The 115,343-nt window shown below is 63.2% G+C and carries 84 protein-coding genes and 1 tRNA gene (1 of these 85 running past the window's edge); 35 read left to right on the top strand and 50 right to left on the bottom strand.

What is annotated here, in order from left to right; all coding sequences use genetic code 11:
* The 11 genes from J5J06_11105 to J5J06_11155 form a co-directional block, all read right to left on the bottom strand.
* Positions 1-1,527 (bottom strand): hypothetical protein (locus tag J5J06_11105; protein ID MCO6437627.1); only part of this gene is annotated, 1,527 nt, incomplete at its 3' end.
* A 60-nt stretch (positions 1,528-1,587) separates the two neighbouring features.
* Positions 1,588-2,445 carry an alpha/beta hydrolase gene (locus J5J06_11110; protein ID MCO6437628.1) on the bottom strand — a complete coding sequence of 286 codons (858 nt, stop codon included), beginning with the start codon at positions 2,443-2,445 and terminating at the stop codon, positions 1,588-1,590.
* A gap of 9 nt (positions 2,446-2,454) precedes the next feature.
* Entirely contained in the window at positions 2,455-4,086 is a 1,632-nt protein-coding gene (locus tag J5J06_11115; protein MCO6437629.1) for an alkaline phosphatase family protein, read from the bottom strand.
* Complete coding sequence (locus J5J06_11120) at positions 4,083-4,388, bottom strand: hypothetical protein (GenBank protein MCO6437630.1); 306 nt, start codon at positions 4,386-4,388, stop codon at positions 4,083-4,085. Before J5J06_11120 ends, J5J06_11115 begins: the two co-directional genes overlap by 4 nt.
* Positions 4,369-9,942, bottom strand: a complete 5,574-nt coding sequence (locus J5J06_11125) for a polyketide synthase dehydratase domain-containing protein (GenBank protein MCO6437631.1) — start codon at positions 9,940-9,942, stop codon at positions 4,369-4,371. The genes J5J06_11120 and J5J06_11125 overlap by 20 nt, the downstream gene beginning before the upstream one ends.
* Positions 9,885-18,206, bottom strand: a complete 8,322-nt coding sequence (locus J5J06_11130) for an acyltransferase domain-containing protein (GenBank protein ID MCO6437632.1) — start codon at positions 18,204-18,206, stop codon at positions 9,885-9,887. The genes J5J06_11125 and J5J06_11130 overlap by 58 nt, the downstream gene beginning before the upstream one ends.
* 197 nt (positions 18,207-18,403) lie before the next feature.
* Positions 18,404-20,659, bottom strand: coding sequence for a hypothetical protein (locus J5J06_11135; protein ID MCO6437633.1), 2,256 nt, complete (start codon positions 20,657-20,659; stop codon positions 18,404-18,406).
* Between the two features lie 98 nt (positions 20,660-20,757).
* A complete protein-coding gene (locus J5J06_11140; GenBank protein ID MCO6437634.1) occupies positions 20,758-21,960 on the bottom strand; it encodes a hypothetical protein in 1,203 nt (400 codons plus the stop codon).
* 35 nt (positions 21,961-21,995) lie between these two features.
* Positions 21,996-22,706, bottom strand: a complete 711-nt coding sequence (locus J5J06_11145) for a hypothetical protein (GenBank protein MCO6437635.1) — start codon at positions 22,704-22,706, stop codon at positions 21,996-21,998.
* 290 nt (positions 22,707-22,996) lie between these two features.
* Complete coding sequence (locus J5J06_11150; GenBank protein ID MCO6437636.1) at positions 22,997-23,767, bottom strand: glucose 1-dehydrogenase; 771 nt, start codon at positions 23,765-23,767, stop codon at positions 22,997-22,999.
* Between the two features lie 92 nt (positions 23,768-23,859).
* Positions 23,860-26,121, bottom strand: a complete 2,262-nt coding sequence (locus tag J5J06_11155) for a hypothetical protein (GenBank protein MCO6437637.1) — start codon at positions 26,119-26,121, stop codon at positions 23,860-23,862.
* Between the two features lie 348 nt (positions 26,122-26,469).
* On the opposite strand from J5J06_11155, the gene J5J06_11160 reads away from it, so the two are divergent.
* Complete coding sequence (locus J5J06_11160) at positions 26,470-27,336, top strand: PEP-CTERM sorting domain-containing protein (protein ID MCO6437638.1); 867 nt, start codon at positions 26,470-26,472, stop codon at positions 27,334-27,336.
* Between the two features lie 417 nt (positions 27,337-27,753).
* Entirely contained in the window at positions 27,754-28,032 is a 279-nt protein-coding gene (locus tag J5J06_11165) for a transcriptional regulator (GenBank protein MCO6437639.1), read from the top strand.
* 191 nt (positions 28,033-28,223) lie between these two features.
* On the opposite strand, the gene J5J06_11170 is transcribed toward J5J06_11165, so the two are convergent.
* Positions 28,224-29,675, bottom strand: coding sequence for a heme-binding domain-containing protein (locus J5J06_11170; GenBank protein MCO6437640.1), 1,452 nt, complete (start codon positions 29,673-29,675; stop codon positions 28,224-28,226).
* A gap of 648 nt (positions 29,676-30,323) precedes the next feature.
* On the opposite strand from J5J06_11170, the gene J5J06_11175 reads away from it, so the two are divergent.
* The 6 genes from J5J06_11175 (at position 30,324) to J5J06_11200 (ending at position 34,827) form a co-directional block, all read left to right on the top strand.
* On the top strand, positions 30,324-31,574 hold the full coding sequence (locus tag J5J06_11175; protein ID MCO6437641.1) for a Glu/Leu/Phe/Val dehydrogenase: 1,251 nt from the start codon (positions 30,324-30,326) through the stop codon (positions 31,572-31,574).
* 152 nt (positions 31,575-31,726) lie between these two features.
* A complete protein-coding gene (tgt, locus tag J5J06_11180) occupies positions 31,727-32,857 on the top strand; it encodes a tRNA guanosine(34) transglycosylase Tgt (protein ID MCO6437642.1) in 1,131 nt (376 codons plus the stop codon).
* A complete protein-coding gene (yajC, locus tag J5J06_11185; GenBank protein ID MCO6437643.1) occupies positions 32,857-33,261 on the top strand; it encodes a preprotein translocase subunit YajC in 405 nt (134 codons plus the stop codon). Before tgt ends, yajC begins: the two co-directional genes overlap by 1 nt.
* A 62-nt stretch (positions 33,262-33,323) precedes the next feature.
* The gene (locus tag J5J06_11190) at positions 33,324-33,815 is read left to right on the top strand and encodes a DUF4375 domain-containing protein (GenBank protein ID MCO6437644.1); all 492 of its coding nucleotides are present in this window, start codon (positions 33,324-33,326) and stop codon (positions 33,813-33,815) included.
* Between the two features lie 96 nt (positions 33,816-33,911).
* Complete coding sequence (locus J5J06_11195; protein ID MCO6437645.1) at positions 33,912-34,427, top strand: hypothetical protein; 516 nt, start codon at positions 33,912-33,914, stop codon at positions 34,425-34,427.
* 205 nt (positions 34,428-34,632) lie between these two features.
* Positions 34,633-34,827: an ArsR family transcriptional regulator gene (locus tag J5J06_11200; protein MCO6437646.1), complete on the top strand. Its 195-nt coding sequence runs from the start codon at positions 34,633-34,635 to the stop codon at positions 34,825-34,827.
* A 158-nt stretch (positions 34,828-34,985) separates the two neighbouring features.
* Here the strand turns inward: J5J06_11200 and J5J06_11205 are convergent, their stop codons facing one another.
* The 9 genes from J5J06_11205 to J5J06_11245 all read right to left on the bottom strand — a co-directional run bounded on the left by J5J06_11205 (position 34,986) and on the right by J5J06_11245 (position 43,853).
* Positions 34,986-35,711 (bottom strand): NUDIX hydrolase, encoded by a 726-nt coding sequence (locus J5J06_11205; GenBank protein ID MCO6437647.1) that lies wholly within the window; start codon positions 35,709-35,711, stop codon positions 34,986-34,988.
* A gap of 162 nt (positions 35,712-35,873) precedes the next feature.
* Entirely contained in the window at positions 35,874-36,104 is a 231-nt protein-coding gene (locus J5J06_11210; GenBank protein ID MCO6437648.1) for a zinc-ribbon domain-containing protein, read from the bottom strand.
* A 44-nt stretch (positions 36,105-36,148) separates the two neighbouring features.
* The gene (locus J5J06_11215) at positions 36,149-36,727 is read right to left on the bottom strand and encodes a hydrolase (GenBank protein MCO6437649.1); all 579 of its coding nucleotides are present in this window, start codon (positions 36,725-36,727) and stop codon (positions 36,149-36,151) included.
* A 142-nt stretch (positions 36,728-36,869) separates the two neighbouring features.
* Positions 36,870-39,650, bottom strand: coding sequence for a tetratricopeptide repeat protein (locus J5J06_11220; protein ID MCO6437650.1), 2,781 nt, complete (start codon positions 39,648-39,650; stop codon positions 36,870-36,872).
* 156 nt (positions 39,651-39,806) lie between these two features.
* Positions 39,807-40,343, bottom strand: coding sequence for a biopolymer transporter ExbD (locus J5J06_11225; GenBank protein MCO6437651.1), 537 nt, complete (start codon positions 40,341-40,343; stop codon positions 39,807-39,809).
* A gap of 4 nt (positions 40,344-40,347) precedes the next feature.
* Complete coding sequence (locus tag J5J06_11230) at positions 40,348-40,824, bottom strand: biopolymer transporter ExbD (GenBank protein MCO6437652.1); 477 nt, start codon at positions 40,822-40,824, stop codon at positions 40,348-40,350.
* Between the two features lie 31 nt (positions 40,825-40,855).
* Entirely contained in the window at positions 40,856-41,752 is an 897-nt protein-coding gene (locus tag J5J06_11235; GenBank protein MCO6437653.1) for a MotA/TolQ/ExbB proton channel family protein, read from the bottom strand.
* The gene (locus J5J06_11240; protein ID MCO6437654.1) at positions 41,749-42,888 is read right to left on the bottom strand and encodes a hypothetical protein; all 1,140 of its coding nucleotides are present in this window, start codon (positions 42,886-42,888) and stop codon (positions 41,749-41,751) included. Before J5J06_11240 ends, J5J06_11235 begins: the two co-directional genes overlap by 4 nt.
* Positions 42,885-43,853: a VWA domain-containing protein gene (locus J5J06_11245; protein MCO6437655.1), complete on the bottom strand. Its 969-nt coding sequence runs from the start codon at positions 43,851-43,853 to the stop codon at positions 42,885-42,887. Before J5J06_11245 ends, J5J06_11240 begins: the two co-directional genes overlap by 4 nt.
* 358 nt (positions 43,854-44,211) lie before the next feature.
* Here J5J06_11245 and J5J06_11250 point away from each other — a divergent pair, with 358 nt between their 5' ends.
* Complete coding sequence (locus J5J06_11250) at positions 44,212-45,327, top strand: hypothetical protein (GenBank protein MCO6437656.1); 1,116 nt, start codon at positions 44,212-44,214, stop codon at positions 45,325-45,327.
* A 65-nt stretch (positions 45,328-45,392) separates the two neighbouring features.
* Here the strand turns inward: J5J06_11250 and J5J06_11255 are convergent, their stop codons facing one another.
* Positions 45,393-46,052 (bottom strand): VPLPA-CTERM sorting domain-containing protein, encoded by a 660-nt coding sequence (locus J5J06_11255; protein ID MCO6437657.1) that lies wholly within the window; start codon positions 46,050-46,052, stop codon positions 45,393-45,395.
* Positions 46,053-46,322: 270 nt separating this feature from the next.
* Positions 46,323-48,050 (bottom strand): hypothetical protein, encoded by a 1,728-nt coding sequence (locus tag J5J06_11260; protein ID MCO6437658.1) that lies wholly within the window; start codon positions 48,048-48,050, stop codon positions 46,323-46,325.
* 162 nt (positions 48,051-48,212) lie between these two features.
* Here J5J06_11260 and J5J06_11265 point away from each other — a divergent pair, with 162 nt between their 5' ends.
* On the top strand, positions 48,213-48,698 hold the full coding sequence (locus J5J06_11265; GenBank protein ID MCO6437659.1) for a hypothetical protein: 486 nt from the start codon (positions 48,213-48,215) through the stop codon (positions 48,696-48,698).
* A gap of 29 nt (positions 48,699-48,727) precedes the next feature.
* Here the strand turns inward: J5J06_11265 and J5J06_11270 are convergent, their stop codons facing one another.
* The 4 genes from J5J06_11270 to J5J06_11285 form a co-directional block, all read right to left on the bottom strand.
* Complete coding sequence (locus J5J06_11270) at positions 48,728-50,578, bottom strand: lipase maturation factor family protein (GenBank protein ID MCO6437660.1); 1,851 nt, start codon at positions 50,576-50,578, stop codon at positions 48,728-48,730.
* Positions 50,579-50,747: 169 nt separating this feature from the next.
* Positions 50,748-53,489 carry a M1 family metallopeptidase gene (locus J5J06_11275; GenBank protein ID MCO6437661.1) on the bottom strand — a complete coding sequence of 914 codons (2,742 nt, stop codon included), beginning with the start codon at positions 53,487-53,489 and terminating at the stop codon, positions 50,748-50,750.
* A gap of 222 nt (positions 53,490-53,711) precedes the next feature.
* On the bottom strand, positions 53,712-54,824 hold the full coding sequence (dgt, locus tag J5J06_11280) for a dNTP triphosphohydrolase (protein MCO6437662.1): 1,113 nt from the start codon (positions 54,822-54,824) through the stop codon (positions 53,712-53,714).
* 37 nt (positions 54,825-54,861) lie between these two features.
* Complete coding sequence (locus J5J06_11285; GenBank protein MCO6437663.1) at positions 54,862-55,371, bottom strand: HIT domain-containing protein; 510 nt, start codon at positions 55,369-55,371, stop codon at positions 54,862-54,864.
* A 151-nt stretch (positions 55,372-55,522) separates the two neighbouring features.
* Here J5J06_11285 and J5J06_11290 point away from each other — a divergent pair, with 151 nt between their 5' ends.
* The 8 genes from J5J06_11290 (at position 55,523) to tal (ending at position 64,435) form a co-directional block, all read left to right on the top strand.
* Positions 55,523-56,035 carry a transcriptional repressor gene (locus tag J5J06_11290; GenBank protein ID MCO6437664.1) on the top strand — a complete coding sequence of 171 codons (513 nt, stop codon included), beginning with the start codon at positions 55,523-55,525 and terminating at the stop codon, positions 56,033-56,035.
* A 157-nt stretch (positions 56,036-56,192) separates the two neighbouring features.
* Positions 56,193-57,197 carry a phosphatidate cytidylyltransferase gene (locus tag J5J06_11295; protein MCO6437665.1) on the top strand — a complete coding sequence of 335 codons (1,005 nt, stop codon included), beginning with the start codon at positions 56,193-56,195 and terminating at the stop codon, positions 57,195-57,197.
* 128 nt (positions 57,198-57,325) lie between these two features.
* Positions 57,326-58,249: a PhoH family protein gene (locus J5J06_11300; GenBank protein MCO6437666.1), complete on the top strand. Its 924-nt coding sequence runs from the start codon at positions 57,326-57,328 to the stop codon at positions 58,247-58,249.
* A 205-nt stretch (positions 58,250-58,454) separates the two neighbouring features.
* The gene (locus J5J06_11305; GenBank protein MCO6437667.1) at positions 58,455-60,794 is read left to right on the top strand and encodes an HDIG domain-containing protein; all 2,340 of its coding nucleotides are present in this window, start codon (positions 58,455-58,457) and stop codon (positions 60,792-60,794) included.
* Between the two features lie 24 nt (positions 60,795-60,818).
* Positions 60,819-61,307, top strand: coding sequence for an rRNA maturation RNase YbeY (gene ybeY, locus J5J06_11310; protein ID MCO6437668.1), 489 nt, complete (start codon positions 60,819-60,821; stop codon positions 61,305-61,307).
* On the top strand, positions 61,304-62,020 hold the full coding sequence (locus tag J5J06_11315) for a hypothetical protein (protein ID MCO6437669.1): 717 nt from the start codon (positions 61,304-61,306) through the stop codon (positions 62,018-62,020). Before ybeY ends, J5J06_11315 begins: the two co-directional genes overlap by 4 nt.
* Entirely contained in the window at positions 62,010-63,296 is a 1,287-nt protein-coding gene (locus tag J5J06_11320) for an HlyC/CorC family transporter (protein MCO6437670.1), read from the top strand. The genes J5J06_11315 and J5J06_11320 overlap by 11 nt, the downstream gene beginning before the upstream one ends.
* 32 nt (positions 63,297-63,328) lie before the next feature.
* Positions 63,329-64,435, top strand: coding sequence for a transaldolase (tal, locus tag J5J06_11325; GenBank protein MCO6437671.1), 1,107 nt, complete (start codon positions 63,329-63,331; stop codon positions 64,433-64,435).
* Between the two features lie 24 nt (positions 64,436-64,459).
* Here the strand turns inward: tal and J5J06_11330 are convergent, their stop codons facing one another.
* The 4 genes from J5J06_11330 to J5J06_11345 form a co-directional block, all read right to left on the bottom strand.
* Positions 64,460-68,905: a hypothetical protein gene (locus tag J5J06_11330; GenBank protein ID MCO6437672.1), complete on the bottom strand. Its 4,446-nt coding sequence runs from the start codon at positions 68,903-68,905 to the stop codon at positions 64,460-64,462.
* A gap of 143 nt (positions 68,906-69,048) precedes the next feature.
* Complete coding sequence (locus tag J5J06_11335) at positions 69,049-70,746, bottom strand: RDD family protein (protein ID MCO6437673.1); 1,698 nt, start codon at positions 70,744-70,746, stop codon at positions 69,049-69,051.
* Between the two features lie 120 nt (positions 70,747-70,866).
* Positions 70,867-71,766, bottom strand: coding sequence for a hypothetical protein (locus J5J06_11340; GenBank protein ID MCO6437674.1), 900 nt, complete (start codon positions 71,764-71,766; stop codon positions 70,867-70,869).
* Positions 71,763-72,374: a hypothetical protein gene (locus tag J5J06_11345; protein MCO6437675.1), complete on the bottom strand. Its 612-nt coding sequence runs from the start codon at positions 72,372-72,374 to the stop codon at positions 71,763-71,765. Before J5J06_11345 ends, J5J06_11340 begins: the two co-directional genes overlap by 4 nt.
* A gap of 277 nt (positions 72,375-72,651) precedes the next feature.
* Here J5J06_11345 and J5J06_11350 point away from each other — a divergent pair, with 277 nt between their 5' ends.
* Entirely contained in the window at positions 72,652-73,671 is a 1,020-nt protein-coding gene (locus J5J06_11350) for a L,D-transpeptidase family protein (GenBank protein ID MCO6437676.1), read from the top strand.
* Between the two features lie 118 nt (positions 73,672-73,789).
* Positions 73,790-74,596, top strand: a complete 807-nt coding sequence (locus tag J5J06_11355; GenBank protein ID MCO6437677.1) for a hypothetical protein — start codon at positions 73,790-73,792, stop codon at positions 74,594-74,596.
* A 168-nt stretch (positions 74,597-74,764) separates the two neighbouring features.
* Here J5J06_11355 and J5J06_11360 read toward each other — a convergent pair whose 3' ends face one another.
* The 3 genes from J5J06_11360 to J5J06_11370 form a co-directional block, all read right to left on the bottom strand.
* Complete coding sequence (locus J5J06_11360; protein MCO6437678.1) at positions 74,765-75,964, bottom strand: pyridoxal phosphate-dependent aminotransferase; 1,200 nt, start codon at positions 75,962-75,964, stop codon at positions 74,765-74,767.
* Positions 75,965-76,261: 297 nt separating this feature from the next.
* Positions 76,262-76,334: transfer RNA gene (locus tag J5J06_11365), tRNA-Ala, on the bottom strand.
* Between the two features lie 103 nt (positions 76,335-76,437).
* Positions 76,438-77,427, bottom strand: a complete 990-nt coding sequence (locus J5J06_11370; GenBank protein MCO6437679.1) for a hypothetical protein — start codon at positions 77,425-77,427, stop codon at positions 76,438-76,440.
* Between the two features lie 180 nt (positions 77,428-77,607).
* Here J5J06_11370 and J5J06_11375 point away from each other — a divergent pair, with 180 nt between their 5' ends.
* Positions 77,608-78,480 carry an MBL fold metallo-hydrolase gene (locus J5J06_11375; protein MCO6437680.1) on the top strand — a complete coding sequence of 291 codons (873 nt, stop codon included), beginning with the start codon at positions 77,608-77,610 and terminating at the stop codon, positions 78,478-78,480.
* Between the two features lie 208 nt (positions 78,481-78,688).
* Here J5J06_11375 and J5J06_11380 read toward each other — a convergent pair whose 3' ends face one another.
* On the bottom strand, positions 78,689-78,883 hold the full coding sequence (locus J5J06_11380) for a hypothetical protein (GenBank protein ID MCO6437681.1): 195 nt from the start codon (positions 78,881-78,883) through the stop codon (positions 78,689-78,691).
* A gap of 778 nt (positions 78,884-79,661) precedes the next feature.
* Between J5J06_11380 and rpsO the strand changes: the two genes are divergently transcribed.
* The 3 genes from rpsO (at position 79,662) to J5J06_11395 (ending at position 83,764) form a co-directional block, all read left to right on the top strand.
* Positions 79,662-79,931: a 30S ribosomal protein S15 gene (gene rpsO / locus J5J06_11385; protein ID MCO6437682.1), complete on the top strand. Its 270-nt coding sequence runs from the start codon at positions 79,662-79,664 to the stop codon at positions 79,929-79,931.
* Positions 79,932-80,152: 221 nt separating this feature from the next.
* Positions 80,153-82,294: a polyribonucleotide nucleotidyltransferase gene (pnp, locus tag J5J06_11390; protein MCO6437683.1), complete on the top strand. Its 2,142-nt coding sequence runs from the start codon at positions 80,153-80,155 to the stop codon at positions 82,292-82,294.
* A 99-nt stretch (positions 82,295-82,393) separates the two neighbouring features.
* Entirely contained in the window at positions 82,394-83,764 is a 1,371-nt protein-coding gene (locus J5J06_11395; GenBank protein ID MCO6437684.1) for a sigma-54-dependent Fis family transcriptional regulator, read from the top strand.
* Between the two features lie 13 nt (positions 83,765-83,777).
* On the opposite strand, the gene J5J06_11400 is transcribed toward J5J06_11395, so the two are convergent.
* The 5 genes from J5J06_11400 to J5J06_11420 form a co-directional block, all read right to left on the bottom strand.
* Entirely contained in the window at positions 83,778-84,977 is a 1,200-nt protein-coding gene (locus tag J5J06_11400) for a Glu/Leu/Phe/Val dehydrogenase (GenBank protein MCO6437685.1), read from the bottom strand.
* A 317-nt stretch (positions 84,978-85,294) separates the two neighbouring features.
* Positions 85,295-87,538 carry a calcium-binding protein gene (locus tag J5J06_11405; GenBank protein ID MCO6437686.1) on the bottom strand — a complete coding sequence of 748 codons (2,244 nt, stop codon included), beginning with the start codon at positions 87,536-87,538 and terminating at the stop codon, positions 85,295-85,297.
* A gap of 187 nt (positions 87,539-87,725) precedes the next feature.
* Positions 87,726-88,853, bottom strand: a complete 1,128-nt coding sequence (locus tag J5J06_11410) for an MCE family protein (GenBank protein MCO6437687.1) — start codon at positions 88,851-88,853, stop codon at positions 87,726-87,728.
* A complete protein-coding gene (locus J5J06_11415; GenBank protein MCO6437688.1) occupies positions 88,850-89,617 on the bottom strand; it encodes an ABC transporter ATP-binding protein in 768 nt (255 codons plus the stop codon). The genes J5J06_11410 and J5J06_11415 overlap by 4 nt, the downstream gene beginning before the upstream one ends.
* A 64-nt stretch (positions 89,618-89,681) precedes the next feature.
* Entirely contained in the window at positions 89,682-90,491 is an 810-nt protein-coding gene (locus J5J06_11420) for an ABC transporter permease (GenBank protein ID MCO6437689.1), read from the bottom strand.
* 147 nt (positions 90,492-90,638) lie between these two features.
* Here J5J06_11420 and J5J06_11425 point away from each other — a divergent pair, with 147 nt between their 5' ends.
* The 3 genes from J5J06_11425 (at position 90,639) to J5J06_11435 (ending at position 93,832) form a co-directional block, all read left to right on the top strand.
* Positions 90,639-91,427 (top strand): polyprenol monophosphomannose synthase, encoded by a 789-nt coding sequence (locus tag J5J06_11425; protein MCO6437690.1) that lies wholly within the window; start codon positions 90,639-90,641, stop codon positions 91,425-91,427.
* 54 nt (positions 91,428-91,481) lie between these two features.
* The gene (locus tag J5J06_11430) at positions 91,482-92,966 is read left to right on the top strand and encodes an MATE family efflux transporter (GenBank protein MCO6437691.1); all 1,485 of its coding nucleotides are present in this window, start codon (positions 91,482-91,484) and stop codon (positions 92,964-92,966) included.
* A 245-nt stretch (positions 92,967-93,211) separates the two neighbouring features.
* Positions 93,212-93,832, top strand: a complete 621-nt coding sequence (locus J5J06_11435) for a phosphoribosylglycinamide formyltransferase (GenBank protein ID MCO6437692.1) — start codon at positions 93,212-93,214, stop codon at positions 93,830-93,832.
* 539 nt (positions 93,833-94,371) lie between these two features.
* Here J5J06_11435 and J5J06_11440 read toward each other — a convergent pair.
* Positions 94,372-98,019, bottom strand: a complete 3,648-nt coding sequence (locus tag J5J06_11440; GenBank protein MCO6437693.1) for a hypothetical protein — start codon at positions 98,017-98,019, stop codon at positions 94,372-94,374.
* Positions 98,020-98,061: 42 nt separating this feature from the next.
* On the bottom strand, positions 98,062-98,565 hold the full coding sequence (locus tag J5J06_11445; protein MCO6437694.1) for an HAD hydrolase family protein: 504 nt from the start codon (positions 98,563-98,565) through the stop codon (positions 98,062-98,064).
* Positions 98,566-98,731: 166 nt separating this feature from the next.
* On the opposite strand from J5J06_11445, the gene trpS reads away from it, so the two are divergent.
* The 3 genes from trpS to J5J06_11460 are packed head-to-tail and all read left to right on the top strand — an operon-like array spanning position 98,732 to position 101,242.
* A complete protein-coding gene (gene trpS, locus J5J06_11450) occupies positions 98,732-99,715 on the top strand; it encodes a tryptophan--tRNA ligase (protein MCO6437695.1) in 984 nt (327 codons plus the stop codon).
* Positions 99,712-100,746 carry a segregation/condensation protein A gene (locus J5J06_11455; protein MCO6437696.1) on the top strand — a complete coding sequence of 345 codons (1,035 nt, stop codon included), beginning with the start codon at positions 99,712-99,714 and terminating at the stop codon, positions 100,744-100,746. Before trpS ends, J5J06_11455 begins: the two co-directional genes overlap by 4 nt.
* Before the next feature lie 37 nt (positions 100,747-100,783).
* Positions 100,784-101,242: a RidA family protein gene (locus J5J06_11460; GenBank protein MCO6437697.1), complete on the top strand. Its 459-nt coding sequence runs from the start codon at positions 100,784-100,786 to the stop codon at positions 101,240-101,242.
* A gap of 557 nt (positions 101,243-101,799) precedes the next feature.
* Here the strand turns inward: J5J06_11460 and J5J06_11465 are convergent.
* A complete protein-coding gene (locus tag J5J06_11465) occupies positions 101,800-102,036 on the bottom strand; it encodes a hypothetical protein (GenBank protein ID MCO6437698.1) in 237 nt (78 codons plus the stop codon).
* A 284-nt stretch (positions 102,037-102,320) separates the two neighbouring features.
* A complete protein-coding gene (locus J5J06_11470; protein MCO6437699.1) occupies positions 102,321-103,148 on the bottom strand; it encodes a hypothetical protein in 828 nt (275 codons plus the stop codon).
* Positions 103,149-103,303: 155 nt separating this feature from the next.
* Between J5J06_11470 and J5J06_11475 the strand changes: the two genes are divergently transcribed.
* Complete coding sequence (locus J5J06_11475) at positions 103,304-103,648, top strand: hypothetical protein (GenBank protein MCO6437700.1); 345 nt, start codon at positions 103,304-103,306, stop codon at positions 103,646-103,648.
* Positions 103,649-103,705: 57 nt separating this feature from the next.
* Here the strand turns inward: J5J06_11475 and J5J06_11480 are convergent, their stop codons facing one another.
* The 4 genes from J5J06_11480 to kdsB all read right to left on the bottom strand — a co-directional run bounded on the left by J5J06_11480 (position 103,706) and on the right by kdsB (position 109,274).
* Positions 103,706-105,211 carry a GGDEF domain-containing protein gene (locus J5J06_11480; GenBank protein MCO6437701.1) on the bottom strand — a complete coding sequence of 502 codons (1,506 nt, stop codon included), beginning with the start codon at positions 105,209-105,211 and terminating at the stop codon, positions 103,706-103,708.
* A gap of 196 nt (positions 105,212-105,407) precedes the next feature.
* Positions 105,408-106,478, bottom strand: coding sequence for a DNA adenine methylase (locus tag J5J06_11485; GenBank protein ID MCO6437702.1), 1,071 nt, complete (start codon positions 106,476-106,478; stop codon positions 105,408-105,410).
* Positions 106,475-108,280: a CTP synthase gene (locus J5J06_11490; GenBank protein ID MCO6437703.1), complete on the bottom strand. Its 1,806-nt coding sequence runs from the start codon at positions 108,278-108,280 to the stop codon at positions 106,475-106,477. The genes J5J06_11485 and J5J06_11490 overlap by 4 nt, the downstream gene beginning before the upstream one ends.
* A 160-nt stretch (positions 108,281-108,440) precedes the next feature.
* Entirely contained in the window at positions 108,441-109,274 is an 834-nt protein-coding gene (gene kdsB, locus J5J06_11495; protein ID MCO6437704.1) for a 3-deoxy-manno-octulosonate cytidylyltransferase, read from the bottom strand.
* A 181-nt stretch (positions 109,275-109,455) separates the two neighbouring features.
* Here kdsB and J5J06_11500 point away from each other — a divergent pair, with 181 nt between their 5' ends.
* Positions 109,456-110,811, top strand: a complete 1,356-nt coding sequence (locus tag J5J06_11500; GenBank protein MCO6437705.1) for a dicarboxylate/amino acid:cation symporter — start codon at positions 109,456-109,458, stop codon at positions 110,809-110,811.
* Positions 110,812-110,935: 124 nt separating this feature from the next.
* Here the strand turns inward: J5J06_11500 and J5J06_11505 are convergent, their stop codons facing one another.
* On the bottom strand, positions 110,936-111,118 hold the full coding sequence (locus J5J06_11505) for a hypothetical protein (GenBank protein ID MCO6437706.1): 183 nt from the start codon (positions 111,116-111,118) through the stop codon (positions 110,936-110,938).
* 301 nt (positions 111,119-111,419) lie between these two features.
* On the opposite strand from J5J06_11505, the gene J5J06_11510 reads away from it, so the two are divergent.
* Entirely contained in the window at positions 111,420-111,986 is a 567-nt protein-coding gene (locus J5J06_11510) for a DUF4287 domain-containing protein (GenBank protein MCO6437707.1), read from the top strand.
* Positions 111,987-112,001: 15 nt separating this feature from the next.
* On the opposite strand, the gene J5J06_11515 is transcribed toward J5J06_11510, so the two are convergent.
* Positions 112,002-113,048: a putative zinc-binding metallopeptidase gene (locus J5J06_11515; GenBank protein ID MCO6437708.1), complete on the bottom strand. Its 1,047-nt coding sequence runs from the start codon at positions 113,046-113,048 to the stop codon at positions 112,002-112,004.
* A gap of 339 nt (positions 113,049-113,387) precedes the next feature.
* On the opposite strand from J5J06_11515, the gene J5J06_11520 reads away from it, so the two are divergent.
* Together J5J06_11520 and J5J06_11525 are read left to right on the top strand one after the other, a co-directional pair.
* A complete protein-coding gene (locus J5J06_11520) occupies positions 113,388-113,867 on the top strand; it encodes a MarR family transcriptional regulator (protein ID MCO6437709.1) in 480 nt (159 codons plus the stop codon).
* A 237-nt stretch (positions 113,868-114,104) separates the two neighbouring features.
* Positions 114,105-115,343, top strand: partial view of a choice-of-anchor B family protein gene (locus J5J06_11525; GenBank protein MCO6437710.1) — the 5' portion only. Its footprint extends 774 nt past the window's final position; 1,239 of the gene's 2,013 nt are visible here — the first part of the coding sequence; its start codon is at positions 114,105-114,107; the stop codon falls past the right edge of the window.

Here is a 115,343-nt window from a genome sequence, read left to right on the forward strand (position 1 = left end):
CCACGAATCACCGTCGAGGTCGGCGCCGGGCTGCTGCCCGAGAAAGAGCCTGAAGCCGAAATAGGGATTCGCCGTCCCGACAAAAAGTCCGTAGGGCGTCGATGCTAACGAACGAATGCCGTAAGCGTATTCGTCTTCCAGCCCGTTGCGTGTGATCAGCTTCCAATCGCGGCCGTCTTCCGTTTCCCAGAGATCGAAGCCACCATCGATCGCCGCGACCACGTCGGCGATTTCGCCGGCCGGGATCCGCTCCAGGATCCAGGAGATGATCGGGCGAATGTCCAGGTCGATGGAGGACTCGAGTCCCTCCGTGGTGGCAAAACGGGCGAAGAGGGACATGTCAAACGTACCCATGTAAAGGCGGTTGTCATGCACAGCCATGCGCCAGATGTACCCCGTCCGGGAGTTTCCACATCCACCGAGCTTGCCGGTGATGGGGAATTTGTACCCGTCCGGTGTTTCGCGCGGTTCTCCGCAGACCACTTGCCATGACCCGTCGCCCGCGACGCGGAGCAGCTCCGCCGCGGCGGAATCGACCCCCGGAAAGAAATCCAGCGCCACGAAATTCAGGCCCGTACCCACATAGAGGTAGTCTCCGAAAGCCTTGAGACTGACCACGTTCTGGTTCCGCGAGCCGCGGTAAGCCCCCTTGGTCAGCACTTTCTCAAATACATAGGGTGGGCGGCCTACGGCTTGGGTCTTGAGCAACTGGAATCCCTGGTCATCCGTCGCCGTTCCTATGTACAGGAACCCTTTAAACGCCTCCAGTTCAAATGCAGATATGTTCGCCGGGTCGCCGAAGTTTGGTGGATTGACCCTGATGAATTCGCCGGACGCAGGATCGACCGCCTCGAGCAGCGTGGTCTCCTCACCGACCCGGCCGATGCCCAGCACGTACAGGCGCCCCTTGTAGCTGGTCAGCGAACGGTAGGAGACGAGAGTTGCGTCGTTCGAGATCTTGCCCGGAAGTGCCTCGAAATGCCGCCCGTCGACGGAGCGCAGGATGCGCGGCGGTGGTCCGGGAACTTCCGTAGTCACATAGGTCCCCACATAAAGCGCCTCCCTGCCATCGGGTTCGCGATGCACGAGCATCGAGCGATATCCAAGGTCCACGGCCACGTCGCGGAATGTGCCGTCGGAACTCAGCGCCTTGCTCGTGGGCGAAATGTAAACCAGCTCAATTTCCTGGGTGGCGGGATCGTAAGTGTAGATTCGTCCGCGGAGATCGGTATCCAGCAGATTCGGATCGCAATCCACTGGGACTTCCTGCTCGGCGTTGTTGGCCGTGACGCCACGGATTGATCGCACAATGCAGAGGAAATTGTGATTCGTTCCGATATAGAGACGATCCTTGAAATAGGCCATGGACCAGGCGTAGCTGTTGCCTCGGAGGCCGAAACCCTGCTCGCCGATCTGGCGAAAGTCCTCCGCTTTCAGTCCCTGCGCGCGGGAGGGCGATGTGCCCACACCCAAGAGCAGCATCAGACCGACGACGACCGTCCCCCACATGCAGTGTCGATGGCACATTGCTATCTCACTTCACCAAGCGGGGCAGTCGGCCGCATACCGATGCCCACACCGGATTGCTCAAACCCCCTGCTTCGACTTCCCCACATAACCGTCTGGATCCCGCAGAAACTCCGCGATCGCCGAAAGGAAGACCTCCGCCGAATCCACGACCGTATAATGCCCGGTATCACTGAGCATGTCGCAGCGGCAACGGGGCATCAGCCCCGCCAGATGCGGACCCAGCTTGCTGAAGGGCGATGTTCCCCCGTAAAGCGCCAGAACGGGCGCTGCAATGTGCGCCAATCGCTCCTCCGTCAAACCCGCCACCTGGCGAAAATCCCGCGTGATCGAGGTCTCTTCAATCAATCGCTTTAGTCGCGACTTGCCCAGCGCCGAATTCTGCCGCAGGGCGAAAGGATTGGGAATCTCCGCACCCCGCCGAAATACCTCGGCCACGTCCCCGCCGTCGGCTTCGAGAAACCACTCATAATTGATGCCAAACTCGGCCAGTTCGCCTTTCCAGGTCTCCCAGCCGTGCCACTCCTGGAGGGTGCGCAGATGTCGCAGGCACGCAATACCCGTATCAGAGAGCACGACGCCCGCAACGCGCTCGGGAAAGTGCGCCGCCAACTGAAGAGCGATCGATCCGCCAAAGCTGTGGCCGATGATGCGTGCCTTGCCCACGCCCACGTGTTCGAGTAGGGCATTGAGATCATGGGCGAGATCGTGCGAGGTGTAGCCGGTCGGCGTGGCCTGGGAGTAGCCGTGCCCGCGCAGGTCGTAGGCCAGCACGCGGTAGTTCTCGCTGAGCGCCGGCAGAACCCGGGCGAACCACACCGCCAGGGTCGAGGTGACCCCGTGGATAAGCACCACATCGGGGCCATCGCCCTTGACCATGTAGTGCATCTTGATCCCGTTCACCTGCTCGATGGCCATTGCCCACGCTTACTCCATGTAGCCCAGCGCCTTGAGGCGCAGCAGAATCTGCTCGTCGACTTCCTCCGCTGTGTCCGGCGACTCCGCCGGCACATTCTGAGGTTCCTTCTTCAGATGCGGCGGTGCTTGCGTCGCGGCCCCAATCCGCGGCGGCCTTCTCCGCACGGCGGAATCGACCATCAGCTCGACCGGAGCGCGCCCTTCGAGATCCCGCGGAATCTCCAAACCCAGAACGTGCAGCGCCAGCGGAGCAATATCCAGTAACGAAACCGACGGGATCGCAGCCGGCGTCTCGCAGCGAATCTTCGGACCGACCGCCAGCAGAACGCCGTCGGGATGGTGCGTCCCCGTGGGAACGGCGCGGCGCTTCAGGACCTCCCGGCCGCGCAGCACGGACACAAACCCGTGATCGCGCAGTTGGAGCGTCAGGTCGGGAGCGAGTTCACCGCAAGGACCGTCAAAAATCTCCTCCCGGGTCCAGACGGCCGTCACCAGCGGCTCCCCCGTGTTCGGGTCGCGGCACTCGTTGAGCAGCCGCTTTCGCAATGTCTCTCGAAACTTCGCGTAGTCTTCCGGAGCCACACCGTGCGAGCCCCGTGGACCAATCACGGGAATATGGATTCCGTTGCTGCTGGCCGAATCCGCGTAGGCCAACGTTCGCGACATGTCGATCGATGTCGCGTGATACTGCTGCCCCTCGCCGAGCACGTGTGAATCTTCTCCGACAACGTCGGCATCTCTCGACCATGCCAGCCAGCCCTGCTGCTCGAGCCAGGAGTTGACGTACAGAATCTCCGTGCTGCCGGTGAAGCCGTGGTCGGACACGACCAGCACAGTCGCATCATCTCCGGCAAGCCGCACGGTCTCACCCAGGAAGTCGTCGATCTGGCGGAAATAGGCGTCGCAGAGTTGTTGGAGACGTGCATACTTTGCATCGGGCGACGTCGGCCGCAGCGCCGGATCGAGCACGTGCCAGAGCAGATGCTGAAGTTTGTCCACGCCGTCAAAGACGATTCCGGTCAGCGCACACGGATCGTGTTCCATCTGGTGTTTGAGCAGCTCGAACCACTGCCGGTCGCGACGGATGTGCAGATCAATCCACGGCTCGTAGTTCTCCAATGCCGCGCCGGCGACGGCCTTCTTTTCTTCGTTGAAGTCCATGGCCAGTTCGCGGACGTCGAAGCCCGGAACATCGCGCTGTAATCGCTCGATCAGCTCCTTCGGCCGGCTCGAGGATTTCACCCACCGCCAGGTGATCCAGCCGGGAATGCAATAGCCGTTGAACTCCGGCGCAGGATTATGGGCCACGAAGTTGAGGCTGCCGGCGCGCAGACCCTGCCGCGAGACCATCGACCAGATCGTCTCGGAGCACACGTTGCGTGAGGACACGACGCGGATGAAGCGCGAGTTCGGCGATTCGAACTGGAGGAAATTGGTGATGCCGTGATGTCCCGGAGACCGACCCGTGACCAGCGTGGTCCAAGCAGGGGGCGTTAGCGGCGGCGTGGTGGATCGCAAGAGGGCGCGCACGCCTTGCGTCTGCCATTGCCCGAAAAAGGGCATGACCCCGCGAGCGACCATATCGTCGAGGACCGTGTAGGTCGCCCCGTCGAGACCGAAGATAATCACCGATCCGTTCAAGCCTGTCCCCCAACGCCGTCCAGGTGCAGCATCAGGAAATCGAGCAGTTCGCCGATGCGGATGTCGTCGGCCTTGCGCTCGCTGAACTGCGTCAGCAGCTCCGCAAAGGGCAGCGACTGGTTGAAGTGCTCCTCGAGCCGGGTCCCGAGCGCCACGGCGTCAATGGACTCGAACTCCAGGTCCGTAAACAGGCGCGTTTGCTCGTTGATATCCCCGTCGTAATCCCAGTCCTCGCGGAGCTCCCCGAGAATGGCCATCAACTCGCCCCGAACCGATTCGCGATCAAGCGCTCGTCCGTGCATGTTCCGTTTGCTCCACCAGTGCCAATGCCACGACATAACCGCCGTCGCATGTCGTCTGAACCGCAGCCCGACGATCTTCGCCCGCGCTCTTGCGCGCGGCAATCACAAACAGACCCGAAGTGCGGTCTACCTCCGCAACGCGCAGCGATTTCGGGTCCCCGGAAAGTCCCACGCCCCAGGCCTTGCCCGCCGCCTCTTTGGCAGCCCAGGCCCGCGAAATCCACTCGTCATCCAATAGACCGGATTCCTGTAGAAGAACGCGCTCCTCGGAAGTGAACGCTGCCTCGAGAAATCCATCCGCACGCGACGCCACGCTTTCCAGGTCGACGCCCACTTCCGCATCCGCGGCCGCGGCAATCGCCAGGCGGCCCTTGTGAGCAATGGAAACCTGCGGCGCCTTCCCGACCATCGACTGCCAGCGCCCGCTCGCCACGGGTCGTCCGGCAGCATCGTGCTCGATCTCCACATCGGCCGGGTATAGCTTCAGACCCGTTTCGCGCTGAACCAATGAGCGTACCGCATCCTTGGCAGCCGATCGCCCCACGATCCACTCCGTCCGTCGCGGACCCTCAGCCATCGACAGAAACTCGGCCAGTTCCCGTCGACTGCAAATCAAATACGCCCAGAGCTTTTCCCACAGTGCCGCGCGAAGTTCTCCCTCCGCAGCCATGCGGCGGACTTCCACATGATGACTGGAACCCGGCACGTCCAGCGCAACAGCATCACTGGCAATACCTTCGCGCGGAAACCGCCAGAAGTCGTAGAACGATCGAGGCCAATGGAAGCGCCAATCCTCCCAACCCTTGATCCGCATCCACAAACGGCCGTCGCCGTCCACGATGTCCATGTCGGCCACGAACTGACGATGCGCGACCGAACGCACACGCAAATGGCACGTTGCCCGCTCCCCGGGATGAAGATTCTCCCGATGGAGCGTGAGTTCCTCCAGGCGGATGGGAAACAGGACAAAGCCTTCACTGAGGAACTCGACCGGCCAATAGCCGACGAGCTGACCGGCTGCGTCGAGCAGGAAGGGATCAACGTGGAATCGAGGATTCGGGTTTGACGCAAACAGATTGTCAAACGGCAGCACTTCAAGCTGCGCCGAAAGCCCGTTCTCACCAATCGCATCGAGGGCAACCACCCCCTGGAAGCGCGGCCCGTGAAACATGCGATGCAGGTCGTACATCTGCCGCGCGGTGTGCGAAGGAGTCCGCTCAGCAACGAGCGGCTCGACCTGCGGCGCAGCCGGACGCGGATAGTCCCGAGCCAGCAGGATCGTTGCCTCGGCGACGGACGAGGACCTCGCCTGGTCCCCGTCGTCCTTTGACGCATTCGCCCGGTAGATTGCGGTGCGGACTTCGTTCTCATTTGGGCCGACGCGCCCTGTAATGCGAAGCGTGACCCGGGGCCCGCTCGGCTCCACATCCACCCACTTGCCCGCTTGCACGCCGCGGACCCCTACGACCCTCTGCCCCGGCACCAGCAGCGCCGCCACCTCCGCCATCATGGCCACGCTGACCGTCATGGGCACCACATTGAGCGTGTCACGATCGCGATCGTATTCCGATGTATCCGGGTCGAAATGGTGATCAAGCAGATAAACATCTTCGGAAAGGTCCATGTCGCGGACCACCGCGATGGCATTGCCCGGGTCGTGCTCGACAATCTGCCCGGCAAAGGCGAGCGATATGTTGCTTTCCAACTGCGCGACGCCTCGTGAATGCTCCTGTGGAGCAACATCACTTGCCGCAGCCTGCAAGTGCTCCAGAACCTGGCGCAGCGTCCGCAGTCGGGCAACCTCCTCCATATCCACCGCGGCCAGGATGACGCCCTGCTCTTCCGCCTGCCTTTGGAGCGAACCCAGAATCTCGATCCGTTTAATCGAGTCGATCCCCAGGTCAGCTTCGAGATCGAGGTCGACACCGAGCATTTCCGGCGGATAGCCGGTCTTGTCGGCAACAATACTCATCAGCGCATCGGCCAGATCCGCCTGTTCGGTCGCCACCGGTGCACTCCGGACCGATGCGTCATGCTCATCTGCGAGGTTCGACGCGCGGACAGCTCCAGAAGTCGACGTGGCATCATCACGTTCGGTCACGCCGGGGTACGCATCGGATGGAGACGAGGGCTCGGCCTCTTCGTCAGGCGTCGGCGGCATTGCTCTGGGGGTGTCATACACGGGAACGGGATCACCACGCTCGGCGCCCGAATCGGCCATATCGGCGTTTGAAACTCCCAGGTAGGCTCGCATGATGTCTTCATGCGCCGCCAGGGTCTGCTCCATCAGCTCCATGTGCGCATGGATCATTCCCGCCGAGCCCGCGTGCGGCGCCCGATCGCGCGGTTGCGAATCGTTCTGGCTGACGTGCGCTCCCGACCGCTGATTATTGAAGGCTGCTTGCCCCGATCCCGATCCTTCGGACCCGAGAGGGACAGGTCCTTCCGTGTCGCTTCGAGGCGATGCTTCCGAAATGCCGGGCGATCCGCTCGTGGTCGATTCCAACGCGGCCGAAGATACCCGATACCCCTCCGGTAGCTTCAGGTGCGGATAGCACAGCGTGATCTGGATCGTGCCCGGCGCCGCGTCAGGATCGATCACGCTGTCAGCCGCGGCGTCCATCGAGAGCACCCGCGCATCCCGATGGCGATACAGGTAGCCCAAATCCATCGGTACGTGCAGCGCCGCCAGTCGCGCCACGGCGTGGTGCAGTGTGGTAACGCCGCTGCGGCGGTGATGGTTGGTCGGAATCATCGCGTGATGCCGGCCGCGCAAGATGTCATCAACAAACCCGCTGAGATTCGCTCGCGGACCCACCTCGACAAACACGCGGGCGCCCGCGTCGTACATCGCCTCGACCGTCTGACGGAACAGCAGCGGTGTCGCAAACGTGTTCGCGAGCATTTGCACGACGGCGCCGGCGTCATCCGGGTAGGGGCGTGCCGTGGCGCAGGAATAGAGCGGCGTGTGCGCGGGGTTGAATCCCAGTGACGAGAAATATTCTTTCAACGGTCCGCAAATGTACGTGAACGCGGGCGTATGGTAGCCGCGATCGTAAGGCAGCCGCTCCACAAACACGCGGCGAGAGCGCAGATGCTCGATCACCGGCGCCGCGTCTTCCTCGCCCGTGACGATAACCACCTGGTGCGGGCAGTTATCATTGGCGATGTGGATCTCGCGGTGGACTTCGGCCGCGAGCTTTTCGACCTGCTCGCGCCCGGCCCCGACCGCCAGCATGGCCATCGTGGGAATCGATCGGTCGGTCGAAAGGTCCCGATACATCTGGTCCAGTCGCGGCATGCTGGCGATGAAATCGTCCACGTCGAACAATCCCGCCGCGACCGTCGCCACCCACTCCCCGCCACTGTGCCCGGCAATCAGGTCCGCACGCACGCCGAGTTCGCGAAGAACGGTGAGCATCGCGCCATCCGCCGTGAGCACGGCTTCCACCGCGCGCTCGATGCTCCAAAGACGCTGCTCGGCCGCCTCGCGCTCCGCCTCGGAAAAAGCCGGCGGAGGGAAAATATCGCCGCTCGGCGGAGACCGATCGTCACTGCGCACGCTGCGGTCCGCGGCGTCAAAACGCTCGCGCACTTCGGGAAACTCGACGCACAGATCGGCCAGCATGTTGACGTACTGTGCACCCTCGCCGGGAAACAGGAAAGCGACCTTTCCGCCGCGAGCTTCGCTTTCACTGAGGTAGTAAATGCCCTTGGCGTCGTTGATCTTGTGGCAATCCGCCTTGGCAAGCTTGTCGGCAGCGCGAGCAAGCTTGGCATCCAGATCGTCCAGCGACAGCGCCACGATCGCCAGCCGCACGCCGTCTTCCGTCGTCCCCGCGTTCAACGTCCGCGCGATGTCGATCAACCGAACGCCTTTTGCCGCAGCAACGTATCCCCTCAGCTTCGCAATTTCGCCAAGCAGCATTTCGCGCGATACGGCGCTCAGCACGATCACTTCACTTTCACGCTCGTGAAGCAGCGGAGTGGCCACGGTTTCTGGACTATCTTGATGGGGCGTGTCGGCACCGTCATTCAGCGAGACCTGCGATCTGCCCCTTATCCGGCCGGCGTACTCCTCCAACACGACGTGCGCATTCACCCCCCCGAAACCGAATGCGTTCACGCCCGCGCGACGTGGAGCATCTCTACCGTGGATCCACGGTCGCGTTTCCGAGTTAACGTAGAACCGGCTTTCCGGTCCGCACAGCGCCTCCGCCGGGTAATGGCAGTTCAGCGTCGGCGGCAGAAGCTTGTGGTAAAGAGCCAGCGCCGTCTTGATCAGCCCGGCCGATCCCGCCGCGGGCATCGCGTGTCCGATCATGCTCTTGACCGAGCCCAGCGCGACCGTCGGCGGTGCCCCCCCTCGCGGACCGAACACGCGGAGCAGCGCCGCGATTTCCGCTTCGTCTCCAACCGGCGTACCCGTGCCGTGGGCTTCGATCAGCCCGACCGTTGCCGGATCGACGCCCGCCGCGTCGTATGCCCGCCGCAGGGCAAGCTCCTCGCCTTCCACGCGCGGAGCCGTCACACTCTTCGCCCGCCCGTCGCTGCTTGTTCCCACACCTTTGATGACCGCGTAGATGCGGTTCCCGTCTCGCTCCGCATCTGCCAGTCTCTTGAGCACCAGCACGCCCACGCCTTCGCCGGCCATTGTTCCGTCGCAGTCGTGGTCAAAAGGCCGAATCACCGAGCCTCGCGACAGCGCCCCCATCGCCGAGAAAACTTGCAGGAACGGAACATCGGAGAAGACGTGGACGCCGCCGATCAACACCAGATCGTGCCGGCCTCCACTGAGACCGCTGACGGCGATGTCCGTCGCGATCAGCGACGATGCACAGGCCGCGTCCACGGTGAAGTTCGGACCCATCAGCCCGAAACGATTGGCCACGCGCCCGCTGCTGATATTCGGGATCAGTCCCGGCGCTTGCTCCGCGCCGAAGGACGGCACGTGATTTCGCATTGCTTCCCGCAATCTCTCCAGTTCCCCCTCGGAAAGCTCCGGATGCAGACGCCGCAAGATCTGCACGGTCTGCTCGGCCATCATCCCCCGCTGGAGCAGCCCCGTCAGACCCACGCCGAGGTAGTTTCCCCGTCCCAATACGAACGCCGCACGCTCGCCATCCAGCACGCGATCCCCGCAACCGGCGTCCTCCAGCGCCTCGTGCGCGCACCGCAGCACCAGGAACTGATCCGGCTCCGCGCCTTCCACCGCCCGCGGCATCGTCCCGAAACGCAGCGGATTGAACGCGAAGCTGTTCTCCAGGTATCCGCCACGCTTGCAGTAGACCTTGTCCTGGACACCGGGCGTGGGATCATAGAACACGGCCGGGTCCCAGCGCTGCGGATTCACCTCGGCAATGGCATCAACACCCTGGACGATATTGTTCCAGAAGGCTCGAACGTTACGGGCTTTCGGAAACGTGCAGGCCATGCCCACGATCGCCACGTTGCCGATCGATCCATCACGGTTCGAATATGACTCACCGCGGACGATCATGACCTCCCCGCAACCGCCTTCCCTGCCGCCAGTCGATTCAGCGCCCGGCTGCATGTCGCCTCGAGATGCTCGATGCGCCCCACGAGATGTCCTGCCCCGTCCACGAACTGAATATCCACGAGAATGTTCGGATTGCCAGGGGTCGAAGCGATCCTCGCTTCGCAATGCAGCATGCCCTGCATCGGTCCGCCACATCGGGAGTATCGGCCCAGCCGCGCGGGCAGCGGCGTCATGTCCAGGTTGGTCCGCGCCCAGAGAATGATGGCCTGCAACCCACTGTCAATCACGACGGGGTCAATCAGCCAATGCCCATCCGTTTTCCCCGCGAGCCCCTCCTTCGGATTCGAAGCCGCCAGCGTGGCGATGATTCCCTCCGCACCCACGCCCTCGACGCTCTTGATCCCCGCAAACATCGGACCGTGGAAAAGCCACTCGTCGTACGCTTCTCCGACGGATAGTGCCAACGGCCTCGCCTCGGCAAGAAGCAGTCTGTCCCGACCGGCGTATGCGGGTTTCGCCCGCATCTCCACGCGTCCGTGGTAGCGATCCCCCCGATCGCCCGCGCAGCGCATCGTCAGTTCGACATCGGCGCCACCATCGACAGGCGTCGTTCTCGCCTCGACCTCGAGCTCCACCGGTTCCCGATCGAGCGAAATGCCCCGCAAGACACGTAGATCAAGGATCGATGCTACCTCCAGCTCCGGGTGAAGCGCCGCCGCCAATTCGGCAAAAAGCTCCAATCCCATGGCCATGGGCATCACGGGCTTGCCATCAAGCTGATGATCCAGCAGGTAGCGGTCAACGGCAGGATCGAGCCGGCGCACCACGCGCATCGCGTCACCGGTCCCGGTCAGTCTCGCGTCGCCCGTCTGAAGCAGCGGGCCGCGAACGACCCTGGTCAGCGCTTCGACATTTGTTGTTGACTGGGCAACCACGTCGATCGCCGTCCGCAACGGCCCGCCGTACACAACCTCTACGTCGTCCTTCGACCCGTGCAGCAGTTCGTTCACGAATGCCTTGCGCCCGGCGGCGCGATCGATCACGTGTACGCCCGCCTCGGCGAATTGCTTCGCCAGCGCCGCCGAAACCATCCCACCGCTCGATTCCCAGGGCCCCCAGTTGAACGACACAACACGTCCCGGCCACCTGCGATGCAAATACTGAGCGAGTTTGTTGAGCACCTCGTTGGCTGCGGCGTAGTCACCCTGTCCACGATTGCCGTAGCGCGCTGACACCGACGAAAACATTGCCAGGAACCGCAGCGACTCCCCGCGCAGCTTCTCAGCCAGCACCATTGCGGGAGCAATCTTCGTCCGCACGACACGCCGGAATGATGCCGCCGTCTTGTCACCAATAAGCTTGTCTTCGATCACGCCGGCGCCGTGAATGACACCGTCGATACGGCCATGTTCCGCATAAAGGCGATCGATCAGCCCGCCGAACGCATCAGCGTCCCCCGCATTCATCGCCGCGTATTCCACATTGGCCCCCGACCCGCGCAGGTCCGCGACGGTCTCGCGCATCTCGCGCTCCGCCAGCAATCTCCGATAGACCGACTCCACCGCCGCCGGCGTGGCCTTTTCTCCTCGGCTCGAAATTTCATCGCGAATCGCCGCTTTCAGCGCCTTCATGTCCGTCCGGTCCGCCGTCGCAGCGGATTCCCCCTCGCTCGGCAGCGGAGTTCGTCCCACGAGCACGTAGCGGCAGGGGAATCGCCTCGCGAGTTCCCGCGCGCACGCAGCCGTAATGCCCCGCGCTCCGCCCGTAACCAGGACAACACTTTCGGCATCAAGCGTAAGGGTTTCGGTTTCCCCATGCAGCGGAGCAGTGACGATTTGAGGGGCAAGACGCCGCTGACCGTCATATCCGACTTCCAACCGGTCGTCGTCCGTCTGCCATTCCCGAATCAGCGCGTCAGCGATGACCTGTGCCGATGCATCCGGCTTGAAGTCAACGACCCGGCAGCGCGTGCCGCCCCACTCGCGGGCCAGCGACTTTACCAGTCCACCAATTGCGGCTCCCGTCAGAGCGGTCGAACGGTCGCCCTCCACACCCTGGAAACCCAACGTCCCGCCCATGCGTGTGGCCGCCAGGATCGTCCCGCCATCACGCAGATCACCCTCCAACGTCTTGACGATCAAAAATACGGTCGTCAGAGGCTCTTCAATCGTGAATGCCGCGTCGGCTGCCGTTCCCGACTTCCGACTTCCGATATCGCCCGCCAGAATCACCAGCGTTCCTACCCGACCCAAGCGTCGGCGAATCGCCTCGATCCGCTCCACCGCGGCTTTCTCGTCGACATCATCAAGAGTCAGATACTCGGCCTCTCGCCCCGCAGCGACGAGCCGTGACCTCACCTCTTCACCTGTGCCGCGATCCGATCCGAGGATGACCACGCTTCCGGCGCTGGGATCCACCGCGGTGTTCCCACCGTCGGCTTCGACCATTTTCACCAGCATGCGTGGCGGACCTGCTCGACCGGTCGCGGCGTCATCAAAAGGGCGGGTAGATGCTCCTCCCTCGGCGATAGCAGGTGCCGCCGATTGGACACTCCCGTTTCCGCCGGCGTGTTGCTCGACAAAATCGACGATAGCCCGCAACGTACTCAGCCGCGCCAGCGACTCCATGTCACCGCCCGAAGACTCGCCCGGTAGCACCGATGAATTCTGCAGCGTGCCCAGGATCTCGATTCGCTTGATCGAGTCGATACCCAGGTCCGCCTCCAGATCAAGATCCAGCGTAAGCATGTCCGGCGGATATCCCGTACGATCGGCCACGACTTCCGTGAGTTGCGCGATCAGACGCTCCCGGGAAAAGCCCCCGTCCGACTTGACGATTTCACCGTTCCCGGAGGGTTTCTCGATCGCCGCCGGCGATTCTTCGACGTGCGCCTTCCGAACCATCGGCAGCTCGGTTTCGTGATGCATCGGGACGGCAATGGGCGCATCGGAGGGAGTGGAGCCGCGCGGCTCCCGCTGCGGCTGCGAAACGGACGGCTCAGGATCGATCGATTCGGGCAGCGCATACGGCGCAGGTCGGGCGCTTTCGCCTGCCGCCCCGCCTTGTAGATACGCCAACATGATGTTGCGGTGGGCCTCGATGAATCGGCTCATGAACTGGTTGTGCGCGGCCATGACCGCATCCACGCCGCCCGCTGACACTGCCCTATGCTCGTGTGAGGATCGGGCCGGAAGCGCTTCCCGCGGCCTTGCCCAATCGACGGGAACGCCGTTGCGCTGGGCGCTTCCAGCTTGTGCGGATGGGCTGGCCTGCTGGCGCCCGCTCGTGCCGATGGACTCCGACCCGGGCGGACCATGTCCGCCCGCCTGTCCCGATGAATTCCCTTTCGACAATGACACTGCTTCTCGCTCCTCTCTCTCCGAGATCCGTGCCCTTCCCTTGACCGCATTCTTTCTCTTCGCGCCGCCGACCGGCTCCGCGCGATCACCACGAACCATCCATGTGGTGGGCGACGGCGGCTTCGGCCTGCTCTCCTCGAGCAGCTTGTCGAGCCCCATCCGCCGCTCAACGCGACCCTCCAACAGCGGCGTCAGATCGAATCGAACGCCGCAAACGGCCAGTTCGGCCAGCGAATACATGATCTGCACGAGTCCGCCGCGATTGGCCTGATCGAGCGGAATCGTGGCAATGTCCCGTCCCGCAAGCGTCTTCTCGATCAGGTTGCTCAGCACGCGCCCCGGTCCAACCTCGATGAACACGCGGGCGCCTGCGTCGTACATGGCCCGCACTTCCTCCACGAACCGCACCGGGCGAACCAGGTGATCGGCCAAGACCTCACGGATGCGCCGCGGGTCGGTCTCGTGGTGCCCGCCGGTCGTGTTCGAGAACACCGCATAACGCGGTGACGACCAGTTCACGCGATCGAGCGCGGCCGCAAAGGGGCCCGCCGCCCCCGCCACATGCGGCGAATGGAACGCGCACGAAACCCGAATGGCCTTCGTATTGATCCCGCGCTGCTGACAACGGCGCATCAATTCCTCAACGCCGCCCGGCGCACCGGAGATCACCGTCTGGCTGGGCGAATTGAGGTTTGCCAGATAGACATCGGCCACCCCCTCCAGCAGAGACTTCGCCGTCGACTCGTCGGCTTCCAGCGCCGCCATCGCTCCCGAACTCGCCGATGCCGCCTCCGCCATGAGACGCCCGCGAAGCTCCGAAAGCTGCATGAGATCCTCAAACGAAATGGCCCCGGCCGCGCACAATGCGGTAAACTCTCCGTAGCTGTGCCCGCAAGACAGCTCAGTGGAAATGCCCAGGTCACCCAGCAGCCGAAGCAACGCCATGGATGTCGCACCCAGCGCCGGCTGGGCGATTCGCGTATGCGTCAGGCGATCCTCATTGGCCGCCCGCTCCTCGTCGCAGAACGCCGGCTTGGGATTGACGTACCGACTCAACGGTCCGCCGAGCACATCCGCCAGCATACGATCGGCTTCTTCAAAAACTTCGCGAACACGCGGCAGCGCCACCGCCAGATCGCGCAGCATGTTCACCCGTTGCGATCCCTGACCCGGGAACACGAACGCAATGCGCCCTATAGGTGTGTTCGCCTTCGACGTGTAGAACACACCTCGCGGATCGCGATACACTCCCGTATTCGCCTCCGCCGCTTTCCGGGCGATCGCGGTCTTCTCGCGCAGCTCCTTCAGGCTCCCCGCCACGATCGCCAGGCAGCAGCCCCCGGCCGCCCTGCCGAAGTCGCGCCACACCGCCGCCGCCAGTTCCGCCATCGACGGGCTCGACCCCGCCTCCAGCGCCGCCGCGACCCGATCGAGTGCCGCGACAATGTCATCCCGAGCGCGCCCCCGGAAGACCAGCAGCTCCGCCGGGAACGTTATCCGCCCGACCGCGTGGCCCGCTTCGCACACCTCCTCCATCACCGCGTGGAAATTCGTCCCGCCGAATCCGAAAGCACTCACCCCCGCCCGTCGAGCCTCGCCGCCCGCGCGACGAACCCAAGGCCGCGTCTCCGTATTCACGTACAACGGACTCCGCTCCAGGTTCGCCTTGGGATTGGGCTTCGTCACGCCTCCCGTCGGCGGCAGCACGCCGTGGTGCACCGCCAGCGCCGCCTTGATCAATCCCGCCACGCCCGCCGTGCACTTCGTGTGTCCGATCATGCTCTTCACCGAGCCGATCGCGCACGTTCCCAGTTCCGCCCCCGCTTCGAGCAGAACACGCGTAACCGATTCCAGCTCGCTCTTGTCGCCGACGATCGTGCCGGTTCCATGGGCTTCGATGAGCTCCACGCTCTCCGGTCCGAATCCTGCTTGCCCATACGCCCGCCAAAGCGCCCGCATCTGCCCTTCGGGTCGCGGTGCCGTAAGGCCCTTGTCCTTGCCGTCACTCGACGAGCCCACGCCCTTGATCACCGCGTAGACCCGGTCCCCGTCGCGACGCGCATCCTCCAGCCGCTTGAGAATAATCGTGGCGATGCCCTCGGCGATCACGATCCCGTCGCCCTCGGCGTCAAAGGTTCGCGCTTGTCCCGTCGGAGAGAGCGCCTGCGTCTTGCTGAAACAAAGGTACGCAAACGGACTCTGCATCGTGTCCGCGCCGCCGGCAATGGCGACATCGGCCGCGCCGCTGATCAGCTCGCACACCGCCAGCCGCACCGCCGCCAGCGACGACGCGCAAGCCGCATCCACCGTGCAGTTCGTCCCGCCCAGATCAAACCGATTCGCCACGCGCCCCGAGATCACGTTGAGAAGCAGGCCCGCAAACGAATCTTCCGTCCACTCCGGCAGGTGTTCACCGAGTTGCTCAATCAGTTGCTTGGCATCCGGACCGGCCCCGTTCAGTTGCGCGAGATAATGCGGCAGCATGGAACGGAATCCATACCCCAACCCCACGTTGCCCACGCCGCCGCCCGCGCCGTAGATGACGCAAGTCCGCTCGCGCGGGAAAGGCCGCTGCATGAGCCCCGCGTCCTCCAGCGCCTGCCGAACCGATTCCAGCACCAGAAGCTGCACCGGCTCGACCGACGGCACCGCGCTCGGCGGCATGCCATAACGAGTCGGATCAAACGCCACCGGATCGATGAAACCGCCCCACCGCGAATAGACCTTGTCCCGCGCCCGCCGATCGCGATCGAAGTACAGGTCCGCGTCCCAGAGGTCTTCGGGAATCTCCCGAATGGCGTTCACACCGTCGAGGATGTTCTCCCAATATCGCTTCACGTCACCCGCGCCGGGCAAGGTACACGACATGCCCACAATGGCCACGTCGCAGGGCCCGTCCACGCGGCGCGCCGGCGCGGCCGGGACAGTCGCTTTCACTTCCTCCGGCTGGCGCACGATCTCCGCGTGCAGGTCGGCGATGGTCTCGATCCGCTCACGCAGCGCCGCAACCTGCCCGATCATGTACATGCCTTCGCGATGCTGTGCTTCGTTCTCGACGTTGGCATATTGCGGCCCGTCGCCGTTCTCCTCCGTCGCCCGCATGATCGCCTTGGACGCGATCCGTAGCCGCCCGAGATTGAGCTGCTCCAATGCATCGCGAATCTCCTCCGCCGACTTCCCTTCCCTTTGCAGGCGCAGCTTCTCTTCTCGAAACGCAATCGCAAACGGCGTATCCGCGCAGCGCGTTGCGTGACCGACCCCCGTCTCCAGCAGAACCGTCTGGGCGCAACGCAGTGCCTCTTCCTGGAACCCGGAAACGATCGCCCCGCTCGTCACCGCCTCTTTTGTAAACAAATAGGCCGTACCCACGAGCACGCCGATGCGTACCCCGCGCTCGACGAGCGGCGCCGCCAGCGCGGCCACCATGGCTGCCGACTTCGAGTCATGAACTCCGCCGGCAAACAGCACGTGGTAATCCGACGCCGGGCCGCGCGATCCCGCAAGGTGATCGCCGATCGCCCGTACCATCGAATCCCACAGCACGAAGCTCGATCGCGGACCGACGTGACCGCCGCACTCCCGGCCCTCGAAGATCACCCGCCGCGCCCCGCTCTCCAGGAACATCTTCAGCAGCCCCGGCGAGGGAACGTGCAGGTACGTTTGAATGCCCTCTTTTTCCAGGTGTGCCGCCTGATCCGGCCGCCCCCCTGCGATAATCGCGAACGGCGGAGGATGTTTGCGGATCTCCGCAAGCTGCTCCTCCCGCAGCTCCTTGGGCACGAAACCCAGGATGCCGACGCCCCAGGGACGATCACCTAGCTTGTGCTTTGTCTCTTCGAGAAGTCGCGCCACCTGTGGACCACGAAGCAACGCCAGCGCCAGAAACGGCAGGCCTCCGCCCTCGGCCACCGCCAGGGCGAAATCGGCCGTGTCACTCACCCGCGTCATCGGCCCCTGTACGATCGGATAGCGCGTGCCGTGCGACGCCGCGAGTGGGCCCTGCTCGCGAATGGGATGCTCATCCGCTGACAACGCGCACTGCCGCGTTGCCTCCCGTCGGATCGCCCGGCAGACCTCGGCCACGGTGCCGAACCGCTCCGCAAGATAGGGCGCAAACGCCGCGTCCTGCCCCACCATCAGCAGACGCTTGGACAGCTCGGGCTCCTGCGCTCGCTTTTCGATTTCATTCCGCCAGGCGTGCAGCACATCCGCGCTCGCCGTAGCGTCGAGTGAGTGTTCCGCCTCGTACTCTCGCATCGCCGCATGGGCCGCGTCTCCGTGCTGAGCGAATACGCGGTAGCGCGCCGCGCAATCCTGTCCGAGCACGGCCGTCTCGCTACCGTCCATGCGCCGAATCTTGGCTTCGACCTCCGCCGGAAGCCGCATTTCTTCGCAAAGCGCGAGCTGCCAATCGAGCACGACGCCGCTCGCCCCGCCCGCGAGACACGCCGCGGCGGAGTGCAATCCGACACCCCCGCGCACCCATATGGGAAGGTGAACGCGCCCGGTAACGCGCTGGAGAAGAATGAAACTCGTCTCTTCGCCGATCAGACCCCCGGCCTCGTTCCCCTTGACCACGATGCCGTCAGCCCCGGCTTGTTGCGCGGCAACCGCCGAAGCAACTGACGTCACCTCGACGAGAACGTCGATACCCGACGTCTTGATCGCCGATATTTCATCCGACAACGTCGCGTCATCGACTCCGCAAAGCAGAATCCGGTTCAGTCGGCGCGCGAAAGGTCGAACCTTGTCCAGCCACGACGCGACCGGTCGCGGAAGGGCCACCGTCCAGCCACGGCCCACGTCCGGCAGATTCGCCAGCACCGCGAGAACCTTGTCCCCGCCGGCATACTCGAGCGAGAGTCCGCCGCAGCACCCCGCGCGATGCGCAGCCGACCCCACCCAGGGCTCATCAAACCCCGGTGGACTCAGCGCAATGATGTCCAGTTCCCTCCGCACGATTGTCTCCCTCCCCGCGCGCAACACCGACTCTCCCCCTCCCCTCGGGGACTCGCCTCCCTGCAAAACTTCGAGATCATGGAGTTTCGAGACGCGATTCGGACATCAGCCCGCACCGGCTTCGATCCGGAGCAAAGCCCGCAGCAGAACCCTATCGATCCTGCCGACCGATCCGACTCCCCTCTCGGCGTGCTCCCCTATTCAATCGGCTCGCCGATCCCTCGCGAACCCCGCCGAGTTCCTTTCGCGACGCCCGATCGTCGCATGCCGACCAGTCCCGCCAGGCAAAACGAAAGACCCATCATGCCCGCCACGCCGCAGGGCGAAGGCACTGTCGGTGTAGCAGGCCGATCCGCCGTGGTGTCCTCTTCAAACACCGCACGGACGGTTCGGTTCTCGTCCATTACGATTTCGACCGCCGGTTGCGTGCCATCGGCCGCGCCTTCCCAGCGCGTGAACAGCCAGCCTACATCCGGAGTCGCTACGAGCGTTACGACATCACCCTTCGCGTAGGTCCCGCCCGTGGGTGCCACAACGCCGTCACCGTCGATCTCGACCGTCAATTCGACCGAATCGTTGCCCGAGCCGCCGTCATCAGGCACAAAGAGCGCCTCGACGACGGTCGGACCTTCCAGCGTGATCCGCAGCGTTTGCGCCGTCGAATCCACGTCTCCCGACCAACTCGAAAAGACCCAGCCCTCGTCCGGAGTGGCCACGAGCGTCACCTCGGCCCCGAAGGCGTAGCTCGACTCGTTCGGATCGACCGCCACCGCCCCTTCGCCCGCCACATCCACGACAAGCGATACCTCGGGCTCAAATCGCGCCGTGATCACGCGATCGCGATCCATGACTACGGTCAACGGATTGACCGACGACGACCCCGGCGGGACGTTCCCTGCCCAACCGACAAAAAGCGACCCCGCATCCGGCGTCGCCGTGAGCACGACGTTCGTCTCGTTGTCGTACCGTGAAATCAACTCGTTCTCGGCGAAGGTGCCCGTCGGCGATGCCGTCAGCGTACCCGTGCCAAGCCCGCTGCTCGAAAGCGTCAGGGTTCGCCCGATCGGGTCGATCGACGCCGATACGACCCGCGACCTGTTCATGACCACCACGGCCGGGTTGTCGTCCACGTTGTCAACCTTGCCATCGTCCTCATCCAGCCACCAGGTCTCGAACGCGTACCCGTCCTGCACGTCGGCCGTGAGCGTCACCAGTTGCCCAAGTTCGAACACCAGCTCACCCGAACCCAGTTTCTGCTTCGCATCCGGCGCCACGGAGATCACCGCCCCCACGTCCGCCGCGTCCTCGATTCGAAGCGTCGGATGAACCACCACGCGCAGCACCCGCGTCGCGATCGACACACCCGTGCTCAGGTTATTGAACGTCACGGTGGCGACGTGACTGCCCGCCGGCAGCGTGTTCACCGCGGCGTTCATACGAATCTCCACCGTCTGCTGATCCAACCCCGACGCCTCGCCACGAGGGGCCAGTTCTCCACCCAGCGGCGAAACCGAAACCCACGACGCGTCCGCTGCCGCGCTCCACAACACGAAACGATCGCTGCCGTTGGCTAGCCGGCTCTGCTGCGGCGCCGGCAGCGAAAGGTGCTTCTCAGGACCCTCCGCGACGACATCGGCGTCCGGAGTCAGCGTGACGGCGCCCGCCCCGGCCGCGCGAACGAGAACCGTCAGCGGTACCGTCGTCGACCCCGCACCGTTCGTGGTGTTTTCTACGTCGATATCCACGGTGTACTTGCCGGGAATCAGCCCGGCGGCGTTGACCAGAATGGAAAACGTCGAGGACCCCGAAGCGGGAACCGTTCCCGTCGTCTTGCTCAGCGAATACCACGAACGACTCGGCGCCGTCAGCTTGTATGACAAGTCCCGCCCGCTATTGTTCGAAAGCGAGACAATGAACGGTGGAATCGTGGACGCATCATTCAGCGCTGCAATAATGTTGACGTAAGAGGGCGCGACGGAGAAACTTGCCGGAGAAATCTGCAACTCCACCGGCCGATCTGTATCGCCAAGACCCGTTGTTGTGTTCGTAAACGAAACAGTCGCGCTGTAGGTCCCGGCAGAAAGCCCCTCGGCCTGTGCCTCGACGATCGACGCAACCACTTGCGCTGAAAGCGGTTCCGCTCCGCCGATTGTCCCCGAGCCAGGCGCAACCTCCAGCCACGTCTGATTATCCGCAGCTGTGAAATCAATCTGCGTTTCGCCGCCCGGTCCCGGGGCGCCGAGGCTCAGCGTCCATTCATCCGCCCCCACAGCACTGAAAGGACCACCCTCTACCCCGGAGAACCGGATAACGGTTGACGCTGCCGGGTCCACCGCCAGCGTCTGGGCTCGGGCGCTTCCGCCGGCCGCCGTCACCACAGCGAGCGCGGCAAGGCATCGGATCGTGCCCCGAATTGACAGATTTTTTTTTCTATAATGATCTGAACTGTCCATCAGCCGCTTTCCCCCTCCCAAGCCCGCATCTCACAGCCTTGGGCATCGACCCGCGATTATGAAGCAATCGCACGAAAGGTCAATTATTAACTATCGCTTTACACGACCTGAATGCGTCCGCGTTTCCCCACTCCACGCTGACGACGCAGACCCAAAAGGAACATCCCCCCCACGATAGCGGGCAACATGGCAAGTGCCCCCGTGCCGCAGAGCCCTCGACCGGCCGGCGAACCCGAATCCTCCGGCGCGCGAATGAGCACCACCCGTCCGGCAATGCGGCGGATTTCTCCGGCGCTGGTCAACTGGCTGTACGACGCCACGACCGTTACGTTGCGATCCGTATCCACGGCCAGCGTGGATAGTGTTCCACCCGTTACCGTGGCAGAGCCCGCCGGCGACAGCGACCAGTCCGCCGCTTCCGTGACGTCCTCCGACGTGCCATCGCTGTAGTACGCCGTTGCGACGAAGCTGCCTGACGCGCCGCCCGTAATCTCCGTCGGCCCGGTGATCCGGACCTCATCGAGTGCGACCTCTACCGGCGGATCGACCGGCGGGCCGCTGTCGAGCGTCGCCAATTCGAAGTAATCGAATGCCGCCTTCTGCGGGTCGTCACAGGCGCTGCCGCATTCGGGGTAGTCTCCATTGGCTCCGCCGATCCCGACGAGCACATCCGCCGAAAGGCGGTTGGTGATCGTCCCGATGTCGGAGAAGGTCACGCCGTCCGGACTGTAGGCCCCCACAAACTGGTCGCCCACGCGGAGCAGTCGAAGGTAAATCTGGTTGGGGTTCGCCGCGTTTTCCTCGTCGTAGAATGCCACCGGCGGCTGGGCGGCAGGATCGATGTCGTCCCCCACGGCAAGCATGGCCACGCCGCGGAAGACGCCGCGATCTCCGGCCGCGTAGGTCAGACCGAGGGCCACGGCATGCGTGTCGTCCTGGTAGATGATCAGCCCGGCAAACTGCTGCGCGTCCTGGGGGTCGAAGATCAGGCGCGTCTCCAGGCGCACGTCGCCCTCCCACGGCCGGACCAACAGGTTGCTCACGGCGCTATCTTCACCGAACGTTCCTCGCCGGGTGGTCAGTTCGAAATATCCCGGCTCGCTGGTCAGGCTCCAGTCGCCGGATCGTTCACGAACGAACGACCAACCCGCGAGCGGCGATTGCGCATCGAAGTCATCGCGGAAGACCACGTCCACGGCGGACGCCGATGTGGCTGAAATCGCGGCCAGCGCGAGCCAGGCCACGACGGCGATCCGAAGGCGTCCCGTTTGACCTGCCAAGGCACAAGCGTAAGTATTCATTGCCCTTCTCATTGCCGATCGCTTCCCCCTCGCCCTTACGACGTACCGTCACCCGGGCGGCTGATCTCGAAGAAATCAAAGTCCGCCAAGGAACCCGCGTCGCAGCTTGCTTCGCAGTTGTCCCGCACGAGATTGCCGATGCCGACATCGACGGCATCACTGAGGCCCACATCGTGGTTGGCCATGTTGAAGAAGGTCACCCCGTCCGTCCCGTACAGAAAGGAGACCTGCCCGCCGCTGCGTTCCAGGCGCAGGTACACCGAGTTGCCGTCCAAGGCACGAAACGACGTGAGCGGATCCTGCCCGCCGGCGCGCTCGCTGACGGCGGACAGCCCCCGGAATATCCCCTGCGGAAACGAAGCGGAGATGATACCGAAACTCACCGTTCTCCCGTCGTCGCCTCGGACCAGCAGCCCGGCCAACTGCCGGTCGGCCTCGGGCTCGAATTCCATTCTCGTTTCGATAATGAAGTCACCGCTGGTGGAGCGCAGCAGGGCAGTGAATTCCACCTCTTCTGTAGAAGTGTCGGGGGCTTGAACGCCGATTCGGACAAAGCCGGGGCGTGTCGCCAGTGACACCATGGCGGCATCCCGGCCGTCAAACGTCCAGCCCGCCGAAAGCTGCGACGAGCCGAACTCATCGCGGAACTCGACGTTGCCGTCCGGCGGCACTACGGGTACCGGTGTGCAGCCGCCCAACGCCGCGGTGGCTACCGCGGCGCAAACCATCCTTGCCCAAGCGCGCAAGCTCGAGGCTCCCTTCTCAACGTCCGGTTGGAAATACCCCCCATGAGCCGATCGCGGCGGACTTGGCGGTGCCGGAAAATCGACTCGACGATGTGTAACGATACCCGCCAAATCGCCCGCAGGCAACGGGTTAAGATCAGTGTGACTTATCGGAAGAGGCGGGCGTGCGATCGGAATTCCGGCGCCAATGTAGCGAAGCGCCGAGTGGCTCCCATAACAGTGTCACAGATTTGTCACCCCGGGGGATCCTTAGACCAGGACGGAGGCTTTCCACATGCGGCTATCGGGACTCACACCAGTGAACGTCCGCCGTCGATAACCAGCGTCTCCCCCGTGACGTACGACGCGTCGTCCGAAAACAACCAGATCACCGCGCGAGCCATTTCCTCGGGCGTCCCGAACCGCCCTGCGGGTTGCTCGGCAAGCAAACGGGCTTCCACCTCTCCGCCGCTGCCCACGATCCCTTCAAACATCGCCGTCTTCACGTACCCCGGACAGATCGCGTTGATGCGAACACCTCTCCCGGCATACTCCACGGCCGCGAATCGTGTCATCGCTTCCACGCCCTGCTTGCTCACCACGTACGGCAGAGACGAGAACGATCCGGTTCGTGCCGCGGCGGAACCGCAGTTGACGATCACGCCCGATTCCTGCTTCCGCATGCGCCGCAGTTCGTACTTCAAACACAGCCACACGCCGCGCAGATTGACACCAACCACACGCTCCCAATTGTCCAGGGAGCACTCCGCCGTCCGGGCCATGGGCGAGCCCAGCACCCCGGCGTTGTTGAACGCCAGGTCCAGCCGCCCAAACCGCTTGGCGGCCGTGTCGATCAGCCGCTTGACCTCGTCGTCGCGCGAGACATCGGTCCTCACAAACATGGCCCGCGCCGCGTCGTGCGCGGCGAGTTCGGCGGCGAATGGCTCACCGGCGCGCTCATCCACGTCGGCGAGGACCACGGCCGCGCCTTCATCAAACAGCATTTGCGCCACGCACCGGCCGATGCCGGAGGCGGCACCGGTAATCACCGCGACCTTGTCTGCAAAGCGTTGTGTCGACATGCTGCGTCCTGCTCCGCGCAAGAAGAAACGGCCGGCGCATCGTACTGGGCGCCGGCCGTCTCGTCATGCTGCATCGTGATCGCTCACATCCGCTACCGCCGCGCGTTGGGCTTCTGCGGGCGGCTGTCCGACCGCCCCGCGGTGCACGTATTCGCATTGCAGAGGGTATCGGCACCCTGCGGCGACCCACCCGCCTGGAGGCATGCGGTTCGGCGCAGGTTCACACAGGTACCATCGCGCAGGCAACAGGCCTGGGTCAAAAGGGGACACTCGGCGGAGGCACAGTCGCTACCCGCCGCGCCGGGCTGACCACCGGCGCTGAAACACTCCAGCAGCGGAACGTCACTGCATGTCGCGTCGGCGAAGCAGCAGGCAACCGTCGGCGTCTTGCACAGGTCGGGTTCGCAGATGGAACCCGAGCCGCGCGGGCGACCGCCCGCCTGTAAACACGCCAGCCCCCGAAGGTCCTGACACGACTCGTCCGGCAAGCAGCACGCCTGCAACAGGCGCTCGCAGGTCGTTTCCGCACAGGTGCTGCCCATGGCTCCCGGACGTCCACCGGATTCGAAGCAATCGACCAACGGGCGGTCGCTGCACGAACCATCCTCCAGGCAGCAGGCCACCTTGGGTTCAACACATGCATTGGGTCCGCACACGGAGTCGGCGCCTTGCGGAACGCCGCTCATTTGCAGGCACTCGAACGGGCGAAGATCCTGGCACGGTGCATCTTCAAAGCAGCACGCCTGCGTCAGACGACGGCACGTCGTCGTCGCACAATCCGTTCCATCCATGCCGGGCGTCCCGCCGGCTTCACGACAAGCCGCGCGCGACAGGTCGTCGCACGTACCGCTCGCGAAACAGCATGCCACCGTTGGGGGTACGCAGATGTTGGCGGTGCAAGATGAGTTTGCACCCTGGGGCATCCCGCCCATGGAGAAGCACTCGAACACGCGCAGCTCCTGGCAGACCTGATCCGGCAGACAGCAGGCCTGAACCAGACGCGGACACTCAGCCTGCTCGCAGGTGCTGCCGGCCGGTCCGGGGCGCCCGTCGGCACCACGACATTCACTGGCGGGAAGATCGCTGCACGTGCCATCCGGGAAGCAACAGGCAACCGTCGGAACGGCACACGTACCGGCTTCGCAGACGGAATCCATCCCCTGCGGACGGCCGCCTGCCTGGAAGCACTCGAGGGGGAGAAGATCCTGACACACCTCATCCGTAAGGCAGCAGGCCTGCGTGCGCTGCGGGCAGGTTGCTTCTTCACAGGTGCTGTTCAGCGGTCCGGGGCGTCCGCCCTCGGCACGGCAGTCCTGGGCCAGCAGATCGGAGCAGGTTCCGTCCGGGAAACAGCACGCCCGCGTGAACTGGCGGCACTCGACGGTGTTGCAGTTGCTGCCGGCCGGTCCCGGTTCGCCGTCCGGATCGAAGTAGCAATCGAAGTACTTCTCGTCGGTGCAAGTGCCATCGAGGTGACAGCAGGCGATGGGAATGTCCTGGCTGCAGAGGCCTTCGCGGCAGCGGCTGCCCGCGGGCTGGGGAAGGCCGTCCATCTGCGTGCACTCAAACCGGCGAAGATCGAGACAAATCTGGTCGAGGTAGAAGCAGCAGGCCACCGTGACCTGCCGGCACTGGGTCGTGTTGCAGTTGCTGCCGGGACGACCGGGGCGGCCATCTTCCGCGCGGCAATCGAGCGCCGGCATGTCGGCGCAGGTGCCGTTCGGGAAGCAGCATGCCACCGTCTCCGGCTGGCAGCTCACCGCGGTGCAGCTTGTGTCCTGGCCCTGGGGACGTCCGCCCTGGCGGAAGCACTCGAACGCGCGCAGTTCCTGGCACGGCCCGTCCGCAAAGCAGCAAGCCTGGGTCTGGCGCGGGCAGTTCGCGTTGGCGCACGTGCTGTCGGTCGCTCCCGGGCGTCCGCCCTGGGCGCGGCAGTCGTTCGGCAGCAGCTCCTTGCACGTGGCGTCCGGGAAGCAGCAGGATCGCTTATCGGACGGACAGGTTGTCGTCGCACATTTGCTTCCCGCGTTGCCCGGCTGACCACCCTGGCCGAGGCATTCGAAAGCCCCCAGATCCGCGCACGTACCGTCGCGGAAGCAGCAAGCAAATGTCTCGGGAGTGCAGTCGACGGCGCCACAACGGCTTCCGATGGAATGCGGCGTCCCGCCCATGTCGCGGCAATCGCGCGGCTTGAGGTCTTCGCAGGTTCCATCCGGCAGGCAACAGGCCCGCTCGAATAACTCGTTTCCATCCTCGGCGCTCTGGCCGCGCGCAGTGTTCCAGCTCCAGATCGACGTACAAAGAACAGCCAAGACCCATACCCACCAACCCCGTCTCGTTGAAGTTCCGATCATCGGACCTCAACCTCCTTCCCCAGATTGTGCTCTGCGCAGAATGACAATACGGTCGGCGACGGTCATCGTGCGACCATGTCAATTCACCATTTTCCGGCCCGATAAAATCAAGCCACAGCGTATCGGTTTCGCGCAAGAAGGTCAAGTTTTCGGATCGATAAAGTTGCAGTTGATTCGATTGAACTTGAAACTGTGCGGCGTGCAAGGGTACGATGGTTCGGTCGCGTTCTCGCCGTGGGATTCTCCGTGGAGTCCGGTGGAGCGGGGGAGGCAGGAACCGAATCAATACAGGCAAGATTGTCGAGATCGCGGCGAGGCATACTCGGCGTCGAGGGGGGAAGAACTTACATGTCTGCAAGATTGTCAGCCGCACTGTCTCTTCTCAGCCTTTGCGTGTTTGCTTCCGCGTCCGCCGCCCAGGTGAATCCGATCGTATTCGCCGTGGAGGACGACGTGTTGTTCCGCATCAACGGCGCCAACGTGGGCCGTTACTTCCTGAGCGACAAGCTTACGGCACTGGATTTCGACGACCACGGCGTGCTCTGGGGCGTCGGGGTCGATGACGACAACAACAACCTGTACGAGCTCTATCGCATCGACGATCCATTCGGCACGCCCACGCTCAACCTCGTCAGCGAGAATATCGATCGGCGCACGGAGTCCATCATCTGGGTAGGCTCCACGTTGTACGGCATACAGGGCAGCAACGTGGATGCGCCGCAGACGCTGGTCACGCTTGATCCGAACACGGGGGCGGCTACGCCCGTGGGCGTGACGGGCAACACAGGCATCAACCCCGAGCAGGTCGGCGGCATCGCCATCAAGGACGGCATCATGTACGCCCTGAACAATCGCCTGCCCGGCGAGCTCTATTCCATCGATTGGACGCTGAGCAGCGGCACCGATCCGACTGCCACATTCCTCACCGCCACGAGCCCCGCAACGCTGTTCGTGGTCACGGACGGTCTGGACAATGACCCCAACGGCGGACCGCTCTGGGCGATGATTCGCAGGGGCAACATCATCGGCTCGGACATCGGCGTTTACCGCCTGGACGAGACCACCGGCCAACTTACGCTCGTCTATGATTTGAGCGACCTGACCGACGTCCGCGGGGCCTCCGGACTTGCGGTGATCCCTGAACCGGCGACGCTCTTGCTTCTGCTGGCCGGCGCCGCTCCGCTGGTACTGCGCCGCCGCTCCAAGCGGCCGTAGCATTCATACGCCCCATAAATCGCCGCTATTCACCTTTCAACGTTCAGACTGCCGGCATACGTGCGCGCAGCGCTACCCTCATGCATTGCGGAAATCTTGAATCGGCGCTGACGGCCGGCTTCGCCATGCCCCAATGGCGTTGCCCAATCCCGGCGGCGTGTTGCTCCGAATCAACACGCTGTCAGAAACGGATCGACGCGAGCCTTGCCTGAAAAGCCCCCGCCGAGCCACAAAGCCATATATGCAAACAGGTTAGGGATCCGTCGCCGACAGACGGCCCGCAGGGTGCCAAACGGCATGGCCGATGCCATTCGACAGCAGTCCCGCGGCATCGGCCGCCGGATCAAAGGGGGAATCGAAGCGCTGGCGGAGGCGGTTCGTTTGCCGGTTCCGTCCTGAGAGGGGGAAGACATGCGGATGGACGAGGGAACTTTCCAACGCAAGTTGGCCGAGCTGATCGCCGAGATCGGCACGCTGCCGGCCGACAAGCGCGACAAGCTGGAAATGCTGGCCGAACAGACCCGCCAGCGTCACGAGCAGCTCAAGCAGACGGTGAACAGCCTTCAGGAGAGCATTGACTTCATTCGCCTGAGCATCAAGTACATGCTGTTCGATCTGGAGGCTACGCGCCGGGAGAATGCCCAACTCCGCAAACTGCTGGACGACCAGCAGCAGCCCCCACAGTCGGGATTTTAGATATATGGGACTTGCGTCTGTGTGACCCTTCGAGGGGGGAACGAAGGGTCTTACCGGCGATTCGCTGGAAGCATACGAGGGACGAGGGGACCCAAGTGCTCGCGAATCGCCGTGTCTTTTGCATAGGCCCGCGGGTCGATCACGATCCGCGGGCTTTTTCTCGCGCGTTCTTGCTCCGACTCCGAGGCAGATCAAATCCCCGCGGTTTGGGGGCTGTCGAGCGGGCGGCCGCGATAATTGCCGGTCAGCGTCTTGAGGAAGTCCACCACGCGCTCGGCCTCGGCGTCGGTGAAGTCCCTGTAACCCTGGTAGTGGGCCATGCTCTTGACCGCGTCCTTCATCGTCTTCTGACTTCCGTCGTGGAAATAGGGATACGTCAGGGCGATGTTGCGGAGCGTTGGCACGCGAAACGCGTGGCGGTCGCGCTCCTTCCGGGTGACGTTGAATCGGCCCAGATCCGCATCGGTCGGGTTGCCACGGTCGGCGAAGTAGTCCGCCCGACGGCCCATCAACTCGAAGGATTGTCCGCCCAGGTTCTTGCCGACATGGCAGTTGGCGCAGGCGTTATCACGGAAGAGATGGAGTCCGGCCAACTCCGCTTCGGATAGGGCGTTCGTGTCGCCCTCCAGGTAGCGATCGAATTTCGCACCCGGTGTGACGAGGGTCTTCTCGAATTCCGCGATGGCGTCGGTGACGGTGTCTGCGGAGAAGCCCTCGGGATACGCGGCCCGAAACGCCTGAGCGAGTTCCGCGTCCGCCTCGAGTCGCGGCAGAACCTGTTCCCAGGTGGCGCCCATCTCCTTGGGGTTGGTAACCGGCCCGCCGGCCTGCTCTTTCAAATCGGCCGCCCGCCCATCCCAGAACTGGCGGATGTGGAAGACCGCGTTGTAGACGGTGGGCGCATTGATCGGGCCGATCGCTCCGGCGATTCCCGCGGAGGTCGCGCGCCGGTCGCACCCGCCAGTGTCAAGAGCATGGCACGTCGCGCAGGAGATCGTGCCGTCACCGGACAAGCGCGTGTCATGATAGAGCGTGTCGCCCAAGGCAACTTTGGCGGAATCCACGGGTACGCTATCCGGAAGTGGTTGCAGGGCGTCCGCGGCGAACGTGGGAGCTGCCGAGCCCGTCGCGTAGTGCTCCTGGCGCGTCCGGCTCACCCAGCGCTCGATGGCCTGACGCTCGCCGTCCCCGAGTGCGCGGTCCCAGTGAAGTGCAACGTAGCGCATGGGAGGCATGATCCGCTCATCGAGCACATACTCGAGCTTGGCCAGGGCAGGCTCGGAGACCGCTCCATTCGCACCGGGCACCGCGTCGATCATCAGGTCGAAGTAACGAGTACCCTTGGTCATGTCCGACTGGATGAGCCCTCGGGCGATGGGCAGGCGGGCGTACAGGGGCAGCCTCGCGTCGTTCGAATGGCAGTCCAGGCAGTTGCTTTCCAGGGCCACGGCGGCGGAATGGTAGAGCCCGTCCCCGGCAGCAGCCTGACTTAATGGAGTTCCCTCCGCAGGATGCAGGAACAGGTTCGATACCGGAAGGGCGATGATCAGCAGCAGCACGACGACAACGATTGCGGCGATGATCCGGCGGCCTTTACGCTTCTCCGGACGAGCCGCTTCGACTTTCTGGGGTTGTTCGCTCATGTCAAACTCCGATTCTGATGCTGTCTGTGTGTATCCGGATTGCGGGACACGTATCCGCTGAACAAAGCGCCCGCGGCGGATGCCGCGCGCCGAACAACCGGCGCCGGCGAGCCACTGGATCTACGGGGAATTTCTTGCATGATTCGGACCAGTGGCTCGTAACATCCGAAGCGGTCTGAACTTGACTTCGTGGAAGGGCGATCCGCGTGATCGGCCAGGCCTGGGCAACGCCGGGTGCTGGCCGTGATGGCACTCTCGCGGATGACCGCACGCGCTGTCCAAACGTGGAGCCGCACCGTTTCACTCCCTTGCATTGGGGCTTTCTTTCTCTGGTTCTCGTTGGTATTTCCCCCGAGCAAGCTGACGGAAACCGGCGTGTATTCCCTCTCCGGACCGACCCGCGCGACGCTGAGACGCCGGGCCAATGTTACAAGCAAGGCAAGGGGATTTGCGGTAGGATGTTTCAAGGCGTGGGAGGGGCGGCGGGCCAGCCCGGCGGGCGGCGTTGGCACGCCGCTTGCAATGTGAAATCATCGACGACGGCAAACAATGGGTAGCTATCGCGCGGACGCCGCCGTTGCCACAGACCTCTCGCCGAGCCGCGCCGGGCGAGAAGAGCTTCATCTTTTGAAAAGGAGCACGTAGACCATGCCGGAGCTGAACCCATTTGCCATTGCCCAGCAGCAACTGGACGAGGCGGCCGCCAAGCTGGGGCTGGATGCCGCAACCCACGAATTCCTCCGTTGGCCGCAGCGTGAGTACCAGTTCACGCTCCCGGTCAAGATGGACAACGGCTCGACGCGCGTATTCAAGGGCTATCGCGTGCAGTACAACTGCGCCCGCGGCCCGAACAAGGGCGGCCTTCGCTGGCACCCGGACGAGACCATCGACACGGTTCGCGCTCTGGCGGCGTGGATGACCTGGAAGACCTCCGTGGTCGATATCCCGCTCGGCGGCGGCAAGGGCGGCGTCACCTGCAATCCCAAGGAAATGTCGGACGGCGAGAAGGAGCGGCTGGCCCGGGCATTCATCCGCGCGGTCGGCCGGGAACTCGGCGTTCATCGCGACGTTCCCGCACCGGACGTCTACACCACGCCGCAGATCATGGCATGGATGATGGACGAGTATGAGACGATTGTCGGCCACTCGCATCCCGGCATGATCACCGGCAAGCCGATTCCGCTCGGCGGATCGCAGGGGCGTGGCGACGCGACCGCCCGCGGCGGCATCTACATCGTCCGCGAGGCAGCCAAGGCCCTCAACATCAATCCCGCGAAGGCGACCTACGCGATCCAGGGCTTCGGCAACGCCGGGCAGTTTGCCGCCACGTTGCATCGCGAGATCCTGGGCGGCGGAACGCTTATCGCGGCGAGCGACTCCCGCGGCGGCGTCATGAACACCAACGGCATCGATCCGGTCGCCCTCGTGAAGCACAAGCTGGAGACCGGCGCCGTGGCCAACTTCCCCGGTACCAAGCCCGTCTCCAACGAAGAGCTGCTCGAGCTCCAGTGCGACATCCTCTATCCGTCGGCCCTGGAAAACGTGATCACCGGCAAGAATGCGAGCAAGATCAAGGCCAAGATCAGTTGCGAACTGGCCAACGGCCCGACCACGCCCGAGGCGGACAAGATCCTTCACGAGAAGGGCGTCTGCGTCCTGCCGGACTTCCTGGCGAACGCCGGCGGCGTCACCGTTTCGTACTTCGAGCAGGTACAGAATACGTACAACTACTACTGGCCACTGGCGGAAATCCACACCCAGCTCGACCGCAAGATGACCGATGCGTTCAATGCGGTTTGGGGTATGGCCCAGAAGAGCAAAGTTCACAACCGTCTCGCGGCCTACATGGTCTCCGTGGCCCGCGTGGCCGAGGCGTGCAAGCTTCGCGGCTGGGTCTAGTCCCCGCCGGCTGCCGGTCCATTCCGGCGAGAACGATCTTTCCTCCCCCCTGGCGGAGCGACGCCGCGTGCGTCGCTCCGCCTTTTTCATTGCCGGCGGAATCCAACCGCCCGATGGAAGCCGCGTCCCCTCCCCGGTAACATGATCCGCCCATGCTGAGGATTGACATCACCCACCGCGACGGCGCCGCCCGGACGGGCCGATTGATTACCCCTCACGGTACGGTTCCCACTCCCGTTTTCATGCCCGTGGGCACGGCCGGTTCGGTGAAGGGCGTGACGCCAACCCAACTGCGCCGTGCGGGCGCGGGGATGATCCTGGCCAATACGTATCACCTTCAGCTGCGCCCTTCGGCGGCGGTTGTCGCGCAACTCGGTGGCCTGCATAACTTTATGGGTTGGGAAGGGCCGATCCTGACCGACTCCGGCGGCTACCAGGTCTTTTCGCTGGCGGGCATCAATCGCATCGACGACGACGGGGTGGATTTCCGCTCGCACATCGACGGCGCCCCCATGCGGCTCGATCCGCGGATCGCGATGGAGGTCCAGAATCAGCTCGGGGCGGATGTGATCATGTGCTTTGACGAATGTCCGCCTTTGCCCAGCGAGCGGCCGGTTGTGGAGCGCGCCGTGGAGCGGACCATCCGCTGGGCGCGTCAATGTAGGGAGTTTCACCAGGGCGGTAGCCAAGCTCTGTTCGGAATCGTCCAGGGGGGTCTGGACCTCGACCTGCGGCGGCAATGCGCGGCCCGACTGGTCGAAATCGGGTTCGAGGGCTATGCCATTGGAGGGCTCTCGGTTGGGGAGAGCCACGAGGAGATGGTCGAGGTCCTGGGGCCCGTGGCGGCGGGATTACCCCAGGATCGGCCGCGCTACCTCATGGGCGTGGGCATGCCGCGGGACATCCTGGCGGCCGTGCGGGCGGGGGTGGACCTGTTTGACTGCGTCCTGCCGACGCGCAACGGGCGGAATAGTTGGGCGTTCACCGCGTCGGGGATTGTCCGGCTGCGGAACGAGCAATACCGCCTGGACGACCGGCCGTTGGAGCTGGGTTGCGACTGTGAGGCTTGCGAGCGGTTCAGCCGGGCCTATATTCGCCACCTGTTCAACGCCGGCGAAATGCTCGGTCCGACGCTGGCGTCGATTCATAATCTCCGTTTTTACCAGAGATTTATCGCCGATCTGGGGGAGCGCATCCGCGCCGGTCGGCTAGCGGACATGGAAAGCGATTACCCCATTGCGGCCCAGCCGGTTCCGGCGCGCGCCGCAGAGGAGCACCCTTGATGAATGCAGCGTGGACGCAAGGCGGATCGATGTCGGCGAATGGTGATGGAGCGGGGGGAGCGGTGCTACAGTCGTGGCTGACGATGGCTCAGGGGGCCCCGGCGGGAGGTTCGGGTCAGCCCGGGAGTGCGGGCGGGCTGTTCATGCTCGCCATTCTGGCGGCGTTCATGGTCTTCATGCTGCTCTCGGCCCGGAGCCAGAAGAAGCGCGAGGAGCGCGAGCGGGAGTCCCTGCTGGGCTCGCTGGCGAAGAACGACCGCGTGCTCACGGTCGGGGGCATTATCGGCACGATCGTCTCCATCAAGGAATCCGAGGTGGTCCTGAAGGTGGACGAATCGACGAACACGAAGATGACGTTTGCGAAGTCGGCCGTGCAACGCATTATTAACGACGAGGCACGGTAGCGCCTTCCGCGAATGCATGGCGTTCAACATCGAACTGATTCGATTTGGGCAGAGCGTGGGCCATGGAGTTCCTTGACGGCTACAACGGTGAGACGACTGACGAACTCATTGCCTTGGCGGACCGGCACCGTATTGACTCGATCATTGTCGCCTTCGACCAGGCAATCGGGCAGAAGATGTGCAACGGGCCGGCCTCACGAGAAGAGGAGATCGTTTACGCGATAGAACGGCTGGAGTCGGCAGTGAACGGCGGTGGATTTGATAGTTTCTTTAGATACGAAAACGAGGTCGCCCCAACTATTGTCGGAGCCCTTAACGAGATTGGCTGCCCCCGGACAGCCGAAGTGACGCAGCGCGCCATTCGTGCACTGGGCATCGAAGGCCCCTTGGATTCCGCCAAGATCGCCGACCGCTTCGAGGAATTGGACGACGACGTGTCGGAACAACTCGAGGAGTTTGATCGCGATTACTTTGAGCTTCAGGAACCTATTGCCGATCGCCTTTTTGATTGGATCAAACGCAACCGTGAGAAGATCCAGATTGGAAGGACCTGATCCGGGTCCAGGCACCTCGCGTCATCGAGGGGAGTCGAGCAATACGGGGGACGCCGTCAAATCGATCAAGACTGTTGTCATGAAGGGGGAATCAACGTGAAACGCATAGTCTGGCTGGGAGCAATCGCTTCGCCCATGCTGCTCTTCTTCGCCGGCTTCGTCGCCTTCGCCCAGTCGGCGAAGACGGAGTCGGAGCGGAAGGTTGAAGAGATGGAGGTGCCGGTGGCCGCGCAGAATGCCATCAAGGCGCTGGCCGGCGGAGCCCGGATCGGCGAATACGCCGAAGAGATCAAGGACGGCCGGAAGCTCTACGAAGGTTCGTGGAGGACGGCCTTCGGCACGGTGGACGTGCTCGTCGACGCCTACGGCAACCTCGTGGAGGTCGAGGAATCGGTCGCGCCCGCGAGTGTGCCCTCGCCCGTGCGTTCGACCATCGAAAAAATGTACGGGAAGGACGCGGAGGTGCAGTTCGAAAAGAAGACCGTCATTCTCTACGAGGCGCACCTCAAACGGGCCGACGGCACGCACGAAGTCGTCCTTTCGCCGGACGGGCGGAAGATTGAAGAGGGAGTCGAGCAGGCGGAGGAATCGGCCGGTAAGAACGGGAAGTAACTTTCGTGCGGCGGGCGATTGCATCTGCATGGCCCGCAGAAGACCGGCGATTTCGCTGGTCCGGGGCTTTGCCGGGGCGGCCTTTCAACGAATTCACCCATCGGTTCTCCTGTCGTCAGAATTCGCGTTGACATTGCGGGGCGGTGGATCGGTTACACCGCTCCGCCGGTGTTCAATGGCGAAAACCGTCAAAGGAGATTCGACTATGCCAACGCGCGTTCAAGCCGACGCCGTCCGAAAACGGATGGGAAAGGACGACGGCCCCCTGCTCGTCTGCGCCTACGACAACGAGGAGAAGTGCCGAAATTTCGGCATCGGCGAAGCCATTTCCTATCCCAAGTTGAAGTCCCGCCTCGACTCCATTTCGAAGTCGAAGGAACTCGTTTTCTTCTGCGCTTGACCGAACGACGAGACAGCCGCCGGTCGGGCGGCAAAATTCGAGCAGGAAGGGTACGAGAACGCCCACATTCTCGACGGTGGCGTCGAGGCGTGGAAGGCATCCGGGCAATGAGCACGTCGCAAGCGATGTGCCGGGTATGCCATCGGTCCACAAGGACTTCAGTCCCTCAACTCCGACAGAAGTCTGATCGCGGCCTGAGCGATCGGGGTGAGCGGAAGATCGGCGAGCAGGTGGGGCACTGCCGAAGCCGACGCGGGCAACGCACTCCGGCGGAAGAAGATCGCCGAAGCGTGCTCCTTGTCGTCGTGCCTGGAGAATCGCGCTTCGAATTCGGTTCGGCACAGACGGGTGTGCGTCTCGAAGACCGCCTCGGGCTGGAGAATTGACAGGTCGCGGACCAGACCGATGAGCACCGGCGGCGAGATTTCATCCTCGCGCAACCCCGTTTCCTCCACAAGCTCTCGCACCGCGGCCGCGAAGATGTCGGGGCAGGCGTGGGGCGATGACTCCGCCTGCGATGGCACTCCCGGGGCAGTCGCCGCGGGCAATGTGTCATGAAGGTCCGCGCAGGTTGAAACCTGCGGCTCGCCTTCCCACGGTTCCACCATTCCCCCGAAAGGATGCGCCATCCCGGCGTGCTGAACGACGCGATCGCTACGCATACCAAGTGCCACATATCCGTCACTGGTGATCGGCAGAATGCTCACGCCCAGCGGATTCGACAAGTACGGGGGCGACTGCCCGGCAATTTCGTCGGCGCGGCGCAGATTCGTACCCAGAAAGTCCCGGTAGCTGGTCGGGCCCAGCGCAATCTCGGCCGCACCGTCGGAAAATGTGGCGCGGTCCAGACGGGCGAGTGCCCCGTCGAAAAGAAGGCGTCGCATGCCTTGCGCTTTCTCCATTTCTGCCGACCAGGTTGCGGCAACTTGTTGATCGATCGCCGGCGTCGATTTCCGGGGCTCGCTCGTCCAGGACAATTTCACGTGGCAGCGCTCGAGGCGGCCCTGCCATTCGATTCGGTAGGGAAGCGGGCTGCTCATTGGCTTTCAGCGAACAACGAAGGCGATCAGGGCGAGCACCAGGAAAACAACGACAATGGCCCAGATGAAGCGGCTGGTTCCACCCGAGCGGTCCACGGGGACGATCCAGTCCCCACAATGGGGACACTTTTGCGTATCCTCGAGGACTTCCCGGCCGCACGAAGGGCAGATCATCTCCGCCGGCTCGTCGCCGTCCTCATCGTCGATCCAGTCCTCGTCGAATTCGGCATGTTTCATGGCGTTCACGTTACGACGCGAGAAGAGACCGTTCGCGCGGTACGCTAATCCTGCGGCGGATGGCACTTGATCACATCGATCATGGACTTGAAACGCCCGGTATCGCATCGCTCGCAGAGCTCAAAGACGGCGCTTTCCACCGTGGTGACGTACGCCCCCTCCTGCCGCATGCGGTGCAGGGCATTTTCGAAGTCCACGCGCCCGCGCGAGCCGACCGCGTCGGCACATACGAACACATCATATTCCTGACTGCGAAGGTCGAGCGCCGTCTGCTGAACGCAGACATGGGCCTCGATGCCGACCAGGATGCACTGAGACCGATCCAGCTCGCGGAGGGCATCGCGTACGGGGTCCTCCCCGCAGGCGCTGAAGGCCATTTTCTCGATCAGTGTGAACGGTGCGGATTCGAGCCGGCGAAGGAGGCGCGCATCCGTACGTCCGATGCCCTTGGGATATTGCTCGGTGACGATTACGGGCAGCTCGAAGATGCGCACGACCTCGAGGAGCTTATCGATGGAAGCGACGATATTTTCGTGCCCGCGGATGGAGGGCAGGAGCTTCTCCTGCACGTCGATGAGCAGCACAAAGGCGCGATTCGCGTCGAGTCGATTGGCACGCAGCATCGGTGAAACTCCGCTAGTCATCTCCGGCGCTGCGAGTGTAACCGGCGGGCGAGGATGACAAAAGATCGGGGGAAGAAAGGGAGAAGGAACGCGGAAATCCGTGGCGCAGAGCACCTCGTGCCTGCCGCGTGCGTGGCTCGGATCATCGCGTGTCGAGGCGCCGCTGATTCTCGCGCTCCAGCCGATCGAACTCCGAGCGGAAGCGATTGCCGCCCATATCGGGATACAGGTAGCGTTGCTGGCGAATCACTTTCAGTACGTCGCGCGGATCCTGGCCCTGGGTCGTGCGGCATTGCAGGTCGCGGAGCAGCGCCTGCCAGCGGCGGGGATCGCCGTCGGGCAGTGCCGTCACCCAGCGATTGAAGATCGGCAGCGCGGCCGCGTAATCGTCCAGACGATAGAGCGACTCCGCCAGGCCAAGCTCCGACCGGGTGCGGAAGTCGTCAGACGCGCTGCCTTCGGCCAGGTGTTCCACCAGGGCGGAGAAGCGCTCTTTCGCGGCCTGGTACTTGCCCGCGCGGAGGTAAGCTTCGGCCAATTGCAGCGCCGCGGCACGTCGCTCGTAGGAATCCGGTGCCGGATCGCGGCGCGAAACCCACGCATCGATATGACGGGCAAGCAGCAGGAGAAAGTCCGCACGGCGCTGGGCGGCAACGATGCCTTTGTCGGCGCGAGGCTGATCGATTCGCTCCACCAGCCCGTCGTACAGTGACTGCAACGTGGCACCGGCGCGAACAGGATCGGCATCAACAAATAGCGGGACGACCCGGCCGGCTTCGTCGAGCCGACCCAGTTGCTCCAGGGCGAGAAGCCGGGCACGCCAATACCTTGCCCGAAGCTCGGGCTCGGCATCCAGCTTGCCTTCCAGTTCGCCCAGGTTGTCCAGGGCGATCCGGGCCTGATCGAGCTGCGGCAGCAGGTGTACTTCGGCGGTCAGGAGCCGAAGCCGCATGCGACGGGAAGCGGACGGATCATCGCCCCTCGATTCGGCAGCATCGGCAGTAGCACGTTGAAGGTAGTCTCGCTGGAGATTCAGAAACGATGCCGCAGCGGCGCGGATGGCCACAACATCCGCATCGGGCTTATCGGCATCCGCAAGCAGCTTCAGCGCCAGGCAGCGAAGGCGCCGAAAGCGGGCCTCTTCGGCGTACTCGTGCGACGGGACAACGCGGTTGTATTCCTCAGCCGCAGACTGAAACTCATCGTTCTGCTCATAGACCTGGGCGAGATAGAAGCGCCAGTACTCCGCGGCGTCGGTCCCCGCAAACCCGCGGACCAGCGTTTCCAGCGCGCTTTGGTAGAGCGTCTGCACGGCTTCGCGATCGGCGTGTGTTTCATCGCGGCGGAGTTCGCCGGCGAGTTCCACGGCAAGCACGGCCGCGCGCTGCGCGTGCTCAAATTGCGGATAGTCGTGAACCAATGTGAGCAGGCGCTCGGCTGCGGCGGCCAGACGCCCCCGGTGGTACTCGGCGGCCGCAAGATTGAAGAGCACCTCGGGAACCAAGTCGGGGGCGTCGGTCGCGGCGTGCTCCAGAAAGTACTTTCCAACAGCAACGGCGCCCCCCGCGTCGCGGACGTCATCCGTAGCGTCCCCGTCCTCGTACAATGCTGCGGCGAGAACTGCGGCGAGTTCGAACGGATCGAGCGATGCCGGCGTTGCGTCGGAAGGAACGAGGCCGCTGACCAGCGCATAGAGTTCATTGCGATGGCGCGGCGAGCGGCGGGCAACGCGTTCCAGAGCTAGCCACGATTCGCGTCGTGCTTTCCTGGCATCGTTTGACCGACCGGACGCGGACAGCACCGCCGCACGGTCGCGATAAGTATTCCTCTCCTCCAGGGCCGCAACCAGAACCAGTCCGAAAGTGGCAGGCGACTCATCCCGTCCAATCTGCTCGCGCAGGCGATCCAGTTCACGAAGCGCCGCATCAAACTTGCCGTCGTCGCGCTCCGTTCGCACGCGTTCCAGGCGGGCAAGCGTCACCGCCCACGCCACCCGGTCGCGCTCTTCTTCATCGGACAGCTTGTCCGCGACACGCACGGCGCGATCGAGATAGGATCGGGCCGCAGCAGGATCGTTGATGCGCCGCGCGGCCATGCCCGCTAGAAGCAGGGCCTGAACCTGCACGCGGCTCTGCATGTGATCGGTCTCGAGAAGCGTGCCTTCCCGCTCCAGTCCCTGGAGCACGTGGGTCAGCTCGGTAAGCCGCTGGGGATCCTCGCGACCGCGGGCCAGGCTATCGTAGAACCAGGTCCAGAGGCGCAGGTACTCTGCGCGGGGGGCGAGCGCATCCACGGCTGCAACATACCCGGTGCGCTCGACCCGCTCGAATTCGGCGATGCTCATCTGGTCGATGCGTTCATATTCCGCGGAAAGCTCCTCGATGAGCCGATCCAGTGCGGCCAGTGCCCGCCCGGTACGTTCGGCCAGCTCGGTCCGGTCCTGCTCGGTGCCGCCCCGATAGAGAATGTTCGTAAAGTAGGGCTCGGCTTCATCATAGACCAGGGAATGGGCGAGATCGAAGCGCCATTGAAAACGCCGCGGATCGTCCTTGGCTTCTGCGATGACCTCCCCGAGAAGCTTGTTGGCCTCCATAAGCGCTTGATGGCGCTCGACCGGTGTTCGATTCTCATCGTCCGCCGCTGCCAGTCGCGCGTCACGCAACAGCAGCTTGGTTGCGATCGGATTGGAGGGCGGGAATTCATGAAGGTGCTGCTCCAGGATTTCCGTCAGTCCAAGGCGGCGCAGCCCCTCGCGAAAGATGACCACGTTGAGTCTGCGCTCCTCGGCCGGGGGTTCGGCGTGCTTGCTCGGGGATGCATCGCCCGCCCGCGATTCATGTGGGGGCGATTGCTGAACCGGTTGGACGAAGGATCCCGCCGAAAGCAGCAGGGGCAGAATCAGGAGGTATCGGGCAAGAATCATTTGGAAACATCTGTGTCGGCTATCACGTTCAGCAAGAGATCGATCAACGGATCAGAGCGATTCCCGACTTCGCGTGGCCTGGTCCGAAACTCCCGTACGCCATTGGCGCTCGCAGGACCGCGCAGGCTGAAGCTTGCGGCTCGCTACTTATGATTGTTACCTGCTCTCGGAATCTCCGAAGGCCACCCTCTTGCACCCGGCTCGAAGGGCGGCATTCCAGGCGTTGACCACGTGGTCCCAGCGCACGGCGTTGTCGGCCATGATCACTACCGGCGTTTCCCTGTCGAACCCGGGCAGCGTCTGGATCGCCTCCAGCTCTTCGACCAACTGATTGAAATTCGCGGGTCGCCGATCGAATTTCTCGAGGAGCAAACTCACGTTCTCGGGATCCGGCCCGACCTGTCGGACCCGCACGATAATCGGCGTCAGGGGAAGTTCCACCGCCGCTGGCCCCGTGTCCTCCGGCACGCGCGACGAGAGCAGCCCCTCCGCCCGCTCAAAGGTCGTGGTCACCACGAAGAAAATGAGCAGCAGAAACGTCACATCGATCAGCGGAGCAAAGCTGAACGCCAAGGGCGTCGTCCGCCGGTGCGAGCGCAAGCCGTGCAAACGCGATTTCGCGCGCGGATGGGGGTGGGCGCCCGCCTCGTTGCTCTTTACTTCGCCCTGTTTGTTCCGTGAGTCCGGCGTCATTTCGTCAGGGTTCCTCTTCGACATGGGCCACAACGTGGAGCATGTCGATCCCGCTGGTCGCCACCGTACGCATCAGCGCCTTGACGTCTGCATAGGGAAGCCGACGGTCGGCCCGAATCACCACTTTGAGCGCCGGCACGTCGCGTTTCATGGCCTGAAGCCGCTGCGTGATCGACGCCAGCGATTCCGGCGCGTTGGGGCCCAGGCTGTACAGAACATCCCCGCCGTCCGCAGCGGCGCCGGGGCGGCAGTTGATTACGACGCGATCGGGCAGGTGCCCGGCGCGGGCCAGGCTTTCGTCGGGAGAGGGCAATTGCATCGCGACCTGTTCCACGGAGAAGAATCGCGTCACCAGCATGTAGAAGATGGTCAACATGAAAATGACATCGACCATGGGCGTAAGATTGACGCCCATTTCTCCCCGTCCCCGGCGCAGCCGCTGGAGCACCGATACCTCCGCTCGTTGCTGAAAGGTACGCATGAGAAATCCTGTCGCCCGCGCCTGGGCGTGATCAGCGATGCGATGTTACCGCGGCTCGTGGGCCCGCCGGCTCCGTTGGAGAATTCGCTTCGTTTGGCGAAGCCCGATTCACCGACGCCGCCGACGTCGCGACCTCCCCAACTCCGGACTCGCGATTCCCGCCTTCGACCGTCGCAGCGCTGTTCCTTTCCGGAGCCGGCGCCATCGCACTCGGCTGGAACACCGCCAACACATGCTCGGCCGAAAGAAGGCACTCGGCCGCCAGAACTTCAATCCGGTTCCGGAACAGCGCAAACACCGCCAGTGAAGGGATCGCGACGGCAAGGCCCCAGAACGTGGTGATCAGCGCGATGGCGATGCGGTCCGCCACGATTCGCGCCCCGGGAAATGCGTCCGACGCGTGGATCGCGGCGAAGAGCAGGATCATGCCCACGACGGTTCCGAACAGCCCGATCATCGGGGACACGCTGCCGATGATGTTGAGGTATTCGATTTTTCGATAGAGCCGCGCGGCACGATCCTCCAGAGCCTCCTCCACGGCGCGCTCCATGGCCGCCAGCCCGTTCGGCGCCTGTTTCAACGCGGCATGCAGAAGATAGCCCAACATGCTGGGATGCTCGGCCGTGTACTGAATGGCTTCCAGGTAACGCCGCTGCGAGATCAGCATGCGTGTATGGTCGGCGACCCCCGGCGGAACAATCGTCGTACGTCGAATGGTCAGTGCATGCTCGATCGCCAAGGCCATGGCCACAACCGAAAGGGCGATCAGCAGGTAGGCGATCCAGCCCCCCTTGACCACGAAGAAATCGAAATAGCGGACGTTAGCGGCCGCCGCTTCGCCGCCGGTGTCTTGTGCCAGCGCTGTCGCGGTGCAAGTCAGAACAAGCAGAAGGGCCGCTCCGCCCCACCGATGCCATCGCGTTGTCATCCGTTGGCCTTTCCTCGGCTCGTTGATCCCTGAAGTCTTGCCCGAATCTGTTCAGCCCGGGCCCGTACCTGCGACGTGGCGTTTTCGTTCTCGACGCAGCGGGTCAGTAATTCGATGGCCTTATCCGTCGAACCAATTTTCTCCAGCGCCGCGGCCGCGCCGAGCAACCCCTCGGCGGCGCGCGGATCGTCGGGCATGTGAATAGCAACCCGCAGATAAGGCCAGCTCGCCCGGATGGCGTCCTCTCGTGTCGTTGCCGTTCGTAGCTGCACGCGCCCCTTCAGGAGAAGCAGATCGGGCAGCACGCCCTCCGGGCAATCGCGGATGTGCCGATCGAGCAACGGCAGGAACTCCTGCCCGCCGCGATCGCCGACCAATACGTCGAGGGCGTCAACCACCATCGCGTAAAGCCGGTCGGTCCGCATGGATTCGGGGATGAAGACTTCTGCCGCGGCCACGGCGCGCTTCGCCGCCGCCTGCGGATCGGCTGCGCGAAGCACTTCAAAGCGCAGCAGCTCCATCACGGCCCGCGCCGCGTCATCGTCGCTTTTTTCGATGGCCACGGTTAACTGCCGCACGGCATCATCCAGCCGCGAACGCACGGAATCCTGGGGCACGCGCGGCATCAGGGCCAGCGCCGTGGCCTGAAGTTCCGGTTGCTCGAGCGCCCTCACCAAGGCCTCGGCGGCTTCGTCAATCCGGCCGGCACGATCCGCCGCACGCAATACGCGCAGCAGCAGAATGTCCTGCCAGAACCCCGGCAATCCTCTCTGCGCCCGGCGGTACCGCACCAGCGCTTTAATCGGTTCACCCGTCGCCGCGTAGCGCTCCGCGTCGTTGAAGTCGGCGAACCCACGCCCATGGTCAATGAGCATCAGTTGCACGTCTTCAAGCGGCGCCGTGCGATATCCGCCGGCTTCGGTCCGGAATCGAATCCGCCCTTCCTCGAACGAGAGAACCTCAGCGCCGGTGTAGGTCTGATCGCCGACCTGAACCTGGTCCGCCCGGACTCGCGTGGAAGGAAAAGCGCATGCCAGAGCCATGAGGATCCGCGGCAGCCAGACGCAGCGGCGGTTGACGCATTCGGGCCTCCCGCCTTCATCGTCGCGAATTCGAAGCGTTGCAGCGCGTCTCACGGCAGATCGTTCTCCGTGACGTACTTGAATTCTCCGCCGTGTTCACGGGCGATGTGCTCGAGCAGCTCCGCCCCCGCCGGATCGAAATAGGCAATGGTAAAGATCTGCACCCGGCGGTCCTCGTTCCAGCGATCCAGCAGGTCCACCAGCCGGCGATCGAATTCCCCGTCGGTGAGGAAATACACCACGTCCGGCTCCAGGGCCAGTGCCCGGCGCATGGATTGCTCGGGGTGCGTGCTGCCTGCGGCGTCGATCTGATCCATAAACTCGAAGAAGGCCTTCTTTTGCGCTTCGATGGCGCTGACCAGCTTGTGGGGAGGATTTTCCAGCGGCTCGCCGTCGCTGAAGAAGATCACGTGAAATTTCTGGCTCCGTCGAAGGGCGGTTATCGACCGCTTCAGCTCCGCTTTGACGTAAGAGAACGTGTCGACCATGCTTCCGCTGCGGTCAACGACGTAGACGACGGATCGCGCCGCCCGGGCGGTCCCGCCCAGCCCGAAAAATTGCGGCGCGGCCGAGGAGCCTCCGGTAAGCCCGTACTGACCCAGGTCCCCCCCGCCCGATCCAATCGCCAATATGGATAATTCCGGTTTTCGCTTGACGGTCAACTCTGAAAGCGGCGTGAACGAGCGCGGCTCCACGGGCTTCGGAGTCGGCTCCACAGGCTTGGCGAACGCATTCGATGACGCACGTTCATCCACCGTCGCGGTCGGTTCGGAGACAAATTCAATCTGGGTCACCGGCAGGTCGGCGGCTCGATTCGCCTCGAAAGGAAACACGAGCAGGAGCATGACCACAAGGGCAGCCAAGTGGACGAGCAGCGACAACCCCCACGCGCCGATCAGGGTGCGGTCATCGAACCGCAACCAGGCGCGCGAGTTCGAGGCAGAAGCTGTGTCGGCAGCGGCCACGTCGACCCCAGTTGACGTTGCATAGCCTCGGCGAATCGTGGTTCCAGCGGGCATGTTGGGTACTCTTGAGCGAGCACGGCCGGCGGTACACGGCGGGCGAAAAGATCGGCGGGCCCCAAGATCCGGTTCGGCGCAACGTCTCGACGCGCGGCGCCTTGGGGGCCATTTGGAGTCTACGCCCGCTGCTCAGGCCGGTCAATTCACACAGGCCCCGGGAGCCGACAAGTCTTGACGCACCTTGGTCCGCACTGAACGATGATCCACTTGACGAACTGAACGCCGCCTCTCATTGAAGTTCTCACACGCCCCCGGTCAGGCTAGACTGCGCCGGGTTCCTTTGGAATACGCAAGAACCGGGTTCCGTACGTGAGTCTTCTCGCAGCACATTCAACGAATCGGCGGAGATCCTAAAGTGTCCGACAGCAAACGCGCACGACGAAGCCTTTGCCGATGCCTTGGCGGTACTCTCCTGGCGATTGCCCTGACGGCATCTCTCGCGCCGGCCCAGGATTCGTCAGCGAACGCGGGGAACGCGGCCGATCCCGCCGGCGTAGACGCCGGGCAACCGATGACAGTGGATTCGTCGACCCTTCCCCGCCCCAAGCTGGTCCCGTTAGGGAAGTCGGACGAAAGCACTTACCGTCACGATACCTTGGCGGAGATCGACGACTTGCTTCGTCGCGCCAACGGCACAGCGGACGTCACCGATCGCCTTGATCTCTCCTTGACGGCAGCCAACCGGATCCTGGGTCTTGCGCTGGAGCCGGCGGTCACCGCCCGCTTCTACGAACTGCCTGATGACCTCGGGCTGGACGCTGCGAAAACTTCCCAACTTCTGACTCAGGCCGAAGGCGTGCTTGAGGAAGTGGGTCGGGCGCTCGGGGAGAAAGAGTCGGCGTCCAGTCTGCCTGTGGATGTCTCGTCGCGGCTTCAGCGCCGCCAACGGATTCTCGCGGCCTTTGCCGGTGCCCTTCACGCCTACCTCGCTCCCGGCGAGGGAGACCCGCGGGAAGTGAACCGTCAGGCTGCGGTGCAACTGTCCGTGCTTCTGGAGGAGTTCGACCCGGTGGTGCCCGCCGCGGCCGGTTTCTGGCAGGCGATCCTACGGACAAGGGAGGGCGACCTGGAGGGAGCCATGCTCGTGTTGCCGCTGGCTTTGTCCGAACCCAACCGCCGTCAGTTGCCCTGGGATTACTTCTCCCGTTTATTGCGTTGCCGCGTGATCGCCCGCAATGGCGGATATCCGACCGCCATCGCCCTATTGACCCAAGTCGAGGAGCGTTGCGACCGCTGGCTGCCGCCCGATAATGCGGAAGCGGGACGCAACGCCGCGATCTGGTTTCAGCTACTGACGCTGCGTGAATGGTCGGAAAAGCTGCCTGGCGATTCGTCCGAGAGAGAATGGTGCGCCCGGCAGATTCGGGAACTCGCTGATATGGACGGCGCCGACGGCACACCGCTCCTGCGATTGTCCCCGGCCATTCCCATCCTCGGGTCCATTCGGGATGGGAACGACGGCGGCAAGTAAAAGAGAACCGGCCGCGCTTCATCGCGCAGCCGGTCAATTGGACGATATTCAGATTTTCTTGGCGGCTATGCCAGCCGGCGGCGGACCAGACCGAACGCACCCAGACCCACCATACCCAGCAGCACGCCGGCAGGCAGCGGGACGACGACCAACTGGCTCTGCGCCGGTGTGCCGTTGGGCCAAGTCAGGTTGAGCACGCGGACGCTGCCCAGACCATGGCCGACACCATACGTATTGGCAGCGTTGAAAAAGGCCGTTTGAAGCGCGCCGGACGGTGCCCAGTTTGATCCCAACTCATCCTCGAGACCCCAGATCACGTACTGGAGGGCGTCAGAGGACGCGTTGAGCTTGCCCATGGCGTTGTTGTAGTCGAAGCCGAATGCCGCCAGCGATCCGTTGCGGAAGCTCTCGTACAGCCACGCGGTACGCTCATTGAGCGGGTCCGGCGAGCCGCCGCCGCGACCTCCGCCGTAGGCGGCGCCCGAGATGTCTTCCACGGTGAACACGTGGGTGTAGTCGAGATATTCGTTCCGCTCGAGGCAGAAGGTGACAAACGGGTCGAACGTCAGGCCGCGGAAATTGCCCGACGGCGTAAAAAGAAAAGCGCCGCCGTTGGTCGTTCCATACGCCCGGGAGAACGTGCCGGTCATATTCGCTTCGGCCGAAGTGGCCGAAAGTACGGAAACGGCACCCGCCAACATCAGGAATAAAGTGATCCGACGCATCTTCTTCAATCCCCTCGAGTACTCTCCGGCACACCCGTGCCGGCGCGAGCACGATCCCCTCGATTTCCCCCCGGCGTCCATTGCGCCGATGCACGATCCTAGCGGGAAGTCCGGCGCTTGTCCAGTATGTAGTGCCACAATCGTGGCACTCATGGTCCAATAACCCGCAAGTTCTTTCGTGCTAACCGACCCTGATCGCTCTCCCCGGGAAAACCGGCATATTCTAGGACGCCGCCAAGGGGGCGGCAAGACGGCCCCGAGACTTCTCACCTACCCGCCTGCCGATTCCGTCCGCGGATGGATTCGGAAGATCCGATACGGCGCCGTATCGGGTGAGCTTGGCCCGTTCGGATAGACCAGTGTTGCAAAATCGGTCGCCGCCCGGAGGTCGTCGAAAAGGGGCTGGTGGTCCCCGTCCACGATCGCAAAGCGGGCGCCGAACTCATCACGGATGTCCGCAAGCCGGGATTCGACCGTCCGGGTGATGCGCTCGCCGGGGGCCACTTCGATCGTCACCTGGTCCGTTCGCGGCGTCTGCCCGCGCGTGATCTGTACGTACCGCTGCCACAACTCGGGCCGCCGTTCCTGCGTAAACTTCGGATCCAGCCCCACAATGTAGTAGTCGTACGAGTTGTAATAGAAATAGACGGGGAAGATGTCCCAGTCATCCGTGAAGATCACGTCACCGGGCTGCGAGTGTTCTTTGAGGTAGGCCATCGCCTCGCGGACGGCAGCCAGATCGTACTTGCAGCGCCCGCCGCCGCGGATGTCGTGCCACAGCGGAGATGCCAGGACAATGCCGCTGCCGACCAGCAACGCGGCGCCCACCGGCAGCCATGTTACGAGACGCCTCCATACGGCACCGCGAGCCGTCGCCCATTCAAGCATGCCCGACACGGCCGGATTGACCGCCGGCGCTGCGGTCACCGCACTGGCCAGCAGGCAGAACACCGGCCAGTACTCCATGAAACGTCGCGCCTTGAGCACCAGCAACAGGAACGCCACGTTCAGCAACAGCAGAAACATGGTCCAGCGGTCGATGGCGGGGCCCAGGCGAAGCCGCAACAACATCGCCGTCAGCCACACCGACATGGGCGTCGCCACAAACTGTGCAAACCACCAGAGATTCTCGTAGGGTCTCCACTCCGACCCGACTTCAATGTCCGGCGAGAGCCCGGAGCCAAAGACCTGCAAGCGCAGAAACTCGGCCATGCCGCCGGCGTACGGATGCAGGAGAATGCCCGCGACCCAGCCCGCCACACACCAGAGAAGAAGCCCCATGGGCCATTCGCGCTCCTGGACCGGCGCCGCGACGCAGGCCAGTGCATACAGCGCGATCACCATCGGGGCGAACATCACCGAGCCAAGGTAGATCTGGATCGAGAGGGCGATCACCAGCCCCAGCCACACCGCCCGCCCGCGCCGGTGCAGCAGCAAACACATCAGCAACAAGAGAGAAAGAGAGGGCCCGATGGCACGAACATAGGCTTGCCGGGTATAGAAGTGTGCCGGAAGACAGACCATCAGCAACAGCCAGAACCAGCGGGAACGCACTCCGGAACGAATCAGAATCAGATCGAACAAAACCAGGTTCAAGCCGAAGAAGAACGTCATCGCCCAGCGCCCGCCGGGCAGGGCATCGCCGTAGAGCGCGTTCGACGCCGCCACGAACGGCCAGAGGATGACGTGAAATCCGTAATGATGGCTGACGAATGCGTCGCCTGCGTCGCGGAAGTACACAAAGCGGAGCCACGGAAAGCGATCCAGCAGGCCGAACTGTGGCAGAAGTTCGGCCATCTTGATGTGATAGAACGAATCGTGCCCAGGTACGCCGATCTCGGCGGCGTTTCGGTCGTAAGGCCGATACACGCTGGTCATCAGGGCCAGGCCGAGGCAGAAGACGGCGAAGAGCTCGATCCCGTATCGTTGCCTGCGAGGAGGTGCTCCCGCTCCCTTCGGTGCAGCATCGCCAACTTGAGCCTGACCATCCGAAACCATTGGTACTCAATCAGTAGTACTGCGTCGCCGGCGTACGGCCGCAAGCGAACGGCGCCGAGGCGAAAATCCGTGTTCATTCTCTCCACGCCTCACATTGAATACAATCCTCCTCGCAATGATGACACGGCCGACGACATACGACCAAGTGGGGCGTGTGCGCTGATGAGCCTCAACCCTATTCCCGCCGAAGCGATCTCCGCCGCTGCGCGCCGGCCGGACGTGCTCGAGGCGATGCGCATCTTCTATGCCGACGCCGACGCCGCCATTGCTGCCAAGGGGGCGACCTGCTGGAATCGCGGCGACTGCTGCCGCTTCGCCGCGTTCGGGCATCGACTCTTCGTCACCACGCTGGAGGTGGCCTACTATCTTGCCACTGGAGATGCTCCTCCGCCCGTGACCGAAGAGACCTGTCCGCACGCCTTCAGCGGCCGTTGCCACGCGCGAGAGCGGCGACCGCTCGGTTGCCGCATCTTCTACTGCGATTCAAATGCCCAGAGCTGGCAGGGACCGATGACCGAGCAAAACCTCGCCCGGCTTCGCGAGCTCCACGCGGAACTCGACGTGCCCTACTTCTACGCAGAATGGTTGGGTGTGCTTCGGGAACTGAACGTCGATGCAACGAAGTCCGCAATCCCGAAGGAGGAGTAGATACGCGGGCCTTCGTCGGCAAATCGGCATCAACGCCCTCGAAGCGACAGCGCCGGCGTGTATAACCCCAGTTCCCTCCGCGTCCACCAGGCGCCCGTTTCCCGGTGCTCCTCCGGCGTGGTGAAGTGGTAGTCATAGACTATTGCTCGTACGTATCGCGGCGGCTTTTCGGAAAATGGATTCACGGCGAACAGGTCGAGCACGTCCGGTGAGCCCTCCAGAATCCGTGCCATCAGATTCGTCAGCCAGGGCTGGCGACGATAATCGCTCAGCGCGGCAAACCACATCTGCCAGTCGACCCGCGGCTGGTGCGGCTGCACCCAGCATGGAGCCACAAGCGGATCGTTCGGCTTCCAGCGGAGCCGGTACGGCCGCCACTCCCGTCCGTCGTCGCTGCCCTGGATGACAATCTCGTGCCGCTGCTTGGTCATCGCGGCGAACAGGCCGTACGCATTGCAGGAATGCAGGACGCTGACGCGCCGCAGCGTATTCGCAATCGGTTCGGGATAGCGCACGCGAGCAGCCCGCTGCACACCGACCAGCACGCTGACCGCCAGCACCGTCACGAACAGCGGCGCGTGCACAAGCGCCCGCCACCGCGGTGGCCGCGAGAGACTCAGCAGGTTGTCGAGCGCTCCACGCGTTCGCGGGAAAGTGAATCTCCGCAGCAGGTTATCGTCGAGCAGCAAAACGCAGAGGGCAATTGTCAGCAGGTTAAAGAACGTGTAATTCCCGGTGGCGCCGATGACCAGCATCAGGAAAACCGTAGCGCCGGCCGCGAGGTGGCGGGGTCGTCGCGGAGCGAAGAAAAGCAAGGGCATGCCCAGTTCGATCACGAATACAATCGCCACCGACGCGCGATGAACCCACGTCGGAAGTTGATGGACATACCATGCCGTCCAGAGTGGGAGCGGCTGGGTCCAGTAGTGGTACTCCAGTGCCGTGAGCTTCCACCAACTTTCATCCCCACTCTCCAGTTTCACGATGCCGGAAAGCAGCATCAGCTTGAAGAGCAACAGCCGAAAGAGCACGAGCATCCAGCCGGACGGCGGCGGATCGGTGGCTAACCTTGATCGCCACCGCCATGGCGCCAGGAAAATCGCCAGGAAGCCCGTTTCCAGCAGCAGGGCGTCCCACTGAAAAGAGAGGAATACATTCCCGACCGATACTAGCGAAAGGTAGAAGACCCAAAGCAGGAGAAACAACGGCCCCGGAGCAAAGCCGAGTACAATCAACCCGGAAAGCAGGGCCCCGCCATGGCACAGGAACAACAGGAACCGATCGCTGTGGTCCAGCCAGGCAAGCGTCGGAACCCACATGTAAGCCTGTGCATCGAAACGGCCGGATACCCGTTCGAGGAATTCGCCGGCCGGTGAAATGCCGCGCTCACCGATCAGCGCCAGCACCTGTGAACCCAGCGAAAGAAACGCGATCAGGTAGATCAGACCAAGCAGGCGCAGAAAGAGCCATCGCGCGAGGTGAAACGTAGACGGCTCCGGCTTGGGCCCCCAGAGGAGTCGCGTAACCGTCATCGCGGCCGCACGATGGCGCGCGATCGTGCCGTACGTGATTCGCGCCGCGAGGGGAAGTCCGGGCACGAGGCGGTACAGTGTGTTCAACCAGCGCCGCGACGGCGCGTATCGCGCCGCCCGGAATATCCCCTCGGCGCCGGCAAAGACATTCCCATCTGGTTCAACCAGTTGTGCGGCGCGTTGGAATTGTTCAATGGGAATCTCGGGGAACTGGTCGGCTACGTCCTGATAAGGGGCGTAATCGACATGACCCAGCGTGTGTCGTCGCCACCGCACCATCCAGTAGCGGCAGAATCCGCAATCACCGTCGAAGACCAGTAGAGGCTTGGCAGGAGGATTCTTGACCATCGTACCGGTCGGAGCGCGACGGACCTGTCCCGCGACTGCACGGCCCGATGCAGCCGCCCGATGGACGCATGTGCATCATGGCGCAGCCGAAAGCACTTCGCCAGCACTGCGCGTCGGAATTGCTCCCGGATGCTTGCCCCGCCCGGTCAGACGGCCGAGGCGCCCCAGGCTACGGCGAAAGGTCTGCCTGCAGTGGCGGAGGCGGACAGGATCCCTGACCCTGTGGACCGGGCGCATCAGGTACACTGAATGGATAGAACTCCCGACCCGACCCGGCCGCAAACGCATTCACGACATGAAGCACATCGGGACCGTTCGCCACACGGTCCGGCACCTCGGGACCGACGTCCGACCACGTCAGCGGCGGTGCCACCGGATCCTGCACAACCGTTTTCAGCACGGCCGCAATGTCTGATCCATTGACGGTACCGTCCGGGGGGCGCCAACCGTTCGCCGGCGTCGGCGGAATGGTGAACACATCTCCCGAAGCGGAGAATCCCCCGGAAACGTCCGCCCACCAACGATCCGGCGAGGGGATCGCGGCCGTGCTCACCAGAAGCGGCGCCGTGAAGATGACGCCGTCTTCGGTCGCACGAACTTCATAGGACTCGCCCGGAACAATGGCGCACCCTCCGACGTGAATCACGCTGAGTGAACTGAAGTCATAAAGCGGCGGCACCGCATCGGACACCAGGAAGGTCAGCCCCATCCCCGCCACGCTCGCCGGCTGCGTCCGCGGCGTACTGATGTACCAGGCGTTGGCCGAGTCCGGATGCGTAACCTGAAATCCGTGCAGCGCTCCGCCCGAAAGTGGATTCGGGGCAAAGGAGATGAAGCGGTTCTTCGCTGCTCCGTCGGGATAGTCCGTTACCGCCACCGGATCGAGCGCAAAGCTGCACGGTGGCAGCGGCGGCGGATTGCCCGGAGCCGTCCAGGCGAGGACGAACGCTCCCCAGTCCGAGCAGTCAATGTCCTGGTCCCCATCGAAGTCCGCCGGCTCACAACCCGCCGCCATTTGAACATCCGGGCCAGCGTAACAATGGGAGAACAGATTGTAGTCTGTCTGATCCACGGCCAGGTTCTCGTCCAGATCGCCGCCGAGGTATGTCGCCGGTGCGGCCGACGTCCAGAGAATCCAGGTGTCGGGGTCGAAATTGACGGCAGTGACCGGTCCGTCGACCGGAACGGAGAACCACTGGGTCCGCTGATCGTTATACACCGTCAGCCGATCGGGCAGCCCGCCGACAACTGCGTCAACCTGGACCGGCATTTCGAACACCGCCGGATACGACCCCGGCTGGAGCTGCCGGATGCGGAGCATCAAGTAGTCCTGCCCGTCGACTTTGACCGAATCCCATCCATACTGGTACGACGGTGCCCCGATCTGATAGACCCACTGATCGAAAAACGTGGTCAGGTCCTGTCCATGGGTTACGGAGGCCACCGCCGCGAAATCGTCGGTCGTGGCCGCGCTCCCCTCGAAGTTGGCGCGGTAGTCCGCCAGGATCTGGAAGAATGTCGGATCCCCCACCACGCCGCGCAGCATGTGCAGAACCCATGCCCCTTTCCGGTAGCTGAAGGTCGAACTGAAAATCCGGCTGACGCTGGCGGTATCCGGAGCGTAGACGTAGACCGAATCACCCACCGAACCGGGACGACGACCGGCCATGCATGAGCGATAGGCGGCCATGTTGATGCCGCTTTTTCGTTCCTGCCAGAGGCACTCGCAGAATGTCGCGAAACCTTCGTTCAGCCAGATGTCACTCCACGTCTTGCATGTGACCGCATCGCCCCACCACTGGTGGCCGAGCTCGTGCGAACTCAGGCTTTCCGTGAACCCGCTCTGGCCAGTCATGGTCTGGTGCTCCATGCCGCCGCCGAACGGAAAGTTGTAAAGTCCGTACTTCTCGTTGATGAACGGATACTGCCCGTAGGCCGCACTGAACACCTGGAGCATGGGAATGACCTGTTCCCACGCCGTGCGATTCGAGGGTGTATCGTTTGAGGGGTAGATATAGAACTCCACCGGCATGCTGCCGCCGGGATAGTTATAGATTGCCGTCCACTGGTTGTAGTTCGTGGCCGCAAACGACACGAGATACGGCACGATCGGATAGGAGGTCGACCAGTTGTAGCGGTTTCGGCCTCCGCCGAGGACATCCACGCTGACCAACGTACCGTTGGAAGGCACCTTGTAGTTGTTTGGAGCCGTGATCGAGAAATCCAGCGTGAACTTGTCCGAGTTGTCTCCCGGCACACCGTAATCACCGTCCTTGATCGGCCACCAGGTGTAGGCGTAATACGGCTCGCTGAGCGTGGCCACGACGGGCACGCCGCTTTGCGTGGTCACGTCGAACGACCCGAACCCGGCCGACACCGTGTTACCCGTGTAGGCGATGGTCAATGTGAAGATCTCGTCCAGCGTGTACGGGCGATCGAGCGTGGCTTCTCGCGTTGTCGTGTTGAGCGTCGTCACGCTGACCGGCGTAACGTCGTTTATCAGGGCGCTCGTTATTGTGTACTGGCTCCGCAGGCGGAACGTGAACGTTGTCAAGGAAGCCGACTTGCTCTGAATGGTCATTCGGTTCGAGCCGGTGATCGTGCACGTGTTGCTGCCCGTGTTGAGGTTGCTGATCTCAATGTCCAGGTCGCAGTGCAGGACATCGGTATCCTGCATGGCTTCGAGGCGGGCGGGGTCCACCGGCTCTGGCGCAGACTCGCTGAATTGGCGCACCATCGCCGCCGCCTTGCCGCAGGGCGGCTCAAACGGTTCCCCGGGCGAAGGTTCGTGGCCGATGACGGGCAGCGACATGCACCCGCAAGCTAACCACCCAGACAACATCACCGCGGCAAAACGCGTACGTGCCCCGTCGTGGGGCGAGCCGATGGCCTGCATCACGTGCTCCTGCATGGACGATGAATCCGGCATGGAACGCCAAGGACACCCAAGGAGCGCCCCGGACGATCGCAAGTCCCCCAGTCGAAGAAACTTCCGTGGGCAACGATTCTACGCGATTTCGGACCGCGAAAGAAGCTGTCCGCGCGGATTTCCACCGGCTCCCTGGCCCGAAAACGCGACCACTTTTTTCAGTCCCGCCGCAACGGGGAAGCCGGAATCGAGGGAGCGTCCAAATCAGGACAAACGCAGGCCGAGCATGCGCTCACATTCCACCCGGCAGAACCGGTCCGTCATGCCGGCGATGTAGTCGCGGATGACCCCATCCGTGCCCTGTGCGTCGATTCGCGCACGGAAGCGCTCGGGCAAGGCGAGCGGATCGCGGCGATACGCCTCGAACAATGCGAGAATCAGCTCCTTGCCGCGTGCGTCCGCCGCGGCCACGGTCGGGTCCGAGTACACCCGCTCCCGAAGAAACTGCTCCGCCTGCTGCAAAAGCTCCTCGCCTTCCGCCGTCAGGCGCACGGGATCAACCGGGGACATGGGCGTGGTTTCCTTGGCGCCCCTTGCCGCCAGCGCATCGCTCGAGGCCTCGATGACGCTCTGGATCATGCGAGTGAGCATTGCATCGAGCACCGCCCGGCGCACGGCACGCAACGGTCTGTCACGATGTGCGGAAGGCTCAACCGCTCGTGCCTCACGCCAAAGCACCATGTCACTCAGGGACCGCTCATCAACCAATCCCGCGCCGATGGCATCCTCGAGATCGTGGATGTTGTACGCCAGTCGATCCGCCAACGATCCGATCTGCGCCTCGACACTCAGGGCACCCGCTGTTTCCACGGGTTGATCGTAGCCCGTTTCATGTCGGGCGAGACCGGCCAGTGTCGCCCGGGTCAGGTTCAAGCCCCGGAATGCCGGAAAGGGATGCTCCAGGTAGGTGACCACGCGAAGCGTGTGCGCGTTGTGGTTGAACCCGCCGGCGTCGCTCAGCGCCTCGTTCAGCGCTTTCTCGCCCGCATGCCCGAAGGGCGGATGGCCGAGGTCGTGCGCAAGGACAATCGCCTCGGCGAGCAGCTCGTTGGCACGCAAGGACCGCGCGAGGCATCGTGCCAGCCGCGAGGCCTCGAGCGTGTGCGTCAGCCGCGTTCGGAAATGGTCGTGAACCTCCGGCGCAAACACCTGCGTCTTGTGCTCCAGGCGCCGAAACGCCGTACAGCCGACGATGCGATGGGCGTCGAGCTCGAATGGCGTCCGCAAGGGATCAGCGGGCTCGTCGTGGACGCGACCGCCGTCGTCAGTCGTTGCATATGAGGCAAGAGCGTTTTCCTCCGGCAGCCCCGCCGTCATTGCTGTAAGCCCTTGAAAGACGGCCCTCGCGTCGGGGTCAGGTCGCACCCCGGGCCGCAGTGAGTTCGGTATATAATGCATCGAGCGAATCGGGCACGACGCGGCAGTCGCCGAGGACGGCCATGAAATTCGTGTCCCCTCCCCACCGGGGCACGATGTGGGCGTGGAGATGGTCGGGCAGCCCCGCGCCGGCGCATTGTCCGACATTGAACCCGACGTTGAACCCCTGGGCGCGAACCACGCGGCGAAGCAGCGCCGTGGACTCCCGAATCAGCCTGGCCAGCAGGGCCATGTCGTCATCGCTGATGTCGCCGAGCTCGCCGCGATGCGGGCCGTGTGCCACCAGGAGATGCCCGTTCGAATAGGGAAAGCGGTTCATCATCACGAACGCGCTACCCGACCGCCAGAGAACATGGTGCTCCCGATCGAGGTGCGGCGTCTCCCAATAATGGCAGAGGAAGCAGCCGTGCTCCTCCACATCCTGATCGAGCGATCGGATGTACTCCATGCGCCAGGGCGCCCAGATGTTGCGGTTGAATTCCGCCATGATTTGACCGTTCCGCAGCCCCTTCCGGCCGGAGTGTAGTCGTCGGCGCAGGGCCCCACAAGTGGAATGCGGTTGCCCACCCGGGCCCGCAGGAACATAATCGCAGGGACAAGAAGCGCCGTTACCTTTCGGGCCGATTCGTCCGTGACCCATGAGTGACCTGCACGACCTGCATACTCCGGAACAGATTCACACCGCATTCCGCGAGTTTCTGCGCAAACGGGGCATCAAATACACCACTGCCCGTCGCAAGATTCTCGATGCCGTCCTCGATCTCCACGAGCATTTCGAGGCCGAGCAGGTGCTGTACCTGCTTCGCGACCGCGGGGAGAAAGTCGGCAAGGCCACCGTCTATCGGACGCTTCCGCTGCTCGTGGAATGCGGCGTACTCAAGCAGGTGCGTTTTGAGGTCAAGCAGGCCCATTACGAACACGCCTTCGGGCAGGGCCCGCATGATCACATGGTATGCCGACGTTGCGGACGAATCATCGAATTCGGCGCTGAGGAAGTGCTCGAACTTCGCCAGCGGATCGGCCGACGCCATCACTTCCATGTCACCGGACACCGCTTTCAGCTCACCGGCTTGTGCTGGGAATGTTCCACCGCGTGTCCTGTGGCCACGATGGCGGCGAAACCGGTAAACCGGGATTCAGACCGATCATAACCCGACCACAACCATCGCCGGGCGAACATCCTGCCGGCCGCCGCCGAACCGGGCTTCACGACGATCCGATCTCCTGCTGCGTCGGACTCGCGTGGACGTTCGCGCCCTCGCGGGGTATCGTCGCCGCCCGCTTGGCGCGTCCGAGGGAGGGTTCGATTTGACTCGGCGGGAGCTAGTCCAACGGCTGATCTTTGGTTCGGCGGCCATCGCCGTGGTTCTCGGTGTCTTCATCGCCGACGCGGCGATGGCGTCCTGGGCCGCGTCACAGGAGGGCTTCGGCGCACGGCTGCTTCGCCAAGGCAGCACGGTGATCCTCGTGTCCGCGTTGGTTTTTCTTTCCGGGGCGATGGAGTTCGCCGCTATTCTCCGGACCGAGGGCGCGCAGCCCCACACCCGATTCGCCTGCTTCATTGTCACACTCCTGGTGATCTCCCCGTGGATGATCGCCGCTTCGGCGCCGTCCGATACGCCGGCCGTTCGCCTGCTCCTCCGAATGGAGTCGATCTTGGTTCTGGCACTCGCCGGAACATCATTGCTCACCGTCGCTCACCGGCAGACGGACAACGTTCTCCGCGACACGGCCGCGACATGGATGATCATTCTGTATGCGGGCTTCCTGGGCTCTTTCGCCACGCGCTTGCGCTGCTCGCCGGGGCTACCCGTAAACGAGGGGCTCTGGATGCTGCTCCTCGTCGTGCTTTTGGCGAAAGTGACCGACATCGGCGCCTTGTTCATTGGCTCCGCCTGGGGGCGGCACAAGCTCATTACGCGAATCAGCCCAGCCAAGTCTGTGGAGGGCGCCGTCGGGGGCTTGCTCGCCAGCATCGTGCTGGTGCTGGTTCTGGTCGGAATCGGCACAGCCCTCGGCCCGAAATCAACGGAAACGGCAGATGCTGGTTGGGGGCTCATCGGCGCTCTTCAAACGTTGGCGGGAGACTCGCTCGCTGGCGGGTTGGCCTGGGGGGCCTTGCTCGGGGGTGTAGTCTCGGCATTTGCGCAGCTGGGCGACTTATTAGAGTCCAGCTTCAAGCGAGACGTCGGCGCCAAGGACTCAGGTAAAGTGCTACCGCAACTCGGAGGGGTCCTGGATTTGGTCGACAGTTTGATACTGGCTTTGCCAATCGCTTGGCTTCTCCTGACTCTTGCGGGTATCGTGGCATAGGATACGGGGGAGGTGGCCGGGCCTCTGACGCTCAGGCTCGGTCGTGTTACGCCTCGGTGCTTTGGAGCGAATGGTCTATGGAAAATCGCCCACAGCGGCAAGCATAGCTCGTGGAACTGGCCGTTCCGATCGACGATACCACCCGGCGTCAAACGCTCTTCGGTAATACCGACCGTAATCTGCGCCTGATCCGCGCGGCGTTCGACGTGCGCATCACTGCCCGCGACGGGACCATTTACGTCAACGGTGATGATGAGGCTGTGCATCGCGCCGCCCGGGTGCTGGATGAAATGCAGCGGCTGATCTCGGGCGGGCGGGAAATCAGTGACGAGCAGGTCGACGAGTTGATCGCCCGGTTCCGGACGGAAGGGCAGGAAGACACCGCGGCGATCGAGGTGTTTCTGCCGTCCGCGTCGATTGTCCCCAAGGGTGAGGGGCAATCGAAATACGTAGATGCGATCCGCCGTCATGACCTGACGTTCTGCGCCGGCCCGGCGGGCACGGGAAAGACCTATTTGGCCGTTGCGCTGGCGGTATCCATGCTCAAGCGGCATCGGATCAAGCGGATCATCCTCGCCCGCCCGGCGGTCGAAGCGGGCGAGAAGCTCGGCTTTTTGCCGGGGGACATGCAGGCGAAAGTTAACCCGTATCTGCGGCCGCTGTTCGACGCGATGCATGACATGATGACGTTTGAGCAGATCAAGCGTTTCATGCAGACCGACGTGGTCGAGGTCGTGCCGCTGGCGTTCATGCGGGGACGAACACTGAATCACGCGGCCATCATTCTGGACGAGGCGCAGAACGCGACCACCAACCAGATGCTGATGTTCCTGACGCGGCTGGGACATGACAGCAAGATGATCGTGACGGGGGATGACAGTCAGAGTGACTTGCCTTCGGGGGACCCGAGCGGTTTTCATGATGCCCTCCGGCGGTTAGAGGGCGTGGACGGCGTGGCCCTTGTGCGGCTGTCCAAACAGGACATTGTGCGGCACGCACTGGTCCAGCGCGTCGTGGAGGCCTACGGTCGAACGGCGAATTCAGTCCGATAACCTCCGTCAATGGAGAGCGCACAGAGCCCGTGCGAGGCGGCGATACGATTGACCCGATAGGGTATAGGTGGTGCAGGTGCGGGGCCACCTTGACCCGGGGCGGAAACGCCGTTCGTCGCAAGCCCGACCCGGGTGAGAACGCCACAACAGGATATCGAGCCCTATGTTTGGATGGTCGAGCAAGCCGAAAAGCCGGCGCCAACAGGTGCGCGAACAACGCGTCCAGAAGATGGGCGACACGAGGTTGCGGCTGCGCGGCTGGCTGCTGAGCTGGCGATTTCTGGGAAGCCTGGCTTTCGTTCTGGCCACGGCGGCGATTGGATTCGTCGGCGCCTCCGCGCTGCCTTTCGCGGCGGGGCAGCGGATCGAGTACCCGCTCTATGCTGCCGTGGACTTCCAGATACCCGATCCGGTGCGGACCAAGGCGAACGAACAATCCGCACAGGCGTCCACGCCGAGTTACTACCGGTGGAATGCTCCGGGGGTAACGCGGGACCGCATCAAAGCGGATCTGCGGAGTTTGTACGAAGCCGCCGCCGCCGCCCAGTCGTTCGATGAATTCGCCAAAGCGGTCGAGCCGTTCGGCGTCCAGCCGGATGCTTCCATCTACGAGCGGTTCAAATCGCTCGCCAACATGCCCGAGAACCTCGGCCGGGAGCGATTTTTCCGGTGGATCGACGAGATGGACTTTGACCACGAGTTCGTGGTTCGCGGACTGCTGAAGGAACCGCGCACGCCGTCCAGTACGGCCGAGTACATCATCCTCGAGGAGACGAACGACCAGGGGCAGACCGTCCAGCGGGAGATTCGCCTCACCGAACTGGTTCGAATCGAGAACGAAAAAGCGCTCGCGGGTAGTGCGGCTGCCCTGAGCAAGCCGTTCCTGACGGCGCTGCGCCCCGCGGTGGAAGCGATCATCCTGCGCACGTTGCGCGACCAGCCCACGATCGTCTACAACGCGGAGCGCACACAGGAGAAGATGCGCGAAGCCAAGGATGCGACCCCCCAGGCCGTGGCTGTCTTTGAGCGCGGCAAACCGCTGGTCACGGTTGTCCCCGGCATCCTGGGATCGGAAGAGCTGAATCTGCTCCGGGCCCATCATCAGGCCTACAGGGCATTCCTGCGTGAACACCTTCCGGACACCGCCGAATTCGCCGCACAGCGGTCGCTGCAAAGTGAGCTTCGCTTGCGCGAGTGGTTGCGGCAGGCGGGCATGAGCGCCCTGCTGGGCTTTCTGGCCATTGGAACGCTCCTGTACACGGCGATGCATCAGCGGGACGTGCTCGAAAACCGTCCAAGCATGGTGAGCTTTGCGACGCTCATTGTCGGCACGGTGCTGGTCTCCCGCCTGATGCACCTTCAGTGGCCGCAGATCGGAGAACTGGTCCTGTTGCCGGCGCTTCTGGCGGCGAGCATTCTCGCGATCGTATTTCCGCGGCGGTTTGCTCTCGGCGCCATCTGCATCGTGGCGCTGATGGTGACGATTGCCTCGCGGGGCGGGATTGGATTCCTGTTGGCGCTGCTGACCGGCGTCACGGCAACGGTGTTCCAGTTGAATGAGATTCGCAACCGCACACGCATCATCACGGCCGGGGCTCTGACCGCCCTGGCGATCATCTTCGTAACCATCGCCGCCGGGCTTCAGGAGGGTCATGCCCGGGAGTACCTGATCAACAGCACGCTGGCCGCAGGGGCGAGCGCCATGCTCGCGGCGTTTTTCGTATCCGGGTTGCTGCCATTTATCGAACGGATCTTCGGCGTGGCCACATCGCTGACCCTGCTGGAGTGGCGTGATCCCACGCGGAAGCTTCTCCAATTGCTCGCCCAGGAAGCGCCGGGCACCTACAACCACAGCCTTGTCCTGGGAACCCTGGCTCAATCCGCCTGTGAGCGGATCGGGGCCAACGCCCTGCTCGCCCAGGTCGGCGCGCTCTATCACGACATCGGGAAGATCCCCAAGGCCGAGTACTTCACGGAAAACCAGGAAGGGCGAACGAACCGCCACGAGCATCTCGCCCCGACGATGAGCCTCCTGATCATCCTCGGGCACGTGAAAGACGGCATCGAGATGGCCAAGGAGTACAAGCTCCCTCTGGTGCTACGGCGGTTCATTGAAGAGCACCACGGCACCTGCGTTGTTCGCTATTTTCACCACGTTGCGAGCGAGAAACAGCCCCAGATTGCCACCGGACGACACGATCGGGAGGTCTCCGAGGCCGAGTTCCGTTATCCGGGCCCCAAGCCACACACCAAGGAATCGGCGGTGATTATGCTGGCCGACGGCGTCGAGGGTGCGGTCCGCTCCCTGAAGGATCCAACTGTTGGTCGGATCGAGAGCACCGTGCACAACATCGTGCAGGATCGCCTCTCCGACGGCCAATTCGGCGATTGCGACATTACCATGCGGGAAATTCGCCTGGTTGAGGAATCTCTGGTCAAGAGTTTGTGCAGCATTTATCATGGCCGGGTAGCCTATCCGCGGTCGTCCAAGGGGCCGGCGACGGTACCGGCGTTGCGCGAAGAGCCGAAACGGCTCAGCGGTTGATGGGAATGACCGTCCCGAGGGGCGATGGACGACGATCCTGCGTACCAACTTGTCGTGATCCGCGAGACAGCCGACCTACCTGCGGCAGAGGCGTCGATCCTTGCGGCACTCCGCGCCGCACTGGCACGCCATGGCGTTACCCGAGCAGACGTGAATATCGTGCTCGTTGATGATCGGCGGATCGCCCAGCTCAACGAGGTTCACCTCCAGCACATCGGCCCGACCGATGTCATCACGTTTGACCTTCGCGATGAGCCCGTCCGTAACGGTGCGGAACGCCCCAAAAAAATCGAGGGGGAAATCGTTCTCTCGGTCGAGACCGCGGCGCGCGAGGCGGCACAGCGGGGGCATGCGCCCGAATCCGAGGCGGCGCTGTATGCCGTGCACGGCGTCCTCCACCTGCTCGGCTATGACGATGCTGACGACGAACAGGCTCGGCGGATGCACGCCGAAGAGGACGAGGTACTGGCGGCCTCCGGCTTGGGGAGGATCTACGGCGGCGCAAATTCATGAGAGTGGCGCTGGTCCAACTGGAACTTGAAGGGCGGAGTCGCGCCGCCAACCTGCAACGGCTGACTCGAGCCATTGATGCCGCAGCGGGCAGCGAATCCCCGCCCGACCTGATCGTTCTGCCTGGAGCATTGGATACCGGCGGAGGTCAACCGAGCCGGAGCATCCTTCCTGCGGCGATGACGGCCGTTCGCGAGACGATCTCCTGGAAGGCTCGCGAATGGGGCGTGTATGTTGCTGCGGGTCTGCATGCAGCGATTGCCGACGTTTGGGCCCCCTGCGCGGCGGTGTTCGATCCCGACGGGGACGTTGTGGCCGCGACCGCAGATCTTTTTGTCGGCGGGCCTGTGGGATCGACGGCGATTCCGGTCGTGCGGCTGGTGCCGGAGGGGAACATCGGCGTATGGGATCTGGCTCTGGAGGCGGACGATCCGCCCTTCGAAGGCGATTCCGCGGTGGTCGCTGTCCCATTGCACGGACATATTTCAGTGGGGCATTGGCGGCGATGGGAAAGTGCGGCCCGGGCATTGCCGGGTGTTCATTGGGCCCTGGTCAGCGCGGCCGGATCAAGAGCTTCGACGCGTACGGTCGCGGCACGGACAGCGATGTACTGCGGCGCGGATGTGATCGCGGCGGCGGCGGACGAGGCGGAGGCGACGATCATGGTGGACATCGAGCCGGCCGCACCGCCGGCCGCGGGAGTCAATGGTGATTAACTGGTCACCGTGGGTGGGGCTGATTTCACTGGGGGCGCTGATGTTGTTCACGGCCCTGAATCTTGCCCTGCGCAGTCCCGCGCGAGCGCGACTTGGCGAGCAATTCGAGAAACGCGGGCGGGAAACGGCGTTCGAGGTTTTTGCCTTACGACGATCGCAGTACATCCTGGCCACGGCCATCCTTCGGGCGGCGACGGTCATCGCCCTGTTCGTGGCGATCCTGGATTACGTAGGCGTGTTCGATGCCGAGGCGCAGTTATGGCAGACGCTGGCGGCCAGCGGTGCCGCCTGGCTTCTCGTGCTGATCGTGGGCGTCGCGATTCCGTCGGCATGGGCCAAGTACGCGGGTGACCAGTTGATCATCGCCACGCTGCCTCTTCTGGAGGCGGCCCGTCTGGGGTGCTACCCGCTGATCATCGTGCTGGAGCTTTTCGATCCGTTCGTACGGCGTCTGGCGGGCGTGCCGGTGCGCGACGCGGCCTACTTTGCACAGGAATTCGAGCAGGAAATCCTCAACGCCGTGAGCGAAGGCGAGCGGCACGGCGCGGTCGACGAGGAAGAGGCGGAGATGATCGAGTCGGTCATCGAGCTGGGCGATCGCACGGTCGAGGAGATCATGACGCCGCGCACGGACATTGTCGCCCTTCCCAGGGATGCCGACCTTGCGACGGTATTGGACACGATCCGCCAGAAGGGTCATTCACGCGTTCCCGTGTTCGACGAAACGATCGATCACGTGCTGGGGGTCCTGTATGCGAAGGACCTGCTGCGGCGCGATGAATCGCGCCCATTCCAGTTGACCACCGTGATGCGCGAGGCACTGTTTATTCCGGAATCCAAACCGGTCCGGGAGCTGCTCCGCGAATTCCAACAGAAGCGGGTGCATATTGCGGTCGTGCTGGACGAATACGGCGGCACGGCCGGGCTCGTAACGATCGAGGATATCCTGGAAGAACTCGTCGGGGACATCACGGACGAGTACGATACGAGTAAGCCGGCGGAACTGGTCCAAGTGGACGAACACACGGCCGAGGTGGACGCGCGGATGCGCGTGGACGAGCTCAACGACGAGTTGGATATCGAACTTCCGGACGAGGAGGATTTCGAGACGATCGGCGGATTTGTATTTTCCAAGTTGGGTCGAATCCCGTCAGTTGGGGAGAAGGTCGAGCACGACAACGTGACCGTGCGGGTCATCGCGGCGGACGCGCGGCGGATCCTCCGGGTTCGCCTGGAGATTTCACCGGCGGAACAGGCCAACCAGGTCGCCGGATAGACCAGGGTTTATAGAATCCGGGAGTCGTCGACGTGGGAAACACGATTCAGCGCATCCACGAACTGGGCCAGTCGGTCTGGATCGACAACCTTTCGCGGGGCATGATCACCACGGGAGAGCTTCTCGAGCTCATCGAACGCGGGGTCGTCGGGGTCACCTCCAACCCCACGATCTTCAAGAAGTCCATCACGTCCGGACACGACTATGATGTGCTGTTCGATCAGGTGTCGACAACGCTTCGCGAGCCATTGGCCCTTTATGAGGCGATGGTCTTTCCGGACATTGCCGGCGCCGCCGACATCCTTCGGCCGGTGTTCGATCGGACCCACGGCGTGGACGGATTCGTAAGCCTGGAAGTCAATCCCCGCCTGGCTTACGACACCGAGGCTACGATCGGCGAGGCGAGGCGGCTGTTTCGGACCCTGAATCGCCCCAACGTCATGATCAAAGTGCCCGCAACGCAAGAAGGGATCCCGGCCGTCGAGACGTTGATCGGCGAGGGCATCAACGTGAATGTCACGCTCATCTTCGGATTGGGTGTTTATGAGCGCGTGATGGACGCCTACCTTGCCGGGCTGGAAGGGTTTGACGCCGCGGGCGGTGACCTTGCGAGCGTCGCTTCGGTCGCCTCCTTCTTCGTCAGCCGGGTGGATACTGCGGTGGACAAGCTGCTGCAGGGCAGGAGCGTTGAAGGGGCGGACGTCAGCCATCTCCTCGGTCGTGCGGCCGTGGCCAACGCCAAACTGGCCTACGCACGATTCCGCGAAGTCTTCGACAACGGCAAGCGATTTGGACGGCTCCGAGCGAAGGGCGCCCGCGTACAGCGGCCCCTGTGGGCCAGCACGAGCACGAAGAACCCGAACTATCGCGACACGTTGTACGTCGATGACCTGATCGCCCCTCGATCCGTCAACACGATGCCTCCGCAGACGATCGAGGCCGTTCTGGATCATGGTGTGACAGAAGTCTCGATTGATCGCGGCCTGGACGAAGCGAAAGCGCTGTTTCCCGCGCTGGCGCGGATGGGCATCGATGTCGACACCGTAACGGAGCAGCTCCGCCGCGAAGGCGTGGAGCTGTTCGCGCAATCGTTCGACGAGTTGCTCGCCGCCCTGAAGGACAAGCTCCCCGCGACCTGATCTTCCCAATGGCGCAAGTCAGGACTACCGGCCCGTGGTTCGGCGGGCGTCGGCCAGAAGGGCGTCAATTTCCGCGGCGCGGCTGTCGGCCTCCTCCTTGACGTGACCCGCATTGGGATCTTCCGCTTCGGTTTTTGGGGCGGTCATTTCGTCCATGCCGATCGGCCCGAGGGGAACATTGCCCCGCGAGACAGACACGCTGGCGAGGGTCTCCTCGGACTGCGGGAGGTCATCTTCGGCGACAACCTGACCGGTGGCAGGCTGCTCCTTCCGCTGCACGGCGCTCGAGGCATACCGATCTCCGAATGCGCTGGCGTTGGCCACGGCGGATCGTGTCGTCGTGCGAGCGAGTGCTTCGAGCGTATCGGCCGGGTGCGTCTGGCGAAGAGACGGACTGTCGGCGATGGCACGCTCGAGCCTCGTCTGCACGTGCCGGGCCTCCTCGACCCACTCCCGGAGAGTCGCCGCAGCCTGGTTGGTTTGTGCCCGCAGTTCCTCCAGCCGTTGCGCGGCTTCTCGGCTCCGCGTGTCATAGGACTGGCACTCTTTCCGCGCATCGAGCGTTGCCCTGGACAGGCCGGTGAAGACCTTCTTCACGGCCGAACAGACATGCTCCAGCTGGTCGGCCTGGGTATGCGCCTCGGCGACGACTTCCTCGGGGCGTGCGAGCAGGGAGCCCACACGCTGCTCGAGGGTCGACTCGCGGTGGGCGAGATCGGCCAACTGTTCCGCGATGTTTCGCGATTGGGTGAGGAATTCATCGAGCAGGCGGCCCGTCGAACCCGCGGCGGTCTGTGCGGAGTCGAGTTGGTCGGTCAGGTGCGCGATCAGGGCGTTGGCATCGCGGCGTACGCGTTCGTAGGTATCGAGCAGTCCCTGTACGGATCCGCCGGCGTCGGCGAGGTCGGCCGAGCGACGCGTTGCGTCGTGGATGGCGGATTCCAGTGCTTCGCGCGTCTCCGTGCCTTCCTGAATCGTGCCGCGAACCGTTCCGTCGAGGTCCCTGGCCGAGCGGAGCAATCCGGTCAATGTGTCGAGCCGGGCGGTCAAGTCTTCCGCCTCGCGCAGATTGCGCTGGAGAACCTGGGTCAGATCGCGCGACTGGGCCACGCGAGCGCCCAGCGTTTCGGCCAGCTCCCTTGCGGGCTCAACGTCGCGGCGGATTTCCTCGACGGCTAGAGCGGCGGTGGACTGTCCTTCCCGCAAAGCCTCGGCCTGTTCGGCGGCTCGCTTGCAGACACCACGGCATTCCTCGGTGAGCTCTTCGAGGCGTTCTGCGTATCCGCAGGCCCGAAGGACGGACTGCTCCACGCGCGATTCGCATGCACGTGAAGTTTCCTCGAGTTTCTCGCGTAGCGCGTGCCCGGTAACAGTCGACTCGCCGAGTCGTCGGACGATTTCCGTCGCGGCGGCGTTGTGGGAATCGAGTCGGCCGAGGCGATCGTCGGCCACGCTGGCTCCGGCCTGTATTGCCTGGTTCAGCTTCGCCGACCGTTCGATCAGTCCACGAAGACTCTCGTCCGCCGCCTTCGATTGATCGCAGGAAGAGGCAAGGCGGGCGATGAGCCGATGGGCGTCACGAAGCTGCTCGCCGAGGGTCGCGACCTGTTCGCTTGTCGCACCCAGGTCGACCAGCGTCTGGTGCGCCGAAGCCTGCAGTGCCTCAAGCTGGGATGCCGTTCCGCTGACGCGCATGAGGTTCTGATGGGCGTCATCCACAGCTCCATGAAGCGCCTGACGGGCCGCGGCCGCGCGTTCGGAGAGATCCTCCACACTGTGCGCCGAGCGTCCGATGCGCTGCTCAAGGTCGCCAACGGAGACTTCGCATTCCGCCAGACCGGTCTGCATCTGCCCGGAAACCGTTTCGATGCGATAGCAATAGGCGTCGAGCTCCGCCAGTTCCCGCTTGGCACCGTCAACCCGACGAGACAGAGCATCCGCGAGATCATCGTTCATGCGTCGTGCATTCGCGACGTTCTCCTCGATCATTACAGCGATGGATGCCACATTCGCCCGGGCCAGCGACTCGATCCGTTCGCAGTCGCCGCGCAGCGAAGACTCCAACATGGACCGACGCTCGTGGGCTTCGTCAAGAATACGACTGACGCTTTGCTGGAGTCCCGCATGGGCGCGCTCGACGTCCCCATCCAGATCCTGCAGCCATGTTGCGGCATTGGTCCGAATCGTCGAAAGGTGCGCCTCCGCCGCCTCGGTCTCGCCGCTCAATTGCGCAATCAGTGTCCCTGCCTGCTCGTGCAGCTTCTGAACCGCCGTCCGCTGCGCAGCCACCGATTGCACCCATTCGGATTGCACGCGGCTTGCCGCGGAGCTCATCTGCTGCTCGGCCATCGCGACCGTCTCGTCGATGCGTGCCAGGACGCCTTGCGCTGCGGCCGCGTGATCATCCCGGAGCCCGCGCATGTGCTCATCACACTCGGCGATTCGCCGCTCGGCGCACTCCTGGAGCGAGCCCTGGAGCTTCGCAAGTTTCTCTTGGGCGCGGACGACAAGCATTGCGATGGCTGATTCCGTACGGTTGATCGCCGCATGGGATTCGCCGGCGGCGCCGCTGAGTCGCAAGTGAATCTCGTCCGCCCTCGAGCGCATTTCTTCTATTTGCGTACTGACGCGAGCGGCGAGCTCGGCGGCGGCGGATTCCGAGCGGCCGAGCATCGACTGCGACTCGGTGCAAGCGTTGCGAATCTGCTCGCGAATCTCCGCGGCGCATTCGCCCTGGGCTCGTTTGATGTCCGCCCGCGTTTCCATCAAAACCTTTCCGGATTCCGTTCGAAGCGAAGCAAGAGCGTTTTGAAGCGATTCGCTCGCTGCGTTCTCCAATTGTCGGGCGAGCGACGCCGTGGTTGCGTCGAGCTGCTGCCTGAAGAACTCGCGTGATTCGTCCATCTGGGTCGCGAGACTTGTCTGGGTGGTCATGGCCTTGGCCAGAATGCTCTCGGCGCGCTGCAAGGACTCGGTCATCGTGGTGCAGCAGGTGTCTGCACGGCGGGCCGACTCGGTCGCGCCGGAGGAAGCGCGCTGTGCATCGGCTGTCGCCTTGGACAATTCCTGGCGAGCAACGTCCAATTCCCCGCGGACTCGACCAGCCAATTCGATCGTTGAACTTGCCATCGCCTGGAACTGTTCGTTGCCGCGCTCCAACGCCGCTCGCGTGGACTCGCCGGCGTCGACGCTCGCAAGCAATCCCGATACCTGCTCCTGAACCTGCTCAATACGGTCGGCGAGCTGCTCCGCAATCGACGAGAGGCGCTGCTCGACCTGCAATGCCCGCTCACATGCCTCACCGAGCCGCTCCGTACGCTCGTTGGACTCTTCGTCGTTGCCGCTCAACAAGCGTTCCTCAAGTGCCGCAGCACGGCGCTCGGCGGCCTCGAGTATGGTGGCAAGCCGTTGCTCGAAATTGCAGGCCGCAGTCTCGACCGAATCGATTGCGCTGGAATGCTCGGACATGTGATCATCCTGTCGTGGTATCAGCGGTGTCGTAGTCTGTGGCTCCGACGCCAATTCGGTTGGGCGGGCGTCTTCCCGGGCTCCGGGTCGACCGCGATCCATGCCGATTTCGGGTGTCGGAATTACTTCCTGGCAAGTTCGCGCCCTGCGCGGTTTGGAACCCGGTGGCACCGAAACCCTCCGTGACGCCCGATCGGGCCAGTCCGCAAGTTCGCGTATGACATCGCCGTCAATGCACTTTTTGCCTTCGCGCGCGGCTCTTGCCAGCGCGATCCGTACCAGATCGTTGATTCTCCCGGGCCTGGCGGCGCCGAGTTCGTGAATAAGCTTGCATGCCTGCGTATCGATGAGATCGTCGCGGCTTGAACCGGACGCCCGGAGTCGATGATCCAGGTAGGCTGTTGTCTCGTCCATCGAAAAGGGCACCAGCTCAAGGCGCACTGCGATGTGCGAGCACAAGTCGACCGCCTGCTTCGACTGCAGCGTCTCTTCAATTCCCGGGCGGGCAAGAAGAACGATGTCCAGTAATCGTCGATCTTGTTCGGCGAGCTGCACAAGCATGGCCATCCGCGGCAGGTCGGCCGCGCAAAGCTGCTCGGCTCCGTCAATCAGCAGAATGGCACGTCTGTCGTCGCCCAGTAACTCCGCCAGATCGCGGCGGAGCTTGGCGATCGCGCGGGCGTCGTCGAAGTGGCGCGGGGGTTCGAGCTTGAGAACGTGAAACACGTCACGGAGCAGGTTCGTCCTGCCGGCCGATTCCCGATGCAACCAGGCCGTTCTTCGTCCATGGAGTGTCGCCAGTCGATCACGAAGGCAGCACCCCCAAAGCGATTTCCCCATTCCTGGTGGAGCGGTGAGCAGAATTCCGCCGCGCCCTGAAACCAGCGTTTCCGTCGCGTCCGCCAAGGTCTGCGACCAAGCCGGAGTCTCGAAGAGGAAATCGGTGTCGGGCACGTCGTCGAATGGGGGACGCGAAAGGCCAAAGCGCGTTTCGGGCATCATGTCACCATCGCGAATTTGCAGCGTTGCCGCGGCGCATGGGCATTCCCCGACCATTATCAGCGGAACGGCTTCGCCGCCGGGTACGTCCGGTATCTCATCGGATGGCGATTCGAAAGGCTGAAGTTATCGGTCAGTGAACGATCTCAGGACTTGTCGTCGGATTCGGAGGAACCGGGTCGACGTTCGCTTATATCTATAGGGGCAGGCGCCACGACAACGGTGCCGGCCAGCACGTCGCCCAGACGCTGCCGATTCGGCGTCAGTCCGATAAGTACAAACAGCAGAACCATTTCAAACTCGACGATTCGCGTGAGGTTGCGAACGAGCACGGCGGAGAACGTGCGGGGCGTGCCGTCGGCCCTCAACACCTTCAGCCCCCAGACACGCTTGCCCGGCGTCGCTGACATGGCCAATTCGAACACCGTACCGTAAACAGCGTAGATCGCACCGCACAGGGGCAGAAGGAGCTCCATCGCTCCGGACTGCTGGGCGGTTGCAGCCGCGCTGCGCGACGCCAGATCGGCCACGGTATATCCGGCGCGGCTCCAAAGTGCGAAAAAGACAAGGCTCCAGAGGGGTGAAAGCAGCAGCATGTCCAGTACGGCGGCCGCCAGGCGGGTGGAGAGTGGCGCAAGCTGGACTTCCTTGGGCAAGGGGAGAGGCATGAAAACGCGACTTCGACGCCACAGAAAAAGCGATGCAACCAGCGCCCCGATCACGGCGTACTCTACGAGCATGCGCGTCTGCGGGCTGACGGCGGCCGGACTCGTATCAAGCGCCAGCACCGGCTGGGGCCCCGTCTCAAGCTTGCCGGTATCCAGGGACCACTGCCCGATGACAACATCTGCGCCGTCCTCCCCGCTTTCCGTGGCAACGAATGCCCTGCCGTCGAAAACCGTGATCGCTACGGGTGAGTGGAATGTGCTTGGCGAGCCGTGCTCATCAGCGAGTTTGGGACCGACCTTCCACTGCCCCTCCTGCAAGTGCAAGGACGAAATGACGAGGTGATCCTGTTCTCGCTGGGCGTCCACGAGTACCGGCTGACCGTCCACCCATCCGCCCCCCCAATCGGCGGGTACATCGGCAAGCGGAAGTGCCTGCGGAGGCGACCAGGGCTCATCGGGGCTGGCGCTGCGCCTCGCGACAAAATCCCGTTTCTCACGATCCCGGCGATACACAAGATACAGCTTGGCGTCGCGTGCAAGCATTGAAGCCACTTCCGCGGAGACGGTCAGATCATCCGGCGCCGGACGATCATACACCCACCATTGCCCCGTATAGCGAACCACGACGTAATCCGTGCCGGGAAGAGGCGCGCCGGACTCGGACGCCGGCACATCGCTCCCGGGCGAGGCGTCGTTCGCATTGGCATTCGCGTTTTCGGCCGCTGGCGTACCGGTGTCCAGGGCAGGGTCAACCAGCCAGCGGGTCTGCGAAAGGTCGCGCGCGACGCGAGTCGTGATCAGGGCATAAAGTGTCGACGCGGGCACGTCGGCGGCGAGCGCCGTGGGAACGGTCGACCGGGGCAGGTTGATTTCGACATGCTGCACCTTCGTCGAGGTCGCATCCCACGTGGGTACGGGCCGCGAGTACCGGCGGTGGGTGCCGTCGCGATAGAACACATAAAGACTGTCGCCCATCGCCGCCGACTGCATCACGGCGCCCTGCAATCCGGTCCGAAACAGCGGGAGGAATCGGTCTTCCGCAGGGGGCGCGACGCGCCGGCTGGCGAAATGGAGAAGCAGCTTGCCCTCGGAGTCCGATTGGCGGTGGTAAACCCAGATGAGCTGATCGGATGCGGCGAGCCCGATTTTGGGTGGATCGGCCGCCCTGGCGGGCATCGCCGCCGCCAAGACGACCGGGAGAATCCCGGCGGAAACCGCGACTATGCCGCGACCCGGTCCTCGTGACTTGTACCGCTTCGGATCCCGCAATTGGTATGTACCAGCCGGAGGCATCGACTAGGTTCCCCTTCTCTGACCGCCGGCATCCGTCCTGGATTCCGGTCCTGGTTGATCCGGAGATATGGGAGTTGTCCGCGGAAGACAAGCCGGAGGCGCAGCGAACTGCACGCTGCCGCAATCGATGTCGCCATATAGCGACCAGAGTCGGACCGTGAAGCGCAACTCGTTCGGCTCGTTCGCCTGGTCGAACCAGCGGACCTCCAACTTCGTGGGCAGCCAGGGACCATCCTCCATTCTCTTGTAGTCATCGAGTCGGGACTCGATCTGCACACGGCCGAGCGCGTCCCGAAAAACGACCCGGCGCACGCGACCGGGCGCGGCCAAGTCCAGCCAATATTCCTTCTGCAAGGCGATTCGGCCCCATTCGTCACGTTCAATGAAGAGAATCTGCTGATACGGTTCCACCACGCGCTGCACACAGCCCAGCAAGGGATCGTCCGGCCAGAGTTCAATGGGCGAAAGGCCGAGGGCGTCGATGATTCGATCCGGCTGGATGGGCGGCGATTCCTCAGGATCGACAGGTTCGCCGTGGCGACCGCAGAAGTACTGATCTCCCTTCTTGAGGTAGACCCAATAGGCTTCCTCGTTGGAGCCCAGGAGCAGTTGGCGCTCGCCCAGTACCTTGAAGTCCATCCGAAAGCACTGCGGCGGACGAAAGAACATCACGCCGTCAGCGTGAAAACTGCGTATTGTCCCGTCTTCCGTGAATCGGCCGTCCACTGGACCGACGGCCCGCAATGTTCCGCTAACAATCGAGGCATTGGCGTTCACCAACCGGGCCGCGTCCGCCAGCGGAATCGGCTCCGGATAGAGAATTCGCTTCGGGCCGTTGCATCCTGCGAGAAACAGCAGGATGGCCGAGATGCTCGCGAGGAGAGACGCGGTGGATTTCCTCACGATCGTGTCTCGCGATCCGCGGCGTCAGCCGGCTCAGTCGATTCGGCCGAATGTTCCACGCCAGCACTGTCGACCGGCGACGCTCCATCCCCCTCCCACGCCGGGTCCGGCGATTCCCCTTGGAGCAAGGCCGTCAGCTCCCGACCGACGGCGTCGATCTGATTGTCGGCCAGGCGCGGGTTGATAACCCGGTGTCGCGATTGATCGCGCCCCAGCGTCATCTCCCACACTTCGAGGTCGTCCTCCATGGCCGAGCCTTCGTAACGCAATTTTCGCTTCCGCATGAGCATCAGCGCCAGGACGAATCGAAACTGCACGCGTGTGGGTTCATCCTCGCCTTCAAGGCGAAGGAAGAAATCAACCAGAGATTCATCGCCTACGGCGTTCTGCTGCCTGCGCTTATCCTTCCTGGCGGGGACGCGGCTGCGAAAATAACAGAAGGTGCCCGCGGGGGCACCCGGCCATGCCTCAAGCGAGTAGTCCTCGCGGCGAAATGTGTCCCCCTCCTCGATCAGCACGCTGTAGAACTCCTCTCCCTCGGCGAGCACCCGTCCCGAGGCCGCACAAACTCCAGTCGGTCGGACAACGGGCCAATCTTGGGCGGACATGGGCGGGACTCCGGCAACCTCTGGCGAAACGCGTCTCGCAAGACAGCAGTTCATGCATTGGAGAGTGCATTTCCGCGATCGTCAAGCCGCGACACCGTCCGAACCGCGCCGCCCTTGGTCAGGCCGATTGGGTCGTGCGAATTCGGCAAAGCCCTTTCGCTTCGCCTCCCGCGCGCGTATCCTGCTTCGACGTGGATGCGGCTGATGCCGACCCCTGGCCGGTGCCGATGAATCCGAAGAATGAATCCCATCGTCGCTTGCGACGGAGAAGAAATACGTGGCTCGACGCCGTCGCCGAAAACGCTCTCGACCACTCGCTGTCATCTCTGTGCTGGCGGTACTCGTGCTGGGCGCATGGTGGCTCTACCCATCAGAGGGCGACGCTCTGCTGCGCCCGCCGACGCCACTGATCGGAGAAACGCGGGAACCGGTCGGAACACCCGCGAACAGCGAAGCACCCCCCGCCCCGCGTGAGAGCGCAAGCAGCACCGTGGCGCCAGAATCAGCGTCTCCCATCCCGGCGTCCGAGGCCTCCCCTCCCGCCCCCACGGAAGAGAAGCTCGCCGCGATCGTGCGAAGCGGAGAGCAAGCTGCAGCCCGAGGCGACTTTATCGCAGCCAGGCAGACGCTCTCTGAGGCGATGCGCTCGGGCCTGTCGGGCAGCCAGGCCGATGCTGTTCGCAACCAGCTTGTGCACATCGCCGACGAGACGATCTTTTCCGGGCGCATCTTTGAGAATGACCCCCTTGTCGAGCGGTACGTCATCAAGCCGGGCGACCACATGGCCAAGATCGCTCGAACGACCATGGTCTCTCCTGAGCTGCTCGCCCGGATCAACAGCATCGCCGACGTGAATCGGATTCGCGCCGGCCGGGCATTGAAACTGGTCAAGGGTCCGTTCCGCGCCGTGGTGGATAAAGAAACCTACACGATGGATGTGTACCTTCAGGACGTGCTCGTGCGCAGCTACCGGGTGGGGCTCGGGGCTGACGACAGCACGCCGCGCGGGCAGTGGCGGGTGGGAACTCGCCTGGAGAACCCGACGTACTATCATCCCCGTGGCGGCGAGATCATCACGGCCGACGACCCCCGCAATCCACTGGGAGAACGTTGGATCGGGCTCATCGGCATATCCGGCGAAGCCCTGGGACAGGAGCGTTACGGAATCCACGGCACCATCGAGCCGGATTCCATCGGCAAGAGCAATTCCCTCGGGTGCATCCGCATGCACAACGATGACGTCGAATGGGTCTATGACATGCTGGTTGAGCAGCACTCGACCGTGGAAGTGAAATAGCGATTCGGATCCACGACAAGTTAACGACCGGTAATGTGCGCGCCGCGGAGCACTTGTAGGCCCCCGCAACGCACGGGTACAATTCAACCTCCTGAGACAACCTCATGGGGGGATTTTCATGCTTCGCACAGTGGGCTCGCTTGCAGTCCTCGCGGTGGCTTTCTACTCTTGTCGATCGGCACATGCGGGAACAACGATCTTTTTCAACGCGGATCAAACGGGCACGTTTGTATCTTCAGACTCGACGTCCGACACGTTGAGCAGCGGCGGCTACCTGTTTACGTATACGCGGGACAAATTGTTCACGGGAGGAACAGGGCAGCCGATCGGTCGCCCCGTTCGTGTACCTTGGCCCACCGGAGTAGAGGCACAGGCGGTTACGACCCCTCCCCCGGGAGGCACGAGCCAGAATGCGCAAATCACCATTCGGCGTGTGGATGGCCGTCTGTTTGACATGACCGCTTTTACGGCAAAACTGCTGGCGAACACGGCCGGTGCCGGTGCATCCCTGGAAATCATGCCGATTCTGAACGGCGAAGACGGCTTCAACGATCCCCTCTACTTCAATGCGACAGGGTATTACAACCAGACGTTTTCCTACGATACATCGCCCAGTTACTTGGGTAGCACGGCACTTCTCACCGATTTCGAAGCGTACAAGATCAGCCTGTACGTCGATTTTGCGTTTGTCGCCCTTACTCTCTACAGCATGGCCGCTCCCGGGGACATCGACGGAGACGGCGACGTTGACTTGGGCGATCTTGAGCTGATTGAATCGTGTGCGTCCGGCCCCGGAGTCCCAGCGACAAGCGGTTGCGGGCCGAAGGATCTGGACTATGACACTGACACGGATTTATCCGATATCGCTGTATTTCAGCGCTGCTTTTCGGGCCAGGATGTTCCGGCAGATCCCGAGTGCAAGTAGACCACAGGTAAAGCGGGCATCTGTGCGGAGATCGCATGGATCGCCCAACAACCGGCTCCGCCCCTGCGGGCCGGGGTCCACATAGGCCGTTGCCTCTCGGCTGCCATGAACCACTGTTCTCGACGCAAAGGCAATGGTAACCCCGCTCCACTGCGTGCAAGTGGAATTTCAGCTTACCGGGCCTTTCTCGAGCTGACCCAGAAAACCCGCCAGCCGGTTCATCCCCTCGGTAATGTTGTCAACAGAGTTGGCATACGACAACCGCAGATAGCCTTCTCCTCCCGGACCGAAATCCACGCCGGGCGTCACTGCGACACCCGTTTCTTCCAGGAGCTGAAAAGCGAAGGAACGCACATCGTCCGTGAATCGACGTACGTTGAGGAACACATAAAAGGCCCCCTTTGGTTCGGTCGCCGTGGTGAGCCCCATGGCCGCAAGGCGGTCGAGCATGAGACGGCGCCGACCGTCGTATTCCTGCCGCATCCGCTCAACGTCGCTCTCCGCGTTGCGCAGCGCGGCCAAGGCCGCCAACTGCGGAAAATCCGGCGGGGAGATGAACAAATTCTGCTGAAGCTTCTGCACGGGGCGAACCAGCGGCTGGGGGAGAATGGCGTAGCCCAGTCGCCAGCCCGTCATTGCGAACAGCTTCGAGAAGCCACTGACAACAATTGTGTCGGAGTCGAACTCGAGCATGGACCGGGCGGGGGGGCCGTACGTCAACCCGTGGTAGATCTCATCCGAGACAATCGCGAGGCGTGAACCAAACGCATCGGCGAGCTCGCCCATACGTCGCGGCGTGGTGAGGGTCCCCATGGGGTTGGCGGGAGAGTTGATCACAAGGGCACGCGCCTGGGGCGTCAGCCGAGCCTCGGCTTGCGCAATATCCCACTGGAATCCGTCCTCCTCGCGCACGGGGACACGAACGGGTACACCGTCGAACGCCGTAACGAAATTCGGATAGCAGGCGTAATGTGGATCGGTGAGCAGCACCTCGCTACCCGGATCGAGCAGCGCCGCGAACACGAGCAGCATCGCTCCGGAACTTCCCATCGTAACCACTACGCGGGACGGTGAGATCTCCACGTCGTAACGCTTGCCGTACCACTCGGCGATGGCCTGGCGCAATTCCGACCGTCCCAGCGAGTGTGTATAGTGGGTCGCCCCGTCGCGAAGGGCACGTTCCGCAGCCTCCACTGCGGCGGACGGCGTATCGAAATCCGGCTCGCCCACCTCGAGGTGAATGACCGATCGGCCCTGCACTTCCAGCTCGGCCGCGCGTTCCAGGACCTCCATGACCAGAAACGGCGGCATTTCCCGTGCACGCCGACTTACCGGCGCCGTGCGGCGTGATGCCTGCGTAATACTCATGACCACCGATTCCTGAGACCCGACGGAAGATGCACACACAGACTTCGATACATAGGTCGGCACTCGACCTTTGTCCATGACGGCACGACGACCCTGGCAAATACGGCAATTTGCGCGTCCGAAGTTCAGGAACAAACGGCGGACGAGTGTCGCATTTCCGCTACGACCGGCATGCAAAAATCCGCCCAATTGGTCGCAGACCACCCCCGAAATTCGGGTAGACGCGGAGCGAACGCGGATTATCGAGCCTGAAAGGGCAACTGCGGCAAGCTTGCTTCCCGGCGAGACTTACGTGACTGGAGACGATGGGATTCGAACCCACGACCTTCGCATTGCGAACGCGACGCTCTCCCAGCTGAGCTACGTCCCCGCAAAGCCCGTGAAATTAACAGGACCGCCGTCCACGTCAAGCAAGCCTGCCACCGGCCCGCAGCGGCCCAATAACGCCAAGCCCGAGGGACCACTCCCCGATGTTACGTACGGGTAATGAGCGCCGGCGTGGCGCGAACATAGGCCTCGACGTTTGCCGCGTACGTTTTCATTGCCTCCGCTACGGCCGCGTCCTCATCCTCCACGCGGTCCGGATCGATGAGCGATTCCGTTAACACAAGTCGGTAATGGAAGCCCGGCTCACTGATCATGAAACCCTGAATGACCGGCGTTCCGTTGCGGAGGGCGATCCGCATCGGGCCGGATAGGAACGGGCGAACCTCGCCGAAGCACTCGACCTCTTCGTAGCGCTGGTGCGGCAGCCGCACGCGGGTCACATCCATGGCGCTGCCCAACACATATCCTTCCTGATAGCAGCGATAAATATCGCGTGGATACGTGTCCGCGTACATCATGCGCAGTTGCGCATACTGCGGAAATCGTTGAGCGAAGCGTTCGTGCATGTAGCGCCGCAGACCACCCTCCCGGCGATCGCGCACGCCGGCCACTTTGTACCCCAGCAGGCACATGAGCATGGCCGTGACATGGTGAGGACCGTGGTGCGAAAGCGCCACGTATGCACCGCGTTCCCGCGCCATCGCTTCGTCCAGCAAATGTCGATTCTCAATTCCGAATAAGCCTGCCGCCCGCGCCGGCGATAGGCAATCCAAGATCATGTAAAAGAGCTTGTCACAACGGGTTCGCTGGAAGTGTTCGAGCGTGGTGCTGCGTCGCTCCGTGGACGTCGGATGCCGGCCGAGTACCTCGGCGTACGATTGGGCAAAACGCCGCCGGCGCTTGTAATTGATCACCCACTCCAGAAAGCCGAACCATCGACCGAACGCATACAGCCCGCGCAGCCCCAGCAGGAGCAGCAGGCCGCGCGTGAAAAGGTGAATCAGCCCGAAGCTGAACCGCTCCCAAGCCGTCACCGATCGCTCCGACCCCGAATCCGCCGGCAGGACGGCCGACGAGGCGGAACCGGAGCCGCGATGTGTTTCCGCGGCCGACGGGCTGGCGGTTTGCGAAGCCAACGAACCTCTCCCCATGAATCGACAGGCGGGCGCCGAATATCCGTCACGCCTCCTGGACGAAAACGACTCTATCGATGCCCGCCGGGCCGGGCAACGTCTTCATGCGGTCGCCGCCGGGCTTGTCCGCCTCCCAATAGCGGAATGCGTGCAATCTCGCGATTTGCGTCCTACATTACCCGGATGATCCAAATCGGTCGCTACGAAATCCGCTCGGTGGTCAACGGCTGGATCCGCCTGGACGGCGGCGCCATGTTCGGAGTGGTGCCCAAAGTCCTCTGGGAAGAGTCTGCCGATGTCGATGACCAGAATCGCATCCTCCTCGCCACGCGCTCGCTGATCGCCATCAATCGCCAAGACCGACGCACAATTGTCGTGGACACCGGTTGCGGCTCAAAATGGGCGGCCACCAAGGCCGAGCGATACGGCATCCGCTCCGAACCGGATGCGCTCGTCAGGGCGCTGGCCGAATCGGGACTTACCACCGGCGACGTTACCGATGTCGTCGTCAGCCACTTGCATTTCGACCACAACGGCGGGCTCACGCGTTGGTACGACGAGCCCGGCGAGCGGACCGAGCTCTCCTTCCCCAATGCCGCCCACTGGATTCACTGCCGACACTGGGAACATGCCCAGTCGCCCCATATCAAGGACCGGGCCTCATTTCTTCGGGAAGATTGGTCGGGGTTCGCCGAGGCGGGCGTCCTGCGGCTCCTCGAAGGCGACAATCCCGAATCGACCATCCCGGGTGTTCGCTGGATCCTCTCCAGCGGACACACGCCCTTTCAGATTCACCCGTACTTCGAAGGCGGAGGCGGAGGCGGGAGCCTGCTCTTTACCGGCGATATCATACCCACGATTGCGCATTTGCGCCAGTCGTGGGTCATGGCCTACGACATGCTGCCCATGACCACGATCGAAGAAAAGGGTCGATTCAGCAGCGCGGCCATCCGGGATCGGACCTGGCTGGCGTTTCCCCACGACCCCCGATTCGGCGCAGTCCGCATCGACGGTCGCCCCGAAAGGCCCATCGTCAGCGAGACGCTGGAAGCCTGACGAATCCTTCAGCAACGTTTCGCTCTCTAGTGGCATCCAAGCTACTGTGCTCGGCCGCCAGGGCGCGCGCATGAAAAACGCGGGCGGCGTGAGCCGGACCCGCGCTTCTCAGCGTTCTTATCGAACCACTACGGGAACCAGCCGGACTCGCTGAGAACGGGGTTCTCGGAACGTAGGGATCGATTGTCGATCCACTCGCAGCAGGTAATTACTGCTGGGCGGCGACGTTGCCATCCTCGAACAGGTCGAAGACAGCGTCGTTGTCCAGGACAAACTCATTGATGGCATACAGCGCCGCGCCGTAGAGGAGCTGCTGCGGATTCAGGATGCCACCGAGGCAACCACCCGCGAACAACGTACCCGTCAGGAGCGTCAACGCACACGCCTTCTTCATGCTCTTCATCACGTAATCTCCTTAGACCTGCCGGGAAACCGCCCGGCGACCACCCTGCACATACCAAACTGGACACCAGGACCATCCTGTGTCCGCCTAACGATCTGCAATAGCTCGATAGCGTTCCGAATCAGATCCGCTCTCCCATGTCCCGACAGGCGAACTTCGAAAAACACGCATGTCGCAATGAGCTAGCGGACCATCTCGGCCTTCACGGCCGAAACGCGCGGCAAGCACTGAACCTCCGCGCATCGCTCTGTGTTCTGTAAAAAGCTAATTTCTCTCGCGAGACTCCCATGGAGTCTCGACCGCGCCTCATCCAGACCCACCCGCGCCGGTCGGCCCAGACTTGATGGGCTATATCGGAAACCAAGGCGGCCCCGCGTTAGCCCTTTCAGATTTTCGCCTTGATTCGAGCCGCCCCAGCAGTGCTGGGCTCTTTCCCAGAGCCGTCAAACCAAAGCTGGGGGAAGACATTCTCACACCTCGCAACGGTTGTCAAGCGCCAATCTCCCGAAAATCAGACACCGGCAGGGAAGCTGCGCCCCAATAGCGAAACAATACGGGCCTTGAGCGGCCCCTCGGGCGTCCAAGATCCTCGACCTGACGCTCCTGAAACATGGGAGTTCTTTCGCCACCCGGAGGATGTTGAGCCAGCCGCTTGCAGGATCAGCCGATTGACGCTAGAGTCCCGCCGACAGGTAACACGAGAGTATGGAGAACGCGCGGGACAGCGCAGACGGGTAGCGTCCGCATCGGCAGGCGGGCAGTAGGATGGCAAGAGCGTATGGCAACGGCGCAAGAGGCCAAGCAGGGCATCATTCATTCACACCGACGCCATGAGAAGGACACGGGTTCCGCGGAAGTGCAGATCGCGCTTCTCACCAGCCGCATCTCGGAACTCACTGGTCATTTGCAATCGAATCTCAAGGACCACGCCGCGCGGCGCGGGCTCTTGAAGATGGTCGGTCGCCGCACGAAACTGCTGCGCTACCTGACCCAAACCGATCGCGAGCGCTATCGCCAGATCGTCGCGAACCTCGGCTTGCGAAAGTAGCGGTTGCGCGACCGACTGCGGGGAGCTCGCCGCCACGACCCCCGACGACTTCTGCCCCCGACAGAAATCTCCACGATCGTCGTTAGAACCTGTGCTCGGCAGTGATTCCATCGGCTTTTGACCTTGGGGGAAGCTCCCCAAGTTGCGCCGTGAATCCTGCCGGGGTCGTGTGTCGTTGAAGACGTCAGAGTCCGTTACAAGCAGAGATCGGAAACGCGAGCATGTCGGAAAGCACAAAGCGCATCCCGTTGGGAATTCACGAAGTTGAGCGGGTCATCGGAGGTCGCACCTTACGCATTGAGACAGGGCGAATCGCCCGGCAGGCAGCCGGATCGGTCCTGGTAACCTACGGCGAGACGGTGGTGCTCGGGGCGGTGGTCGGCGGGCCGCCGCGAGAGGGAATCGATTTCTTCCCCTTGACCGTAGACTATCGCGAGAAGACCTACGCCGCCGGCAAATTCCCAGGCGGCTTCTTCAAGCGCGAGTCTCGCCCCACGAACAAGGAAATCCTGACCATGCGGATGATCGACCGCCCCATGCGGCCGCTATTCCCCAACGAGTACCGGGATGAAGTACTCATCCAGTGCATGGTCCTTTCCGCCGATCTGGAAAACGAGCCCGACGTCATCGCCATGATCGCCGCCTCGGCGGCATTGGCGGTTTCGCCCATTCCATTCGACGGCCCCGTCGGCGCCATTCGCGTCGGCTACATCGAAGGCGCCCACGTACTCAATCCGCGCATCAGCGAAATGGAATTTTCGACGATGGAGATGGTCTTGGCCGGCCATTCGGATGCGGTGAACATGATCGAAGTCGGCGCGGCCGAGGTCCCCGACGAGGTCGTCACCGAGGGCATCGCCTTCGGCCACAAGGCGATCGCCGAGATCTGCGACGCCATCAAGGAACTGCAGGCCAAGGCGGGCAAGCCCAAGGAGTGGACCCCGCCGCCTCCGCTGGACGACCTCCGCGAGGAACTTCGCGGCAAATTCGAAGGTCGCCTCCGCGAGGCACGTTCCGTTTCCGGCAAGCAGGACCGCTACCAGGCAGTGGCCGATGTCTACCGCGCCGCCAAGGAGGACTACGCCGGCGGCGACGATCCGGAATCCAAGCAGCGTTGGTCGAAAATCAAGGACCTGCTCGACGGCATCGAGAAGGATATCCTTTCCGAATGGGTCGTCCGTGAAGGCCGACGATCCGACGGCCGCGGCGTCAAGGACATCCGCCCGCTGACCTGCGAGGTGAATGTGCTGCCGCGCGTCCACGGCTCGGCACTGTTTCAGCGCGGCGAGACCCAGTCCATCTGCGTGGTCACACTGGGCACCGGCCGTGACGAGCAGATTGTGGATGGGCTCTCGGAAGAATACAGCAAGAAGTTCATGCTGCATTACAACTTCCCGCCGCTCTGCACCGGGGAGGTCAAGCGTGTTGGCGCCACCAGTCGCCGCGAGATTGGCCACGGCAACCTCGCCGAGAAATCCCTGCAATACGTCCTGCCCAGCCCCGACGTATTCCCCTACACCATCCGCCTCGTTTCGGAAATCATGGAGTCCAACGGATCGAGCTCGATGGCCTCGGTCTGCGGTGGTTGCCTGGCGCTCATGGACGCCGGCGTACCCATTCGCCAGCCCGTTGCCGGCATCTCCGTCGGCATGTTCGAGCATAAGGACCAATATCGACTCGTCGTTGACATCCTCGGCGAGGAGGACCACTTCGGTGAGATGGACTTCAAAGTGGCAGGCTCGCAGCGTGGCGTGACGGCCGTGCAACTCGACCTCAAGACCCGGGGCCTTCCTCAGGATCGCATCCTCGAAACCTTCAAGATGGCCAAAGAGGCCCGCATGGACATCCTGCGGACCATGCTCAAGGCCCTGCCCGCTCCGCGCAAAGCCACCAGCAGTTACGCCCCGCGGATCATCACGATGCAGGTCAATCCCGAGAAGATCGGGAAGATCATCGGACCGGGCGGCCGCTACATCCGTTTGATTGAAAGCGAGACCGGCGCCACGGTGGAAATCGAGGATGACGGAACCGTACGGATTTCCTCGGTTGATCTGGATGCGGCGCAGAAGGCCATCGCCATGGTCGAAGCCGTCGCTGCGGAGGTGAAGGTCGGGCGGGTCTACGAAGGCCGAGTCAGCAGCATCAAGGACTTCGGCGCCTTCGTGGAGATCGTCCCAGGGCAGGACGGCCTTTGCCATATCAGCGAGTTGGACACGGGATACGTAAAGTCGGCGGCAGACGTGGTCAAGGTCGGCGACACCATCCGCGTCAAGGTGATCTCGGTGGACGACCAGGGGCGGGTCAAGCTCTCTCGAAAGGCGGCCATGCTCGAGGAGCAGGGCGAACCGGCCGCGGTCGAGTAGACCTCGCCTGTCGGTCGAGAATCACCGGAAAATCACCCCGGAAAGCGGGCCGACCTGCGCGGCAAACCGCCTCGGCGGATTCGCCGTATAATATCCCTCATGCCTGACACGTCGTTCGTGCTCATCGTCGAGAACGAACCCGACCAGGGCGAGGCGATGGCCGACGCCCTGCGCCGGGCGGGCTTTGCCTGCCATCTCGTCCACAACGTGGCCGACGCCCTCGCGAGCATCCGCCACCGACCACCGGACGTCGTCGTCACCGAATATGAACTCGGCAACGGCGAGAACGGCTTCGATGTCTTTCGCGCCACCAAGCGCAAGAACCCCGACGCCGAAGTGCTCATCCTCTCTGCCCGCAACGGGCATGACCGCGAGTTGGCCGTCGCCGACGGCGAGTTCAATCCTTACGACTTCGTTGCCAAACCGGTGGACATGGTCCTGCTGGTTGAGAAGGTACGGCGTGCCGCCAAGCAGGCCTCGGCCGCGCTTGAATCGCGCATGCTCCGCAAGCAGATGGAGACGGCGTTCGACGTCCACGGCATCATCGGGACGTCCGACGCCATTCGCCGCGAACTCCGCCGCCTCGGAAAGATCGCCCCCAGCAAGAGCACTGTGCTCATCTTCGGCGAGACCGGTACGGGTAAGGAGCTCTTCGCCCAGGCCATTCATCACATGTCCCCCCGCGCCGGCAAACCCTTCAAGGTCATCAACTGCGCAGCCGTGAGCGAAACCTTGTTGGAGAGCGAGCTTTTCGGGCACGTCAAAGGCGCGTTCACCGGCGCGATCGCCGATCGCAAGGGCCTCGTCGAGGCGGCGGACGGCGGCACGCTCTTCCTCGACGAAATCGGCGACATGCCCCTCATGATGCAGGCCAAGCTGCTCCGCACGCTCGAAACCGGCGAGGTCATGCGCGTGGGCAGCAACGACACCCAGTACTTCGACGTACGCTTCGTGGCCGCGACCAACCGCGACTTGAACGAAGGCGTTCGCGAAGGCAAGTTCCGCGAAGATCTCTTTTATCGCCTGCATGCCCACGGCGCGATTCGCATTCCTCCCCTGCGGCAGCGACGCGAGGATATCCCCGTGCTCGTCCGCCGCTTCATCGACGACGCCAACCGCGAGTACGCCACGGAGGTCATCTCCATCGCCCCGGAGGTCATGCGCAAGCTGATGAACTACCAGTGGCCCGGCAACGTCCGCGAGTTGCGCAGCGTGATCTACCAGATGTGCCTGGAGGCCGAGGGCGAGGAACTCGCCGTCGACGACCTGCCCCCCACGCTTCGCCCCGCGACCGACATCGTCCACGTGGGTGTGCCCAACATGGCCGGGATGAGCATGGCCGACGTCGAACGCCTTCACATCATGAACACCCTGCGCATGTACGGCGGCAACCGCGAAAAAACCGCCAACGCCCTGGGCATCGGGGCCAGAACGCTCTACCGGAAACTGAGGGACTATGGGTTGAGGTAAGGGCCTCGAGACCTTACGGAAATATCCCCCGCTCTTTGTACACCTTTTCCAGCCGCGTGAGCGCCACGATGTACGCCGCCGTGCGCCAGTCAGTCTCCCGCTCTCGAGCCACCGCCGACACGCGGTCGTACGCCGCGTTGATTTTCTTCTTCAACTTCCCATCCACTTCGTCCAACTCCCAGAACTCGCTGCGCTTGTTCTGGAGCCACTCGAAGTAGCTCACAATCACACCGCCGCTGTTGCAGAGAATGTCGGGTATGACATCAATGCCCCGGCCCTGGAGCACCGCGTCGCCTTCCGGATCGGTCGGGCCGTTGGCACCCTCGGCCACCAGTCGCACATTGAGCCACGGCGCCGTCTCGGCCGTGATCTGATTCTCCAGCGCCGCCGGTATGAGAATATCCGCCGGCGTCTTCAGGAACATGATGTGATCGACAAACTCTGCATTGGGGAACTTGTACACCCCGCCGCGCTCCTTGACGTGCGCCACCAGAAGCTCGGCATCCAGGCCGTTGTGATTCCGCACGCCGCCCGTGTGATCCTCCACGGCGATGAGCTTTCCGCCCAATCGACACAGCAGCCGGGCCGCCCACGAACCCACATTGCCGAACCCCTGCACCGTAAACGTCAGGCCCTTCAGCGACAGCTTGCGGTCGGCCGCCCACTTCTCGATGCAATAGACGATGCCCTGCCCCGTGGCCTTGTCGCGCCCTACGCTTCCCCCCGCCTCAACCGGCTTGCCCGTAACGACGTGCAGGTTCCGATGGCGATCCTGCGGCGGAACTGTCGACTGGTACGTGTCCAGTATCCACGCCATGATCTGCGCGTTGGTATTCACATCCGGGGCGGGGATGTCGTACTCCGGGCCGATGTTGTTGCCCAGGGCGTAGGCAAAGCGCCGCGTGATCCGCTCCATCTCCGGCCGGGCGTACTTCGATGGATCCATCTGGATCCCGCCCTTGGCCCCGCCGAAGGGAATGCCCGACAGCGCGCATTTCCACGTCATCCACGACGCCAGCGCTCGCACCTCGTCAATGTCCACCTTGGGGTGATAGCGCAGACCGCCCTTGAACGGGCCGAGCGCGTCGTTGTGCTGAACGCGATAGCCCGTAAACATTTCCACCTGCCCGTTGTTCATCTTCACTGGAAAGTTGACCACGATCTCGTTGTCCGTCGTGGCCAGAATGCGGCGGATGTCAGGATCAAGGCCCATCAGGTCCGCGGCCCTGTTGAACTGATGAACGACGTTGGCGTACACGCCGCGCGGGGGTGACGCCGGCGCGGCAACCACAGGTAAACCCACTAATGATTGACCCGCCAATTCCACCGGCACGGCCGCTGGCTTCTCCACCCAACTGGATGGCGAAGCCTCGGCCTCGGGCGGCGCGGGCTCGGGAGGAGTGGGCGACGCCGGACTGGCCTCGGCGGGGTCGCGATCCGCAGCGCGCGGCGACGACTTGCTGGCACGAACACTCATCGAGGAACTCCTGGAGGCATCCCCTGCGGAAGCGGATCAACTCGCCGCATCGATCAATAGATGACGATGTCCGCGGCGGTAAAGCTGGTGTAATCCGACTGCGACATGCCGATCTTCGCGATCACGCGGATCACGTCGCCCGCTTCAATGATAGTGCCCGTGCCGTTTGTGGAAAGTGCCTCAAAAACCACGCACTGCCCGGCCGTGGTGTCGTAGAACGAACCCGCCATGGAAGTGCCCGCCGTCAGGCCGGTTACCGTCGCCGAGCCGATCGCGGCGTCGAACGTCGCCTGGTCCGTTCCGGCGTTGGCGACCGCAGCCGTCAGCTTGATGAACTGCGTCGTGCCCACGGCCGTCGCACCGCCCTGGCCCACTTCGGCGACCACGACCTCGCCCACCGCGGTCGCCACAAGTGAACCGGCCGCGCCACCGCCCTGAGCAAGCCCGACAACGCCCGGCGCCCCGAAAGTATTTCCTGCGGATATCGCTGCAAGGTCGTCGCCGTCCGCCCAATCCATGACAACATCGGAGCTCGCGCCGACGGCCACGCTATTATCAAAACGGAAGGCGTCGCTTCCGCCGCCGCCGGCAAGCTGATCGCTTCCGGATCCCCCGTTGATCGTGTCGCTTCCACCACGCCCATTGATGTTGTCGGCGCCGGGCGAGCCGAGCAACGTGTCGTTGCCGCTCCCGCCCACGATGTCGGCACCCGAGGAATCCGCGAGGGAGTAGTTCATGCGTCCCGTCGCGGTCGATGCGTTGACGCTGGTCACCGTGCTCGGCCAGGCATTGGATACCGTCAAATGGCCAGCGCCGGAGATATTCACGGTGGCGAGTGAAGTTCCCGCATCTTGAACAAACTCGGTCAGCGTATTGCTAGTTCCGTTGGAAACGACGTTCAGCGTCTCGATGCCATTCGCATCGGCGGAGACGATTGTCACCGTCCCGCCGGTCACCTGTTGCAGCGTCAGCGTCATGTCATCCGCAGCACCGACCGTGGCAGCCGCGACGTTCGAAAGCGTTGCCCCGACGGCTTGATTGGTCAGGCCAAGATCCACAATTGCGGCAAGGTTGGTGAGCCGCAATGGGTTGGTGTTGATGCTGTTAAGAACGTGCACATCTGTAAGGCCTGTGATATCGTCGCCTGCAAGAGTGGTCGTTGCTACACCGAGATCGGTGAGGTTGAATAGCTCGATCGAGACCAGCGTCGGCGAGACGACGGTGGAGGCCGTGAAGTTGAAAGCCGCGTTTAGTGTGTCGCTTCCTTCTCCCAGATCAATAGAGTCACCGGTCTGAAGCGAAGGAAGCGAAGTTCCCGTTGGAGCGTTAAATAATAGAGGAGCGCTTATTGTGTCATCATGTGAAGTACCGGTGATGGTGTCGGCTCCGAGAGTGAGGCCAAAGGGTGGATCAACGATCACGCAGGAGTCTTCGTAACACGTCAAGGGGGGCGAACAAGGATCTTCTTCCGCAACGCACGAAAACTCCGCGCACGTCTCCGCCCCGTTACAAAATATTCCATCGTCGCAATCCGCGTCCGTTCGACATTCCGCTTCGACGCAGGCGCCGACCTCTACATCGCAGCCTTGGCCTTCCGGGCAATTGTCCGCATGCACGCATTCGCCCGTCTCGCCGTCACACGAATCGTCCGTGCAGGCCACGCCGTCATCGCAGTTGTTGGCTAGGTGAACGCACACTCCGTCCGCGCATCCGTCGCCCGTGCAGAGGTCGCTGTCGTCGCAATCCTCATCGGCCGCGCACTCCGGGGCGACGCACACGTCGCCGTCTTCGTCACAAGTCTGGTTCTCCGAACAGGGCGCGATGCCCGCCTGGCAAGCGCCGTCTGCACAGAATTCCACGCCATTGCAGTAAGCGCCGTCGTCGCAGTCCGCGTCGGCAAGACAATCCACGCACGAGCCATCGGCCGGATCGCACATCTGACCCGCCGCACACTCGACCGGCGGATGTTCGCACGCCCCGTCCGCACATACGTCGTTCGTGCACAAGTCCCCATCGTCGCAGTCTGCGTCTTCCTGGCACTCGTCGCAGCGGTCTTCTGCCTCGTTGCAGAATTCGCCCTCCGCACAGAGATCCTCGGCGGCCACACACATGCCGTCAGCGCACGATTCCTCGCCGTTACAGAATGAGCCGTCCTGGCATTCGGCATCATCAGTGCAGGGGTGGTCTGCAATCGGAATGCACCCGGCCAGCATTCCAGATCCGAGCGCGAAAAATCCCCACCAAATCACCGGTCGAGCGGGGAGGAAACCCCGCCGCCATCGCTTGAGCATGGACATGCGTAATCTCCGCCGGGGTCAAGAGTTGCGTCCGCGCCGCGCCTCGGACTTCCGCGACCACCCCTGGGCAACGCCACCGATTATTCGAGGACGCCAAGTGGCAGACTACTCGGTTTCGGAACGCGGCGAGGGTGCGGCCTGTTGCCGCATGGTTGGCAGGAAACTCGTTAGGCGGTGTCGCCCCCCTTCACTTGCCGGCGGTTTGCTCGCCTGTCGGTGGACTCACCGCCCCGCCGGGGATGTCGATCTTCTTTCCAAAGCCCGACGGCAAGTTGACCGTGACATAGCCATCTTGCTCGAATTTTGACATCAACCGATACATCGATCCCATCGCATCCGAAAATCGATTCAATGCCAGCACCGCCGCCTCATACAAACGGTCATCGCGCACGAGCAGACCGGCCGTACCTTTCCCCTGGGAAATGCCATAGGTCACGTTCGACAGATGCTCCGCGCTGTCACTGAGTTCATCAAGCACCGTCGTAAGTTGGCCAAAGGACTTGTCCAGATTGGCACGAACGTCGTCGATTCCCGTATTGAGGTTCTCCGCCGTCCGCGAGGTTTGCGTGTTCCACGCCTCGACCAGGTCGTGAAGTCGCTCGGCCGAGTCCTTCAGGTCACGCACGGCCGTCTTGACGTCGTCCTGCACATTCTCATCGCCCAGCACGCGGTTCAGGTTGGCGACAAATCGATCGATTCGCTCCACGGCCGTGGAGAGATTGGCCGTGAGCCCCTCCTTGGTGTTTACATCCTGAACGGACCGCTGTTCGAGCAGTTCCGCCAGGTTCGTGCCCACCGGCGTCCACGACTCCGTCAGATCGGCGATGTTACGCACCGCGCGCTCTACCTGATCGATCGTATCCTTGCTGATGAGCTCGCCGATCAGGCTGCGCATCTCGCCGGGAATGGCCGGCGAGTCCTCCCGCCGCAGCGGCTTGCTTTTCCCGTCTTCCGGCAGAATGATCTCCACGTGTCCCGTGCCGAATCCCATGATCGCGCCATAGACGCGGGCGGTGGCTCCCTCGGGAATGACATATTGACGCTTGATGCCTGCCGCAATGTATACCCCCTGCCCGGGTTTCTCCGGGTTCTGAAAGTCCAGCGACGTCACCCGCCCGATCTCCACGCCGTCGAGCAGCACCGGACTGCCTTCCCCGATGCCGCTCAGGCTCCGGACATCCGTGATCCGCAGGGTCCATTCGCTGCGCCGCAGAAACGACGGCGTCTCACCAAACCAGACCATGAGAATACCCAGCGCCACCAGGGAGAGAAGCACGAACCCACCCACCAGCGTGTTCCGCAGAGAGTCTTTCATGACGTCGTCCGTACCTGTAGGGATTTGAGAACCTCGTTCGAGCAGCGCCCCTCGATGAAGCAACGAACGCGGTCGTCCTCGCACTGCTTCGTTTCATCCGGCGTGCCGTCGAAGATGAACTTGCCGCGATGGATCATCACGACCCGGTCGGCCACCTTGAACACGCTGGCCATGTCGTGCGTCACCACCACGCTCGTCACCGACAGCTCTCGGGCGAGCTTGAGGATCAGTTCGTTGATCTCGTCCGCCCGCGGTGGGTCGAGACCCGTTGTCGGCTCGTCGTATAGAATCAGCTCCGGGTCCAGGGCAATCGCCCGGGCCAGTGCCACCCGCTTCTTTTGTCCGCCGGACAGATCCGCCGGCCACTGCTTCTGCACGCCGTCCAACCCCACGAGGTCCAGCTTGTGGCGCACGATTTCCTCAATCTCCGGCCGCTTCAACTTCGTGTGCTCGACCAGCGGAAACGCGACGTTGTCATAAACATTCATCGAATCGAACAGGGCACTGAGCTGAAACAGAAAGCCGAATCGCGGGCGGATATTGACGAGCTCGCGCTCGGGAAGGTTGTCGATCCGCCGGCCATGGAAATGGACTTCGCCGCGATCCGGACGGAGCAGGCACACGATGTGCTTGAGGATGACACTCTTCCCCGCGCCGGAAGCGCCGATGATCACGGCCGTCTGGCCCCGGCGAAGATCGAGCGACACGCCATCCAGCACGACCAGGTCGCCAAATCGCTTGTGCAGGTCGACGAGGCGCACCAGCGTGGTGTCATCGGAGGTTGCCGGTTCGGCTTCGGACCTGGGCGATGATGTTCCAGTCGATTTTCTAGATGAGTGCCTTGAACCCATACAGGCCCACGTACAAGCCGGAAAACAGCGTCCCCAGGAAAAAGTTCGAAATGAGGATGACGATGAAGCTCAACACAAAGGCCTCCGTGCAGGCCCGACCCACGCCTTCCGCACCGGCCCGACAATGAAATCCCTTGTAACACGTAATCAGGGCGATCGCCCCGCCGAACACGAAACTCTTGATCACGCCCTCGGTCAGATCAATCACCCCAATGGCATCCCTGACGTAATACCAGTATGGGCTCGATGGTATATCCTTCAGCACTACGGCGATGAACCATCCCGCCAGCGAACCGAAAACGTCACAGAAGAAATTCAGTAACGGCGCAAAGAGCAGGCACGCCAGAAACCGCGGAACCACCAGGTAGCGAATCGGATCAGTTCCCATCACGGTGAGGGCACTGATCTGCTCGGTGACACGCATCGTGCCCAACTCGGCGGTCAGCGCCCCGCCGACCCGCCCGGCGAGCATCACGCCCGCCAGCACCGGCCCCAACTCCGGCACCAGGGTAGCCGACAGCAGCACGCCCATACGCTGCTCGAAACCCGCCGCACGAAGCTGATCGTAGCTCTGCACCGCGAGCACCAGCCCGACAAACGTCCCGGTAATGGCAATCACTGGAAGCGTGCGATTGCCCACCTCGAAGAAAAGAGGCATGGTCCGCTTCCAGGTCCGCCACTGCAGCAGGCCCGGCAACAGCCAGCGGAACATCTGCCAGCTGAACTGGGCACCGTCGCCCAGCGCGGCCATCGTAGCGATGCTTTTCTTGCCGAGTGCGCTTAGCATGATGCAACGAGGGGAATGGGAAGGAGGCGGACCACGCGCTCGCCTGTGTGTCGCGTATCTAACGGACGCGCCGCGCGCCTGTCAATTGTCCGTCCGAATTGTCACCGCGAATTGCCGCGAGCAGGCCGCACACTTTATCATGCGGCCATGCCCGCCAAACCAGCCGCCGTATCCATCGTCGTCCCCACCTTTCGCGAGGCTGAAAACATCCCCGAACTGACCCGCCGGGTATTCGAGGCCACGCGGACCGCCAACATCCAGGCCGAACTCATCCTCGTCGACGACAACTCCGGCGACGGCACCGGCCAGGTCGTCGAGCGACTCCAAGCTGACTACGCTGTAAGCGTCATCGTCCGCCGCAACGAGCGGGGTCTCTCCAGCGCTGTACTGGCCGGATTCGACCGCGCTCGCCACGACCGCCTCGTTGTCCTCGATGCCGACCTCCAGCACCCGCCGGAAGCCATTCCCGCCCTCGTCGAAGCACTCGACGCCGACGACCACGACTTCGCCATCGCCACCCGGTACGGCCGTGGCGGCGGCATCGACTCCGACTGGCCTCTCCTGCGTCGAATCATCAGCCGCACCGCGACGCTCCTCGCCCGGCCCGTCGCGCCCCTCAGCGATCCCATGTCCGGCTTCTTCGCCCTGCACCGCCGGACTTGGAAGGGCGCCGCCCGCCTCGACCCCATCGGATACAAGATCGCCCTCGAGCTCTACGTCAAAGGCCGCTGCCGCCGGCCCGCCGAAGTACCCATCCGTTTCGCCCCTCGACGCGCCGGCGAAAGCAAGCTCACCCTGGCCGAACAATGGCGCTACATCCGCCATCTCAGCCGACTCTACCGCTTTCGATACCCCTGGTTGCTGCCCTCCCTTATCGCCGTTCTAGTGCTTGCCTCCCTGGGATTCACACTCTGGCTCCTTGGCCGCTCGAACTGAGATCGGGAATACCGTTCTCGCCTCGCGCCGCACCCCTTACCGATTTCGGATAGCATGCCCCGTCTTGCGCCGCTGGGCCTGAACCGGCTTTGCCGGCGGCGGCTTTGGATAAACCCGGGGGACAGCTTGTCACAATCGGCCGAATCGTCCTTTCTCGAGCCCGTCCATCGTCGCGGTGAGCTCCGCCACGTCGTCGCCATGGCCATCCCCGTGGTCCTCACCACCAGTTCGCGCGCCCTGATGGACTTCGTAGACTTCTCACTCGTCAGCCGGCTGCCCGACGAGAATCCCCAGGCCGCCATCCTGCCCGCACAGATGCTTGTCTGGACGTACCTGATCCTCGGCATGGGCACGGTTTCGGTGGTCAACACGTTCGCCTCCCAGGCCCTGGGCCGCGGCCGCCACGCCGATTGCAGCGCCTATGCGTGGCAATCCCTCTATCTTTCCCTCATTGTCGGCGCCATCGGTGTGGCACTGATTCCCGGAATGGGGCCGCTCGTTCGCCTGATCGGGCACGATCCGGCGATTCAGGTCCACGAGCTCGCCTACGGCCGCGTGGCCATGCTCGCCGGCGCCGCCACGCTCGCCGCCCAGGCCCTGGGCTGGTTCTTCATCGGCATCCACCGACCCTGGGTGGCCATGTGGTCTGTATTCGAGGCCAATCTCGTCAACGTTTGCGTAAGTTACGTGCTGATTTTCGGGAAGCTGGGCTTCGAGCCCATGGGTATCGCCGGGGCCGCATGGGGGACCCTCGTCGCCACGACATACAGAACGCTACGCCTCCTGATCACCATGCTGCTTCCCACGACCGCGAACCCGTACGACTCGCGACGTACCTGGCGTCCCAGCGCGACCAAGCTCCGCAACTTCATTCGTGTCGGCCTGCCCTGCGGCGTGCGCTGGTTCTCCGAAGTTGTGGTCTGGGCGGCGTTTGTTCATGTGCTCATCGGCTCGCGATTCGGCATCGCCGACCTCATCGCCACGGGAGCCATGTGGCAATACATGCGCGTGGGATTCATGCCCACGCTCGGCGTCGGCCAGGCCCTGACCGCCCTCGTGGGCAAGTCCCTCGGCGAGGGCAATCCCCAGCGAGCCATCCGCGAAGTCCGCTGGGCGACCGGCCTCGCCGTTGCCTACATGGGCTCGCTCTCGCTCCTCTACGCCTTCTTCGGCGCAGAACTCATCGCCCTGTTTAACGACGACCCGGCCGTCGTCAGCATTGGGCGAAAGATCATGTACTGCGCGGCCGTGTTCCAACTGTTCGACGCCGTCGGCATCGTCTACGATTCAGCCCTGCGCGGCGCCGGTGATACTTTCGTCCCGGCCCTGTTCTTCGCCCTCTGGACATGGCTGAGTATCCTTGGCGGCGGCTGGCTGCTGGTCACGCGCTTCCCGGAGCTCGGCAGCCTGGGCGCCTGGATGGCTGCGTCCGGCTGCATCGTCGTGACGGGGATCTTTCTCTGGTGGCGCTGGCATAGCCGCGCCTGGATGCGCATTGACATTTTCCGCTCACAGGAGCCGGCCACTGTGACACAGTAACGTCACGTCGAGCCGCAGGTTTCAGCCTGAACGGACGCACTGGAATAGGGCAACGGGCAACACGATGAACTGCGATCGGGGAATGCGGAATGGTTGATCGCGCGGAGACTTCTTCTGGGCTGCGGGTTTGAGCCTGCGCGAACATTCCTCGCCGCGACGGGTACCCCTCCTGGGGATCCTGTGGACCCGCTCGCACGCCTGATCCTATTCGCCAACGACCCTTGCGATTACAGTATGGTATTCCGATGTCGGACGCCCCACTCCAACTCGCGATCCTCATCTCCGGCGGCGGACGCACGCTCCAGAACCTCGCTGAGGAAATCCAAGCCGGACGACTCGCCGCGCGGATTGCGAAAGTCGTCTGCTCGCGCGGAACCGCTCACGGCGTCTCCCGCGCCGCCGAGCTCGGCCTTCCCTGCGACGTCATCGAGCGCACCTCCTGCACGCCCGACCAATTCGATCAGCGCATCGCCGCCGCCGTCGGCGGCGTGGATCTCGTCTGCATGGCCGGGTTCCTGTCGCTATGGAGGTTTCCCGACCCCTTCCATGGAAGAGTCATCAATATCCACCCAGCCCTACTCCCGGACTTCGGCGGAAAGGGAATGTACGGCGATCGGGTTCATGCCGCCGTTCTCGCCGCGAAGCGTCGCGAAAGTGGCTGCACCGTGCACTTCTGCGACAACCAATACGATCACGGGCCCGTCATTCTCCAGCGCCGTGTACCCGTAAATGAAGGTGACACGATCGAGTCACTGGCCGCGCGGGTCTTCGCCGCAGAGTGCGCCGCCTACCCCGAGGCCATCCGATTGTTCATCGAGAAACGCATCCGACTGGAAAGTGGAAGAACTATCATCGCGCCGCCGTGAGCCGCCATAACGGGTTTGACTTCGCGGATACTTCGCAAGCCCTCGGCGCGGCCGATCCCGAAAACGACAGCACCCGGTCGTCGTCCGGCATGGACGACATTCCGGGTGCTGCGCCCTCGCCCCCTCTACCTTTCCCCTACCGATCTCCCCCCACGGGAAAGCACCGACACCGCGCGAAATACGGCGCGCGGCAAGGGCAGTCGAGAGCCAGAGCCTCTACCCCTCTTATCTCAGAAGCCGCAGCTCGAAACCTGCACGAAACTTCAGGAACCGCAATGACCGCGCCATGCTGATCCCCCGGGAGTCCAACCCCGGCGAAACCGGAAAACGTGCGCGCATACATCGTCGGAAATGAATCCATACCTGTCGAATTCGTCACCAAACCCCCGTCGGATTGTCCACCGGCGTCTCGATCACCCGGCCCTCGGTGACCAACGCTCCAAATCATTATCCCACCGAATCGGACGTAAGCAAGCGAATTGTTGGAATTTGTACCCCGCAACTGACACTGACATTGTGTCATTGCCACGGCACCAAAGCTAGCGACCCTGAAACGCGGGCTCGTGCACCTCAAGAACACCGCTTGCCAAGTCGTACACGAAGCGATCGCCCGTGAATTGACGCGGTGCCTGACCCGGACGTTGCAGCGTGATCGCCGCACGGCGGCTCACCGCCCCCTGAATGAAGAGAATCTGGCGCTGACGCTCATAGATCAAATCGGCACAGGAAACATCCAGCCCTTCGATCTCATCTTGCAGCGACACGTTACCGACCGCCCGGAACTGCCGCAGGCTCTCCGCACTCAAGTCGCCCATTCTGTTGCGCCCCGTGCTGCCTGGAACGTTTTCCCCGCCGAGGAAGTCTGCCGTGAGCACGTCGCTGCTGAGAAATGTGCGTCGGCCACGTGCTGCGCTGCCGGTCGGGCCCGCGCCGCGACCCAGGACTTCGTCGAGTGCCGCGCCGCTGAAATGCACCAGCCTGACCTTGCCCTCGAATCGCGTCTGCCGGATGGCATAGTCGTAGCTCAAGTACTCCTTCCATTCGATAAGTGTCTTTGACGGCCCCGCGTTCGCATCAAACGATAGCAATCCACCGCTTGAATCGCGCCCCGCGCGCGCCCGATCCGAAACGATCGCAGGCCTCGCAAGGTCATCCCCTCTATCGCCGCGCCCCTGTTCCGGACTCGACGGACCGTCCGCCTTCGCCCGCCGGAAATCCTCCAGGAGCAACTCGCCCGGCCCTTCAATAAGCATCTTGGTCACTTCCGGGCGGAGGTCGAGCGACAGCTTCGGGCCCGTCAGCGTCGCCCGTCCCCGAAGCTCTCCGGTTGCCTTGTCAACTTGCGCGGTATGAACCCGGGCGCCGCCCTTCGCCAGCACGTACGTCAGCTTCTTGTTCAACTGGGCCGGGGCGTTCACGTCCTTCCGCGGCTTCCCCACCGATCGGATCACGTCCCACGCCTCGAGAATCGGTTTCCATTCCGGTTCATTCGAGGCTGCGGCGGGCGAGGCAACATCTTCAAATTGCAGCACCAGCTCGTCCGGACAATCAAACGTCGTCTGGTTGCTGCTGGCCGCATGCACCGCCCCGGCATACACCGCCCGATTCTGCGCGCCGTCGTAGCGCATCCAGCGGTCCCATTGCACGGCAATCGGAATTGGCTCGCTCGATTCGCTTCCGTCCAGGTCCTTGTACGATCGAAATGTCATCCGCCCCGCCCCGGAGACCTCGGCCTCGTCCGCGGGCATGTCCGCGCGCACGTCCTTGCCCGTTACACTCCAGTTGGCCGTCGCGATCGTCGCCGGTGTGCTCTCGTTGCCGAGCACCCGCACGCGCTCGATTTCGCGCCCTTCAACGAACCCGGCATCAAGGTCCTCGGCGCGAACGTCCAGCCCGGTGTCAGGATCGGTCACGTGGACATCGCCCCGCGCCCGTATCCGCCGCACGCCCACTTCCCGCTCACGGCGAAGTTCGTGCGATCGCAGAAAGGACGGCCAGTCCATCGCGTTGGGATCCAGCCCTTCCGCCAACGCCAGCCGATAGGCTTCCGCGGAACTCAGCGGCGAAGCAAGCCGTTCCGTTACCACGAAGTCCGCGATGAGCTTTTCGGAGGCGCGGATCGTCCTTCCGGTCTGTGTCACTTCGATGTCGTTGCTGAGCTCCGCGCGAACCGGCACGAGCTTTCGACTTAACCGCTCGTCAACGTCCTGCCTGAGCTCCAGGTCGATCGCTCCACAGGCAAGCCGGTCTCCCTCCTGTTTGAGCAACACGTCGCCCTGTCCATTGACATGATCGATGAACTGCTTGCATTCGGAATCCGCTGCGGCGAACCGTACGTCCATTTCATCGGCGCCAATCGTGGTCTCGCCGTCAACGAGATTGACAGCCCCCTTCAGCTCGGCCGTGGAGAGCTCCGTACACTGTTTCTCGACAAGCTGCTGCCGCTTCCAATCCACCGACATCTTCCGGACGCGCTGGCCGTCCGCGATAAACGACTTCGAGAAACGAATGATCGAAGGCTCGACCGGCCCGCCCGACGCTTTCACGCCCACGGCCGACGAATCAACCTCGGCAGCTTCTTCGTCCGCCCCCCCGCCGATTCCATTCAACCCGAAGCCGCTCGCGTCCCCGGCACGTTCCAGCGACCCCGGCCCGTCCACCTCGACATGGAAGCGATCGCCATCCTGAGACCAGCGGACGGCAACGCCCCGCAGATTCCGTCCCGTGGACGAATGGATATCCACCGGCACCTCTTCGCTGCCACGCAGGTCGAGCAGGAACCGATCCGCATCGAAACGCAGCGACTCACATCGGGCCTCTCCCTGCTCATCGAGAACGCGCACCGGATCACCCTCGGCCGCGAGGTACGAACTACCCGCTTCCGCGCAGATCGCGTCATCTTTCCCGCAGGTCCGAACGACCAGTCGCCCCTTCCACGAGAGCTCGATCCGTCCCGCGTCCCCGGGTCCGGCCGCCGGTGCTGCCGACTCCCCGGGCTTGTTCCTCTCGGCCCGTTCCGCTCGTTCCTGATCGTCGAGACTCAATGTCCGGACGACCTCCAGCACCTGCGCCTCAAGGCGCGTCTGCGATTCGTTCGCATTGATGCGCCGCGCATCGATATCCTCTTCAAATCGCGCATAGTAGCGCGGTGGCGCCTGCGACTTGGACACCGCAGGTTCTTCGTCCAGATAGATGATCGGCGTGCCGTCCTCGTCGAACGACGGACGCGGAGTGGGCGCGGCCTTTGCCTGCGCCTCCGCCGCCTTGCGCCGCGCGGCTGCCTCGATTTGCGACTTCAATGATTCCCGAATCCACGTTACCAGCGACCGCCGCCGCTCCCCGCCCCCCTCTTCGCCGGGAAGTCCGACAACCGGCTGGTCGGCCGCTTCCAGCAACTTCAGATTCCCCCCGCTGTCCATGCGCAGGTATTCGACCCGTCCCTGCGCTTCGTCGAAGTGGACCTCCAGGCCCGAAGTCTCGAATTGGGCATCCACCGCATCGACGTCGATTTCCCCCGGCACGCTCAATTGTGCGTACTCGACGTCGAAACGCAGTTCGTCCGTCCGAATGCGAACGACCTCCTCCGGCCGTACCTCGCCACGACGCTCCTCCGGCAGCCGTTGCCGCTCGTCCAGCGTCAGGCGATCGTAGTCAACAACCACGCTGCCCGTCAGGCGCCCACGGCGGACCTCCCACCCCCCCGTATCCGATCCGCGCCGTCGTTGCGTTTCCAGCGTCGCTTCGTCCGCCGTGACCAGCACGCCGTGCCCGTCCCGCGTCCGCATGCGAAACTCCGGCCTTTTCAGCCGGAACTCGTCGGCCGCCCCCTCCACCGGCGTCCACTCCTGCACCGCAATTTCGCCCCAGGAACGATCATCGTTCGGTCGGAAGAGGGTCAGTCGAATGTCCCGTCCAGGTCCAACAGCCACCCTACCGGCATCTGCACCGGAACCGGACAGGGGATTGCCCGCGCCCATTTCGGACCGCGCCCCGAGATCGGGCAGCCGGGGCCCCACCTGTCGCGGCACAGCACCTTCATCCAGGCTCGACTGGTATTGATAGAAAGAGTAACAGACCAGCAGAATGGCCAGCGTCGACACGCCGATGACCACCGTGCGAACGATGTCTCCGGCGCGCCGACGTCGCGGCCTTTGCGGCTTCTCGCTTTGCCCGGAATCAGATGGCATAGTTCAGATACCCGGCGAAGTTCGCTCGATCAGGCAACCCGCTCAGGTCGATGGCGCCGGGGGCGCCGAAATAGACCTCGCGCGAAGCAGCATGTCGATGACTTCGGCCACGGCGCCTTCCCCCCCGGACCGGCGCGTGACGTACCGGGCCGCACGCTTGACTCGGGGCATCGCATTGGCCACGGCCACCGGAAACGCCGCCTGCGACATCGGTGGCAGATCGGGCTCGTCGTCGCCCACGTATGCTATCGCCACGTCCCGGAACCCCATTTCCACCTTGAGCGATGTGTACGCCTCCAGCTTGTCCACGATCCCCGTCCGTTGAACCTTGATCCCCAGCTCCCATGCCCGACGGTCCAGCGCCCCGCCTTCGCGACCCGACACGAGCACCACCTGCCCCCCGAGAGCCTGCCACTGCTTGAGCGCTCGCCCGTCGTGAACGTGAAACGTCTGCGTTCGCTCGCCCGTGTGGCTGAATGCAATCCGCCCGTCCGTCAGTACGCCGTCCACATCCAACATCAGAAGCTCGATAGCAGCCAAGTTCATGGATCCGATCTCGTGGCGAGGCGCCGGCGACGCGAGGCGATCTCGAAGGGGTTCCCGTACCCTCGGCAAGGTGCGGTCGATTGTCCGGGCCGCTTCCGGCGCGGTCAAGCCGGACCGCTTGACAACCCCGTGCACACCCGCGACCTTGCGATTGGACGACAAGAACATGCGCATACTCTCGGGTATCCAATCCAGCGGAAAACTGCACCTGGGGAACTACCTCGGGGCCATGAAGCAGCACATCGAGCTCCAACGGGAGCACGAGTGCCTCTATTTCATTGCCAATCTCCACTCTCTCAACACGGTCCAGGACGCGCAACAGCTCCGCGCCCTGACGCTCGACGTCGCCCTCGATTATCTCGCCCTCGGGCTGGATCCGAATCGCGCCCTGCTCTTCCGCCAATCGGACATTCCCGAGGTCACCGAGTTGACTTGGATTCTGATGACCGTCACGGGCAAGGGGCTGCTCGAACGCGCCACCTCCTACAAGGACAAGATCGCCCGTGGCATCGCCCCCTCGATGGGACTCTTCTGCTACCCCGTGCTCATGGCCGCCGACATCCTCATCTATCGCAGCAATCTCGTCCCCGTCGGCAAGGACCAGCTTCAGCACATCGAGATGGCCCAGGACATGGCCACCTACTTCAACCAGGCGTTCGGTCGCGAAGTCCTCCTGCGCCCCGAACCGCGACTCAACGAAGCCCCCATCGTCCCCGGTGTGGACGGACAGAAAATGTCCAAGAGCTACGGCAATACGATTAATCTGTTCGATCCCCCTAAGGCCACGCGCAAGCGGATCATGAGCATCAAGACCGACAGCACGCCGCTGGAGGCGCCCAAGAATCCCGAGACCTGCAACGTATTCGCCCTTTACCGCCTGCTCGCTTCGGCCGACGAAACCGCGGCACTCGAACAACGCTACCGCCAGGGCGGAATGGGCTATGGCGAAGCCAAGACGGCTCTCGCCGACGTCGTCGAACGGCTGCTCGGCCCGGCCCGCGAGAAACGCGCCCAGCTCGAGTCGGATCCCAGCTACGTCGAAGACGTTCTGCAGACGTCCGCCCGCAAAGCCCGGACCATCGCCCACGAAGTCATGGCCGACGTGCGCGACGCCTGCGGAATCGTCACAGCTCAGGACACCCACCGGTGACCGACTACAAAGTCGCCCTCGATGTCTACAACGGTCCGCTCGACCTGCTCCTCTTCCTCGTGAGGCGCGAGGAGGTGGATATTTATGAAATCCCCATTGCCCGCGTGACCGAGCAATTCCTGGCATACGTTTCCCTGCTGGAAGAGATCGATCCCGAGGCGGCCGGCGACTTCCTCGTGCTTGCCGCCACGCTGGTGGAAATCAAGTCGCGGACCCTCCTGCCCAAACCCCCGCCGGAGGAGGATGGCGAGGAGATGATTGATCCCCGGCACGAGCTCGTCCGCCAGCTCCTGGCATATAAGACTTTCAAGGACGCCGCCCGCGACCTGGGCGACCGCGCCTTCGAGCGCTCTCTGCGTCATGAGCGCCAACCCGCCGAACCGGTCTCCGCTCCGGACGAAATCGAACTCGACAATCTCGAAGTCTGGGACCTCTTTGCCGCGTTCAATCGTCTGCTCGAACAGACCGGCAAGCGCTCGGCCGTTCATCACGTTCGCATCGACGAGACCCCCATTGCCCTTCACGCGGACGATATCCTCGACTCCCTCCAGCGCGCAGGAGGATCACAGCCGTTCAGTGACATCTTCCAGGGGCGATCGCGGCCGGAGATGATCGGGCTCTTCCTCGCCCTCCTCGAACTGATCCGCCGCCGCCGCGTCCGGGCGACCCAGGAGCGACACGCCTCGCCCATCCTGCTCGTTCTTCTCGACGCTACCCCCGTTGAGGAACCGCTGGAGGAAACGCCCGCGGAAGAGAACGAATCGCCGACGCTCCCGGCCGACCTCAAAGAACCAGAGTCGGGCGCAGCCCCCGCTTCGGCTGAAGACAGGGAGACTGCGGACCAAAGCGAATTCGAATACCCAGATACCGCCGGAGAGGACACAGAACTAGGCGGCGACGTGGATGTTCGCTTGCTTGATCAGGCCGAGCGCAATGTAAACGAGTTTCTGATGGGTTCGCCCGACACCACGCATAGCGACACCGCAGAATCGCCGTCGCCGCCGCGGGCGAAGAGCGATGCCGCAGAATAGTGCGACGGGCCGGAATTCTCGGAAAGGAAGGACCGTGATGAAGCCGAGTCAGAAAATGGCCGAACTGAACATCCAGCTCCCCTCTATTGCCGCGCCCGTGGGCAGCTACGTCCCGGCGCTCAAGTCGGGCTCGTTTGTATATACCAGCGGTCAATTGCCCTTCAGCGACGGGAAGCTTCTGCACAATGGCCGCGTCGGAGCGAATGTGTCACTGGAGCAGGCGGCGCAGGCCGCGCGACAGGCCGGACTCAACGCCTTGTCCGCCGCAGCCCAGGCGGCCGGCGGCATCGACCACATCCGCCGGCTCATCAAAGTCACCGTTTACGTAGGCAGCGACCCCGCATTTACCGACCAGCCCAAGGTCGCCAATGGCGCCAGCGATCTGTTTGCGCAGATTCTCGGCGACGCCGGGCGGCACGCCCGCGCCGCCATCGGCGTTGCGGCCCTGCCCCTCGGCGCCTGTGTCGAAATCGATCTTGTTGCCGAAGTCGATTGACCGCAGCGTTCACGGCCCCAAAGAAACTGCCACTGAATTCGCCCCCCCGACCCCCTTGCAATTCCGCAGGGGATTATCGGGCGCAGCATCTCACCTTGAATTCGCTCCTTCCGATCGCATAAACTCGTTGGCCGAGGGGGGTCACACGACCCGGGCCGATCATGTCACGCCCAAAAGGGGGGGAAGCTCATGTGGCGTGTGCAAGTCTATTGGTTTTTCCGGCGAAAACTGCGCATCGTGCTGCTGGCCGCAGTAACCTACGCCGCGCTTTGCTGACGCCGCCGATCTTGTCGGGCTGATCGTCGCCAACATTGATCCGTCATCGCTGCTATCCGCGCGACGCCGGCTCGACTCGCGGGTGCATCCTCGGTCGTCTCGTTTCCACACATCCTTGCCAGACCCCATGGGTTGGAGCGCGGGGCGGCCGAGGCATGCCCCGATCCCTACCGCGAAAAGGCGTTGCGCGCAACAAAAAACGGCCGGTTCGCGCGACCGGCCGTCCTCTTCCTTCTCCTCCGCCCGGCCTTGCGACCGGGCGCTTCCACTCGCTGCGAACCCTAACCCAGCAGGGATTGAATATCCTGCGACGTGATTCGACTCGATGGCTTGTCCAGACGTCGGCTGAGCCAGCTCATGACCGCCGGCGAATAAGGTTCTTTCTGATTACGCAACATTTCGAGCATCCGCGCGTCCCGCCTTGAACGTTCCTTGGCCTTGCGAATGCTGTTGACCGCCCGCGTTTCCCTGGAGTCCTTCAGCCGCAGGGCGAAACGGACGGCACGTCGATATGCCATGGCTTGTTTCCTCCAACCGATGGCGGTACGGACACACCTGTCCCGCCGCCAGACTGAAAGCGGGGAATTCTCGACATTCACCGCGTGAAGTCAATAGGGTGCGGCAATCAGGCGGTTCTCAAATGCGGGACGGCTTGGATCCCCCTATGTGGCCGGATGCCACGGATTCTCGTGTAACGCATAGTGCGTAAGAAGGTTATGGATGCCCCCCTGCGGACCCACAAGCGGCATGTAACGTCACGGAAAGACTGCTGAATCTAGATTTATCGGCCCTTCCTCGCCAATCAACGCAGCCCGCGGCGAAGCATACTGACCAGCCAGGCCAAGCCCGCCAGTCCGAAGATCACCAACACCCCGGTCGCAATGTTCAACGTCAGCGTGGCCGAGCGGGCGGTCCCATTGAGTCGCTCCACGGTGGCCGGCAAATCGGCCGCCGTCCGGTCCAGCGCCTGGCTCGTTGTGGCGATATGCTTGAGCGCGGCGGAAACGTCTTCCGCCGGCACGGCTTTGAGGATGCGCCGAGTCTCATCGGCTACCTGGCGGGTATCCGCGACGACCTCGCCCATCGACTGCTCGACCTTGCTCAACGCCTCGTTGACCTTGGGCACGTCCAACGAAGCCAGTTGATGCTCGCCGGTCTCGGCCAGTTTGGAGACCGACGCGGAGGCCTGTCGCAATTCCACCGCTTCGACCTGTTTACGGATCGCGTCGACCAGCGCCGAGATCTCCGCGCGAAGCGCCTGCCATTCCTCCACGTCGATTTGGTCGATCTTCTTCTCGACAGGTTCGCCGATCGCGCCGATGCGGCGAACCGTCTCGTTCAGCGCATCCACGTCAAACGCCTCGACCTTGGCCTGGAGTTTCTCCCAGAAGCGCTGTCGTGAAGCCGTCTCCGCGACGACACCGGTGGGATCAACCGTGCCCAGCAGCGCACGCGCTTGCTCGCCCCCCCGAGTAACGACGCGCCCCCCGGAGCGCATGGCACGCTCCGAGGAGCGGCACCCCCATCCGGCGACGCCGACCATAACCAGGCAGATGATCGCCACCGATGTGCTTTTCAGGAGACGTGCCGGAACTGTCACCAGCGAAGTTGTTCCGCGCCGCACACTCATGCCGAGCCTGCGGGAGTTTATGAGACCGTGCGATGCGGGTCACGTCCACCCGCCCCGCTCGCGGCCCTGCAGGTGGCACTCGCCCGATTTGCTCTAACGGCTGGTGGAACGTGATGTCTTCGATAGGGGAAGAACGCCTATCAGGAGTCCACCCAATGACAGCGACGGTCACATTCCTTTTGGTTGCGCTGGGTTCATCTCCAGCAGATGCGCCCCGGAATGGGGCAGCGCCCGCACCGACCCAGGCCGCCCAACTTGTCAGTGGTCGCGTTGTTCAGGCAAAAGGGCTGGGTAAACCCGCCCCAGGCCGCCCCAAGGCGCAGGCACGGCTGATGGCCCGGCGCGCGGCCGAGGTCACCGCGGTTAGAAACCTCGGCAAGAAGCTGGCTGTGCCTCGCGGCGGCTCAGTTCGCAGCTTTCGGTATGTGTCCTACGTGCATCGTGCCGACGGGTCAGTCGAAGTGGTCGTGGAGTATCAGCCCATCATCGGGCGTAAATGACGGCAGTGACTGCCGGAGCACTGAGGCCCATCCGGCGCGACGCGGGACTCGCGGCCCTTACGCTTCCGCCGCCGCCATGGCGTCGAGAACCGTCATCTGCACGGCATTTCGGCCGGACCGTTTGGCGGCATAGAGCTGCTCGTCGGCCGCGCGAATGAGCAGGTTGGAGGTGTTGGGGCCGGTGTCGGACACTTCCGGCATGAGCGCCACCCCCACACTGAACGTCACCGTCAGGCTGCGCCCGCCGACGCGGACCGGTGTCACTTCCATGGTCTGGCGGAGTCGCTCGGCCAGCGTCATGATCCCTTCCACGGTCGTGTTGGGGGCGATCACGACGAATTCCTCGCCCCCGTATCGCGCCACGTAGTCGACCTTTCGAATGTTCTGATCGAGGGTCTCGGCCACGACCTTCAAGGTCTGGTCGCCGGCCTGATGCCCGTAGGTATCGTTGAACGACTTGAACCGGTCGACGTCGATCATCAGCAGGGCGCAGGAAGTACCCGCTCGTGCAGACCGTTCCAATTCCTGGGCGAGGCGGGCGTCAAATGCAGCGCGATTTCCCACGCCGGTCAGGGCGTCAGTCGTGGCACGATGGAGCAGGTCTTCCTGCTGCCGGGCCATGCTCTGGTTCTCGACATGGAGGGCAAATGTCAGCTCCGAAATTCGCTCGCGAACGGCACCTTCCAGCTCCTCCACCGATCGCATGAATCCCGGAGGCAGATCGAGAACACGGCGCGTGTCTTCGACCTCCGTCACAATCGAATTCAGCGTCTCCATGGCCTGGGCTTCGGAAAATCCAAGAAGTCTCGCGGCACTCTGGATAAATCGATCCGGATTATCCGTCTGGGCGTGGGGATCGGGACAGGCCACGCTCGCAGCAATCTCCGCCACCCGGATGATGGACTTGAGGTCCGACGGCGGATCCTCGCCGCCATCCCCTCGGAACGTCTCGATGACGGTGCAGACGGGCTCGGGAATGCCCCAGCCCCTCAGCAATTGAGCCCCGACGCCGGTGTAATCCTCGCCGAATGCGGCGCGCTCCAGGGCGGGAAGATCCTCGGGAACCAGGCGGGCGCTGCTTAGCACACGCTCATACTCGGCGGGCAGCGCCGCCGCGATGACCGACCGGCCGATCTGGCTCAGCAGGCCGACCACAAAAGCCTCATTGGCCAAATTCGACTTGCACTGGGCCGCGATCACCTTCGCCGCGGTTCCGCAGGCCAGGGACTGCACCGTGAATTGCTTGGGATCAAAGCGCTTGCAGCCGGTCGGCGCGGGCGCGGTGAGCACGGAGAACGAAAGCGCCATCATCTTTACGCCGCGAACGCCCAGCAGGGCCACGGCCTGGTGAAGCGACGACACCTGTCTCGCGACGCCGGCCATGGGTGAATTGACAAAACGGAGAATCTTGGCAGCCAGAATCGGGTCGGCGGCGATCGTGTCGGCGATCTCCCGGACGGAAGTGTCCGGCTGCCGGGTGATTTCCAGAAGTCGGATGACCACGCCAGGGGGCGTGGGAAGCCGTCCACCGGACTCCAAACGCTGATAAAACGCGCTCTTCACGGATTGGACTCCTCCCGTGTTTTCCTGCCTCCTCGTGGCGGCGGCGGGGCTGGTACTGGCGGTTAAGCGCCGTAACCATACAGCGGCCCGGAGCGCACAACGATGCTCCGTCCGCTTTCGAAGCGGCTCTCTCGAAACCGTACGATTCATCGGAAGAACGACTAGGGGAATTCTCTTATACGGGCATGTCCCAAAACTAAACGCCGAACAGGAGAATCTCCTTCGTTCGTCGACGCGTGGAAAGTGCGTACTGATTATCCCAGGCTTCTGCCAAATTCGCCCGGGGCTTGAAATCGCGGAGCGCCCGCAGAAGCTCCTCCGGCGAAGGAATACCATCGCTCCGATAAGAAACCAGCAGGGCGCTTCGGCGATGGAGCTCAAAAAGCGCCCGGAAGCAATCGAGAACGCGCCCGGGGTCATGCCAGGGATTGGTTTCCGGACGAAGGCGGCGGTGCTTCGAGGCGAAGTCGATGCGCTCTTCCCATCCGTCGTAATCGACGAGCCCTTCCAGGAAGTGATAGAAGCCGTGGTAGTCGACGCCGACACCGCCCGCGCCGATGTAAGGTGGATCGATATAGACCAGATCGAAGTCGGGCTCGATCGCGGCGGCATCCCGGCACGTCGCCCGGCAGGGGCTCGCCCCGCGAACGACCGCGGCATTGGCCTGGCGGGCAAGCGCGCGGACATGGTCCTCAAATGAACGATCCCAACTGGCCTTGTTGCCAAAGCTGCGCGAGACCTCGGCGTGACGCATGTAGAGATTGCGGCGATGAAACAGGTTGTAAGGGCGCTTCGCCATCGCCGCCTGAAAAACGACAAACCAGCAGAGCGCCCGGCGGTATGGGTCGGCAATGCCGGCGATGTTCCCCGCCGCCGTATCGAGCCAACGGTTCTCCTCGTCGGTGAAGTAGATGTCGGCGAAGTACCGTTCGACCAGGTCGCCGTAGTCGACGCCCCGCCGGCGGACGCCAAGGGCGACGACCTCATCCTCGCACAGCAATACGTCGTCGTTCTCGATCAACCCCAGGCCGATCTGGTGATTGAAACGCAGAATATCGTTGTACGTGACCGCAAATCCGGCGCACTTGAAAGCGTGGGCAACGGCGCCCGTCCCACCGAAGGCATCGAGCACGGTGCGGACACCCAACCCCGCGGCAACATGGACAATGGACGAAGCGAGTCGGCGCTTGCTTCCAAGATAGCGCGTGGGCGGAAATTCCGGTCTGTCTGAAATGTCGGAGAGTTCGGGAAAAAGTGAGGTCGTCATGTCGAGCGAGAGGCGGCGGGGCCAAAGATGTCCGATTCCGCACCCGAAGACGGATTGGAAGGCGTGCGAGGTCGAATCGGCTCGGCCACGCCGCTGTAGCGCAGCGCCGCGCTGAGAAGCCCCACGAAGAGCGGCTGCGGCTCAAGTGGTCGGCTGGTCAGTTCGGGGTGGGCCTGCGTAGCGACAAAGAAGGGATGCACTTCGGCGGGCAACTCGAGCAACTGCATGATGGGATGCAGTGGGCTCTTGCCGGAGAAGACCAACCCGGCGCGCGTCAACATGTCGACATAGGCCGGGTTGACCTCGTAGCGATGTCGGAAGCGCATGCGAACGCGGTCCGCCTCGAAAAGCCGCGCGGCCAGCGTATCGGGGAAAATCTGCACGTCGAATCCCCCGAGGCGCATGTTCCCGCCCAAGCCCTCGATCTTCTTCTGCTCGGGCAGCAGGTCGATCACGGGATCGGCGCAATCGGGCTCGATCTCGGTGCTGTTGGCGTGTTTGAGGTTGCAAACATGCCGGGCGTACTCAATCACCGCGATCTGCATGCCGTAACAGATGCCCAGGTAGGGAATGCGGTTCTCGCGAATGTGGCGGATGCAACTGATCTTGCCGTCCACGCCGCGATACCCGAACCCGCCGGGCACAATGACGCCATGAACGTGCTTGAGCCGGTCGGCAACGCTCTGCTCGCTCAGGTCCGTGCTGTCCACCCATTCCAGGCGTACCCGGGCCCCGACGGTCGCGCCGGCGTGCTCCAGCGATTGAATGATGCTGGCGTAGCTGTCCCGCACCGAGGTGTACTTGCCGATGATGCCGATCGTGAGCGGGTGCTCGGCCGAACGGAAACGTGTGATGTAGTCGCCCCACACGCGCCGGGCGGCGTCCTCCGCGCGGCGGTCCGCGCGATCGGAAAGACCCAGCAGCTCGACAACCGCCGCGTCCAGCCCCGCGCCGCGAAGCATCTCCGGAACGACATACACACTGTCGCTGTCGTGCATGGAGAACACGCGCTCCATGGGCACGTTGGCGAACAGGGCGATCTTTTCGCGAACCTTCTTGCTCACCGGCGACGACGCCCGGCAGGCAATCATGTTGGGATGAATTCCGGCGGCGTTGAGCAGCTTGAGATTGAGCTGCGCGGGCTTGGACTTCTGCTCACCGAGAATCTGCGGCTCGACGATGTACGTCAGCGCCACGAAGCAGAAATTCTGCGGGCCCTCTTCGAAGGCCATTTCGCGCACCGCCTCAATGAAATAAGCGTTCTCGACGTCACCGACGGTTCCGCCGATCTCCACGAAAACCACGTCGGACTCGGCCGCAACGGCCAGCTCCCGCAGGCGAAGCTTCACCTCGCCCGTCACATGCGGAATCATCTGCACGTCGCGCCCCAGGTACCGCCCGGCACGTTCCTTTTCCAGCACGGAGGAGAATATCTGCCCGCTGGTGGCGAAGTTCAACCGGCCAAGGTCCTGGTTGAGCATGCGCTCATACGTCCCCAGGTCCATGTCGCATTCCATGCCGTCATCCAGGACGAATACTTCGCCGTGGCGGAAGGGGTTGAGCGTGCCGCTGTCGCGATTGAGATACCCTTCGAGCTTGATAGGAGAGACGGCCAGGCCCTTGTCCTGAAGTACCTTGGCCAGCGAACTTGAAAAGATGCCCTTCCCCAACCCGCTCATCACTGTGCCGAATACGACGACATATTTCGTCTTGCCGGGGCGATAGCCCGACGGCATCGGCGTGAAGAATTCGGTATCATCCGAAGTGTGGGAGATGGTGGAGAATGTGCGTTCGGCGTTCATGAGATGTCGATCCGCGCTGCCCGGAGCGCATTCTCGCCGTTGGCGACTGTCCGACATCGCCCGCACGATGTCAATCGATCGGCCGCCGCGCTGCCTTCCTCACCCATCCTATGACTAGCGCGGCATGTCCAGGTGTCAAGCCGCCATGACCAGAAGGATTCTATGCGCCTTGCCCCGCGTGTCGGGCGACAAACGCCGCGTAATCTTCCGGCGTATCAATTCCCGACGATCGCCTGGCCGCACGGGCCACGCGAATCGCCATGCCCCGCGACAACCAACGCAGCTGCTCCAGCGACTCACAGGCCTCCAGCGGCAAGTCCCTGTGGTCGAATCCGCCCTCGACCTTCTTCGCGCTCGGCTCAGGAGCGCCGGTTTGTCCGCCGGACACGGCCTGTCGCAATGCCGCCCCGCGAAACGCGTACACGCCGAGATGCAGCAGCCATCGCGACGGGCGCTCTACGACACCGCCGGCCGCCCTCGGATAAGGTATCAGACTTCGCGAGAAATACAGCGCCCGTCCGCGAAGATCGACCACTACTTTCACGCAATTGGGATCCGCGGGCGATCCTCGACCAGTTTTCGGACCTTCGTCATCGAACGGAACCGCCAGCGTGCCGATGCCGCAGTCGTTTTCATCCGCGTTCATCGCCTTCACCAGCCGGGCGAGATCGTCCGGATCGACCTCCGGCTCATCCCCCTGAACGTTGAACACGAGATCGCCACCGCCGGCATTGAGCTTGTCGGCGACCTCGGCCACGCGATCGGTCCCCGATACGTGATCGCTCCGCGTCATGCAGAACTCGCCCCCGAAGGAACGAGCGGCGTCGGCGATGCGCTCATCGTCGGTAGCCACGATGACGCGATCAAACAGCGGGCACCCGGCCGCGCGCTCGTACACGTGCTGAATCAGGTACTTGCCCGTTTCCCGCGCCAGCGGCTTTCCGGGAAAGCGCACAGCAGCAAACCGGGCGGGAATGACCGCCAGCGTGGCCATGGATTTATGCGACTCCGGGAAAACGACGACCGTCGTCAGGACGAGTCCGGGCAAGTGTAAACCAATGACAAAGCAACGTCAAAACGCGGATTCACTGCTTCAGAATGGACACGCCGAGCATGCCCGCGATTCTCGAGCGCGGTTTGGCGCCGCACGGCCCCCCCCCTAGCATGTGGTTCTCATGAACCCCCGCCGCCTTCTCACCATCCTCATCCTCGTCGGCATCGTGGCCGGGGCGATCGCCGGGCAAATACTCTACGACCCGACGTTCCGCATCACCATGCCCGATGCCCGCCACGCCCACCCCGCGGCCCTGGCCGCGTTCCACTTCGTCGGCAACACCGTCTTCATGGGCCTGCTCAAGATGATCGTTATCCCCCTGATCGCCACGAGCGTGCTCATCGGCGTCACCAGCGTGGGCGACTTCCGCGAGCTGGGCCAGATCGGCATCGCCACGCTGGTCTTCTATTTCGCCAGCATGCTCATCGCGACGGTCGTCGGACTGATCCTCGTCACGAGCATCCGCCCCGGGGAACGCGTCGCCGCACAGGATCACGAGACGGCCCAGCGAACGTTCGAAGAGTCCGAGTCGGTGAAACGCGATGTCGAAGCCGGCCCGCGCGGACTCATCAAGGCGCTCCAGAACCTCGTCGAGCAGATCATCCCTTCCAACATCGTCGCCGCTGCCGCCGGCGGGCAGGCACTGCCCGTGATTTTCTTCTCGATCCTGCTGGGGGTGGTGCTAACCACCATGGGCGATCGCGCCAGGCCGGTGACCGATTTCATCGCCGCCTCCTACGAGGCCATCATGCGCCTGGTGGACGCTATCATCTGGCTGACGCCCATCGGCGTTTTCGCCCTGCTCGCCTGGACGGTGGCGAGGATCGGGCTGGGGGTGTTCTTCGAGGCCATTGGGGCGTACATGGGGACCGTTCTCGCCGGGCTGTCGATTCAGGGGCTGATCGTCTTGCCCGCCGCTTGCTGGCTCCTCGGGAGGTGTAATCCCTGGCGCTTTTTCGGACACATGCGTCAGGCCCTGCTGACCGCGCTCGGCACGGACTCCTCCTCCGCCACGCTCCCCGTCACCATGGAATGCGCCACGGAAAACGCCGGAATCAGCCGTAAGGCCGCGGGATTCGTCCTCCCCCTCGGCTCAACCATCAACATGGACGGCACCGCCCTCTACGAAGCCGTCGCCGTCGTATTCCTCGCACAGGCCTACGGGATCGAACTGAGCACGACCGTTCTCATCCTCGTCGCGGTCTCGGCGACCCTCGCTGCAGTTGGCGCGGCCGGGATCCCGAGTGCGGGGCTGGTCACCATGGTGATCGTCGTCGAGACGGTTAACGGAGCCCTGGCCAGCTTGCCTGGATCCCCCAGTATACCCATCGCCGCAATCGGCCTGATCGTCGGCGTTGACCGCATCCTGGATATGTTCCGCACCACGGTCAACGTCTGGGGCGATGCCGTCGGCGCGGCGATCATCGACCGCCTGGACCGGGACTATTTCACCGGGAACCGCACCGCGACAACTTGAATCGAACAAGAACGACCGGGCGCGCAAAAAAGCCGGATAAGCTGCGCCACGGCGCCGCCTATCCGGCCGATCGTCAGGGTGGTCGTCTGGTACTAAGAAGATCGGTCGGCGACCTGGCAACGGATTACGTCAGCAGGCCGGGGCTGTCATCGCCAAAGAAATCGAACACCGTGTCGTTGTCCCAGATGAACTCCGTCACGGCGTTGATCAGCACGTCCTGCAGGATCTGGCCGGTGCATCCGCCGAACTGGAACAGCGTCCCCATCGCCATGCCGAGCACAGCAAACTTCAAGCCTCGACTACGCATAACGCAAACTCCCTTTATCGCTCAATGATTATCCGGCGCCCGATGCGCCGGTTTGACCGCCACAAGTAGCGGTCGCGGCGCGCAGGCACGCCAATCGACCGTCTTCCCTCTCAATTGCCCAGATGCTAGTTACGAGGGGACGGGACGTCTGAAAAAAGCCGGCGCCTTACATTTCCTTGCAAGATCGACCAGCCATGACCAGATGCGCGCCACTTCAGCGGGCGCCGCAGGCGCGGTATAAGTCCGCATCTATCTTCGGGCCTGATGAGTATTGCTGGGTTCGGAAAAGGGAGGACGATTCATGGCCAAGTCGCCGCAGGAAATGGAAGCGTCGATGATCCGCAACCTCAAGGAGCAGACCGGCAAGACGCTGGAGCAGTGGATCAAGATTGTCGAGAAATCCAAACTCGCCAAGCACGGCGAGATCGTGAAACACCTCAAGGCCGACCACGGCATGACGCACGGATACGCCAACCTCGTCGCCCACAAGTCGCTGGCCACCGACGCCGGATCGGCCGAGGACTCCGGCGCGCTCGTCGAGGCCCAGTACTCCGGCGCGAGAGCCTCCCTTCGTCCCATCTACGATGCCTTGATGGCCCAGGTGAGCAAGTTCGGCGGCGACGTGGAGATCGCACCGAAGAAGGCCTACGTGAGCCTTCGCCGCAATAAACAGTTCGCCATCATCCAGCCGTCCACCGCGACCCGCGTCGACGTGGGCATCAACCTCAAGGGCGTTGAACCGACCGGCCGACTCGAAGTGTCCGGCAGCTTCAATTCGATGGTCTCGCACCGCGTCCGCGTTTCCGCGCCGAACGAAGTGGACAAGGATCTGGTCGGCTGGCTGAAGCAGGCGTACGAAGGGGCGTGAGGGCAGAAGGGCTTCTCAAATCGCCACGCGATGCAGGCCGCCGTGGAGGTAATTCATGGTTTGCACGGTGAGCAGCACGGCCGCGTCCAGCGTCGCCCGGTCGCCCGGGCGATCCAGCCGCAGCTTGAGTTGCCGGCAGCGGATGGTCATCTCCGAGAGGACCTGGTCCACCGTGTACTGGTACTCATCGGTCCACTTGGCAACGACGCGGCGGATGTCGGGGGCGACGCGCTTGAGATACTGCCCGGCCGGTTCGCCATCGACGCATTCGCGCGGATCGCGGAAAAGCCGCCGCAGATCGCGGTCGTAGATGTTGGACGCGTCGGTTCCGTAGCGCGCCCGCTTCTCCTCGTAGTGCTCACCGAGGGTCATGCGGAGGCGCCCCAGCGGATCGACACGACGGCGGTCGCGCACAGGCGGCGCCGCCCCCGCGATCTCCTGCATCAACTCGTCCACGTACTCGAGCTTGCGCAGCGCGGGCCAGCCCGCGTAACGCTTTCGCCAGGGGAAGCGCGGCGTGAGCCACACGGCGAACGTCTCCGCGAAGTCCTCGGACGGGTGACTCTGGGCGTACCAATGGTCGAGGTGGAGGACATAGCCCCGGCTGAGCGGCTTGGGGTTGTAAAACTGCGGGTACGGCCGTGTGGCTCGCCCGAATACCTCCCGCCATTTCTTCCGCCGATGAAGCCGAAAGGCGTTGGAAATCGCATGGCCGACCTCATGTCGAAGCAGGCGCAGGCAACGCCGCGAAGTCGTACCGTCGATGTCCTGCATCTGGCGCTTCTCGAGGCGCATCAGGCGTGGATGAGCCAGATAGAAGGGAACCGCCACGCCGGGGATGCCGTCCGGCGAGAACCACTCTGTTGAGAGCCAGAAGTGCGGCCGAATGGTCAGGCCGCGCTCGAGGACTTCGGCACGGACCCTCGATACACAGCGGTCGAGCCAGGTCGTTCGAAGGTCGAGGCGAAGATCACACAGGCGAGCATCGAGAAGGTCGCCGTCGGACCAATCCGCCCACTCAGGCGCTCGCCGTGGCCTTCGCCGCTGACGGACGGAACGCAGCGATTTCCGTGTTTTTGATCGCGGCAATGCCACTGAATCACCCCTGAGAAGTGTGTCCGAAGTCCATGGACCCCGGCCGACCGGATCATTCTACGGCCGGTAATTCACAGAGCAATTGACCGATTTCGGCCACCGAAGGCGGGCCCTTGGCGTGCTCCCAGCGGCCTCGTCGCCATAATAATTAAATTTTTGGTGAAATTGGCGCCTGGAGAGGGCTCCCCATTTCGCGGCTGAAACTATTGTCCGACCGGAATAGTCGGTTGTTTGCAAATGATGTTGTGAGGTCTAGAATCGTCCTTTGCGTTCCCTTTTTTCCTCCTTGCCCAGCCGGACGACGGAATGGCTCGATCGCCCGCCGACAACAAGACGGCCGCCTTGCAGGAAATGGCGGCCGAGATCTTCGAGCTGTACCGGCTCGTGGCCATTGAGCGCTCGCGACGCCCAAGCGGGAATGACGAGCTTTCCGAGGCGGAATTCCTCACGTTAGAGACACTGGCGCGGGATGAACCACTGACCATCGGGGAAGTACAAAAGCGGATCGGCGTGGTTCCGGCACAGATGTCCCGCATCGTGCGAGCACTCGAAGTGGAAACCGGCAAGGGGCATATCACCTGCAATATCAATCCCCACGATCGCCGGCGCGTCGACCTGCACCTGACGGCATCGGGCCGGAAAGCCATGCAGAGCTACCGCGAGACGCACCTGGGGAGCATTCAGCGGATTCTTGATATCCTATCCGACGAGGAGCGTGAGAATTTCATGCGGGTGATGCGCACGCTTCGTTCGGCCTACGATCACGATTCCGACACGCAATCCTGACTCTCAGACTTTCGCGCTCCACGACGGACGGTCGTTCAAGCCTCATCCGGTCTCCGATCCCACGGAAGGCAGTCCCCGCATCCCGTCATTTCGCTGGGATAAGGCCGCGCTTGCCGCTATAATCCAGTCGGGCCGGAAATAATAGACATCTGAAATCGGTTGGCTTCCCGGGCATCGATGCGCCAGCACCGCTCCCCGAGCTTTGCACCACTTGAATTTCGAGGAGGGACCGCAAGCATGAAACGGCATCTGATCCGACCCTTGAGCCTTACTCGCGTACTCGTGTCCTCGCTGCTGTTGGGCGTCTTCGCGCTGGGTGCGGCGGCACACGAAGATCACCAGTTTGACGAGGATCGCCAGCCGCCCTACGACGGGCCCGGATGGAAGAAAGTGAATGGTGGCTCACCATCACTGGCGTTCGTCGGCACCAACATCGAACTTCGCAGCTGGATCACGTTGCTGGAGTTCAATTCCGGCGCGACCTCGGCTGACGATTGTTGGGGATACGTGTCTCCGTCCGGCCGGGAGTACGCCCTCATCGGTCTCTCGCTCGGCACGGGAATCGTCGAGGTGACGAATCCCGACGATGCTCAGATTATCGCGGTTCTGCCCGGCCCGACGAGCATCTGGCGCGATCTTAAAGTTTACCAGCATTATGCCTATGCCGTCAGCGAAGGCGGCGGCGGGATCCAGGTGTTTGATCTTTCGCAGATCGATCAGGGCGTCGTCCAGCAGGTCAACACGGTGCTTACCGGACCGGGGACATCCGCGACGCACAACGTGGCCATCAACGAGGAGAGTGAATTCCTCTATCGGGTTGGCGGAGGCTCATCTCCAATACAGGGCTTTCGCGTCTATGACCTCTCAGATCCGGCCGCGCCGGCCTATGTGACCACCTGGAACAACCGTTATTGTCACGACGTACAAGCCGTGAATTACGTGGAGAACAATGGTCCGACGCCGACTGTTCGGGAGATCGTCTTCTGCTATGCGAACGATACCTCCGGCGGCGGCAATCCCGGAATCGCCATCCTCGATGTCACCGACAAGCTGAACATCTTCGAGGTGGGATCGATCAATCTCGCTGCACCGCCGATCTTCTCGCATCCGGCGCGCTTCTCACACCAGGGCTGGCTTTCGCCGGATCGAAACTACATCTACTTCGGCGACGAGGTTGACGAAGGGGCATCGCCGTTTCCGCCGACCACCACGCGGATCATCGATGTCTCCGATCTGGCCAATCCCGTTCAGATAGGCGTCTTCTCCAACGGCAATACGTCACGCGACCACAATGTCTACACTCGTGACAACTGGATTTTCGAGGCTAATTACCGCAGCGGTCTTCGCATTTTCGACGCCACCGATCAGCTGAACCCCGTGGAAGTCGCATACTATGACACGTATCCGGGAAGCGACTCGGCCAACTACAACGGCCTGTGGAACGTGTTCCCCTACTTTCCCAGCGGAACAATCATC

The sequence above is a fragment of the Phycisphaerae bacterium genome, assembly GCA_024102815.1.
Classification (GTDB): Bacteria; Planctomycetota; Phycisphaerae; order UBA1845; family UBA1845; genus JAGFJJ01.

What these genes read in the sequence shown, in the direction of transcription:
- J5J06_11110 (MCO6437628.1), bottom strand. Translation starts at nt 2,445, where the DNA reads ATGGCCATCGAGCAGGTGAACGGGATCAAGATGCACTACATGGTCAAG.
- J5J06_11120 (MCO6437630.1), bottom strand. Translation starts at nt 4,388, where the DNA reads ATGCACGGACGAGCGCTTGATCGCGAATCGGTTCGGGGCGAGTTGATG.
- J5J06_11125 (MCO6437631.1), bottom strand. Translation starts at nt 9,942, where the DNA reads ATGCAGCCGGGCGCTGAATCGACTGGCGGCAGGGAAGGCGGTTGCGGG.
- J5J06_11135 (MCO6437633.1), bottom strand. Translation starts at nt 20,659, where the DNA reads ATGGACAGTTCAGATCATTATAGAAAAAAAAATCTGTCAATTCGGGGC.
- J5J06_11140 (MCO6437634.1), bottom strand. Translation starts at nt 21,960, where the DNA reads ATGAATACTTACGCTTGTGCCTTGGCAGGTCAAACGGGACGCCTTCGG.
- J5J06_11150 (MCO6437636.1), bottom strand. Translation starts at nt 23,767, where the DNA reads ATGTCGACACAACGCTTTGCAGACAAGGTCGCGGTGATTACCGGTGCC.
- J5J06_11155 (MCO6437637.1), bottom strand. Translation starts at nt 26,121, where the DNA reads ATGATCGGAACTTCAACGAGACGGGGTTGGTGGGTATGGGTCTTGGCT.
- J5J06_11160 (MCO6437638.1), top strand. Translation starts at nt 26,470, where the DNA reads ATGTCTGCAAGATTGTCAGCCGCACTGTCTCTTCTCAGCCTTTGCGTG.
- J5J06_11165 (MCO6437639.1), top strand. Translation starts at nt 27,754, where the DNA reads ATGGACGAGGGAACTTTCCAACGCAAGTTGGCCGAGCTGATCGCCGAG.
- J5J06_11170 (MCO6437640.1), bottom strand. Translation starts at nt 29,675, where the DNA reads ATGAGCGAACAACCCCAGAAAGTCGAAGCGGCTCGTCCGGAGAAGCGT.
- J5J06_11175 (MCO6437641.1), top strand. Translation starts at nt 30,324, where the DNA reads ATGCCGGAGCTGAACCCATTTGCCATTGCCCAGCAGCAACTGGACGAG.
- tgt (MCO6437642.1), top strand. Translation starts at nt 31,727, where the DNA reads ATGCTGAGGATTGACATCACCCACCGCGACGGCGCCGCCCGGACGGGC.
- yajC (MCO6437643.1), top strand. Translation starts at nt 32,857, where the DNA reads ATGAATGCAGCGTGGACGCAAGGCGGATCGATGTCGGCGAATGGTGAT.
- J5J06_11190 (MCO6437644.1), top strand. Translation starts at nt 33,324, where the DNA reads ATGGAGTTCCTTGACGGCTACAACGGTGAGACGACTGACGAACTCATT.
- J5J06_11200 (MCO6437646.1), top strand. Translation starts at nt 34,633, where the DNA reads ATGCCAACGCGCGTTCAAGCCGACGCCGTCCGAAAACGGATGGGAAAG.
- J5J06_11205 (MCO6437647.1), bottom strand. Translation starts at nt 35,711, where the DNA reads ATGCGACGCCTTCTTTTCGACGGGGCACTCGCCCGTCTGGACCGCGCC.
- J5J06_11210 (MCO6437648.1), bottom strand. Translation starts at nt 36,104, where the DNA reads ATGAAACATGCCGAATTCGACGAGGACTGGATCGACGATGAGGACGGC.
- J5J06_11215 (MCO6437649.1), bottom strand. Translation starts at nt 36,727, where the DNA reads ATGCTGCGTGCCAATCGACTCGACGCGAATCGCGCCTTTGTGCTGCTC.
- J5J06_11220 (MCO6437650.1), bottom strand. Translation starts at nt 39,650, where the DNA reads ATGATTCTTGCCCGATACCTCCTGATTCTGCCCCTGCTGCTTTCGGCG.
- J5J06_11225 (MCO6437651.1), bottom strand. Translation starts at nt 40,343, where the DNA reads ATGACGCCGGACTCACGGAACAAACAGGGCGAAGTAAAGAGCAACGAG.
- J5J06_11230 (MCO6437652.1), bottom strand. Translation starts at nt 40,824, where the DNA reads ATGCGTACCTTTCAGCAACGAGCGGAGGTATCGGTGCTCCAGCGGCTG.
- J5J06_11235 (MCO6437653.1), bottom strand. Translation starts at nt 41,752, where the DNA reads ATGACAACGCGATGGCATCGGTGGGGCGGAGCGGCCCTTCTGCTTGTT.
- J5J06_11245 (MCO6437655.1), bottom strand. Translation starts at nt 43,853, where the DNA reads ATGCCCGCTGGAACCACGATTCGCCGAGGCTATGCAACGTCAACTGGG.
- J5J06_11255 (MCO6437657.1), bottom strand. Translation starts at nt 46,052, where the DNA reads ATGCGTCGGATCACTTTATTCCTGATGTTGGCGGGTGCCGTTTCCGTA.
- J5J06_11260 (MCO6437658.1), bottom strand. Translation starts at nt 48,050, where the DNA reads ATGGTTTCGGATGGTCAGGCTCAAGTTGGCGATGCTGCACCGAAGGGA.
- J5J06_11265 (MCO6437659.1), top strand. Translation starts at nt 48,213, where the DNA reads ATGAGCCTCAACCCTATTCCCGCCGAAGCGATCTCCGCCGCTGCGCGC.
- J5J06_11270 (MCO6437660.1), bottom strand. Translation starts at nt 50,578, where the DNA reads ATGGTCAAGAATCCTCCTGCCAAGCCTCTACTGGTCTTCGACGGTGAT.
- J5J06_11275 (MCO6437661.1), bottom strand. Translation starts at nt 53,489, where the DNA reads ATGCAGGAGCACGTGATGCAGGCCATCGGCTCGCCCCACGACGGGGCA.
- dgt (MCO6437662.1), bottom strand. Translation starts at nt 54,824, where the DNA reads ATGACGGCGGGGCTGCCGGAGGAAAACGCTCTTGCCTCATATGCAACG.
- J5J06_11285 (MCO6437663.1), bottom strand. Translation starts at nt 55,371, where the DNA reads ATGGCGGAATTCAACCGCAACATCTGGGCGCCCTGGCGCATGGAGTAC.
- J5J06_11290 (MCO6437664.1), top strand. Translation starts at nt 55,523, where the DNA reads ATGAGTGACCTGCACGACCTGCATACTCCGGAACAGATTCACACCGCA.
- ybeY (MCO6437668.1), top strand. Translation starts at nt 60,819, where the DNA reads ATGGACGACGATCCTGCGTACCAACTTGTCGTGATCCGCGAGACAGCC.
- J5J06_11315 (MCO6437669.1), top strand. Translation starts at nt 61,304, where the DNA reads ATGAGAGTGGCGCTGGTCCAACTGGAACTTGAAGGGCGGAGTCGCGCC.
- J5J06_11320 (MCO6437670.1), top strand. Translation starts at nt 62,010, where the DNA reads ATGGTGATTAACTGGTCACCGTGGGTGGGGCTGATTTCACTGGGGGCG.
- J5J06_11330 (MCO6437672.1), bottom strand. Translation starts at nt 68,905, where the DNA reads ATGATGCCCGAAACGCGCTTTGGCCTTTCGCGTCCCCCATTCGACGAC.
- J5J06_11335 (MCO6437673.1), bottom strand. Translation starts at nt 70,746, where the DNA reads ATGCCCGCCAGGGCGGCCGATCCACCCAAAATCGGGCTCGCCGCATCC.
- J5J06_11345 (MCO6437675.1), bottom strand. Translation starts at nt 72,374, where the DNA reads ATGTCCGCCCAAGATTGGCCCGTTGTCCGACCGACTGGAGTTTGTGCG.
- J5J06_11355 (MCO6437677.1), top strand. Translation starts at nt 73,790, where the DNA reads ATGCTTCGCACAGTGGGCTCGCTTGCAGTCCTCGCGGTGGCTTTCTAC.
- J5J06_11360 (MCO6437678.1), bottom strand. Translation starts at nt 75,964, where the DNA reads ATGAGTATTACGCAGGCATCACGCCGCACGGCGCCGGTAAGTCGGCGT.
- J5J06_11375 (MCO6437680.1), top strand. Translation starts at nt 77,608, where the DNA reads ATGATCCAAATCGGTCGCTACGAAATCCGCTCGGTGGTCAACGGCTGG.
- J5J06_11380 (MCO6437681.1), bottom strand. Translation starts at nt 78,883, where the DNA reads ATGAAGAGCATGAAGAAGGCGTGTGCGTTGACGCTCCTGACGGGTACG.
- rpsO (MCO6437682.1), top strand. Translation starts at nt 79,662, where the DNA reads ATGGCAACGGCGCAAGAGGCCAAGCAGGGCATCATTCATTCACACCGA.
- pnp (MCO6437683.1), top strand. Translation starts at nt 80,153, where the DNA reads ATGTCGGAAAGCACAAAGCGCATCCCGTTGGGAATTCACGAAGTTGAG.
- J5J06_11395 (MCO6437684.1), top strand. Translation starts at nt 82,394, where the DNA reads ATGCCTGACACGTCGTTCGTGCTCATCGTCGAGAACGAACCCGACCAG.
- J5J06_11400 (MCO6437685.1), bottom strand. Translation starts at nt 84,977, where the DNA reads ATGGGCCTTGATCCTGACATCCGCCGCATTCTGGCCACGACGGACAAC.
- J5J06_11405 (MCO6437686.1), bottom strand. Translation starts at nt 87,538, where the DNA reads ATGTCCATGCTCAAGCGATGGCGGCGGGGTTTCCTCCCCGCTCGACCG.
- J5J06_11410 (MCO6437687.1), bottom strand. Translation starts at nt 88,853, where the DNA reads ATGAAAGACTCTCTGCGGAACACGCTGGTGGGTGGGTTCGTGCTTCTC.
- J5J06_11420 (MCO6437689.1), bottom strand. Translation starts at nt 90,491, where the DNA reads ATGCTAAGCGCACTCGGCAAGAAAAGCATCGCTACGATGGCCGCGCTG.
- J5J06_11425 (MCO6437690.1), top strand. Translation starts at nt 90,639, where the DNA reads ATGCCCGCCAAACCAGCCGCCGTATCCATCGTCGTCCCCACCTTTCGC.
- J5J06_11430 (MCO6437691.1), top strand. Translation starts at nt 91,482, where the DNA reads ATGCCCCGTCTTGCGCCGCTGGGCCTGAACCGGCTTTGCCGGCGGCGG.
- J5J06_11435 (MCO6437692.1), top strand. Translation starts at nt 93,212, where the DNA reads ATGTCGGACGCCCCACTCCAACTCGCGATCCTCATCTCCGGCGGCGGA.
- J5J06_11440 (MCO6437693.1), bottom strand. Translation starts at nt 98,019, where the DNA reads ATGCCATCTGATTCCGGGCAAAGCGAGAAGCCGCAAAGGCCGCGACGT.
- J5J06_11445 (MCO6437694.1), bottom strand. Translation starts at nt 98,565, where the DNA reads ATGAACTTGGCTGCTATCGAGCTTCTGATGTTGGATGTGGACGGCGTA.
- trpS (MCO6437695.1), top strand. Translation starts at nt 98,732, where the DNA reads ATGCGCATACTCTCGGGTATCCAATCCAGCGGAAAACTGCACCTGGGG.
- J5J06_11460 (MCO6437697.1), top strand. Translation starts at nt 100,784, where the DNA reads ATGAAGCCGAGTCAGAAAATGGCCGAACTGAACATCCAGCTCCCCTCT.
- J5J06_11465 (MCO6437698.1), bottom strand. Translation starts at nt 102,036, where the DNA reads ATGGCATATCGACGTGCCGTCCGTTTCGCCCTGCGGCTGAAGGACTCC.
- J5J06_11470 (MCO6437699.1), bottom strand. Translation starts at nt 103,148, where the DNA reads ATGAGTGTGCGGCGCGGAACAACTTCGCTGGTGACAGTTCCGGCACGT.
- J5J06_11475 (MCO6437700.1), top strand. Translation starts at nt 103,304, where the DNA reads ATGACAGCGACGGTCACATTCCTTTTGGTTGCGCTGGGTTCATCTCCA.
- J5J06_11485 (MCO6437702.1), bottom strand. Translation starts at nt 106,478, where the DNA reads ATGACGACCTCACTTTTTCCCGAACTCTCCGACATTTCAGACAGACCG.
- J5J06_11490 (MCO6437703.1), bottom strand. Translation starts at nt 108,280, where the DNA reads ATGAACGCCGAACGCACATTCTCCACCATCTCCCACACTTCGGATGAT.
- kdsB (MCO6437704.1), bottom strand. Translation starts at nt 109,274, where the DNA reads ATGGCCACGCTGGCGGTCATTCCCGCCCGGTTTGCTGCTGTGCGCTTT.
- J5J06_11500 (MCO6437705.1), top strand. Translation starts at nt 109,456, where the DNA reads ATGAACCCCCGCCGCCTTCTCACCATCCTCATCCTCGTCGGCATCGTG.
- J5J06_11505 (MCO6437706.1), bottom strand. Translation starts at nt 111,118, where the DNA reads ATGCGTAGTCGAGGCTTGAAGTTTGCTGTGCTCGGCATGGCGATGGGG.
- J5J06_11510 (MCO6437707.1), top strand. Translation starts at nt 111,420, where the DNA reads ATGGCCAAGTCGCCGCAGGAAATGGAAGCGTCGATGATCCGCAACCTC.
- J5J06_11520 (MCO6437709.1), top strand. Translation starts at nt 113,388, where the DNA reads ATGGCTCGATCGCCCGCCGACAACAAGACGGCCGCCTTGCAGGAAATG.